The sequence below is a fragment of the Microbacterium sp. Y355 genome, assembly GCF_059445345.1.
The window spans coordinates 2,499,141-2,609,333 of sequence record NZ_JCAIUD010000001.1 but is presented as its reverse complement, the minus strand read 5'-3'; the positions used below and the strand labels follow the sequence as shown (position 1 = coordinate 2,609,333).

The following is a 110,193-nucleotide window of genomic DNA, read 5'->3' as shown; positions in this document are numbered from 1 at the left end:
GCTGATCGGCGAGTTGGGAGCCATCTGGGGCGTCGCCATCATCATTTTCGGTGTGTTCATGGCGCTGATGGGCGGCCTCGTGCTGCTGCTGATCCACTCCCGCCGCTACACGATGATTCTGCCGACAGAGGCACCTCCGCTGCGGTGAGGTCGGGTGCCGGGCCGTTCGGTATGAACAGCAACCCGCTCAGAGGCGGTCAGCGAAGCCCGCGATGAGCCCAGCGGCGAGCCCGGCGTCGCTGATTAGTGTGCCGTGACCGTGGTCAGGGATGGTGCGCAGCTCGGCACCGGGGATCATGTCGATGATCTCCTTGCACCAGACTTCCGGCGCAAGCGGATCGTGCTCTCCGCGCAGCACGAGCGTCGGGCAGTGCACCTTCGCGAAGGCCTTCTCCGGCTCGTGCACGATCGTTGCGCGCATCTTGCGAATGAGGTGGGGCCCGCCGCGCAGGTACTCCCGTGCTCCGCGCCAGATCACGGTCGGTCGCTCGCCGATGAGATCGCGCAGCAGATACGACGCCTGGGCGCGGATGTTGCGCGATGCGCTGTTCACCGTGGGGCCGGCGAGTACGAGACCTGCCACCAGATCTGGATGCCGCGCGGCGAGCTCCGCCGCGATCTGGCTGCCCATCGAATGCCCGATGATCACGGCATCCTTGACGGCGACCGAACGCAGGTATGCCGCGACGAAATCGGCATGCCGCTCCATCGTGAGCGTGCGGGTCGGCTCTGGCGCCTCGCCGAATCCCGGCAGGTCGAGGCCGATGATGCGGCCAGGCAACTTCTCGATCAGGTCGAGGTAGACGCTGCGCCCCATGCCGATGCCGTGCAGCAGCACGAACGGCCGCCGACCGACGCCGAACGACTCCGCCACGAGAGTGGCTCCGCCGTGGACGAACTCGACAATGGATGCCGCAGACCCCTGTGGGGCGAGAAGACGAGATGGCACGGCTCGAGCCTATAGCGACTCGCGGGCCGCACACCTGATCGCGGCCCGCACACCGGAGTGCGTGCCGACCGACGGAATGCAGCCCGACCGGCGTCCCGGCTCAGAGCACCGCGGATAGGAAGTCACGCGTGCGCTGTTCCTGCGGATCGCTGAAGATCTGCTCCGGCGCACCCTCTTCGACGATGCGTCCGCTGTCGAACATCAGCACGCGGTTCGAGACGTCCCTGGCAAACTGCATCTCGTGCGTCACGATCAACATCGTCACATCGGTATCGCGGGCGACGTCGCGGAGGATGTTCAGCACTTCGCCGACCACCTCGGGATCGAGGGCGCTGGTCACCTCGTCGAGCAGAAGAATCTCCGGCTCCATCGCCAGCGCACGTGCGATCGCGACGCGCTGCTGCTGACCACCGGAGAGCTGAGTGGGATGCGCGTTCTCCTTGTCGGGCAGACCGACCTTCTCCAGCAGCGCGCGTGCCTTCGTCAGGGCTTCCTTCTTCGACATCCCGAGAACGTGCACTGGGGCCTCGATGATGTTCTCGATCACCGTCATGTTCGGGAACAGGTTGAACTGCTGGAACACCATCCCGATGCGCTTGCGCATCTCGTTCTTGTGCTTCTCCTTCAACTCGACGCGGCGCCCATCCTTTTCATAGTGCGTGAGCGGGTTGCCGTCGATGAAGATATAGCCGGCGTTCGCCTCCTCGAGCGTCATCACCAGGCGCAGGATCGTCGTCTTACCCGAGCCGCTGGGGCCGATCAGAGTCACGCGATCCCCGCGACGCACCGTGAAGTCGAGGTCGTGCAGTACCACGTGGTCGCCGAAGCGCTTCTCGACCTTGTCGAAGCGGATGGCGGGCACATCGCCGTTGCTGAGCGTGATTGCGCCGGTGTGGCTATCAAGCGGTGGTGTATTCAAGACGTTTCTCCAATCGCCTGGTCAACAGCGAGCTGAGGAAGCTCACGACCAGGTAGATGAGTCCGGCGAGGATGATCGCCTCGACGTAGCGGAAGTTCTTCCCGCCGTAGAGCTGCGCCGTACGCACGAGCTCGGTGACAGTGATGACCATAAGGAACGGAGTGTCCTTGAACATCGAGATGACGTAGTTGCCCAGCGCCGGCAGTGTCGAGCGCAGCGCTTGCGGGATGATCACTGCGGTCCAGGTGCGTGCACGCGACATAGACAGCGCGGTCGAGGCCTCCCACTGACCTGGCGGCACCGCATCGATGCCGGCACGGTAGACCTCCGCCATGTAGGTCGCGTAGTGGATGCCGATGATGATGGTGCCGAGAACCAGTGGCGGCACCGCCGTGAACACGTAGTACGCGAACAGCAGTTGCACCACGAGCGGAGTCATCCGCACGAAGTTCATCAGCAGTGTGATGATGGCCGCGACCGGGCGTGGCGTCGTGCGACGCCCCAGGGCGATCACGAGCCCGAGAACGGCGGCGATGACGCTGCCGATAATCGTCACGAGAAGTGTGACGGTGAGGAAGCTCCACAGTAAATCGGGCAGCACGGCGAATGCGTGGTCCCAGCTCCAAAAACTCTTGTCTTCGTTCATCCGGCGGTACCCGCCCCCTTCATATCCGGGATCGGGGTGGTGGTGGCGGTGTCACGCCACCTCCCGCCGTAACCGAGGCGGTGCTTTGCGCGGGTCTCAAGCGCGTTCATACCCAGCGTGAGCGCGTATGCGATCGCGAAGTAGATGAGCAGCCCCAGTGTGTAGGCGAAGAACACGTCGGTCTGCACGCGCAGGCGATTCAGCTCTGCGGTGAGGTCAACGATCGTGATCAGGTAGACGACTGCGGTGCCCTTCATCAGCTGAATCAGCAGGTTATTGAGCGATGGGATCATCAACGCCCATGCCTGCGGGAAGATCACTCGCCACATGCGATGGGTGCGTGACAGGCTGAGCGCGGTCGTTGCCTCCCACTGTCCGGCCGGCACAGCATTGATCGATCCGCGCACGACCTCGGCTCCGTAGGCCCCGTAGTTCATTCCGAGGGCGAGGATGCCGGTGAGCACAGCGGGCATCTCGATATTGAATGGTGGCAGCGGCAACACGAAGAAGAAGAAGAACAGCTGCACCAGCAGCGATGTGCCGCGGAACAGTTCGATGATGATGCGAGCGGTACCGCGCAACAGGATGTTGTCGAATCGCGCCAGCAGGCCGAGCCCGATGGCGGCAACGAACGCCAGGAGGGCGCCGCCGGCAGTCAACTGCAGGGTCACGAGGACCCCGTCGATGATCTGCGGCAGCGCCCGCCAGAGCGCTTCGAAATTCTCAGTCACTGGACGCGGATCAGCCCAGGTCGCCGGAGCAGAGCTGCTCGGTGGTCAGATCTGCCGGGGGCAGATTCTCGGCGGTGAATCCGAACGGCTCGACCAGGTCGAGGTAGGTGCCTTCATCGGCGGTGATCTTGGCCAGCTCGGCGTTGTACGCCTCGAGCAGGTCGGTGTCGTCCGGGCGGAACACGGTGGCGCCGGCGCCGATCTGCTCGACTCCGTCGATCTCCTGTACGAACGCCTCAGTCGTCTCGACGTCATCCATGTCTTCCGTCATCCAGTTCAGCGAGACGGCGGTGAGCGCGAAGGCATCCGCTCGTCCGGCCTGAACAACTTCGATGCCAGCCTGTGCGCTGTCGACCTGCACGGTGCCTGCGATCCCGAGGTCTGTCGCGTAGCCCTCTTCGATCGCACCCGACTGCACGGCGAGCGTGACGTCGCCCGCGGCGGCGACGGAGTCGAGGTCGCTGAGATCCTTCGGATTGCCCTTGGGCACAACGAGCGTGGTGGTGTACATGATCTCAGGGTCGCTAAATGCGGCCTCTTCGCAGCGGTCGGGGAGAATCGACATGCCGGCGCTGACGACGTCCCAGCGTCCTGCGTTGAGCCCGGGGATCAGCGAGTTCCAGTCGACCTCTTCGATTTCGATGTTGTCGATGCCGAGGTTCTTGAAGATCTGCTCGTGCATGGCGATCGTGGCGCCGGTGGGCTCGCCGCCTTCGACCCACGAATAGGGCTGCTCGGACGCGATCGCGAGCGTGATCGTGCCCTCTTCCTGAGCCTTCTCGAGCGTGGTCATGTCGTCAGCGCCGGCATCGCCGCCCGATGCGCATCCGGCAAGAAGACCGATGCTTAGGGCCCCGATCGCTGCTGTGGCTATGCCGATTCGTGTCGTTCTCTTGGTCATGATGTCCTCGCGTTCCGTATGGGTTCCGTATCCGGGCGCTCCGCACGGGCGCCTTTGACCGTGCCCCAGACTATGGAATCTGTCGAGAGATGTACAGTCAGACGCGCAGATTGTCGACACGTATACAAAAACGTGATCATGCGGCAGACTGAGAATTCGGCGTCGACTTCGCTTCTCGGCGCGGAGGATCGACAATGAGATGTTCGCGGTTTCGCGCGACGGCCTGAAGGGATGCATATGGCTTCACACACCCCTCGTGCGGTATCTCCGATATCGATGGTGCGCGTCGCGCGACCGTCGACCGTAGACCTCATCACCGCCGAGTTGCGCAAGGCCATCTTTACCGGCGCTCTGCCAGTCGGCAGTCCGATCGGCGAGGTCGAAATGTCCTCACAGCTGGGCGTGAGCCGCAGCCCGCTGCGGGAGTCGACGCAGCGGCTCGTGCAGGAGGGACTGCTCAGGGCGTCCCCTGGGCGCGGCATGCGCGTGAGCGTCATCGGACCCGAGCATGTTGCCGATGTCTACGACGCGCGCCTGGCCATTGAAGGACAGGCCGTCAGGCTCATCGTGAAGGCCGGGGCCGCATCGGTCATCCAGAATCTCGAGCGCGCCTACGCCGACCTTGTTGAGGCCAGCGAAGGGACGGATGCTCGAACCATCGGCGATGCCGACATCGAGTTCCACCGCCTGCTAGTTGACTCCGCCGGCAGCCGCAGGCTGTCGCATTACATGGCGACGCTCGCAATCGAGACGCGCATCGCCAGCTTCAGCGACCCGAACGGATACACCGTGCGTCGCTCCGTGTCTGAGACCTATCGAGAACTGCTTGACGCGCTCGCCGCTGGCGATGCCTTGACGGCGTTCTCGGCGCTTGCGCGCCAGTTTGCCGAGGCGATCGCTCGGTTGACCGGCCGAGATGAGGATGTCGAGACGGTTGAGACCCCTGCCGACGAGGAGCCGCCTGCGATCGGCCCGATCGAGTTCGCTGAAGAGGTCTGACGAGGCGGCAAGTTCTGCGGCGCGCTCGTGGATGAGACGCCGCAAGAACTGGCAATCGCCCGCCGAAGTCGGCGGAGACTGACGTCTCGAGGCTCAGGCGACCACTTCGGGGCGCGCAACGGCGTGCTCCGCGGCGCGGCTGACCTGCTCCCAAGAAGACCAGGTCTCCGTGCGCTGCCGAGAGATGTCGTGTGCCAGGTCGTAGACCATGCTGCCGAGCAGGAGGCGCAGCGGTGGATCATCGCTTTCAACGAGCGTGAGCAGAGCATCGGCGGCGAGATGAGGGTCGCTGTCGATTGAGCCCTCCGCCCAGTGTCGTTCGAGTTCGGCACGCAGCGGAGCGTATGCCTCGGATGGCGACGTCGAGACCATGCTGGAGTAGAGGTCGGTCCAGTACCCGCCAGGCTGCACGATCGTGACGTTGATCCCGAAGGATGCCGCTTCCGCAGCCAGCGCCTCACTCATGCCCTCCAGCGCGAACTTGCTCGCGCTGTACATTCCTGTGGTCGCGAAGCCGCCCAGTGCGGCGATGCTCGAGATTTGCAGCAGGTGGCCTGATTTCTGCTGTCGCAGATAGGGCATCACTGCCTGGCTGACCCACAGTGCGCCGAATAGATTGACCTCGAACTGTGCTCGAGCCTGCGCCTCGGTGAACTCCTCGACCATGCCCATGGAGATGTTGCCAGCGTTGTTCACGACGACGTCGAGCCGGCCGAAATGTGCGATCGCGGCCGCTACCGCGCGTTCGACGGCTGTCTTGTCGGTGATGTCGACGGCCAGTGCGAGGATGCGATCGTGGTGGCGCTCTTCGAAGACATCAAGGCTTGCTGTGCGTGCGACGGCCACGACGCGGTCGCCTCGTTCGAGCGCGGATCCTGCAAGTGCGCGACCCAAGCCACGGCTTGCGCCGGTGATGAACCAGGTGCGGGGTGTGGTGGGCGACTGTCGCATGGAGACTCCAATGGTAAGACGAGACGTTGCGTCTCGTGAAAGCAGAATAGCAGTACTTCGAACCTCCCGCAACACGCAACGTCTCGTCTCGTTTTGTTAGGCTGAGTGCATGCCGAATCCTGATCCCGCGAGGCGGAACGAGAAATCACGTCGCGCCGTACTCACCGCGACCTTCGATCTCCTCCAGGAAATGCCGTACGCCCGCCTCACCATCGAGGCGATCGCCACGCGCGCGGGAGTGGGTAAGCAGACGATCTATCGGTGGTGGCCGTCGAAGGCTGCGGTGCTCTTCGATGCCTTTCTGCTCCTCAGCGAAGGAGATGAGGGGACTCCACCGGAGTTGCCGGACACCGGAGACCTCCGCGCCGATCTTGCACTTGTTCTGCGCGCGACCGTGGTCGAGTTGAACGAACCACGTCTCGCTGAGCCGATGCGTGCTCTGGCGACCGAGGTCGCGCATGACGCTGCGTTGGCAGCGGCATACCATGATCGGCTCGACCGCCCATTGCGAAAGGCCAAGCAGCAGCGACTGCGCAGCGCCCAGAGGAGCGGCGAGCTGGCTGAGGACCTCGATCTCGATGTCGCCGTCGATCTTCTCTGGGGCCCGGTGCTCAGTCGCTGGCTTCAGCGCAGCGGTCCTCTGTCCAACGAGTGGGTCGAACGACTTCTGGACACTGCGCTCGAAGGGATGCGGCCCCGCGGCGTCTGAGGCCGCTGTGGCGCATCACCCCTTCGGTGACAGCACCAGGGTGTCGACGGTCGCCTCGTCGACGGCATCCGCACTGAACGCCCATGGCGTCTGGATGCCGGCCGCCCAGTTCTCTGTCTGATCGACGTAGTTCGGGTGGAATGCGTGACCGGATGCCCCGGTCAGGTTGTTCCACGTCGAGGCGTCGAAGTCTGCCAGATCGACCACCATGCGCATCGAGGGCACCGTGGTCGTCGCATAGGACTCGCCGAGTTCCCAACCCGTGGCATTTACGACTGATGGTCCACCACTGACCGGGTACGGTCCTCGGTTGAACAGTGCTTCGATCGGTGCGATGCCGGAAGAGCCGAGCGTGTCGCTGGTCAGCGTGATCGCATGCAGGCTGCCCCAGTTCCATCGATCGATGACGTTGCCCTGGAGTGAGACGAGCTCGTCATATGCATCCTCAGCGGAGAGCGTGAGCATCTCCTCCATGGTGGTGACACCAATGCTCTCGTTGATCCAGAGGGGATCGGCGGGGTTGTCCAGCAGGTCGGAGACGACGGTGAACAGGCGGGCCTGGCCACCGTGCGGCAGCGGCTGCTCACGATTCGCGAACAGGTTCATCACGAGGTTCGACCACAGCACGTTCGCGTATGCGGCGCCAGGGGAGGCCGCGTTGTTCTGGGCATCCCAAGTGCGCAATAGCGCGACTGCTGCTTGGGGACCCTTGCCAGAGACCTCGACGTCACCCATCGCGGTGGCCAGCTTCTTGCCGACCCACATCTCGTTGTCGAACTGGATGTCGCGCATGTCCTTCGCAGTGAGCGGCGCGAGCGCGGCGCGGCGCTCGATCATGTGCACGATGCGTGCCGCGCGATAGCCATAGTCCCAGTCGCGAGAGAGGAAGTGGGCGTAGTCGTCTGTGACGATCGCGTTGTTCGCGGTGACGATGAAGCCGGAAGGTGGGTTGTACGAGGAGGGGAGCTCTTCGAACTCGATGAACCCGGTCCAGTCATAAGCGCTGTCCCAGCCCGGCTGCGGCAGCCAACCGTCACCGGCGCCGCGGATCGGAAGGCGGCCAGGAGCCTGATAGCCGATGTTGCCCTCGACATCGGCGTAGATGAGGTTCTGCGCCGGCACATCGAACAGGGATGCCGCAAGCCGGAAGTCATCGAAGTTCTGGGCCGTGTCCAGCGCGAAGATCGCGGCTGCGGCGGTTCCGGCATCCAGCGCGGTCCAGCGCAGGCTCACGGCATACTCGCCCGACAGGGCGCCGGCGGCATCCGTCTCACCATGCGCGAGCGCGTTGCCGTCTGCCATCACCAGGCCCTCGGCGACACCTGTGAAGTCGTCGGTGAGCCCGGAGATGATCGGACCGTGCACGGTGGATCGAATCGTCAGGTCAATGTCGTCGCCGCCTGCGACCTTGACCGTCTCCTCGCGCACATCCAGTGGAACGAGGGCGCCGTCGCGCCAATACTGATCGCCATCGACCTTCTCGATGTACAGGTCCGCGACGTCGGTGGTGAGGTTTGTGAAGCCCCACGCGACCTGGCTGTTGTGCCCGATCACGACGCCGGGGAGTCCGGAGAAAGAGAATCCGCCCACATCGAACGGGCATTCGTCGCTCACCTCGGAGCATCGCAGCTGCACCTGGTGCCAGACGGAGGGGAGGGCGGCGCCGAGGTGCGGGTCGTTCGCGAGCAGAGGCATCCCGCTCTCGGTGAGCTCACCAGAAACAACCCAGGAGTTCGAGCCGATGCCCTCGCCGACGTCGCCGAGCAGCAGGCTAGTGGCTTCGATGACGCTGCCTGCCTCTTCCCAGGCGACCGTGGTCACAGCCGACTGTGCCTCGTCTTCGCTGCCCAGGTTGAAGGATGCGGGTGCAGAATCTGTCTCGCCTTCCTGCGTCGGAACTGTTGAGATTGTGGGGACGATGACCGGGTTCTGATCGAACGGATACGCAGGGTAGAGCTGCTCGAGCAAGGCCATGCTGTCGGCGGGGGCTGCGTCATCTCCGACCTCGGCAACCAGCAGAGCTCGCTCGGTCTCATCCTCCAGGTTGGTGCGCAGATCCCAGGCCATCGCCTTCAGCCATGCCACCGAATCTGCGGGTTCCCAGGGTTCTACTTCGTAGTCGGGATTCTGTATTCCAAGAACGGCATATTCCAGTGAGAGCTCCGCACCGTCGGTCTCGGCGAGGTACGCATTCACTCCCTCGGCGTATGCGTCGTAGTAGGCGCGGGTTGTTTCATCCAGTGCTTCTACCTCTTGCTCGGCGACATCGTGCCAGCCGAGCGTGCGCAAGAACATGTCGGTTCCGACCTGCGATTCGCCGAACATCTCGGCGACCCGACCGGATGTGACGTGCCGGCGGAAGTCCATCTCGAAGAAACGGTCCTGCGCGTGCACGAAGCCCTGCGCGTAGAACAGGTCGTGCGAGGAGTCGGCGGTGATCGTCGGCACGCCCAGCACATCGCGCTGCACCGTGACCTGTGCCTGAAGGCCGTCGAGCTCGATGTCCCCAGAGGCCTGCGGGAAAGAGCGCTGGATCGTCCAGACCACAAAGAACGAGACCGCAACAGCGATGACGATGAGCCCGGCGATAACGCCGAATGCGATGCGTCCGATCTTCGGGCCGAGAGGTGCGCGCGCGACTGCGGTCTCGATGGGTTCCGTCATCATTGAAGTAGTTCTCCCCAGGTCATCGGCAGGACGCGGTGTCATCGGTCCCTTGCGTGCGTTCGGGGCGCGCGCATTCGAAGCCTAGCCGGGCGCGTGCGTTTCAGTGCGAGCCGTGCCTTTGTGGCGGGAGAAGGAGTCTGTGTTGCAGATGTCGGAGCCTGTTACAGATGACGGAGGATTTCGCGGGAAATCTCCGTCATTTGCAACAACCTCCGACGGGTGAAACGACGAGAACAGGTCAGTCCGTGCCGGAATCGAAGGCTGCGCCCTCGGATGCCGAGTCGACGGCATTCGCGAGCTTCTCGTCGGTTGCGGAGACCGAACCTTCGACCTGCTCAGTGATTTCGGATGCCTCGCCTGCGGTGACGCGGCCGACGAGCTCGGCAGTGGCGCCGCCGACGAGACCGAGGCTTGCGTACTGCTCGAGGCGCGAGCGCGAGTCGGCGATGTCGAGGTTGCGCATGGTGAGCTGGCCGATGCGGTCGACGGGCCCGAATGCGGCGTCTCCGACGCGCTCCATCGAGAGCTTCTCCGGGCCGTAAGACAGGTTGGGGCTGGTGGTGTCGAGGATCGTCCAGTCGTCACCGCGCCGCAGGCGGATAGTGACCGTGCCGGAGATCGTCAGACCCACCCAGCGCTGGATCGACTCGCGCAGCATGAGCGACTGCGGCTCGAGCCAGCGGCCTTCGTACATCAGGCGGCCGAGGCGGCGACCCTGCTCGTGATAGGTCGCGAGGGTGTCTTCGTTCAGGATGCCGTTGACGAGGCGCTCGTAGGCGATGAAGAGCAGCGCCATGGCCGGAGCCTCGTAGATGCCGCGAGACTTCGCCTCGATGATGCGGTTCTCGATCTGGTCGCTCATGCCGAGGCCGTGGCGTCCGCCGATCGTGTTCGCCTCGTTCACCAGGGCAACAGGGTCGGTGTACTCGACCCCGTTGAGAGCAACGGGGCGGCCACCCTCGAAGGTGACGGTGACATCTTCGGTCTCGATGGCGACCGAGGGATCCCAGAACTTGACGCCCATGAGCGGGTCGACGGTTTCCAGCGAGACGTTCAGGTGCTCGAGGGTCTTCGCCTCGTGGGTAGCGCCCCAGATGTTGGCGTCGGTCGAGTATGCCTTCTCCGCAGAATCGCGGTAGGGGAATCCGTGCGCGATGAGCCATTCGCTCATTTCCTGGCGGCCGCCGAGCTCGGTGACGAAGTCAGCGTCGAGCCACGGCTTGTATACGCGCAGGCGAGGGTTGGCAAGCAGGCCATAGCGGTAGAACCGCTCGATGTCGTTGCCCTTGTAGGTGGATCCGTCGCCCCAGATGTCGACGCCGTCGTCCTTCATGGCACGCACGAGCATGGTGCCGGTGACGGCGCGGCCCAACGGCGTCGTGTTGAAGTAGGTCTTGCCGCCGGAGCGGATGTGGAATGCGCCGCACTGCAACGCGACCAGGCCCTCTTCGACGAGAGCGGTCTTGCAGTCGACCAGGCGCGCGATTTCGGCGCCGTACTCCAGGGCGCGACCGGGGATCGCATCAATGTCGCCTTCGTCAGGCTGCCCGAGGTCGCCAGTGTAGGTGCATGGGATGGCACCCTTGTCGCGCATCCACGCGACGGCGACGGAGGTGTCAAGGCCTCCGGAGAAGGCGATGCCGACGCGCTCGCCGACGGGAAGAGACTGAAGGACCTTGGACATGATTCCCATTCTATCGGCGCGCGGCGTGTCGCCATGCTCGCGGGTGGAGGGAGCAGGCGGATGCCGGACTCGCGAGCAGCCAGCGCCACGAGGCCGTCGTAGACGGATCCACCAGCGATTCCTGCGGACGGGATGACGATTCGACCTGCCTTGTCCATGGTTGTGCGCATCCCATCAGAACGCCATTGCGATGGCGCTGTCGACAGTGCCAGAGTGAATCGCGGAGGAGCAACATGGGTCAGGCGGTGCTGTGGGGACTGGTGGCGGCTGCGCCGCTGTTCGTGGGTGCTTTGCTGGCGCTGCTGCGCACTTGGCCGCCGCACTGGCTGGGCATCGTGCTCGGCTTCGGCGCTGGCGCACTGATGGCATCGATTGCCTTCGAATTGTGGGAAGAGGGCCTGCAGCTCGGCGGCCCGATTCCCCTCGCTGTCGGCGTCGCGGCCGGTGCGCTCTGTTATTACCTCGCTGATCGGCTCGTCGAACGCCGCGCGTCGGCCGCGCGGGGTCGTGCTGGTGGCCCGCTCGCGGTGGGTGCTCTGCTCGACGGCATCCCGGAGCAGCTCGTGCTCGGCATCGGACTCGCATCCGGCGAAGGCGTGAGCGTCGCGCTTGTGATCGCGATCGTCGTCTCCAACCTGCCCGAGTCGATCGGCTCGGCGGCCGACCTGCTCGAGGGCGGCATGAAGCGGTCCCGCGTGCTGTGGCTGTGGGCAAGCGTTGCCATCGTGTGTGCGCTCGCCACGGTCGCCGGCTTCGCGCTGGCGGATGCCGTGAGCATCGAGTTCCGCGCCGGAGCCAGCGGCTTCGCCGCAGGTGCGCTGCTGGTCATGCTCGTCGATTCGATGATTCCTGATGCACAGTCCAAGGCGAAGGACTCGACGGGGCTCGCCACGGTGCTCGGCTTCGCGCTCGCCGCCGGACTCTCGCTCGGCGCGTGAGCTCGGCCTCGCTTGAGGCTCTCAGAGCCCCGGATACTCCTGCATCCGCGTCTGGAACTCTTCCCGGTCGGCCTCGCTGAGCAGTTGGGGTGCCAGGAAATAGATCTGCAGACCTTCCAGCGGCTCGCCGGTGCGATCGCTCTGCGCCTGGCGCTCGCCCAAGAACTCGCCGGTGCGGTCGTTCGAGAGGTCGTACATCACCGCGTAGAAGCGCATCGGATCGGGGTAGTTGTCGGTGTACCACTCCCACGTGTTCTGCGTACGAGGGTCGGTGCTGCCGTAGAACCTCTCCAGGATCGTGTCATCCAGACCCGACGAGGGGTCATTGAAGGAGTACATGCTGTACATGCCGTAGTCGAACAGAACCTCTTCGATGACGCCCATCACTTGAAGCTTGCGGCTGTAGTCCTGGATGGGCTCGTTTGTCATCCACGGCACCGAGATGTACTGCACCAGCATCGATTCGCCGCCATAGCCATTGCGCTCCGGACGCAGATCCTCCGGCCCGACCTGGCTCCACGTGTATCCGAACTCATCGCTCAGGCGCTCGCGGATCTCGGCCAGCGCCGCGTCACTCTGTACGCGAACTTCTTCCAGCGACATCTGCGACAGGATCGAGTTCGGTGCGACGTCCTTGATACCCGGGTATGCCTCTTCGTGCTTCTGTTCCGCAGTCTTCTCGCCCTGGTAGCTGCCCGATGCTGAGGTCTGCAGCGCACTCATCGCACCGACGGTCGCGACATTCAGCAGCAGCGTGATGACAAGAGCGGATGCGCCGAGCGCGCGTCCGCGCGGCGTCACGAGCGCCGCGATCACGACACCGACCACGACGAGTTGCAGTGTCAGCATCGTGACGCCGTAGAGCGTGTCTGTGAAGCCTGCGAGCAGCGTGCCGAGCAGAATGAGTGCGAACAGAATCGCGACCACCAGCGCTGACCAGCCGATCGCGTTCGCGGGCTGCTTCTCTGCAGGGGCTGTGGCCGAGCCGATGATCGGCGCAGTCGGGGCGCCGTAAGGAGCACCGTCTGAAGCGCCCGGCGCCTGCACGCGCCGGGCGCCGTGATACCCACCGGGCGGCGGCAACGGGGGTGCGCCCTCAGTACCGGCCACATAACGCGCGCGCTGCTTCTCTGGCTCTACCATGGCTTGTCCGTCCCGGAGCCTTGGCCGTCCTGATCGCCCTGCTGTTCGCGCTCCTTGGCGCCCTGCTCAAGCTTCTCCTGGATCTCGTCGAGTTTGTCCTGATCGGGCTGCTGCGGCTGCTCTTCCTGACCGTTCTCACCTTCAGGAGGAGGCTGCTGCTGGCTCTGCTGCTGCTTCTCCTGCAGGCGATCTTCAAGCCCGTCGAGGGTGTCGCTCATGCTGCGATCCGGGTCCGGTGACTGCGAATCGGCCTCTTCGCTGTTGCACTCCTCCGGCGTCTCGGCCGTGATGAGCAACGCTTCGCCGTACAGCTCAGCCCCGCCGACCCCATCGCCCTCGCCGACCGCGGCATCGCCCTGACGCTCGATCACGATGGCGAGGTTCACGCGCACAGCGCACGCCTCGAGTCCGGTGGCCAAGGGCAACGCTTCCTCGAGCTTCGTGCGCGCACCGTCGACGTCCTCAGCGCCGGCCAGAGCAGTGCCGACGTTGTAGGGCGCCTTGAACGGTTCGAACCAGTTCAGGAACTCCTGACCTTCGGCGGCAGCGGTGGATCCCGAGTAGTCCGCGACGACATATGAAGTGATCGCCTGGTGTGCGAAGGCGTACATGCTCAGCAGCTTGCCGACGAACAGCAGTGCCACGAGCGTCAGGGGCAGGGTGCCGATGGCCACCCAAAGACGGATGCGCCGGCGGCGCCGATTCGCCTGGATCAGAGCGGATGCGGCATCCGCCTGCGAGGAGGAAGTGAGATTCGTCACGCGCCACCTCCCCGAAGCGCCAATCCGCGCATCTGCGCGATGAGCATCGTGGCGCGGGCGAGCTCGATGCCGAGCAGCGCCACCATCACGAGCGCGAAGATCCAGTACAGCTCGATCACGTTGCCGACCGACCCGGACTCGGTGTAGCTCGTCGTCGTAGTCGGCGCCTCCGGCAGCTCGATTGCGATGTCGGCGGATCGCAGCTGATAGCTCGCGCCGAGGTCGCCAGCGATGGTCTGCAGGTTCGCATCGTCGATCACCGACATGGCGGGCTGACCCTGGTACTCGATGTATCCGCCGGTGCCCGCTGAACCGTCTGTCGAAGGGCCGAAGCCACCCGTCGTGATCTTCATCGGCCCGCCCTCGCTGGTGCCGTAGCCCAGCACGGAGCCGGCGTCGATGTACTGCGCACTGTCTGCGAAAGACTCCGGATCGCTGCTGATCGTCTGCTCCCCATCGCCGAGGTAGAACACCATACGCGAGCGATCGGATGCGGACTCAGCGGCCGTAGCAAGAGTCTCCTCCAGCATCCTGTTCGCGATGCTGATCGAGCTGCCGCGCGACTGCGACGTCACCTCCGGGTGCAGAATCTCCAGCGACGAGATGAGCGCGGTGGTGTCGGTGGTCAACGGCAGGCGCAACTCGGCCGCGGCATCGAACGTGATCAGGGCGAAGCGTGCACCCGGATACTCCTCGACGATCGACTGCACGTCCTGGCGGACGCCGTCGAGTCGCTGCTGGGCGTCGCCCCAGTCTTCCGCGACGATGCTCGCCGTTGTGTCGACGACGATCACGATGTCGGTGTCTGTCGCGAGGGTCTGTGTCGCGCCTCCGGGGATGCCTGGGCGCAGCAGCATCATGAAGCATGCGAGCAGCATCAGCAGTCGCAGCACCCACATGAGCGGAGAGGCGCCGGCCACGGGCTGGGCCGAGGTGACACCGGCAGGGCGCAGCGACTTCACTAGCATCCATACGGCGAGGAACACCACGGGTGCGAATAGCAGCAGAAGCAGGAAGACGTTGAGGACGGGTTGAAAGATCACAGTCTCACCCTCCACAGCAGCACCACGAAGCCGAGGCCGGCGACGAGCAGTACGGCGATCCAGAGGTTCGGAGCGTCGGTCCACACCACCTGCGCTTGGCCTCGTAGCTCGGCGGCATCCTGCTCCTGCACGTCTGCGATGATGTCGGCCACCGTCGTTGTCTCGCGCAGGCCGTAGGCCTCGCCGCCGGTGATCTGTGCTGCGGAGACGAGCTCGTCACTGATCTCGGTGTCGACTCCCTGCACCGGGTTCAGCGCGAAGACGCGCACACCGACGGATGCCGCGTAGTTCGCGGCCTCTTCCAGCGTGACGATGGATGCTCCGGCGAGCTCGTTGTCGGTGGCGAGGATGATCGAGCGACTGCGCTCCTCATCGAGGTGATCGAAGCGCATGGCGCAGGACGCAAGCCCATCTCCGATCAGCGACGCACCTGGACCGTTCAGGGTGCCGACCCAGTGCTCGGGAATCTCCTCGATGAAGTCGAAGCTCTTCCGGATGCTCTGCAGATGTGTGCGGATGAAGTCGTAGTCGTCGGTCAGCGGGAAGACCTGCACCGGCGAGCTGTTGAAGATGGTCAGGCCGATGCGCTCTCCTTCGAAGCCGTCGAGGAGCTCTTCGAAGACAGCGAGCACCTCGACATCCACGTCGCTCATGGATCCGGAGACGTCGAGGCAGAGCATGATGTCGCGGCTCGTGTTGATCGGTTGGATCGTCTCGGATGACATCGGGCGCGCGGCTACGATTCCGCCGACTGCGGCTGCGATCACGCCGAGCGCGACGACGCCGATGAGGGCGGCCCGGCGCCGGCGGACAGCGTGCTGGAACGACGGCAGCGCGCGCAGTCGCTCCGCGCGCGCGATCGGGGCGCTGTGTGTCTCGCGGTGTCGGGCTCCCCGGCGAATGCCGATGAGTAGGCCGACAGTGATCGCGATGACGATCACGGCGATCGCGACGAGGAGGAGCCACCAGTTCGCTAGTGCCATGACGCCACCACCTTGCGGGCAGCCTCGAAGCCTGCGGCCGGGTCGACCGCGGGCTCCCTGCGGAAGATGCTCGGGTAGTAGTGCCGCTTCATCGCGTCGATCAGCGCTGGTTGCACGCCGAGTCGTTGCAGATCGTCGAGGGCGAGCACGGGGGCCTCCAGCCCGCTGTACTCGTTGACGAACGTGCGAACGATGCGGCTGAGCTCGAGGTTGGCGCCGCGCGCGGTGAGAGCGCCCGCGCGGTAGTCGGCCTCGATCTGGCCGATGCGTTCGTTATATTCCATTCTCAGCATGGTGAGCACATCGTCGGTGGATGGGGCGAGCTGCGGCGGCTCACCCTGCAGGGTCATGCTGCGTTTGGGCCTGGTCAAGAAGATCAACAGCCATGCGGCGAGGATGAGCACGGCGATGATGCCGATCGCGAGCAGCATCCACCCCCAGCCGTATTGGGCGGGAGGGTAGAGCTCGTCAGTTCCTGACATGCGCCCTCCGATTCAGCATGCGCAGCAACTGCGGGACCGCGTCATCCTGAGTGTCGAGGGTTGCGTGCGTGATCTCGAGCCGGTCGAGCAGGCGGGTGCGGCGCTCAGTATCCGCCTGCGATTGTGCGAGCAGCTCACCGAGCACTTCACTGTCGCCGTGCACGAAGTCGGGAACAGCCCATCGGGTGTACACATCGGCACGTGCCGCGTTCGACGCGTGATCGAGCACCGGGTCTGCATCGCGAAGAGTGATCCACAGCACGTCATGCTGCACGCGCAGTCGGCGCAGCATCCGTTCGCTCTCGTCGGTCACCGGTGCGTCATCGGTGATGATGACGACGATGCAGCGCTGCGCGATCGTCCGCGCAACATAAGAGAGGAGTGCGTCGCGGTCGCTGGGTGCTGTGGCGGTGGAGATGGCCTGATCGATTGTGCGCAAGACGTGCTCGAGTGCGCCCTCGCTGCGCCCGGGCGCTCGGCGACGGATGCGATCGCTATCGCCATGCACGACGCTGAAGTCGTCGCCGTGGCGCAGAGCGAGGATGCCAAGGGCTCCCGCCGCCAGAACAGCCAGGTCTTTCTTGGGCCTCTCGTCGTGCGCGAGTGCGGTCATCGCGCGGCCAGTGTCGACGACGAACAGCACGGTGTGCATGCGATTCGCGCGATGGCGTTTGACCAGGGGAGTGCCGAGCCTGGCAGTCGCTCGCCAGTCGATGTCGCGCACCTGATCGCCGTACTCGTACTTGCGCAGGTCTTCGAAGTCGAGGCTGCGCCCGTGCAGCAGCGACGCGTAGGCGCCGTCGAGCGCGTGCATCGACTTCTGTGAAGAGTGGATGAAGAGCTTGCTCTTCACCTGCGTGATAAGACTAGGCATCCGGTCCTTGAGCTTGTCGAAGGGCGGCGCTACGGCGTCGGCACCGAGGTGAAGATCTGGTCGATGATCTCCTCGCTTCGGATGCCCTCAGCATCCGCTTCGAAGGTCAGCAGCACGCGATGGCGGAGGACGACGTGGCGGAGTGTGCGGATGTCTTCGGGGATGACATGCGAGCGGCCGTTGAGCAGGGCCAGGGCGCGGGATGCCTGCAGGAAAGCGATGCTGGCGCGCGGGCTGGCACCGTACTTGATGTAGCGAGCGCGGTCTTCGCCGATGTACGGACCGGGATTACGGGTGACATAGGCGAGCGAGACGATGTAGTTGCGAATCGCGTCGTCGACGTAGATGCGGCTGGCGACATCCTGCAGCAGCTTCACGTCTTCGAGGGAGACGGCGCTCGCGACGTGGCGGTCAGGATCCAGCACACCTGAGTCGATGCGGCGCAGGATCTCGAACTCGTCTGCGGGGCTCGGATAGTCGACGATCTCCTTGAGGAGGAAGCGGTCCATCTGTGCCTCGGGAAGCTCGTAGGTGCCCTCCTGCTCGATGGGGTTCTGCGTGGCGATCACGAGGAACGGTTTGGGCAGGTGGTGCACCTCGCCGCCGATAGTGGTCTGGTGCTCCTGCATCGCCTCGAGCATGGCCGACTGGGTCTTGGCGCTGGAGCGGTTGATCTCGTCGAGCAACACGAAGTTCGCGTGCACGGGGCCAAGGACAGTGCGGAACGATCCGTTCGCGGCGTCATAGATCTGGTTGCCGGTGATGTCGCTGGGAAGGAGGTCTGGCGTGCACTGGATGCGTTTGAAGCTGGCCTTGATGGTGTCGGCCAGCGTGCTCGCGGCGGTGGTCTTCGCAAGGCCAGGCACGGACTCGAGCAGAATGTGCCCGCCGGCGATGAGGGAGACCAGCAGGCTGGTGCGCAGCCGCTCCTGGCCGACCATCTTCGCCGAGTACGCGTCTGAGATGACTGCCAGAACATCGGCGGCGTGCTGCATTTCCGCCGCGCTCGGGGCGGTGTCCTGGCCAGGCGCCGGACTTGCTGCTGGGCTGGTCGTTGGGCGCGGGATCGCAGGAGGCGCGGGAGGCGGAGGTGGAGCCGCCGAGTTACCGTTCGATGCGGGATAGGCCTGATTCATCACTGTCTCCTCGATTGCACCAGAACAGGGTAACCCGAGCACCCTGTGTCAACGGGAGCGGGGGCGCTGGCTTATGAGCGCGCGCGGCGCCGGCCGATCCACACCACGAACGCTGCGACAGCGATGATCGCGGCAGCGATCCCGACGATGTAGCCGGACACACCCAGATACCCGCCCGGAACAAGGTGCGGGTCGAGGAAGGGGTACGGGTACCACCAGGCGTCACCTGTGGCGGGGGCGATGATGAAATTGGCGCGGATCAGCGTATATGCGGCCCAGACAATCGGGAAGATCGCCGTAATCGCCACCGCGCTCCATGGGAGCGCGCGCCGCTTCGGCGCGAAAAGCACATCAGCCAGCAGGAACAGCGGGATGACGACGTGGAGCACCTCGTTCGACCACGGCACCGTGACGCCCTGGGGGAGTTCGACGTTCCTCAGCAGCAGGTTGTAAACGATGCCCGTCACGATCATGTACGTGCTCACACAGACCAGCAGCACCGCGAACCAGCCGGGTTCCTGCTCTTCCTTTCGGCCGCTGGTCCACGCCCAGATCGCGCCGATCGAGAGGACTATCACGGCGAGAAGATTCGACTCGATCGTGAAGAAGCTGAGGAAGTTCGCCGCGAGCGTCGGAACATGCGCGCCCCACTCGGTCGTCGAGATGGCACCATTGTGCAGAGTCCTCGTCAGCTGAGTGATGATTGCGGCTGCGCCGAGCACTGCTGCGGCAAGTCGTGCGTATGGCCACCAGGTCGTCATGGTTCCTCCGCGGTAACCATAGCGTCCAGGCTGCGGCTGGCGCGATGCTCCGCGCGCACGGCGGGGCGGTGGTGGGGCTTCGCTAAGATGGGACTGCTCGTGCGATCCACCGAGGCGGGCAGAATCCAGGGGGACACCCATGCCAGGAATCGTGATCGTCGGAGTCCAGTGGGGCGACGAGGGCAAGGGGAAGGCTACCGATCTGCTCGGTGACCGTACCGACTGGGTGGTGAAGTTCAACGGCGGCAACAACGCTGGGCACACCGTCGTCGTCGGCAATGAGAAGTATGCGCTGCACCTGCTGCCCTCAGGCATCCTCTCTCCTGGCGTCACCCCTGTCATCGGCAACGGCGTGGTCATCGACCCCGAGGTGCTCTTCGATGAGCTCACGGCGCTCTCCGCTCGTGGCATCGACGTCTCCAAGCTCAAGGTGAGCGCGAACGCGCACCTCATCACGCAGTACCACCGCACCCTCGACAAGGTCACCGAGCGCTTCCTCGGCAAGCGCAACATCGGCACGACCGGTCGGGGCATCGGCCCGGCCTATGCCGACAAGATCAACCGCGTCGGCATCCGCGTGCAGGATCTCTTCGACGAGAACATCCTGCGCCAGAAGGTCGAGGGCGCGCTCGATCAGAAGAACCACCTGCTCGTGAAGGTCTTCAACCGTCGTGCCGTCACAGTCGACGAGATCGTCGAAGAGCTGCTCTCCTACGCTGACCGACTGCGTCCGATGGTCGCCGATACCGGCCACCTCCTCGACGAGGCTCTGGAGCGAGGCGAGATCGTCGTCTTCGAGGGTGGCCAGGCCACCATGCTCGACATCGACCACGGCACCTACCCGTTCGTCACCTCCTCGACGGCAACGGCAGCGGGCGCGGCATCCGGATCCGGCGTCGGACCCGGCCGTCTTGACCGCATCGTCGGCATCGTGAAGGCATACACGACCCGCGTCGGATCTGGACCGTTCCCGACCGAGCTGTTCGACGACAAGGGCGACTGGCTGCGCTCTGCAGGTTTCGAGTTCGGCACGACGACCGGGCGTCCGCGCCGGGTCGGCTGGTACGACGCCCCGATCACGCGTTACGCGACGCGAATCAACGGCATCACCGACCTCGTGCTCACGAAGCTCGACATTCTCACCGGTCTCGACCAGATTCCGGTCTGCGTCGCCTACGACGTCGACGGAGCGCGTTTCGAAGATGTGCCGGTGAACCAGACCGACTTCCACCACGCGAAGCCGATCTACGAGTACTTCCCCGGCTGGAGCGAAGACATCTCGACGGCTCGCAGCTTCGAGGATCTGCCGCAGACCGCGCAGGATTACGTGCTCGCGCTGGAGAAGATGAGCAGGACTCGTCTCTCGGTTATCGGAGTCGGCCCCGAGCGTGATCAGGTGATCGTCCGGCACGACCTCGTCGACTGAGCCGAGCCGAGGATCGGTGCCGGCGGATCGGTGCCGGCGAGCGCGAGGTGCCGGCGAGCACGAGGTGCGGGCGCCGGAGGTCGCACATTGCCGCCTAGTCGCGGCGGAAGCGGCAAACAGTGACACCTCCCCGATGGAGCACTTCGGCGAGGTGTCGCATATGGTCGCAAAGCCGGGCCGGAGGCGGCAAACTGTGACACCTGTCCAGGATGCATTCATGAGGAGACAGCGATGACGCAGTTCTGGATCGGCGGCTACGGTGCCGATATGGGGGGGGATGCCACTGGCATCGGCCTGCTCCAAGGCGAAGAGGGGCGCGAGCCTGCCTCCCTCGCGTATCGCGGAGCCGTCACAGAGACCGCATCGCCGTCGTGGTTGGCGCGGCATCCTTCGCTTGACGTCGTCTACGCGGCACTGGAGGGTGACGGCGCGGTCCAGGCGTTCCGTCGCACGGGAGAGCAGTCGCTCACCGCGATCGGTCGTCCGGTCGAGGCGGGGTCGGCTGTCTGTCACCTCGCAGTGGCTCCGAGCGGGTCGTACCTCGTCGCGAGTTGTTACGTCGATGGCCGGGTCGTGCGTATCGACCTGTCCCCAGACGGACGGATGCTGAAGCCGTCGATCGCGGATGCCGCCACCGACCCCTACGGCATGGATGCTGCCGAGCCGCAGGCCGTCGACCTGAGTGAGATGCTGGCGGCTGCTGCGGCAGCATCGGCGCCTCAGCCTGATGCACCGCGGTCAGGGTTATTGCTCTTCGACGAGATGCTCGGGTTGAACGCCGCCGCCGCACCCGAGCCCGAGGCCGAGGTCGCCGAATCCGCCGAGGAGGAAGCGCCCGCACGCTCCTCGCACGCACATTCCGCGGCGTTCCTGCCGGACGGACGCATCGCGACCACCGACCTCGGCTTCGACCTCGTGCGCATCTGGCGCCCCACGGCGGGTGGGCTGACGCTCGATCATCAGATCGTGCTTCCGCACGGCGTCGGACCGCGGCACATGGTCGTGCATCCCAGTGGTCACCTGCATGTCGTCACCGAGTACTCCTGCGAAGTCTTCACGTTCGGGCCCCAACCCAACGGGCGCTGGGCGCTCATCGCGGCGACATCGGTGAGCCCGTCCGCCCAGATCGGATTCGACTTCCCCGCCGAGCTGTCACGCTCCCGTGACGGGGAAACCCTCTACGCGGGAGTGCGCGGCAGCAACACCATTGCCGCACTGCGCGTGCGTGGAGCGGGCGAGAGCATCGAACCGTTCGCGCTCGCCGAATCCGGGGTGGACTGGCCGCGGCACCACCTCGTCCACGACGGTTCCCTGCTCGTCGCCGGTCAGCGCTCGAACGAGATCAGCGTGCTCGACCTCGATGAGCGCACTGGTGCGCCCCGCGGCATCCGCCATCGCGCCCCCGCTCCGGCGCCGACGCACCTGCTGCTTGCCTGAAATACCGGGGCGCCACGGGCCGTCATGCCCCAGGCGCCGCCGCTCACTCCGCCCCTGGCGACCCCGACTTGAGCCATCGAATCGGCCCCGCACCTGCCGCCCCGAGAACATCTCCCGGGTTCTGCAGCGCGCACGAGTTCAGGCTCAGGCATCCGCATCCGATGCATCCGTCCAAGTCGCCACGCAGATGCTCGAGCTGTCGGATGCGCGCATCTAACTCGTCGCGCCAGCGTTGGGAGAGGCGGGCCCAGTCCTTCTTGGTCGGGGTGCGTCCCTCCGGCAGAGACTCGAGGGCCGCGCGGATGTCTTTGAGGGGGATACCAACGCGTTGCGATACCCGGATGAACGCGACACGGCGCAGCGCGTCGCGGCAATAGCGACGCTGGTTTCCCTCCGTGCGCGCAGAGGTGATCAGGCCGTTGCGTTCGTAGAAATGCAATGCGGATGCCGCGACCCCGCTGCGGTTGGAGAGCTCGCCGATCGTGAGTTGTCGGTTCCTGTCTCCATCTAACTGCGGCATGCGGTTCTCCCTGTTACGCCGTCGACTTGACCTCAACCATAGTTGAGGTCCTACCGTCAGAGGAATGACAACGGATACAGGAGACGTGCGGACGGTCAAGGCCACCGCACCGGGCATCATGAGTGGCGCATACCTCTGGATCACCATCGGCGCATGCGCGCTCGTGTTCCTCGGGGCGTTCGAGTCGCTGGCGGTCACGACCGTGATGCCGGCGGTGAGCGCCGATCTCGACGGTGAGCGACTGTATGCGCTGGCTTTCGCAGGGCCCCTGGCTACCGGGCTGATCGGGATGGTCGCAGCGGGGAACTGGTCGGACCGCCGCGGACCGACGGCGGTGCTGTACACCTCGGTGCTCGTGTTCGTCGCGGGTCTTCTCATCGCCGGACTCGCGCCGAGCATGGAGATCCTCGTGGCAGGCCGCTTTGCTCAGGGACTCGGCAGCGGAGCGATGACGGTTGCGCTGTACGTCGTCGTCGCACGGGTGTACTCGCAGCTCCTGCATCCGGCGATCTTCGCCGCGTTCGCCGCAGCGTGGGTCGTGCCTTCTCTGATCGGTCCGACGATCGCCGGGCTGATGACGGATCTCTGGAGCTGGCACTGGGTTTTCCTCAGCGTCGTTGTGCTCGCCATGGCTGCGCTTCTCATGGTGATCCCTGGCCTGCGGGGCCTCTCGCGCGAAAGAGATGCATCAGTGCCGTGGGCATTCGGCAGGCTCGGCTGGTCGGTGCTTGCGGCGGTGGCCGTACTTGCGTTGAATCTGCTCGGCGACATCCAGGGGATCGGACCGGTGCTCGCTCTCGGTGCCGCTGTCGTCGCTCTCATTGCGGTTCGGCCGCTGGTTCCCAAGGGGACTCTGCGCGCTCTTCGCGGCCTTCCCTCCGTCATCCTGGTCCGTGGCCTCATGGCCGGAGCATTCTTCGGCGCACAGGTCTACCTGCCGTATCTGCTCACCGACCGGTACGCCCTCACCCCGACTCTCGCCGGGCTCTCATTGACGGGAGGCGCACTTGCCTGGTCGATCGCCTCTACCGTCCAGGGCCGGATGGGCGCCCGGTTGTCCAGCGTGACGGCGCTGCGGATCGGAATGGTCCTCGTGCTGATCGGTATCGCTCTCGTGGCGGCGACATCTGCTTTCCGGTTGGATGCGCTGATGATTGCCGCCGCATGGGTTGTCGCGGGCTCAGGCATGGGTCTTATGAGTCCACGAAACAGCGTGCTCGTACTGTCGATGTCGACACCGGCGAACCAGGGATTCAACAGTGCGGCGATGACGGTCGCCGATTCCTTCGGCAGTGCGCTGGTGCTGGCGGTCACCGGCACCCTGTTCGCCGGGTTGGCGATGACCGGTGACCCGTTCACTGCCGTGTTCATCCTGGCGGGTGTGATCGCCGCCGTGGCGGTGGCGCTGGTGCACAGGGTGGTTCCTTCAGATGAAGAGGTGTCGGCATGAGGGCGATCGTGCAGCGCGAGTTCCCCAGGTGTTGCATCTGTCGGAGGTTGTGACGTTTGACGGAGTGTTTCCGCAGAAACCTCCGTCAGATGCAACACCCTCCGACATTCGTCTTTCGCCCTACAGGTTGTGGCCGCTTGGGAACAACCCCGGTGACATCGCGTTGCACCTCGGCAAGACTGGTGCACTACCGGTTCGGACGGAAGGCGACGAAATGTCCAATGATTACGACCTGATCGTCCTCGGCGGAGGACCCGTCGGCGAGAACGTGGCCGACCGTGCCGTGCAGGCGGGGCTCACCGCGATCATCGTCGAGAGCGAACTCGTCGGCGGTGAATGCTCTTACTGGGCATGCATGCCGTCGAAAGCGCTGTTGCGCTCGGCCCAGGCGCTGCGCGCGGCTCAGCATGTCGCTGGTGCCGCCGAAGCGGTGACCGGGCAGATCGATGTCCGCAAGGTGCTGGAACGACGCAACTCGTTCACCAGCGACTGGTCGGATGCCGGGCAAGTTGGGTGGTTGCAGTCGGCGGGTATCGACCTCGCCCGTGGCCACGGCCGGATCACCGGCACCCGCGAGGTCACCGTGACTGACGCGGAAGGTGCGACCAAGGTGCTGACGGCCCGGCACGCGGTCGCGATCTCCACCGGAACGGATGCCACGATCCCCCCGATCGACGGAATGGCGGATGCTGCGCCATGGACGAGCCGCGAAGCGACCAGTGCGCAGGAGATTCCGGCATCCCTCGTGGTCGTCGGTGGCGGCGTCGTCGCCGTGGAGATGGCCACCGCATATGCCGCACTCGGCGCGACGGTGACTCTGATCGCCCGCAGCGGTCTGCTGGCGAACATGGAGCCGTTCGCCGGAGAGCTCGTCGAGGCAGGGCTGCGTGAACTCGGTGTCGACATTCGCACGAACACCGGCACGACCCGCGTCGCACGGGACGCCGACGCTGTCACCGTCACGCTCGACGACGGCTCGGAGGTCATCGCCGCAGAACTTCTCGTCGCGACCGGTCGCACCCCGCGCACCGCCGATATCGGCCTGGACGCCGTCGACCTCCAACCCGGCCGCTACATCACCACGGACGACACCCTCCGGGTGCCAGACAGTGACTGGCTCTATGCAGTGGGTGACGTGAACGGACGCGTGCTGCTGACTCACCAGGGCAAGTACCAGGCGCGTGCCGCAGGCGACGTGATCGCAGCCCGCGCGAAGGGCGAAGACGTCGACGATGCTGCATGGGGTCGCCATGTCGCCACCGCAGACCACGCGGCCGTGCCGCAGGTCATCTTCGGCGAGCCGGAGGTTGCGTCGGTCGGACTCACCGCGAAAGCAGCGAAGGATGCCGGATACGAGACCCGCGTGATCGACTACGACCTCGGGGCGATCGCGGGGTCCAGCCTGCGTGAGGACGGCTACAGCGGACAAGCCCGCATGGTCGTCGATGCCGCACGCGATGTCATCCTCGGCGTCACGTTCGTCGGTCCGGATGTTGCCGATCTGCTGCAGGCCGCGACCATCGCTGTCGCCTGCGAGGTTCCGATCTCACGGCTCTGGCACGCAGTGCCGGCCTACCCGACGGTGAGCGAGGTTTGGCTTCGACTGCTGGAGGAGTACGGACGGGATTCGGCGTGAAACGCGGCCTGTCCGGCATCCCATCCATCTGAAGCTCGGCTCCGAACAGTCGAAGAATGTGCCCCCAAATGTCCGAACCTTCCCATACGCTCGAAACCGAATCTGAGGAGACCAGACCATGAAGGCTGTATTCGCAGGAACCACGATCGCCGAGGCCGACGAGACTGATCTGATCTCGATAGAGGGCAATTGGTACTTCCCCCTCACGTCGGTGACACCGGGGGTGCTCGTCGAGAGCCCGACCCCGTACACGTGCCCGTGGAAGGGTGCGGCCCAGTACTACTCCCTCCTGATCGACGGAGAGACGCACGCCGATCAGGCGTGGGGATACCCGCATCCTTATCAATCGGCGTTCGACCGGCTCGGAAAAGACATCTCCGGCCACGTTGCATTCGCCCCCGGCGTCGAGGTCGGACCGTAGGCGCGGTTCGGCCGGAGATACACGCATGATCGAGTTCCGCTCAGTATCAAAGAGATTCCCCGATGGCACACTCGCCGTCGAAGACTTCAGCCTTGTGCTCCCCTCACGCAAGACGACGGTGTTCGTCGGCTCGTCTGGATGCGGGAAGACGACGCTGTTGCGGATGATCAACCGCATGGTCGAGCCGACCGGTGGCGACGTCGAGATCGACGGAGACAGTGTTCTCGGCAAGAATCCGGTGGCCCTCCGCCGCAGCATCGGTTATGTGATGCAGAACTCCGGCCTCATGCCGCACTTCACGGTGATCGACAATGTCGCGACGGTGCTGCGGCTCACTGGCATCCCGAAGCGCGCGGCGCATGAGCGTGCGCGAGAACTGCTCGACACCGTCGGTCTCGATCAGGAGCTCGCTGATCGGTATCCGAGCCAGCTATCCGGCGGGCAGCAACAGCGCGTCGGGGTTGCGCGCGGCCTAGCGGCCGACCCGAACATCCTGCTCATGGATGAGCCGTTCGGCGCGGTCGATCCGATCGTGCGCGCCGACCTGCAGCAGGAGCTCATTCGCCTGCAGCAAGAGCTCGACAAGACCGTGGTGTTCGTCACCCACGACATCGATGAGGCGTTCCTGCTCGGGGATCAGGTCGTGATCCTCGACAAGGGGGCCCGCATCGTGCAGGTCGGCAGCCCGAGCGAGATCATCGAGAATCCCGCTGATGACTTCGTCTCGGCCTTCATCGGCGCAGAACGTGGTCGCCGGGCGCTGCATCTCAAGCAGACACCGCACGGCACCGTCGTCGTCGACTCCGAAGGTCGCACGCAGGGCTCGCTGACCGATTCCGGCGCGACATGAGCTGGGTCATCGACAACCTCGAGCTCATCCTCACGCTCAGCCTGACGCACCTGCGTCAGAGCGTGATCCCGATCGTGCTCGGTTTCGCCCTATCGCTGCCGCTGGGGTGGATTGCATGGCGGTACCGGCTGGTGCGTGGCCCGATCATTGTGCTGACCGGACTGCTTTATACGATTCCCTCACTGGCGCTGCTGATCCTGCTACCCGCGGTGGTCGGCTACTCACCGATCAGCGAGGCGAACCTCATCGTCGGTCTCACGATCTACGCGGTCGCCATCCTGGTGCGCTCCGTCGCCGACGGACTCGACTCGGTGGATGCCGCCGTCCGCCAGTCCGCGACGGCAATGGGGTACGGCGGGGCCCGACGGTTCTGGACGGTCGATCTGCCGCTTGCTGGCCCCGTCATCCTCGCGGGCCTCAGGGTCACGGCTGTCAGCACGATTTCGCTGGCGACGGTCGGTGTCCTCATCGGCGTCACCAATCTCGGCTATCTCTTCACGAACGGTCTGCAGCGTCGAATCATCGCCGAGGTCTTCGCCGGAGTCATTGCTGTTGTCGTTATCGCGCTGATCGTTGATCTTCTACTGATGCTCGTCGGGCGTGCGGTGATGCCGTGGACGCGGGCCACCAGCGTTCCCACCGTGCGGCGCCGTGCACTTACGGTGAGGGCTGCCGCATGAACGTGTTTGCTGAGGCTCTGGCTTGGTTGTTCTCTCCAGAGCGTCTGGAGGGGTCGTACGCACTGCCGATCCTGCTCGGCCAGCACCTGTTCTACACCGTGATCTCGGTCGTCGTCGCCGCGGTGATCGCAGTGCCGCTGGGCTGGCTCATCGGGCACACCGGCCGCGGGCGTGAGTTCGCGGTGGCGGTGTCGGGCGCCGCGCGGGCTGTGCCCTCCTTTGGGCTGCTGATCCTGCTTGTGCTGCTGCTCGGCGTGCTGCGAATCCCGGAGGCCGCGGTCATCACCTTCGTATTGCTGGCGATCCCCTCGCTGCTCGCCGGCGCCTATACCGGCCTCGAGGCGATCGACCGCCGCGTGATCGACTCTGCGCGTTCGATGGGCATGACCGAATGGCAGGTGTTCTGGAAGGTCGAGGTGCCCCTCGGGCTCCCGCTGCTCGTCGGCGGCATCCGCGCCGCACTCCTGCAGGTGATCGCGACCGTCACCATCGCGGCCTACGTCAATCTCGGCGGGTTGGGCTGGCCGATCATTCAGGGCATTCCACTTCGCCGCTTCGACCAGGTGCTCGGCGCCGCGATCCTGGTGGCCGTGCTCGCACTCATCGTAGATCTCCTCCTCGCCGTCGCGCAGCGTGCTGCCGTGCCAGCGGGGGTGCGCGTGCAGCAGGTTGGACCCAAGCGCCTACGCCCGGGCCGGAACACCTCGTATGTTCCCGCATGACACCCACGAAGCATCCACAGACTCCCCACCAGAGAGGAACAATATGTTCACCGCACGAAAGTCACGCCTCGTCCTCGCCGGCGGCATCGCGCTCGCCGCTTCGCTCGTCCTCGCGGGCTGCGCCACCAGCAACCCCCTAGACCCCGCCACTGACGGAGGCGACTCCGGCGACGCGGCCTCCGACACGATTGTCATCGGGTCACAGGCCTACTACTCGAACGAGATCATCGCCGAGATCTACGCCCAGGCGCTGGAGAACGCCGACATCGAAGTGGAGAGAGAGTTCAACGTCGGGCAGCGTGACGCGTACATTCCCGAGCTCGAATCCGGCGCGATCGACCTGTTCCCGGAGTACACCGGCAACCTGCTGGAGTTCTACGACGGCTCCGCCGACACGAACAGCCCGGATGCGGTCTACGCCGCGCTCCAGGACGTGCTGCCAGAGGGTCTGACTGCGCTCGACTACGCCGAGGCCAGCGACCAGGACACCTACACGGTGACGAAGGAGTTCGCCGACGCGAACAACCTCACAACGATCGCCGACCTCGCGAACGTCAGCGAACAGGTCACGATCGGTGGGGCACCTGAGTTCGAGCAGCGCCCATATGGCCCGGCGGGCGCCAAGGAGCTCTACGGCGTCGACCTCGCCTTCTCCGCCACAGGTGACACGACGCTTGAATCGCTGCTGGCCGGCGAGATCCAGGTCGCGGACATCTACAGCGCAGACCCGGCGTTCCAGGTCGAGGACATCGTCGCGCTCGAAGACCCGGAGAACCTCATCCTCGCCTCGAACGTCGTCCCGATCGCCTCAAGCGATGTCTCCGATGAGGCAGCGGCGGTCATCAATGGGGTCAGCGCCGCGCTGACCGTCGACGATCTCGTCGCGCTCGGCGTGCAGAGCACTGTTGACCAGCTCTCACCCGAAGAAATCGCCACGCAGTGGCTGACGGACAAATCTCTGATCTGACCACTGGTGCAATCGAAGGGTCCTCTCGACCACCGCGTGAATCCAATGCGTCGGGAGGACCCTTCAGCGTGTGTTGTGCCACCAGCTGAGAGAATGGGTGCACCCAGCCGGAATGCAAACTAAGGACCCGCACGAATGATCTCCAAGCGTGACCTCGCCTACCGGCTCGACATCCCCTTGGAGATGGTCGTCCGCCACGGGTTGGAGGACGGCGTGAGCGAGGCGGAGTTCGCCGCACTCGAGCAGGACCCGCCCGCGTGGCTCGCCCAGTCACGGGCCAACCGCAAGAAGGACGGCCGCCCGATGTGGGCGACCCTGACATGCGCTGTGTGCGGGTATACCGAGACTGCGCGCCCGAAGAAGTGGTGGCCCGCCGAGTTCACCTACGTGAGCTGCAGTCACCACTCGCCATCCGCCCTGCCGAAGCCTGCCCCAGGACACCTCCGCGTTGAGTTCGAGGGTGTCGGGACGAAGTTCGTCGGAATCGTGGACGACACGGTCGAGGGTCTCTAGACCCTGGCATCCTGGCGGGGAATCCAAATCTTCTTGATGATGATCAGGATGGATGCCGTGACCGGCACCGCCACGAGTGCTCCGAGGAGCCCTAGCAGTGTGCCGCCGACCAGCGCGCCGATCACGACGAGTGAACCGGGGATGGCGATAGCTCGGTTCATCACGCGCGGGGTCAGGAAGTACGACTCGACCTGCATGTAGATGAGGTAGATGACTGCGAATACCAGCGCGAAGACGATGTTGTCGCCGAACAGGGCGATCCCGGTGCCGATGACCCAGAACAGCAGCGATCCGACGAGCGGGATCAGCGTGATGAGGAACGCGACCACGGCCAGCAGCAGCGGGAACGGCAGGCTGAGCACCGTGTACAGGACCAGTACGAGCATCGCGTTGATGAAGGCCAGAGTCACCATGCCCATGACGTAACCGCCGACGGAGTCGGTGATCTCTGTGCTGATGATGTCGGCATTGCCCCGGTCGCGCGCCGGAACGAGACGGAGCATGGCCTGCTTGATGCCCGGCAGCGTCGCCAGGAAGTAGATGATGAGTACCAGCACGATGACGGCCCCGGAGATGCCGTTGGCGATGGACGCACCGACCTGAAGTGCACCGCCGCCGATTGTGGCGATGTTGCCGGGGTCAGTGAGGAAGCCCTGCACATCGCCGACCAGAGTCTGGAACTGTTCGCCGAACTGATCGTCCAACGTCGCGTAGAGATCGCTCTGCTGGAAGTCCCCGACCATGATGGGAACATCCTTGACGAAGCTGGTGATTTGCGCGACCACGACAGGGACGATCGCCCAGATGATCAGGCCCAGAGCGACGATGAGCCCGACGAGCACGAGGAGCACACCCAAACCGCGTTTCATGCCGCGTCGCTCGAGGAAGCGCACGGCTGGATCGAGGCCGAGAGCGGCGAACAGTGCGAGGGCGATGTAGATGATCACCGTCGACAGATTTGATAGCGCGAGTCCGAGCAGGATCGCGGCGAGCCCGCCCAGGGTGACGAGGAATCCGAACACGAACGGGCGCTCGATGCGGGTCCAGAATGAGCGGCTCGACGGTACCGGCTCGACGACCGGCTTCGGCGTGATCGCGGCACCTGCGACAGGTTCCGTCTTGGCGGACTTCTGCCTCTTAGCCGTCACTTTTGCGCCGGAATCTGGCCCCGATCCGGCAGGCGATTCGTCGACGGTAGAAGTGGCATCGTCGGACGCCGCAGGCAGTTCGGTGCTCATTTTCCCACTCTAGAGCGCCGACCCACGATATCGTCTTAACCGCCGACGATGAGGAGACACATGACCGACGCCGACGACGCCCGCGCCGAATTGCTGCGACTGCGAGCCAGCATCGACAACATCGATGCTGCGCTCATTTACATGCTGGCGGAGCGTTTCCGTGCCACTCAACAGGTCGGCATCCTCAAGGCAGAGCATGCGATGCCGGCATCCGATCCCGGGCGAGAAGAGCAGCAGGTCGCGCGCCTGCGTGCGCTTGCCGAGGAAGCGCACCTCGACCCTGAGTTCGCCGCGAAGTGGTTCAACTTCGTGGTCGCAGAGGTCATCCGCCACCACACGGAGGCCGCTGAGGGCCGCTGAGGGGCGCTGAGCCGGTACTCGGTCTACCGGGACGCCGCTACTTCACGCTCCCCGCGGTCAGGCCTCCGACGAGACGTTTCTCGATCATCATGAACAGGATGATCACGGGCAGGATCGCGACGATCGAGACGCCAAACACGTACTGCCAGCTGGTCTCGTACTGACCGACGAACTTCGTCAGCGCGACGGACAGCGGCTGGTTCTTGTCGGTGGACAGGATCACCAGCGATGCGGCGAACTCGTTCCAGCACGCTACGAACGTGAACACGATCGCGGTGACGATGCCTGGCCACACCAGCGGAAGGCTGATCTTGAACAGCACGGTCAGGCGCCCGGCGCCGTCAATCTGCGCGGCCTCGTCGATCTCCTTCGGGATGCCGGCGAAGAACGAGTGCATGATCCATACCGCGAACGACAGGTTGAAAGCCGCGTTGATGAAGATCATCGCTGCCCAGGTGTCACCGAGGCCGAGCACTGTGAACTGTCGGAACAGGCCAGAGGTCAGCACCGCCGGCTGCAGCATCTGCGTGACGATCACGAGGAACAGGAACACCATGCGTCCGGGGAACTTGAACCTGGCCGTGTAGTACGCAGCCGGCATTGCCACGACCAGCACGAGCAGCGTCGCGAACACGGCGATGATGATCGTCGAGATCAGGTTGTACGGCAGTGGTGTCTCCGGCGTCGACCACATGTTGATGTAGTTCTCCCAGTGCCATTCCACCGGGAAATACGTCGGATCGACCGAGCGGATCTGCGACTTCGTCTTCACAGAGCCGAAGAACATGATCAGGTACGGCAGTACGAAGATGCCGAGCACGAGGGCGCCGGCGACCATACGAAGGATGACGCGGGGCAGCGACACCTGGTCAGCCGTGTAGCGACGCCGACGACCGATGGGCGCTGCGGCGCGGCCGCGGCCGGACGTGGTGATGAGTCGAGTTTCGGTGACGGTCATCTCACACGTCCTTCATGGGCTTGACGATCTTCACGTATGCCGCGACGATCACGATGACGATGAGGAAGGCCACCACAGACAGTGCGCTGGCGACATCGACCTTCTTCTGCAACTCGATGTATTTGAAGATCAGCGTCATGATCGTGTCCGCGTCGTAACCGGGTATCGACCCGGTCATCACCTTCAGGATCGGCAGCGAGTTGAACACGTTGATGATGTTGATGAGCACGGCAACGCTGAGCGCCCCGCGCAGCTGGGGGAACACGATCGACCAGTACGTGCGCACGGCGCCCGCACCATCCATCTTCGCGGCCTCGAGCGCATCACCAGGAACGGACTGGAGCCCAGCGAGCAGGGTGTACGTCGTGAACGGGAGCGACACGAAGATCGCGATCACGATCGACCAGGCAAACGCGGTCGCCGGGTTTCGGGTCCAGCCGTATCCCTCAGGAGTTCCCACCATGCCGATGTCGACGAGGAACTTATTGATGACGCCGAAGTACGGCTCAAGGCCGTAGTAGAACACCATGGTCGTCATCACGACGGATGCCGCCCACGGGATGATCACGGCGAGCCGCACGAGCTGGCGCCCTGGGAACGCCTTGTTCAGGATCTGGGCGAGCCCGAGTGAGATCACGACAGTGATCACGACGACCGAGACGACCCAGATGACCGTGCGGCCCATGATCGGCCAGAACGCCGGGAAGTTGAACACGGCGATGTAGTTGTCGAAGCCGACCGAGCCCTTATCGAGACCGGACAGCGAGATGTCTCGCGTGGAGTTGAAGAACATCACCCCGGCAGGGAACAGCACCACGCCGATGATCAGCACCAACGCGGGTGCGAGCCACGGCAGGGCGGTGAGCAGTTCGCGTGCGCCGAGGCGCTTCTGCGGTACGGCATCCGCATTTTCGGGGGCGTGGGGGTGGCCGGTGGCCACCCCCACGGGGTTCGAGGATTTCGTCATACGGCTCATGGTTTTATCCCGAACCCCTTCGCTTGTGAGCGTCAGCCCGCGTCGACCTGTGCCTGGATCTCTGCCAGAACGTCTGCTGCCGGCTTCGTCTGCAGCTGCCCGAACAGCGCCTTGAACGCTCCGTCGGTCGCCGACCACAGGGCGTTCGTGGAGGGGTAGAACTGAGCGTCGGGCAGTACCGCGAGGAACGGTGCGAGTGCTTCTTCACCGGCGAGCTCTTCAGAACCCGACTTCGTCACAGGCAAGAACCCCTCCGCCTGCACCCAAGGCACGTAGACCTCAGGGGTGTAGAAGTAGTCGAAGAACGCCGTGATCGCCTCGGCCTTGTCTCCGTCGTTCTGGAATGCCATCAGCTGGTCGGCAACACCGAGTGTGAACGGCGAGCCGTCCTTGGTGGGGATCGGAACGATGGAGTAGTTCAGGTCGGGGTTGCTCTCGGCGATCTGGCCGACCGTCGGCGGCAGGCCGACCTGCATGCCGATCTTGCCCTGGATGAAGATGTCCATCAGCGGTGAACGCTGCGTCGACCCTGGGTCGGCCTGGGTGGCGCCTGCGTCGATCATCTTCTTGATCTGCTCGGCGCCGACCAGGTTCTCTGGGGTGTCGATGGTGATCGCGGACTCGTCGCCGAAGGATCCGCCGCCGCCCCACAGCCAGATGGCTGCCTCGGCCTGGGCCTCTTCTGATCCGAGGGGCATGCCGTAGCCGGCGATACCGTCTCCGAGGCCGGAGACCTTGGTTGCGGCATCTAGCAGCGAGTCCCAGTCGGTCGGTGCCTCGACGCCAGCCTGGGCGAGGAGGTCGTCGTTCACGAACAGCGCGCGAGCGGAGGCGATCAGCGGTAGCGCGTAGGCCGTGCCGTCGAGCTGCTCGTTCTTGATGAACGATTCCTGGAAGTCGGCGAAGGTGTCAGGGCTGGTGACCTCTTCCACGTCGTAGAGCAGTTCGTCGGCGGCGAATCCGGCGAACGGACCACCGTTGTAGATGTCGGGTGCTTCGCCGCCCTGAACCTTCGTGGCGACGACGCTCTCGAGGTTGTCCCAGGACTGCACCTCGAGGTTGACCTTGATGCCCTCGTTCTCGGCTTCGAAGCCGGCGATGACGTCTTCCCACAGGCCCTTCGTGTTGTCGGAGTAGCTAGGTACGAGCAGATCGATCGTGGTGGTGCCGCCAGCTTCGCCGTCATCCCCACCGCCGGCGGAACCGGTGTCAGAACCGCCGAACCCGCAGGACGCGAGTGCGAGCGTCGCTGTCGCCGTCAGGGCGACGGCGCCAAACCGCAGAGACTTCTTCATGTCATTCCTCACTGTGGTGGTGCACAGCCGCAAAGAGAAGTACTACTCACGCGGCAGTGCGTGTACATCGGTGTGCAGGTAGGCTCACCGCGTCTTGGATCTGGATGGGTAGGACACTACCCTGATTTGTGAAGCGTGTGAACAAAAGGCAACACACTTGTCATCGAACCGTAACTATGGCGTAATATGATTGTTTAGTACACAAAAGCACCATAAACCTTCACCAGCCCATGCGTCTAGAACGAAAGTGATATTCATGACTGCACAGCTCTCCCAGGCCACACCTGGCGCGCACATGCGCGCAGAACTGCTCTCACAGCCCGCAACCTGGGCACGCGCGGCAGGCATGCGCGACGAGCAGAAAGTGCTCCCCGCCTCGGGCAAGCGCGTCGCTGTCGTCGGGTGCGGCACCTCGTGGTTCATGGCTCAGTCGTACGCGGCGCTGCGTGAAACCGCAGGCCAGGGCATTACCGATGCGTACGCGGCATCCGAGGCATTCCTCGACCGTGACTATGACGCTGTCATCGCCCTCACCCGTTCCGGCACCACCAGCGAGGTGCTTGAGCTCACCGCGCAGATCAAGGGCAAGATTCCGGTCATCGGCGTGATCGGTGACCCGACTTCACCGCTTGTCGACCTGGTCGATGACGCCGTGCTGCTGCCCTTCGCCGACGAGAAGTCGGTCGTGCAGACCCGCTTCGCCACCACCGCGCTGACGCTCATGCGCGCATCGCTCGGCCTGGATGCCGACGTCGCACGCTCCATCGCGGATGCAGAAGCAGTGCTCGCCGCAACCGACGATGAGACCCTTGCCACGGCAGACCAGTACACCTTCATCGGCCGTAACTGGTCGATCGGTCTCGCGCACGAGGCCGCGCTGAAGATGCGCGAGTCGTCGCAATCGTGGACCGAGTCGTACCCGTCGATGGACTATCGCCACGGTCCGATCGCGATCGCCGCTCCCGGCCGCATCACCTGGCAGTTCGGCGTTGCTCCCGAAGGCCTCGCCGGTCAGGTCGAGGCCACCGGTGGCCGCTTCGTGCAGCACGATGTCGATCCGCTCGCCGATCTCGTTCGCCTGCACCGCGTCGCGCTTGACCGTTCGCTCGGCAAGGGTCTTGACCCCGACATGCCCCGAAACCTCAGCCGATCGGTCATTCTGGAAGCGTGATGCCCCCAACTGCTGCCGAGTCCGCACAACCACGCCGAAACGATGCTGAATCGGCGTCGTCTCGGCGTGGTGTTGCGGCCTCGCGAGGTATTGGGGTGGGCGCGCCGGTGCTCGCCTTCGACGTCGGCGGCACTGACATCAAGTCGGCCCTGTTCGACGCGGATGGCACGGCCCTCGGGTTGCGCCGCACTCCCACCCCGGATCTGGGCGATGACCCGGCAGCGGCACTGATCGAGGAGATCGCTCGACTGGCAGATGAGTTGCGGATGCAGCATCCGGATGTCGTGCCGGAGGCGCTCGGTTTCGTCGTACCTGGCATCGTCGACGCGGATGCCGGAATCGGCGTCTTCGCGAGCAATCTCGGTTGGCGGGACGCTCCGCTGCGCGCCCTTGCCGCACAGCGACTGCAACTGCCGATTGCATTTGATCACGACGTGCGCTCCGCCAGCTGGGCGGAGCACGAGCTGGGTGGCGCCCGCGCCCATGATGATGTCGTGGTGCTGATCATCGGCACCGGAATCGCCGGTGCGATCCTCGTCGGTGGCCAGCCATACACCGCCAGCGGCTATGCCGGTGAGATCGGGCACTCTCCAGTTGCCGATGGTCCCGAATGTGCATGCGGCGCCCGCGGCTGCCTCGAGACGATCGCCTCGGCCGGAGCCATCGCCCGTCGGTATGCCGCGGCGACTGGAGCCACGCCGGATGGCGCCCGCGACGTGATCGCCCGTGCCGCGGCAGGAGATGAAATCGCCGCGCGCATCTGGAACGAGGCGCTCGACGCTCTCACGCTCTCGCTCGCGCAGCTGACGGCCATGGTCGCCCCGGAGGCGATCGTGATCGGCGGCGGGCTTTCCCGTGCCGGCGGTGCACTGTTCGATGAGCTGCGCGCGCGCCTTGCCGCGCGCCTGAGCTTCCATCGGATGCCGGAGCTCATCCCCGCTGAGCTTCAGGGCAACGCCGGACTCCTCGGGGCTGCCCTGCGGGCAAGGGAACTGACGTGATTCTCACTGTGACCCCGAATCCTGCCCTCGACATGACGTGGGAGATCGATCGCATCGAAGCAGGCGGCACGCACCGGGCCGACACCGGTGCCGTGCGTGCTGGCGGCAAAGGCCTCAATGTCGCTCGCGTCGCGCATGCCGAGGGCTACCGGGTGCGCGCATTGACCACGGTCGGCGGATCGACCGGCGACGAATTGCGCCGCGAGCTGGAGAGCAGCGGGGTGCCGCATCGGCTGCTGCCTGTCTCGGCTGACACTCGTCGCAGCGTCGCGTGGGTCGATCGTGCGCTCGGTGACACCACGATCGTCAATGAGCGCGGAGTGAACCTGACCGCCTCGGAATGGGCGGAGTTCGTGCGGGTGGTGAGGGAAGAGGCTGCCGCAGCATCCGTGCTGGTGATCTCAGGCAGCTTCCCGCCCGGCGCCCCAGAGGGACTGCTCGACGAGTTGATTGCCGCAGGTGTCGGATGCCGGGTGATTGTCGATACGTCTGGACCCCTGCTGCTCGCCGCAGCGGATGCCGGTGTCGCCGTACTCAAGCCGAACAGGGCAGAGCTGGCTGAGGCCACCGGCATCGACGATCCGCTCGATGGAGCGCGCGAGCTGCTGCGTCGAGGCGCCGGGCTCGTGCTGCTGTCGCTCGGTGCGCAGGGCATGTACGCGGTCACCGCAGACGAAGTGCTCTGCGCACGACTGCCGGAGCCGCTCGCCGGCAACCCGACCGGAGCGGGAGATGCGGCGGTCGCCGCGGTCGCGACGCTGCTCGATTCCACTGAAAATGATGGTGAGCGCGATAGCGTCGCGGGAATGCCAGATACCGAGACCATCCTGCGCCGCGCGACCGCATGGTCGGCAGCGGCCGTGCTGATGCCGCTTGCCGGCGAGATCTCACCGCAGCACCCAGAGCTCGCAGACGACCTGATCGTCGCTGCCATCCAAAACTCGAAGGACTCCGAATGACACTCGTCTCTGCCGCCGATCTCGTGCGCGACGCCGCAGCCCAGAACCGTGGAATCGGTGCGTTCAACGTGATCCACCTGGAGACGGCCGAGGCGCTGGTCGCGGCATCCGCTCAGGCGCAGCTGCCGGTGATTCTGCAGATTTCACAGAACTGCGCGAAGTACCACGGCGGGCTCGAGCCGATTGCTCTGGCCACCCTCGCGGTCGCGCGCCGGGCCGAGACCCCTGTTGCCGTGCACCTCGACCACGCCGAGCTGCCAGAGCTCGTCGACGAGGCCATCGCGCTCGGCTTCGGTTCGGTGATGTTCGACGGCGGTGCGCTGCCGTATGACGAGAACGTCGCACTGACCGCAGAGGTCGCGCGCAAAGCCCACGCCGTCGGCGTCTACGTCGAGGGTGAGCTGGGCGAGGTTGGCGGCAAGGACGGCGCCCACGCGCCAGGCGTGCGCACCGACCCTTCCGAGGCCCGGGCCTTTATCGCCGCAACGGGCGTCGACGCGCTCGCGGTTGCCGTCGGGTCCTCCCACGCGATGCTCGACCGCAGCGCCTCGCTCGATATCGAGCTCATCGCTCAGCTGCATGCCGCACTCGATGTGCCACTCGTGCTGCACGGATCATCAGGTGTCGCGGATGATGTCATCGAGCAGGGTGTGCGCGCCGGAATGACGAAGATCAACGTCTCCACACATCTGAACGGGTTCTTCACGCGCGCCGTGCGTCAGACACTGGCCGCGGACGAACGACTGGTCGATTCCCGCAAGTACGTCGCGCCCGGTCGCGCCGCGGTTGCCGATGAGGCGGCCCGGTTGCTGCGGCTGTTCGCCCTCGCCTCCGATCAGACCTCCGCCAGAGGTGCGGCGTGAAACGCGCAGCGCGGCTCGCGAAGATCCTCGATCTGCTCGCGGACCGGGGCGAGGTGTCCGTCGACGATCTGGGAACGCGCTTCGAGACGTCGGCGGCGACAATCCGCCGCGACCTCGACAGCCTTGCCGAGCAGCGACTGCTCATCCGTACCCACGGCGGCGCTGTGGCGCAGTCGGTCGCGTATGAGCTACCCATCCGGTACAAGAGTCACCAGCGCACGCACGAGAAAGAGCTCATCGCCCAGGCGGCCTGCGATCTCGTCACCACCGGCGCCGTCGTCGGCCTCTCCGGCGGAACGACCACCACCGCGATCGCCGCCGCGCTCGCCGCTCGCGCAGACCTCGGTGAGTTCACGGTCGTCACGAACGCCGTCAACATCGCCTCCCAGCTCGCGACCCGACCCGACATCAAGGTCGTCGTGACCGGAGGGGTCATACACTCCCGCAGCTACGAGTTGGTGGGTCCGTTCGTGGAGCAGCTGCTCAGCGGCATCCAACTCGACATCGCCTTCATCGGCGTGAACGCGTTGTCGGCCGAGGCCGGCGCGAGCACGCACGACGAGCGCGAGGCTGCCGTGAACCGCATGATGGCCTCGCGTGCGCGCCGCGCCGTGGTGGTCGCCGACTCGAGCAAGATCGGTCACTCTGCTTTCGCGCACGTCGGCGGGCCGGAACTCTTCGGCACCGTCATCACGGATGCCGCGGCTGATTCGGCGGCGCTGGTCGATGCCGGGTACGAAGTCGTCGTCGCGACCTGAGCCCGCCGATCCTGCACGGTTGCAGGGCCGAAGCACGGATGCAGGGCGATCCGCCGGCGTGTCCCCGTGCATCCGTACGATCGCCCTGCGAGGGGGCCGGGCCCCAGCGCCCTGAACGTCCACAACCTTGCGGAGGGTGCCGCGGCATTCCGCGGCACCCTCCTGAGTAGTCGGTGTCTGTCGTCGCGTCCCCACGCGCATCCCCAGAAACGACCACGCCTCCCGTGCTCCACCCTTCCGGAGCATCCGCGTGACACCTTCCAAAGATCAGGAGCGCTTTAGACGCTGTCTGATACATCGAATGGAGATATTCTTCAGAATCCGCTTCCGTGGCATTGGAACGGTGTGCGATGGCCGGTCGCGACGGATGCTGAGGCAAGCGCCACGGCGGGTGAATCACCGCGGCTAAGGCCGGTGTGCACGACGCTGAGCAACTCGCTTGCGACGTCATCCGGCACGACCGCTGGGGCGGCGATGACGCTGCGGGTGCCCGCGTGCAACCACACCCGCGTCATCCCGAGTGCCTCTTCTCCCCAGCGCACCGACGACAGTCCGAGCTCGCACGCAGACAGCACGACGGTATCTGGCGCGTGCGCGATCAGGTCGACGTCGTAGCCGAATAGTGTGCCGTCGACGAGCTCAAATCCCGCGAACAGCGGGTTGTCGACCGCGTGCCTTCCGTGGGCGGCGATGTGCAGCACATCCACTTCACCGGCGAGAGCGGTGACGGCATCCACTCGCGCGTCATCGCCGACGAGAACCGCGGCGTTCTCCCAGACGGATGCCGCGGCGCGCACCTCGCCGCCGGCGCGAGGCACACGCGGGCCGGCGGCGAATCCCGCACTCCGTGGCACGCGCGTCGTGTCGTGCTCCTGCATCCAACGCGACGCCGAGGTCGCGAGAGTGAATGCGCGCCCCGACATCGTCGGGAGCATCCCCCACGGGATGCCGGCGAGGATGCCAGGTGCCGTCAGCACCAGCCGGCGGTCACCGATAAGCGCGCGTACCGGGGCAAGGAGCGCGTCATCCAGGCGCTGCATCCGGTCGTCGAGAGCACGCGCGACGACCTGGGCCATCGGGCCGCTTCGGATGGAGGCGGAGACGTCGAGGTCGGCGCGCAGGCCAGCAGACGACTTCTGCACCGCGGCGAGATCGAGCGCGACGATCGCGCTGTCATCGGCTGAGGTGAGGAGGACGCTGAGGCTGCTGCCGGCGAACACATATGACAGCACGGCGGTGCCAGAGTCGAGAGTGTCGCGCAGTTCGGTGAGAGAGACGCGGGGGCGGGTGTCGCCAGCCCCGGTCGCCGACCACTGGCGGTCGCGCACGCGGCCACGAAGGGCGCGTACCTGCGGATGCGTTGTCCACTCCTGACCGGACAGTTCGGTGCGCAGCATCCGCAACTCTGCGAGGTCGGCGGCCAGCTGCGGATCGTGTGGCGGGCGGACGGGGGCGACCTGTTGGCTGAGGTGACGGGCGCGCTCTGACCAGTCGAACAGGATGCCTGGGTCCCCGCTCTCCACGGCGGCGGACAGCCCGCGGAAAACCAGATTCGTGCCGTGCATCGCGAGTGAGGCCTGCAGGTCGAGTGCGCCAAACGAACGCTGCCAGTCTGAGAGGAGATCGAGGCCGCTAGCGGCGTGACGGCGTGCCTCAGCGGGGCGCCCTGCCGCGACTGCGCGGGCCGTGCGTATCTCGGCGGCGCGCAGGCGCAGCGGGGTCGGTGCGTTCTGAGGAAGGCGCGGCAGCTGTAGCGGTGCATCGCCACGGTGGACGCCAGCCAGTGCGGCACTCAGATGGACGGCCGTCGCCTCACTCGGAAAGCCAGCTGCTTCCAGGGACGCGGCCGTCGCGGTGAACTCTCCGACAGGTGGAGCGGACCCGGCATCGAGCTGGGCATCGAGGCGGATGGCGTCACTTCGGGCGGCCCAGCTGTCGGCCCGAAGGGCGCGGAAGCGTCGGGCCGCCGCGCGTGCGACCTGCCCTGACCGTCGGGGATCGTGCCGCAGCAGCGAGCGGGCAAGGTGGTACTCGGCTTCGGCACGGGCCTGGCGCATGCGGGCTGTGCCGAACGTCGCGGCGACACCCTCGAGCAGGCGCTCGGCCTCATCGACGAGGCCGGCGTCGCGCAGCACCTCGGCGCGGTCGAGGTCGCTCATCGCGGCGCTGACCGGAGATTCTTCGGCGATCACGGGTCGTGACTGCTCCATGAGTTCGAGCGCCACGACGAGGTCGCCGCGCAGCAGAGCCGTGTAGCCGAGGTTGTGGCGCGCTTCGGCTGCCGCAGACAGATCGTCGGCAGCCTCATAGATCTCGACGGCCTGCTCGAGGTCTGCGGTGCAGGCATCGAACGCGCGGCGGTGCATGTGCACGAGTGAGCGGTTCATGAGGCAGTTCGCCCTGGCGACCGACTCGAGTCCGTCAATCGCTCGCGTCAGCATTTCCTCTGCCTCGTCAAGACGCCCGGCGCGAGTGAACAGCACTCCCAGTTGCCCGGCGAGGATCGCCTGGGTCTCTGCGCTCACACCGCCGAGGGCGAGGGCGTCGCGACAAATTGCCTCGGCGCGGGCTGGTTCGCCGGTCTGCGCGAGGACGTATGCCGTGGTGCCGGCGATCCGAGCCTGCAGATCGGGTCCGGCATCCGCTGCCTGGGCGGCCGCACGCGCGAGCAGCTTTCGCGCCTCGGCATACCGCTGCGCGTTTGAGGCGTCACGCCCGCGTTCGTACAGTGCGCGCGTAGAAGTCCCCATGGCTTCAGGATGCCGTGTCTGCCTCTCCGGGGGAAGAGCGGGAGGCTCGGCGGATTGTGGGCAGGGCACGCCGGGCGGGACCCGCAGTGCGGGTGGCGCACATGGTCGCCTCAGCTGCTCGCACCCGACAACCTGCGACCCCTCGGGATTCGGCACGATGGTGGACGGGTCGCAGATCGTCGGTTCGACGGGCTGCGTGCGGCAATGTGCGACACCTCGCGGGCGGCCCCGCCTGGCGGCCCCACCAGGCGGCCCCGCCACGCGCCGACCCCACCCGGCGCGTGGCTCAGCCCAGCGGCACCTCCGGCGGCAGCTCCTTCAACACAGCATCCACGGCCTTCTTCACCGCATCTTTCCGCGCGACGCCCTCGCTCGGCATCGATCCTGCCAACCGTGCCGCGAGTTTTCCCGCGACATAGGGCGCCGCGAACGATGTGCCGCTCCACGCGGCGAAGCCGCCACGGTAGTCATCCGGGTCGATCGTCTGTCGCTCGAGGCCATTCACGTCCGCCCTGGTCGCAGCCTGCGCGCCGCCGACGAACGCCGGGGTCGTCGAGACCACCATCGCCCCTGGAGCGTAGACCCGAACCCACGGCCCGATGTTCGAGAACAGCGCCAGCGATCGCCGCGACGGATTCAATGCGCCCACCGACACGAGCGGCACGGCGCCGTCAGCGACCAGGCCGTTGTCCGCACCAGGCCACGCCCACAGCGATGCCGGAAAAGACGGACGGTCGATCGCATCATTGCCTGCCGAGCACACCACGACCGTGCCCAGCGATCGTGCGGTGTACAGCAGGCTGTGCAGCACAAGCGAGAATTGACCGTCGACCGGAGTCTCGTGGTAATACCCGAGCGACAGGTTCAACACATCGATCGGATGCCCGCCGTCGATTCCGTGCACGAATCGGCGCTGCAGTTCCACTACGGCGGCGAGAGCTTGCAGGAACGTGCTTTCTTCGACCACGCCGAGAGAGCCCGCGATGCGAACTGAAAGGATGTCGGCATCCGGAGCTGTCTGCCGAACCAGACCCGCGATGAAAGTGCCGTGCCCTGCCACCGCATCGATCTCGCCGTCCAACTGCCCATACAGATCGGGATACCGCTCGGGGTCATCGTTGCCGGTCAACCCGATCGGCACGCCGTCGAGCATGACCTGCCGTGTCACGATCGAATCCGGTAGCCACTCATGCACGCCGCATCCGGTGTCGAGCACCGCCACGACCGCTCGTCGCCCTTTTAGAGGATCGGCGCCGCGCACCGGCGCTGCACCGACCCAGGCGAGGGGCTGGCGGCCACCGCGTCCGGGCTCGAGGTAGTCATCACTGCCGACCGCCCCCGCTCCGCGCACCGGGTTCGTGCGCGTGAACGGGTTCGTCCTGGTGAACGGGTTCGTGCGGGTGAACGGATTCAGCCCCACCGGATCGATCGCCAGCATGTGCTCGAGCCCGGCCCTCGGCATCGGGCCTCCGACGATCCGGCGTGCGCGCTGCAGCACCCGCCAGGCATCCGGTGCCACCGGTGACTCTCCATCAACCGGTAGGTCTGGAGTACGCAGCACGATGCGGCGGAGCCCCGGGATGCCCGGCAGCATCTCTGCCCCGTGCCCCGCTCGCACGACGTCTTCCCGCTCGACTCGCAGCTCCCAGCCGAACGCCTCCGCGGCCTGCCTGAGCGCGAGAAGATCACGATCGTAAGCGCCGTTCTCGTCATCCGGGTGCTCGGCGATCAGCATCCGATCTGGCAGATACGCGGTCGGATACGCACGGATGCCGTCGACGGGATCCACGCTGGGGTCGAGCGCCGTGCCGCGGGGGATCGACCCCTCCGCGCGGTCTTGCCAGCTCCAGCCCTTTGGATGCTCCATTGCTCTCCCTCGTCGGCGGGCTCACCGCCCGGCTTCTCGCCCGCTGGGGCGGTGCTCACGCCTCGAAATGCGGAGTGAGTAGATCCTTGTGTCCTTCGCCGGTGACGAGCAGCACCTGGCTGAGGCCAGGCGGGATGTCGTCGAAGGCGAAGCGGCCCTGTTCATCTGGTGCGATGTTCCACTCGTGTTCGCCTTGAGTGAGGCGCACCTCGGTGGCGCCGGCGTCGACCCAGCCGTCGATCCGCCGCATTCGTCGCGCAGTGTGACTGATGTGCAGCAGGATGCTCGCCGACCCGTCACTGAACTGCAAAGTGGTCGTCTCGCTGTCGCCGCGCACCGCTGCCTCGGCGTTGTCGACCAGCGTCAGCAGTGCGTACTCGCGAGATAAGTCGGCCATGGCGACGGCCGCGATCATGCGCTCGGCGAGGTCGCTCGGCACTGGATCGATGGCTTCGGCCGCGGCGCGCAACTGAGCGAGCAGCAGGTCGTCGGAGTCAGCCATCACGACCACCGCCTTTTTCAGAGAATCCGTCTTCAGAGAAACCTGTGCGCACCAGTGCCGTTCGAAGCTTCGCGAGGCACCGTTTGCGTGTCGGACCGATGCTGCCGATCGGCATATCGAGGTCGGCGGCGATCCGCGCGTAGTCCGGCCGGTCATCGAATGCGACCACCCTCAGCAGTCGTCGGCAGCGGTCGTCGAGCGTGCCGACGGCAGTCCACAGTCGACGGGACTCATCGGATGCCGCGACCTCAGCCTCGGTGGACTCCTGTGGCGGCAGCATGGGTTCGAGGAGCTCGTCTGCCGTGGCATCCGCTCGTCTGTGATTTTTGCTGACCCGCCAGGCCTCGCGCCGGGCGGTGACGGTGAGCCAGCCGGAGACCGCGCGGGCGTCGGCGATGCTCTCGTGCCCGCGCACGAGGGCGAGCCAGGTGGATTGCACGACGTCTTCGGTGAGCATGCGTTCCAACCCGTAGGCGCGCACGACGTGCCACAGGACGGGGGTCATCAGGCGCACCAGATCGTCCATGGCGCGCACGTTGCCGGAGCGCCAGTCAATGAACAAATCGGCGGCACGTTCCCAGCGCGCTGATCCATCACTGACGGCGCCCCCAGGGGAGGCGTCGGTCATGATGATCATTGTGCTCACATCTACCAGGAGCAGGGCAAGTGGTTCCTGATACATTCCTGGCGCGCGTTGTTGCGGGCGATGCTTGCGCCCGGCTCGGAGAAGTGCGCTCCGCTCGGAGGAATTCTCAGATTCTCTCCGAGTTTCCGGTACATCTCCGAGTGAAGCGCACACATGGATGCGGGATGCGGGATGCGGGATGCGGGATGCCGGATGCCGGATGCCGAGGCAATACCGTAGAGAGGTGACAACTCTCGCCGTGCTCCTGTTCATTAACGCCGCCTTCAACGTCATCGTGTGGCCGCGGTTCTACAAGCGAGTCGCGAACGATCCGCGTGCTCGGGATGCCGAGGGCAAGGCGACGACGTTCCTCAAAGTGCACGCGATTCTCATCGCGCTCGCGCTGGTGATCGCCGTCGTGTCGGTGATCGCCGGCATTGCCGCTCTCGCCGGCGCGCTGTAGGACGCGGTCTCTCTGCCGCACGGGCAGCTGTCGGGACGCCGAGCCCCGTCGGGATTCCGAGGCCCCGTCTTGGCGACGTCAGCACGACGGGGTGTGGGCGGCAACCCGGGGCGTCGAGTGACGGTAACCCGGGGCGTCGGACACGGTGACCGGGGCGTCACAGTGACGGTGCCCGGGTCAGCGCCCCTCGAACTGACGAGCGTGGGCAGACCAGCCGGCCTCAGCGGGGAGGGCGCGCAAGCCGCGGTTGACGATCGCCATCAGCACGGAGATCGCGCACAGGACGGATGCCACGATGAGGGTGTTCTCGCGTCCGATCGCCGCGAGACCGAACCCGGCGATCAGCGGCGCGAACGGCATCGCGCCCATGCCGAGCACTCCGGCGGCACTGTTGGCGCGACCGAGCAGTTCGGTAGGTGTCGCGACCATGAAGTACCCCATCAGGGCGGCGTTCACCGCAGGAATGAAGAACACTGTCACGCCGAGAACGACGGTCAGCGCCACGGGTTCGTGCACCGGGATCATCCCGAACACGCCGATCACCGACACGGCCAAGCCGCCGATGATAATCACGCTGGCCCGCACCCGCGACACCAGCAAGGGTGCGATGAGCGCGCCGACGAGCATGGCCGCTCCGGCTCCGGTGGAGAGCAGCCCGATCGTGATCGTGGAGTGCCCAGCCTGCTGCAGTGCGTAGATCACGCAGGTCAGCGCTGTGCTGAAGCCGAGGTTGACGACGGTCGCGACGAACAGCACGCCGCGCAGGTCGGGGCGGGAGAACAGCCAGCGGAATCCCTCGGTCATCTCGCGCAGCGCATTCGGCTTGGCGACGGTGCGTGCGGCGGCTGACATTCCGACACCGGATGCCGTGGCATCCGTCCCTTCGGTGGCGAAACTCAGATCATCTGTGTCAGGGGCGCTCGACCCGGCCGGCCGAGCCGAGCGCTGCAGCATCCAGGCCGTCACCATCGCGACGACGTGACACGCGGCCATTGCGGCGCCGATCACCCATGCGCCCGCCGCGAGCAGCGCGCCGCCGAGGGGGCCGCCGGCAAGTTGGAGCATGGCATCGCGCCCCTGGTTGGCGGCCTGAGCTCTGCCCATCGCACTGTCCGGGACGATCTCCTTCAGCGCACTCTCGCCGGCGACGTCGAAGATTCCGGCGCGCGCCGCGAGCAGCACGTCCATGATCAGTAGCGTGACGAAGGTAAGGGCATCGCCGAGCGCGAGAACCGTGAACGCCCCGGCGAGCACCACTCCGACGAATGAACCGAGCACCATCATGGTGATGCGGCGATGACGGTCAGCGAGAACACCGCCGAACACCGTCGTGACGGCGCGGATCGTCATGCCGACGGCGCTGATGATGCCGGCCTGGGCCGGGTCATTCGTGATGAACAGCGCGATCAGCGGGATCGCGAATCCGAACAGCGCGCCGGCGAGCCCCTTGGCGGTGTCGCTGATCAGCCAGGTGATGTAGCGGACGTTGCGGGTCAGCCGATGAGTGGCGATCGCGGTGTTCATATCGTCGAGTGTAAATCCGCAATGGAAGTTGCGCAACATCTATTGCGCAACTTCTCTTGTGGATAGACTCGGGGCATGACGGATGACACTCCCCGCGCGGACATTCATCCCGACGCGAAGACGGCGACCACGGCGATGATGAAGGCGTATGCCCATCCGCTGCGTCGCCGTATCGTCAAGGCGGTCGCCGGCCGTGGTCACGCTCGCGCCGCCGACATCGCGGCCGATCTGGGCATCCCGGCCAACAGCGTCAGCTTCCACCTGCGCGTGCTTGCACGTGCCGGACTCATCGAAGAGGCGCCTGAGCATGCCCGCGATAAGCGTGACCGGGTGTGGGTGGCGGTGGAAGGTGCGTGGAACATCGGGTCTCCGGAGCATCCGATCGCCGATGAAGTACTCGGGGGCGCGCTGATGAGCGCTCTCGCCGAGGATCACATCGACATGATGCGGCGCGTGTTGGCCTGGGCGCCGGAGTACGTTTCCGGTCGCAACCCGGAGGTGCACGGCACCTTCTCGCAGCGCAGTCTGCGGCTGACCGAGGCGGAATTCAGCACGATCGAGCGGCGGATCCACGAGGTCATCAAGGAGATTGAGGACGCCCACGACCCCGACGATCCCGACGCCCGGAGCTGGAGCCTCGACGTGCTCGCCGCCGACGACACGATCTGACGCCGGGCCTGGTGCTGTCTGGGTGCTGCACGGTTCATAACTCCTCAGATTCGACGAGTGCTGACGTGAATATGGCCCCACGCGGTCGATTCGTCCCCGATTCTGCGGAGTTATGAACGGCCGCTGCCCCGCATGACGCAGAACGCCCGCCCCACCGGGTGGTGGAGACGGGCGTCCAACGCAACGAGTGACCTACGGAATCGCGCGGCGGAAGGCGAGGAACGAGATCCCGGCGAGAACCACGATCGCGACCATGCCCCATAGAGCGAGTCCCAGCGCGCCGAGATCGAGGATGCCGATCCAGACGTTCCCCCACAGCTCCAGTCGAGTGACCAGGAACACGAGTCCGACGAGAATCAGCAGCAGCGCGAAGCTGGCGATCGTGAGGACGATCGGCCCCCAGCTCTTGTAGACCGTGGCGCACGTGAAGCCGATGATGAAGATGAACAGGGTGAGAGTGAAGTAGACGAATCCCGCGCCGATCGGGCCGGACTCCCACACCCAGGGCAGGCGGAAGAAGTAGCCGTTGATGCCCCAGCCGTTCGTCCACAGCTCGAACAGGCCCCCGAGGATGAAGATCACGCCGAGGATGGCGCTGGTCATCACCGCAGTGATCAGCGTGCCCAGATAGAAGTCCCGCCGGGTGATGCTCATCGCCTGCGAGAACGGGAAGACCATGGTGAGGGCCTGGATCCCCACGAACAGGAAGACCCACAGCGGTGCCTGGCTGCCACCGCCGTACTTCGGCCCGTCGCCCGGGATCATCGCGTAGATGAGAAGCGAGACGAGCAGGGCGCCGCCCAACACGATCAGTGGAACCCAGATGTAGGTCTGCTTGTTGATGAGCTGCAGACGGACGACCTTCAGTACGAAGCATTAGCCAACCTCCCCGGTCTTCGCGCTCGCCGCTTTCTGCGTGAGACGCACGATTAGTTGCTGGAGTGACACCGGTGCGACGTCGAGCCCATCGGCCGTGATTTCTGCGCGTTCGGCGGCGGATAGTTTGCCGAGCACCGTGACAGATGCCACGCGTCCCAGCGATTCGCGGTGCAGGACCTCGCGCCCGGAGATCCAGGCGTCGACTTTGGCGGCATCGCCCACGACCGTGACGGCGCGGTCGCGCACGGCATCCGTCTCCTCGTTCAGGAGGATCTGCCCGTCGTCGATCACGATGACCCGCTCGATGAGGTTGGAGACCTCGTCGATCAGGTGGGACGACAGGATGATCGTGCGCGGGTGCTCGGAGTAGTCCTCGACGAGTCGGTCGTAGAAGATCTGCCGTGCGACGGCGTCGAGGCCAAGGTACGGCTCGTCGAAGAAGGTGAGGTCGGCGCGCGAGGCGAGACCGATGATCACGCCGACGGCGGAGAGCTGCCCGCGGGAGAGCTTCTTAATCGTCTGCTTCATCGGCAGCTGGAAGTCCTTGATCAGCTGCTCGGCGAACTCCTGGTCCCAGTTCGCGAAGAACAGGCTCGCAGCCTTGAATGCGTGGCGAGGCGTCGCGTCATCCGGGTACTTCTGGCTCTCCCTGACGAAGCAGACCCGCGAGAGCACATGCGCGTTCTCGTAGGGATGCTCGCCGAACACCTTCACGGTGCCGGAGGACGCGAAGTTCTGAGCAGTGAGGATCGACATCAGAGTGGTCTTGCCGGCGCCGTTGCGGCCGAGCAGACCATAAATGTGTCCACCCTCAATGCTGAGAGACACATTGTCGAGCGCGCGCTTGTCCTTGTAGCGCTTGGTGAGGTTTTGCACCTCGACGACGGCGGTCATACGGGGTTCCCTTCGGAGGTTGTGGATGCTGCGGCGCGTTCGCGCAGCATGGTTGCGAGGTCCTCGGCGCCGAGGCCCAGCGTGCGGGCTTCGGCGAGGAGCGGATCGAGGTAACGGTCAGCGAAGGCCGCACGGCGCTCGCCGAGCAGCAGCTCGCGTGCTCCGGTGGCGACGAACATGCCGATTCCACGACGTTTGTACAGCACTGCCTTGTCGGCGAGCATGGCTACTCCCTTGGCTGCGGTGGCGGGGTTGATGCGGTAGAAGGCGGCGAGTTCATTCGTTGACGGCGCCTGGGATTCTTCCGCGAGTGAGCCGTCAAGGATCGAGTCCTCGATCTGCTCGGCGATCTGGATGAAGAGCGGCTTGCCTTCTTCGATCACGATGCCTCCGGTTGGTCAGTTGGTTACTTACTCGACTAACTAACCATAGAACCCAGAAGGATGTCAACCCCCGTCGCGCGGATTCAGCCGGCGATGTCGCGTCGCTGCAGAACGACGGCGGATGCTGCGGCGCACAGCAGCGCAAGACCCCAGGTCACCGCGAGGCCACCGAAATGCACGCCATCGAGCAGCGGCGACTGGTGGTACACCCAGGCGTAGGGGGAGAGGATGTTCAGCCACTCGAGATCGTCCGACTGCTTCGCGACGGCCTGGAAGATGTATCCGAGAACGGCGATGCCAGCGCCGACGCCGGACGCCCACGCCTTGCGGCCAGTCAGAGCTCCGGCGAGAAGCCCCGCAGAGGCGCTGAGGAAGGCGAGTCCGACGAGCGCGGCGCTCGCGCCGATGATGTGGGGCGGGTAGATGCCCAATTCGGCTGGACTATTCAGGGCCCACACGATGACGCCCGCGAAGACGCCGAGCCAGAGCATCCTGACAAGAACCGACAATGCCGACTCGAGCACGTATTGCACTCGTCCGATGCCGTGCGCGAGGTCGAGTTCGAGGCGCCCGCTCTCCTCGGCGCCGGCGACCGCGGCGGAGCCCCACATCACGGCCGCGATCGTGAGCAGGAGGAACCCCGTCAGGCCGAAGAAGGTGCTCTGCGCGTACCCGGCGCCGGTGGAGATCTGGTCGTAGCCGAGGGTGTCCACCAGCTCCTTCGGCATCGAGTCGATGATGCCCTGCAATTGCCCGTCGGCGCCGAAACTGGGGTACAGCGGCAGGTAGAGGAACAGGATGGCGGCGACGCCGACGCTCCAGCCGGCCGTGCTGCGCCAGGATTCGCGGATACTGCGACGGAACACCGGCAGGACACTACGCACGATGGCCTCCGCGCCGACCCCGCCGCGATGCCCGCGTCTCGTCCTTGCCGACCTGCCCCGCATCGGCGCCCCTCGGTGGCGCCGACGCCCCTGATTGGCTGCGTTGTTTCATGGGAGCTTCGGCGGCACCAGGGGGCGACGCTGTCGCAGAGGGCCTGGACGCCGCCGCCGCCGAGCCCACACCCGCCCCGTACAGCCTCAGCACCGACTCCTCGAGATCAGGCTCCTCCACTGTGAGGTCGTTGACCTCGAACGGGGCCAGCGCCTTCACGAACGGGTCGATCGCGCCGTCGACGGTTCCGGTGATGCGGAGGCCACCGTTCTCATCGCTGATTTCGAGACCTGCGAATCCGGGAAGCTTCGTGAGCCGGGCGCGGGTGGCCGCGGCATCCGCTGTTGAGATCCTTGCGCGCACTCGGCGGATCGATCCGAGCCTGAGCGAGGCGACATCTCCCTCGGCCACGATGCGGCCGTCGCTCAACACGGCGACCTCATCGGCGATCTGCTGGATCTCGCTGAGCACGTGCGAACTGAGCAGCACTGTCTGCCCAGCATCACGCGCCTCCCGCACCATCTGCAGGAACTCGCGCTGAACGAGAGGGTCGAGGCCGCTGGTCGGCTCGTCGAGGATGAGCAGCTCTGGTCGATGCATGAACGCCTGAATCAGTCCGAGCTTCTGCTTGTTTCCCTTGGAGAGTGTGTGCACGGGACGGGAGAGGTCGACGCCGAGGCGGTCGGCGAGCTCATGGGTAGCGCCCGCTGTGACCGGCCCAGACACCTCTGCGTAGAACGCGAGCAGGCGGAGTCCCGTGACGCGCCCGTCCAGCCGGAGCTCTCCTGGCACGTAGCCGATCCGGCGCCGCAGCGCAGCTCCGCCTGCCCGTGGGCTCTCGCCGAGCACCCTGGTTTCGCCCGACGTGGGGCGGATGACATCCACCAGAGTGCGCAGCGTCGTGGTCTTGCCGGCACCGTTCGGGCCGATCAGTCCGAACACCGTGCCGGTCTCCACGCGCAGGTCGATGCTGTGCAGAGCGGTGTGCTGCCCGAACTTCTTGTGCAGCTGGCTGATGTCGATCGCCGCGCTCATGGCGTTCGCCCCTTTCCCGGTGTGATGCCGCCGCTGTACAGCACACTAGGCCTGGCGCGAGCCGTGCGGTAGCGGGTCACACATTCCGCGTAAATTGGGATGGTGCCCGACTTCTCCTATAACCGCCTTCGTCGCTTTCCCGACGTCGAAGCCGACAACCTCCAAGCCCACGACGCGACCGATCTGCTCCTCGTCGAGCACGCGCTCGCGCTGGTCGAAGAACGCGGCCTCGCGGGTTCCGAGATCGCAGTGGTCGGTGATGAGTATGGCGCCATCACGCTGGCGTTGACGGATGCAGGGCTCGCGGGTGTGCGCGTGCATCAGGATTCCGCCACCGGGCGCCACGCGCTGGCGAACAACGCGCAGACGCTCGAGCTGACGGGGTTCGAGCCACGCGAGCTCGACGAATCACTCCTCATCGGTGCCCGACTCGTACTGCTGCAGCTGCCGAAGGCGCTCGCCGAGTTGGAAGAGATTGCGGATGCCGTCGCCCGCTGGGCCGCGTCGGACGTGACACTCGTCGCTGGCGGGCGCGTCAAACACATGACCCTCTCGCAGAACGAGGTGCTCGGGCGGAACTTCGACACCGTGCAGGCGCAGCGCTCAGAGCGGAAGTCGCGGCTGATCGTGGCGACCGGGCCGCGGCCCGTGTCGGAAGAGCCGCCCTACCCGCAGCGCGCGACGCATCCGGAGTTCGGGCTCACGCTTGTCGCACACGGCGGGGCATTCGCCGCCAACCGCATCGACATCGGCACGCGCGTGCTGCTGGAGGTGCTGGCCGAGTCAACCGAGGTCGGCGCCGAGAGCGTCATCGACCTCGGTTGCGGCACCGGCGCGCTCGCCGCCTACTACGCGCTGCACCACCCCGATGCCCGAGTTACTGCGACCGACCGCTCGGCGGCTTCGGCAGCATCCGCCCGCGGGACGATGATCGCCAACGGCGTCGCGGATCGAGTCACCGTGACTCACGACGATGCCGGCGCCGAGCTCCCCGACGCGAGTGCCGACCTGATCCTGCTGAACCCGCCGTTCCACCTCGGCGCGAGCGTGCACACCGGCGCCGCAACCAGGCTGTTCGACGCCGCCGCCCGACTTCTGCGCCCCGGCGGCGAGCTGCTCACGGTCTTCAACTCGAGCCTCACCTACAAGCCCGAATTGACCCGTCTGATCGGGCCGACCGAACAGGTGCACCGCACGGCGAAATTCACAGTCACGCGCAGTGTGAAGCGGTAATTCTGTCCAGGCCGCAGATTGTCGACATTAGACAAATCCCCCGTTCACACACCAAAAATCGCGTGCCTGCGCCGAGTGAGATTTGCCTCTGATCGGCCATTTTGTTACGTTGAAATGTAGGCCATTTGGCCTTATGACCAGTCCGCGGACACGTCCTTCTTTCGATGAGCTGTGCTGCGAAGAGGCGTGGACGTACGGTCGATGCTCCTATGGTGGAGCCGAATCCACCGTTAGTGCCGCCAGCGTTATGAATGTCGAAACGGCCTCGAGTATCACCCGGGCGTAACCGAGACGGGCTCATCGAGCACCCGAAATGCGGGTGAGCCATCGGGGGAATCGTGACCGAAGCCGCACTTGTCGCGCGCAATCTTTACAAAGTGTTCGGAAAGAATCCGAACCAAGCCGTCCGTCGCCTGAAAGCAGGCGAGGGACGAGATGACATTCTGGATGCTGGAACCGCTGCCGTCATAGACGCCAGCTTCACCGTCAACCGAGGCGAGATCTTTGTCATCATGGGCCTGTCAGGGTCTGGCAAGTCCACCATCATCCGCATGCTCAATGGGCTGCATGAGATCACCGACGGCACCGTCACCATCGGCGGGGACCAGATCACCGGCATCCCGGCAGCGCGACTGCGCGAGATCCGCCGCGAGAACGTGTCGATGGTGTTCCAGCACTTCGCCCTGCTGCCGCACCGCACGGTCGCCGCGAACGTCGCCTACCCGCTGGAGCTGAAGGGCGTCAGTAAGGCTGAGCGTCTGGCGAAGGCAGAAGAAGTGATCGACATGGTCGGTCTCACCGGCTGGGGCGACAAACTGCCCTCTCAACTCTCCGGTGGAATGCAGCAGCGCGTCGGCATTGCCCGTGCGCTCGCCGCAGACACCGACATTCTGCTCATGGACGAGGCGTTCAGCGCTCTCGACCCGCTCATCCGCCGCGAAATGCAGGAGCAGCTGGTCGAACTGCAGGCCAAACTGCAGAAGACCATCGTCTTCATCACGCACGATCTCAACGAGGCGATGTTCCTCGGCGACCGGATCGCGGTCATGCGTGACGGACGCATCGTGCAGATCGGAACACCGGAGGACATCCTCACCGACCCTGCCAACGACTATGTCGAGCAGTTCGTGCAGGATGTCGACCGCGCTCGCGTGCTCACGGCATCCAACGTTATGGAGCGTCCGCGACCGATTGTCGCCGAAAATGCCGGCCCACGGACGGCGCTGCGCCAAATGCGCGACACTTACATGTCGGCCGCGTACGTTACCGGCCGCGACCGCAAGCTGATCGGCATGGTGACCGACCGCGACGCCATCAAGCTCGTCCGCAAGGGCGAGATGTCGCTGACGTCGATCCTGAAGCCCGTGCCGCAGAGCGTCTCCGAGGACGAGATTCTGATGAACCTGTTCGTTCCTGCCGTCGAGTCGCAGCTGCCGCTCGCGGTGCTGGACGCTGAGGGGCGCCTGACCGGCGTCATCCCCCGCGTCACGCTGCTCGCGGCCCTTGGTCCTGGGCTCAATGCGACCGAGGAGATCACGCTGCCGCACCTGCCGGTGCCGCAGGCCGAGATCGATGCAGTTCTGGAGGCGGCAGAGGATGCCGTCGCCGGAGGCACCGCAATCGAAGGGGAGGTGCGCTGATGGATGGGTTCCGTATTCCCCTCGGTGAGTGGGTCGCGACCGTCGTTGACTGGGTGAAGGACAATCTCGAGGGCCTTCTCGACTTCATCGCGGTCGTCGTAAAGTTCTTCGTCAACGGCCTCAGCGACACTCTCCTCGCCACGCCGTTCCCTGTGTTGATCGCCATCTTCGCGCTCATCGCGTGGTTCGTGCGTTCGTGGCAGATGGCCGTTGGCACCGTGATCTCGTTTGTGCTCATCATCGGTATGGACCTGTGGGAGCCTGCGATGCAGACGCTCTCGCTCGTGCTCGTCTCGGCGGTCGTCGCCGTGATGATCGCAATCCCGCTGGGCATCTGGTCGGCGCGCAATGACACGGTGCGATCGATCCTCAAGCCCGTGCTCGACTTCATGCAGACGATGCCTGCGTTCGTGTACCTGATTCCCGCGATCGTGTTCTTCAGCATCGGTGTCGTGCCTGGGCTCGTCGCAACCGTGATCTTCGCGCTGCCTCCTGGCGTGCGGCTCACCGAGCTCGGCATCCGCGGTGTGGATTCCGAAACTGTCGAGGCCGGTCAGGCTTTCGGCGCGACGCCATCGCAGATTCTGCGAGGCATCCAGCTTCCGCTCGCGATGCCGACCATCATGGCCGGCGTCAACCAGGTCATCATGCTCGCCCTGTCGATGGCTGTCATCGCAGGTATGGCCGGCGCGGACGGCCTCGGAAAGATGGTCGTCCAGGCCATCTCGACCGTCAATATCGGCAAGGGCGTCGAGGCAGGCCTCGGCGTCGTGCTGATCGCCGTCTTCCTCGACCGCGTCACCGCGGCGCTCGGCACGCCGGGCCAGTTCCGCTCTTCGCTTTTCGGCATCCTCTCGCGTCGCCAGGCGGAACGTCATGACGAGGCAGCGGATGCCGCGGCCGAGGCCGAACGAGCGAAGGCATCACCCCACCGCGCCCCTATCGCGGGCATCTGATCACCCACGCACTAACCCCTACCCATACGTAACGCAGCAGAACATACGAAAGGAAGCACCATGAAGAAGTACCGGCACATCACAGCCATCGTGGCTCTCGGAGCCGTAGCATCCCTCGCCCTCGCAGGTTGCGCGGGCACCCCGACAGACTCGGGTAACGCAGGCTCGGACGGCGACAGCGCCGACAAGGGCACCATCACGCTCGGCTTCATCCCCTCTTGGTCGGATGGCCTGAGCATGGCGTACCTGGTCCAGGACCAGCTCGAGAAGATCGGCTACACCGTCGAGTTGGAGACGCTCACCGAAGCAGGCCCGCTCTACACCGGTCTCGCGCAGGGTGACGTTGACCTGTTCCCGTCGGCATGGCCTGAGGTCACGCACGCCGAGTACATGAAGACGTACGGCGACGACCTCGAAGACCTTGGCGCCTACTACGAGAACGCCAAGCTCACGATCGCCGTGCCCAGCTACATGGACATCGACTCGATCGAAGACCTCAAGGGTGCAGGCGACCGCTTCGACGGCAAGATCATCGGCATCGAGCCGGGTGCAGGCCTGACGGCCATGACCCAGGACTCGATGATGCCGGCTTACGAGCTGGACGACGAGTACACGCTCGAGACCTCTTCGACTGCTGCGATGCTCACCGTTCTCGGCGAGGCCATCGACAACGAAGAAGACGTCGTTGTGACGCTGTGGCGTCCGTTCTGGGCCAACAGCACGTACGACGTCAAGGACCTCGAAGACCCGCTGGGCGCGATGGGTGAGGCGGAGACGCTGAACTTCATTGCTCACAAGGGTTTCGCTGAGGAGTTCCCCGAGGCTGCAGCGCTGGTCGAGCAGATCAAGCTCGACGATGACCAGTACGGCGCACTCGAAGACCTCGTCGTCAACGAGTTCGGCGAAGGCCAAGAGGCCGACGCTGTCGACAAGTGGCTCGAGGAGAACGGCGACCAGTTCGACTGGGTCGTCACCGAGTAAGTCGCTCGTTCCCGGCGCAGCGTCGGGAGGAGTTCGCAGCGATGGGCGGAGCTTTCAAGCTGAAAGCTCCGCCCATCGCTGTTTTCTCCGCCCATGCGTGGTGCCCCCGCGGCGTAGCCTGACGAAATGGACGGTTTTGCCGCTGTCGACTACGGCTTTGCACGTGAGGTGCTGCAGCGCGGCATTGCGGCTCTCTACATCGTCGCCTTCGTCTCGACGCTGAACCAGTTCCGCCCGCTACTCGGCGAGCGAGGTCTCCTCCCTGCTCCGGACCTGCTCGCGTGGGCCTCCGGGTCGAAGGCTCGGGGCCGGATGCTACGGCCCACGCTCTTTCGCCGCATCCGCTATACGGATCGACGTCTCGTGATGTTGTGTTGGGCGGGCATCGTCATCGGGGCGGTTCTCGTCACCGGCATCCCGCAGCTTGGCCCGCCGTGGGTGCCGATGGTGTGTTTCCTGCTGCTCTGGTTCGGCTACATGTCGATCTCGAGCATCGGCCAGACGTTCCACGGCTTCGGGTGGGAGATGCTGCTGCTGGAAGCGGGGTTCCTCGCCGCCTTCCTCGGCTCGCGCGACCAGCCGCCGCCGACGGTCACCATCGTGCTGCTGTGGTGGCTGCTGTTCCGGCTGGAGTTTGGGGCAGGCATGATCAAGATCCGCGGCGGGCGCGAGTGGCGCGATCTCACCGCCCTCACCTACCACCACGAGACGCAGCCGATGCCAGGGCCGTTGAGCCGTCAGGCGCATCTGCTGCCGCGCTGGTTCCACAAGGGCGAGGTGTTGGGCAACCACTTCGCGCAGCTCGTCGTCCCGTTCTTTCTGTTCGCTCCGATCCTCGGCGTCTGGATCGAAGGGCCAGTGCCAGCAACTATCGGTGCGGTTGCGGGCGGGATCGTACTGGCGACGCAGTTGTGGCTGGTCGCCACCGGCAACTTTGCGTGGCTCAACTGGGCGACCATCGTGATCGCGTTCTCGGCGATCGGGGTGCCCCAGGCCGATCCGCCATCGCCGGGGCTCCCCATGTACTGGCTCGTGATCACCTCAGCCGTCGGCATCCTTTACATCGTGATCAGCTGGCCCGCGATGCGCAACCTCTTTGCGAAGCGGCAACTGATGAACGCAAGCTTCAACCACTGGCAGCTCGCAAACGCTTACGGTGCGTTTGGCACGGTGACGAAGGAGCGGATCGAGATCGTCATCGAGGGCACCACCGACGAGAATCCGGATGCCGCAACCTGGCATGAGTACGAGTTCAAGGGCAAGCCGGGTGATGTGCGGCGAGTGCCGCGGCAGTTCGCGCCGTACCATCTGCGGCTGGACTGGCTGATGTGGTTCCTGCCGCTCGGTCGGTCATTGGATGAATGGTTCACGACGTTCCTCGCGCGGTTGTTGCAGGCGGATGCGCCGACGCTCGCACTACTCAGGCGCGACCCGTTCGAGGGGCGTCCGCCCCGCTGGGTGCGTGCGGTGTCGTATCGCTACCGCTTCGCGAGCAGGGCGGAGCGGCGAGAAGATGGCGTCGTCTGGGTGCGGGATCGACGTCGGGTGATCGTGGGCGCGTCGGAGCTGCGGGAGTGATGCGACCGCTTGCGCCGACGGATGCTACGGAGCGTCGTGCTTCGGCTGCCGAAGCGGTTCGGGCTGGAGCGTCTGCGCGGCCTCCGGGGGTCGCCCTGCCGGCAGCTCCCGCGCCACCTGCTTTTCGAGCACCTGGACGGCGTCGTCAGAGAGCACGATGAGCCCATCCAGTTCTTCACGCACGCGCTTGTATGCCACATTGCGCTCTGCCTGAGTGGCCGAGTCGTCGACAGCGACCTTCAACAACTTCTGCGCACGGTCGAGCTTCTTGCGCTCGGGCTCGGTGAACGTGGAATCGCGTAGGCGCCTGGCATCCTTCTCGGCGATCTCGAATGCGACGGCGTAGTTGCCGACGGCATCCAGATATTCGGTGACCCGCTGCTCGCTGACCTTCGTCTCGGTGGATGCCGGACGCAGAGCGTCGGCGGTCTTCCTTGCGCGTAGGAACGCGGCAGTCAGTGGCTGGCGACCGTCGCTCATGGCGGGGAAGGCGATGAGCTTCGCGACGTCGAGCTCGTAGTCGAGCCAGCGCGCGCTGATCTCGTCGTGCTCGGCGAACAGTCGCTCAAGCAGCTGGTTCGAGGGCAGCGTTGCGTCCGAGGCAATCTGCTGCGCGTTCGCTATCGGTGCTGCATTCCCGCGTGCAGCGAGCTGGGCGGCCTTGAGCTCGCCCTTCATACGCAGCGTCTCGAGCTTGCGCTCATGCCGGTGCTTCGCGCCCTGCTCCCACGCCTTCGCGGCGCCGCCGGCCATCGCCAGGATGGGGAAGATGACCCACCAGGGCACGTGGCTGAGCCATTCGAAGAGCGGTTCCATGATGGGTTCAGCTTACTGCGGCGACGCGTCGGCATCGAAGCATCCTCGGCTCGCCTGGCCCGTATGATCATCACCGACTTTCCGCGTGACTTGCTCAGGCGTGACCTGCCATGGCCGGTGCGATCTGCGGATGCGGATGCAGCGCGGATCCGGCCCATACACCTCTATTAGGCGCGGGCTAGTTCGCCGATCTTCTCGCCGGAGGCATCCATCACCTGAAGAACATCGCCGCTGATTTCTACGGCACGCACGCCGTTCAGCCAGCTATCGACGCCCTCGCAGGCCTTGAGGGTGCTGAAAAACTCGGCAAGCTCGATGTGGTCGTCGTCGGCCGTATACGTGCTGGAGAGGCGGTTGCATCCGTCGCTACCGCTCACCTTGCCGTCCTCGGTGAATTCCAGGTAGGGCTGACCTGAGGCATCCTCGCCCCACACTCCGACCAACTCGGCGACCACGATCGGATCCGGTTCGGCGGATGAGGTCGGCGCTGATCCCGGCTCGGTACCTGTCGAGCATCCGGTTGCGAGCATTGTGAGGGCGCCCGCCATCGCGGCGAGCGTGAGAATCCTGGAGGTTCGAGTGCGCATGCAGGTCATGCTAATGCGTGCATCCTGGAGAACATGGGGAGAAGTACCCATCGTTAGCGATCTGGCGCAGAAAACGGGAATAAACGGTCGTCATCTCGGGAAAAGATGTCGCGCAGGGTTGGCGTCTGGGAGTTCGCTGGGTAGTCTTACTGAGGTTTCTGTGACCGTTCGCCGGGCGCAGATCCCCGAAACTCGCTTGCGTGGTGGCGTCAGTCGTCATTAGAACGGGCGATGGAGATAGCTATTCGTAGCTTCCAGACCATTATTCGATACAGAGCAAGGACATCGACTTTATGAAGAACAGAGGGATGGTGAGTCGTCCGCTGGCATTGACCGCGGCCACGACAATTGCCCTTGGGGGGCTTTTCTTCGCAACACCTGCGTACGCAGGCACCGCGGACGACGACACCCTGACGACCAGCCAGGACGCTCCGCTTGAAGCCAGCGTCGCACAGGCCGCGACCGCCGCTAACGTCGTCGCGTTCGGCGTGAACGCCGAGGGCAAGAACGTCGTCATCGTGGACAAAGAGGCTGTCGCTGATGAGAAAGCTCTCAGGGTTTTCACTGAGGCGGCAGACATCACCGGCGCGAAGATTGTCCCGACCGACGGTGCCTTCACGACTTCCGCCTCGACCAACGTCGTTGCCGGTCAGGGCTACCTCGGACGAGACCCTTCGGTCGAGGACATGCTGTACGCCTGCTCGATCGGCTTCAACGGCTTCTCACCGGATGGCGACCCTGCAGTCATCACCGCTGGCCACTGCGCATACAGCGATACGGGCGAGAAGATTGTCCAAACAACACTTTCGGTTCCCTCAAAAGATCCTGCTGTGGGAGGTCCCGGCTTCATCACACCGGCTGCCCCGATACTGTTCGGTGAGTTTGGCTTCACTCAGTACGGTGGGTCCGACGGCTCCGCCGGTGCCAGCAACGACCCGAACTCGATCGATATCGGGGTGATCGACATCAACAAAGCGGGCGAATTTAACCTTCTTCCGAAGATTACCGACTGGTCGACCGCAACCGATGACCTCGGTTCGCTCGCAAAGAGCACGACCTCGGTCAAGAGCGTCGGAGCACCGACCGTTGGCGCGATCCAGAAGAGCGGTCGCACGACGGGTATCACGAGTGGCGAGATCACTCCCGACCACATCATCGACGGTTGGGCCGAGGTATCTGACATTTGGGTTCGCGGCTTCGAAAGCTCCGTTCTTGTCGAACCGGGTGATTCGGGTGGCGCTGTCTTCCAGGGCACCAAGGCTGTTGGCGTCGTCAGTGGCGGCAACAGCGAGAAAAGCTGGACGAGCGCACTTGTGCACACTCTGGATCACACCGGTGGTTACACGGTCGCACTCGACATCGACGCCCCCAAGGTGACCGCTCCTGCCAACGGTTCCACCGTTCTGGTCGGCTCGACGGTGACGGGTACAGCACCTGGTGCCAAGTCCCTCAAGGTCTCCGGCGTCGGCGACACGTTTAACCCAACGCTCGAGAACGGTGAGTTCTCCTTCAAGGCTCCCAGCAAGCCCGGCGAGTACAAGTACACGCTGACCTCGACCAGCGGCTTCAGCAAGTCGGAGACCACCTCCTTCACGCTGACCACGAAGTTCGCACCCACCGCGGTGCCGGTCATCACGTCGCCGGCCGATGGTTCCACCGGCACCAGCACGATCAAGACCGTCAGCGGCACCGGCGTTGCCGGCGCTGAGCTGGTAGCCACGATCGATGGAACCGACTATGCGGTCACCGTCGATGGCGGCGGCAACTGGGCTGTCCGCGGCCTGGAGCTCTCCTACGGTGCGCACACCATCAGCGTCGTGCAGACCGCGAACGACGACACTTCGGATGCCGCCAAGTCTGCCTTCGAGGTAGCCCCGGGCGCTCCTGCTGTGACGTCGCTCACCAACGGCAGCACGTTCGCATTCGACAACGGTCCCAAGTCCCTCGCGGGAACGGGCATCAACGGTGCAACCGTCACGGTCAAGCTCAACGGTGCAGAGGCAACGGCTGAGACCGCTGCGCTTGCTGCCGAGAGTGGCACCTACACGGCTGAGGTCGCGGATGGCGTCTGGAGCATCGACTTCGATGCTGCTCTCCAGCCCGGTTCGTACACGGCTTCGGTATCGCAGAGCATCGGCGGTGTCGCTTCGGCACCGGTGAGCCTCGCGTTCTCCGTGCTCGTCGAGCCGGCTCCGGCACCCACCACACCTCCGGCACCTGAGCCCACCACGCCCCCCGCTCCGGGTGGCGGCGGCGGTGCCGGTGACGGCGGCGCTGGTAGCGACGACAACCTTGCCGCGACCGGTTCTGACATGATCGTGCCCCTGAGCGCTTCGGCTGGTGCCGTGGTTCTGCTCGCCGGTGGCATCATGCTTTTGACGATGCGTCGTCGCAAGCAGATCGAAGGCTGATAGCCAGTAGCAAAAAAGGCGGGTACCTCTCCGGAGGTGCCCGCCTTTTGCGTACCCCAGGCGGGTGGAGAAATGCTGGCATCCTTTCGATTCGCGTGTCAGGATGACCACGCACCGGCTCACGGGGAGCTGGTGGAGGCGGGAGAAACAGACATGCAGCTGGCTATGGTCGGACTCGGCAGGATGGGCGCGAACATCGTGCGACGGTTGATGCGCGATGGGCACGAATGCGTGGTTTACGACGTGAATGCTGATGCCGTCGCCGCACTCGTCGCGGAAGGCGCCACCGGTGCAGACAGCGTCGCCGATCTCGCGGTGAAGCTTGAGCCGACGCGTGTGGTGTGGATGATGGTGCCCGCCTCGCTTACCGGCACTGTCTCCGAGGAAGTGGCAGCGGTGCTCGAACCCGGCGACATCCTCATCGACGGAGGTAACTCGAACTACCGCGACGATGTCCGGCGCGCGGCCTCGTTGCGAGAACGCGGCATCGAATACGTCGACATCGGCACCAGCGGTGGAGTGTTCGGGCTGGACCGCGGTTACTGCCTGATGGTCGGCGGCTCCGACACCGCGGTTGGGCATATCGAGCCTGTGCTGCGCACGATCGCACCAGGACCCGGCGAAATCGAGCGTACGCCCGGACGCACCGGCGACCTCGCACCGGAAGAGCAGGGTTTCCTGCACTGCGGACCATCCGGCGCAGGACACTTCGTCAAAATGGTGCACAACGGCATCGAGTACGGCATCATGGCCTCGATCGCCGAAGGACTCAATCTGCTCGAGAACGCGGATGCCGGAGTACGCGAAGCGGAGCACTCGGCCGAGATCGCTCCGCTGGAGGAGCCCGAGTTCTACCAGTTCCCGATTGACACTGACAAGGTCGCCGAGCTGTGGCGTCGCGGATCGGTGATCTCGTCGTGGCTACTCGATCTCACCGCGGCAGCGCTGCATGGCAATCCCACTCTGGACGGGCTCGCAGGTCGTGTCTCGGACTCTGGTGAGGGCCGGTGGACAGTCAAGGCCGCCGTCGACGTCGGTGTTCCTGTTCCGGTGCTCGCGGCATCCTTGTTCGAACGGTTCTCGTCACGTGGCGAAGACCAGTTCGCGAACCAGGTGCTCTCGGCGATGCGTTTGCAGTTCGGCGGACATCAGGAGCGACCAGCCGGTGACGTGCTCGAGGCTGGCGCGCGCAAGGCCGACGCAGGCTGAGGTCACGGCTCGAGCTGCACCGCAACTCCGGTAGCGGCACTTTGATACACCGCGGCGATGACCTCTGCGGTGTGCGTAGCATCACGCCCCGTCGTGTGTGGGGCGCGCCCGGTGGCGATAGCGCCGAGCACATCTTTCCACTGTGCCAGGTGTCCGGAGTGGCCGATCGCGAGAGGGTCGGAGGCGCCGCCTGGCGCGGATCCGCCTGATTCGGGTGCGGGGACGTCGAAGGTCCATTCTCGGATGGCGTCCCCATCGAGTTCGAATCGCCCGGTCGACGTGATGACAGTGAGGCGAGCATTGTGCCCCGGGTAGGCGCCGGTCGTCGTGGCGACGACGCCCATGGCGCCCGATGCGAAGCGCAGCGTGGCGGTCGTGGCATCCTCTACATCGATCTCGTGCGCGATGGTCGCGGACTGGCCGGTGACTTCGACCACAGGGCCGAGCAGCATCAGAGCCAGATCGAGGTTGTGCAAGCCCTGGTTCGCGAGGGATCCGCCCCCGCCGCCGAGTCGACTGCGCCAGGGCGCCGCGCGGTAGTACGCATCGTCGCGGTACCAGGGCACGAGCACTTCGATCAGCAGTGGGCGGCCAAGCTTCCCACTGGCCAGCAGTTGTGCGAGGGCGATGTTCTGCGGCTCGTAGCGGCGCTGCGCGATGCCGACAAGTGTGCGGCCGAGCGCCTCGGCCCGCGAGATCAAGGCGCGGCCCGCGGCGGCGTCGAGCGCGATCGGCTTCTCGACCACGACGTGCTTGCCGCTTTCCATCGCGCGCAGGGCGAGGTCGGCGTGCGTGTCACTCGGCGTGCAGATCGCGACGATTTGCACGGAGTCATCGTCGAACAGCTCGTCTACGCTTCGCCGCATCGTGGCGGGTAAGCCGCACTCAGCGAGAGCCTCGTCGCGAGCGTGTGCAACTGCGCGCACTTCACCCAGCGCCGGCAGTTCGGCCAGCGCGTGCGCGTGAATACGGCCGATGCCGCCGAGCCCGATGATCCCGACGCCCAGCGGCGCGCGTTCTGTTGCCGTGTTCTCTGCTGCCGGGTTCTCGGTTGCGGTGGTGTTCGTCATCTGCTCTCCTCCTTCTCCGCGCAGGGTACGCAGCGTGCGGCGAACGGGCGTACGCGCAGGCGCGCGACCGGGATGCGTCGGCCGCAGTTCGTGCAGACGCCGTAGGTTCCGGCATCCATTCGCGCGAGGGCGTCGTCCACCTGCTGCAGTTCATCGCGCGAGCCATCGAGCAGGCCGTTCAACCGCGACCACTCGGCCGACAGCGGCACGCCCTCGGGGTCGTGCTCGTCATCGTCACTCTGGCTGCTGCGGTCGTGCGTCAACTCGGTGAGCGTCGCGACGAGTGCCTCGGTGCGGGCATTCGCCTCACGTCGCAGCATCTCCAGGAGTGTGCGCAATTGCAGAGCGTCATCGTCCATGCCCTCACTCTAGGTGGATGCGAGGGGGATGAGCGGGAGCGCTTCAGCGAGGCAAACCGCGTCCGGGAGTGAGGGACTTCCCGCCGGTATTCGCGTCACGACCTGACCTGTGCCCATGAATGAAGGCAGAACGATCGGCCCCCTGACGTGCTCGCCCCCTGACGTGTGGGATGTCGTTGAAGAAAGTATCCACCTGGTCGCGCCGAGACGCCAGAACGACGTCGGTCCCGGTGCCCGACTCCTCGATGATCACGCGTCGACTCTCGCTGAGGCGCTGTGATGCACCGATTCCGAACCCTCGGATGAACCCGCTGCGCGCACGCCGCTTCTCGCTCTCCGAGTGCCGGTTGTACAGCGCCCGTTGACCCGCCCACCAGGCCCTCATCGCGACCATCGCCTGCACCTGCAGACTCGCGGTAAGAATCTTCGCCTGGTGCACATCGGACGTGAACCCGACGAAGTACAGAATCATTCCCCCGCCTGGATGCTCCGCCTGCATCGGCCGGATCGAGCCGAGCGCGAACGCGACGTTGCCGCCGAGCTCGCGGATGTCTCGAGCGTAGACGCCGGTGAACAGCATCCGCTCCTGGATGATCTCCTCCCGCGTCTGCCCGATCTGCGCACGACGTGCGTCGAGGCGTGCCTGTTCGATGCCGTACTTCACCATGAGTCGTTCGGCGTGCTCGGTCAGCGCCTCGGCCTCTTCGGGCGTCGTACTCTCCGCCTTCGTCAGCAGCTTCGCGATTAGGTCCAACTTGGCTTCACTCACTGTGTCCTCCTTCGTCTACGATGCCTCGTATCCTGCACGGGACCACCCGCATTGACGCGCTCGAGTACGCGATCGGTGGATAGTCGCGTGTGAGCGCGTGGCTGTGGAGGAGGAGACCGCGGCGGTCGTCGGTAGCGAGGAGTGCAAGGCTTCGCCCCAACCACGATCGATCCGCGCCCCTGCTTACCGTCGGGGCCCCATACTGCCGACGCTCGGAGCAGGGAGCGTCGACGTGAACAGGGGAGGGGGCGCCGAGGGGCCGGCGTAAGAGGGACGAGCGTGGCGCGTCAGCCGAACAGGTGCCTCAGCCGAACAGCAGCGTCAGCACAGTCGAGCCGCCGCCGATGAGGATGAGCGAGACTATCGTCACCCACGCGACGATGCGCATCCGGCGGTTGCGCGATTCTCCCAGACGGCCGTAGTCGTCATCGGCGTCGCGCTGCTCGAGATCACTCATACGGACTCCGTGACAGTCGGGCCGAAGGCCGCCGGCAGTGTCGCCCGCGACGTGGTGCGCAGCTCGTCGGCCGAGACCGTGAACAGCCCGGTGACCTCAAGGTCAGAGACGGTGTCGGTCACGCCGATGCGCAGCACCGGGTAGCCGCGTCCTTCGCAGAGGCCCTGGAACTTCACGTCGTCTTCACGGGGAACGGTCACGATGACGCGGCCTGTTGACTCCGAGAACAGAGCGGATGCTGCATCCACTCCGTCGCGCTCCATGATCTCGGTGAGCCAGACGCGTGCTCCGATGCCGAAGCGCATGACTCCCTCGGCGAGGGCCTGTCCGAGGCCACCCTCCGACAGATCGTGTGCGCTGGAAATCAGCCACTCGTCGCGCGCGGCGCCGATGAGGCCGGCGAGACGCTTCTCTGCAGCGAGATCGACCTTCGGCGGCAGGCCACCGAGGTGCTGGTGCACTGTGTCAGCCCATGCCGAACCAGAAAGCTCGGTCGAGGTGGTGCCGAGCAGGTAGATGTTCTGGCCTTCGTCCTGCCAGCCCGAGGGGATGCGACGGGAGACGTCGTCGACGATGCCGAGAACGCCGACCAGCGGCGTCGGGTGGATCGGGGTGTCGCCAGTCTGGTTGTAGAACGAGACGTTGCCGCCGGTGACCGGGGTGCCCAGTTCGAAGCATCCGTCAGCCAGGCCGTCAACGGTCTGCCCGAACTGCCACATGACCTCTGGGTTCTCGGGGGATCCGAAGTTCAGGCAGTCGGTGATCGCGGTGGGCGTCGCGCCGGTTACGGCGACGTTGCGGTACGCCTCGGCAAGCGCCAACTGCGCGCCCGCATATGGGTCGAGCTGGCAGTAGCGGCCGTTGGCGTCGAGCGAGATCGCGAAGCCGAGGCCAGACTCCTCATCGACGCGGATCATGCCAGCGTCGTCGGGGAAGGCGAGGGCCGTGTTGCCGAGCACGTAGTAGTCGTACTGGTTGGTGATCCAGCTGGTGTCGGCGAGGTTCGGAGATGCGACGAGCGCCAGGAACTGCTCGCGAAGCACCTCCGCGTCGTCGGAGCGTGGCAGCAGCTCCGCGGCATCCGCCTGCAGTGCGTCGATCCACGTCGGGTAGGCAACAGGGCGGTCGTAGACGGGGCCGTCGACCGCGACGGTCGACGGGTCGACGTCGACGATGCGCTCGCCCTGCCAGTCGATGATGAGGCGGCCGTCGCCGGTGACCTCGCCGAGCACGGACGTCTCGACGTCCCACTTCTTGACGACTTCGAGGAAAGCATCGAGCTTCTCGGGAGCGACGATCGCCATCATGCGCTCCTGCGACTCTGACATGAGGATTTCCTCAGCGGTGAGCGTGGGGTCGCGCAGCAGTACGTTGTCGAGCGACACCTTCATGCCGCTGTTGCCATTGGCGGCGAGCTCGCTGGTGGCGCACGAGATCCCGGCGGCGCCGAGGTCCTGGATGGCCTCGACGAGCTCGGCCTTGTACAGCTCGAGGCAGCACTCGATGAGCACCTTCTCGGCGAACGGGTCGCCGACCTGCACGGCAGGCCGTTTGGTGGGGCCACCGTCGTCGAAGGAATCGGATGCCAGGATGCTGGCGCCGCCGATGCCGTCCCCGCCCGTGCGGGCACCGAAGAGCACGACCTTGTTGCCGACGCCGGTGGCGTTCGCGAGCTTGAGGTCTTCGTGGCGGAGCACGCCGACCGCGAGCGCGTTGACGAGGGGGTTGGCCTGGTAGACGGAGTCGAACACCGTCTCGCCACCGATGTTCGGCAGGCCAAGGCAGTTGCCGTAGAAGGAGATGCCGCTGGTCACGCCGTGCACCACTCGTGCGGTGTCAGGGTGGTCGATCGCGCCGAAGCGGAGAGCATCCATGACGGCGACGGGGCGGGCGCCCATCGAGATGATGTCGCGGACGATGCCGCCGACGCCGGTGGCTGCGCCCTGGAACGGCTCGATGAAGGAGGGGTGGTTGTGCGACTCGGCCTTGAAGGTGACGGCCCAGCCCTCGCCGACGTCGACGACGCCCGCGTTCTGGCCCATGCCGACCATGAGGCGTTCCTTCATCTCGTCGGAAACCTTCTGGCCGAAGCGCTTCAGGTAGTTCTTCGACGACTTGTAGGAGCAGTGCTCGCTCCACATGACGGAGTACATGGCCAGCTCGCCCGAGGTGGGGCGGCGGCCGAGGATTTCCTTGATGCGCGCGTACTCGTCTGGCTTGAGGCCGAGGGCCGCGTACGGCTGCTCCTTCTCAGGAGTCGCTTCCGCGTTGGAGACGGAGTCGGGGACGTGCTGACGAGCGGATGCTTCAGGGGTGGGGGTGGTCACGCGCACTCCAAGATCAGGGCCGGCGGGGCAGATCCAGTCTACTTGGGTGGTGGAGTGCGACGGATCGGCGTGGGTCTGCGGTCGTCGCTGCGCATAACTCCGCAGAACTTGCCGGATTTGGGCTCTTTTAGGCCGAATGGCCGTCGATCCGGCTGATTTTGAGGAGTTATGAACGCGAACCGCCGGCGACCGGCCGCCCGCGCTCACGCGCCCGCGCTCAGTCGCCCGCGCGCGAACGGTCGACGATGCGCCAGGTCAGCGGGAGCAGGCCTGACAAAGCGGCGATCTTGATGGCATCACCGATCAGGAATGGCAGAACGCCGAGGGTGAGTGCGGTGACGAGGTCGACACCGAGGTAGGCGGCGAGCCACGGAACCCCGAAGGCGTAGATCGTGAGCGATCCGAGAGATGCCAGTGCGATCGTCGACCAGACAGTGCGGTCGGAGCGCCTGCGAGCGAGGGAGCCGACGATGAGCGCGGCGACGACGTAGCCGACGATGTAGCCGAACGATGAGAACGCCCAGCCGGATGCTCCGTGCGCGAACAACGGAAAGCCGACGAGGCCGAGTGCCAGGTAGAGGCCCGCACTCATGGCACCGCGGAGCGGTCCGAGTGTGGCACCCGTGAGGAGCACGGCGAAGGTCGCCAGCGAGATCGGCACCGGCGTGAACGGCAGCGGGATCGCGATGTAACCCGCGACGGTGATGAGGGCGGTGCCGCCGAGTGTCAGGGCGACATCGCGGACGCGAGCGCCGGGTATGAGGTCGGCCAGCACGGGGAAGTGGGTGCGGGTTGCGGATACGGACATGGTTCCTCCTGGATGCTGTACACGAGAACACACTCGACAGAACGATGCTCTCCTGAACACTGTTCTATAGAACGATGTTCAGTACGATAGCAGGATGAACGCACTGCAGTCGGGCGAAGCGGGAATTCGCAATGGGAAGAGCGATGTCGTCTCGGCTGCGATGCGCGTGCTGGCAGACCAGGGCCTGCCCGGCCTGTCGATGAGACGCATCGCCGAAGAGATCGAGGTGCAGGTCAGTGCGCTGTACTGGCACTTTCCGAACAAGCAGGCGCTGTTGGCGGCCGTGAGCGAGCAGATCGTCAGTGCTCCAGAGGCGGATGCCTCGGGGGATCTTGCCGCGATCGCCACCGCGCTGCATGAGCGGCTGCTCGCTTACCGGGACGGCGCCGAAATCGTCTCGAGCTCATTGGCATTGGGGATGCTGGAGTTGCCCAGCCGCACACATCTCGTATCGGCGGCTCGCGGGCTGGAACTCGATGAGGCATCGGCGGAAGTCGCTGCGGACACTCTGGTTCACTTCGTGATCGGGTACACGTTCCACGAGCAGCAGCGCATGCACGCCGCGGTGGCCGGCGCCGCGGATGCCTCGGTTGATCTCGTGCCGGCGCGGGCCGAGGAGCGGCTGGACGCGTTCGACGCAGGCCTTCGCATCGTCGTCGCTGGCGTGCGGGCGACGGCTGCCGCTCGGTAGCCCGCCCGTTGCTCGGGTGTCAAAGTTTGCCGCCACCGGCGAACTTTGACGACGATGTGCGACCCCTCGCAGCTCACGGGCACCGGCGCGTTCGCGAGAGGGGTCGCACATTGCCGGCTTCCGGCGCGGAAACCGGCCATGTGAGCCACCTCGCCAGGCGACGACGCCCCGGCAGTGGACGCGCAACCCGCAGAAAAAGAGATCCCCTCTGCGGCAAGCTGCAGAGGGGATCTCACATCCAACGGGGGGATTGGATGCATCCCGGCAGAACCGGGACGACTATGGGGGTTACTGCACCGACCAGCCGCCATCTGATGCGACGATCGCACCGTTGATGTTCACGGCGTCGTCCGACAGCAGGAACGTGATCGATGCGGCGAGGTGCTCGGCGGTCGCGAGCGTCGGTATCGCCTGCTGGAATGGAGCGAGGCGCCCGGAACCATACGACGACATGTTCGGAGGCATCGGGATGCCGGTGGCGACGCCGCCCGGTGCGACGGAGTTCACTCGGATGCCCTTCGGTCCGTACATGAACGCCGCAGACTTCGTGACGCCGATGATGCCGTGCTTGCTGGCCGTGTAGGCATTGCCGGATGCGTTGCCGCGCAGGCCCGCCTCGCTCGCGACGTTGAGCACGGCGCCCGCACCTGCCGCCTCCATGAGGGGGAGCACGGCGCGCATGAGCTTGAACGGCGCGGTGAGGTTGATCGCGATGACGCGGTCCCAGACGGCATCCGAGGTCTCGCCTGCGGGGGAGAAGTCATCGTTGATGCCGGCGACGTTGGCGAGGGCGTCGACGCGGTCGCCCGCTGCGGCGATCACAGCGTCGATGGCGTCCTGCGTGGTGAGGTCCCCGGCCACGGTGGTGATGTCGGCATCCGCGAGCTCTGTCTTGAGGGCCTCGAGCTTGTCAGCGGCGATGTCGGATGCGATGACGCGTCCGCCTTCGCGGGCGATGCGGGATGCCGTGGCCTTGCCGATTCCGGATGCGGCGCCCGTGACGATCACGGTCTTGCCTGCGAAGCGGCCGGGGGTGATCTTCTCGACCCAGCCGGTGGGAGCGTCTGTGGGGATCTCGCCGCCGTTGGCCGCGCGGACAAGGTCGTCGACGACTGACTGCGGCATCGCTCCCTGGCTGAGGGCAACCATCTGCTGCAGGGGTAGGCCGAGCACGGGGGTGAGGGAGTCGGCGTTCGCGCCAGCCTGGGCCAGCATGCGTCGGATCAGCTCGCCGCCGGTCCGGTCCTTTAGCCATTCGCCGATGGTGGAGTGTGCGGTTAGTACCATTTCGTTCTCCCTGTCCAAATTTCGCAACGGAGCGTCTACTTACTTTTGATGGTACGCCTCGCTACCCTGAAAAGGTGCCGAGACCTCGCAGTGAAAAAGCCCGCCAGGCTGTGTTGGCAGCGATGCGTCGCGCGCTCGCAGCGGGGGCGTACGCGGCGGTGACGATCGAAGGCCTCGCGGCGGAGGCTGAGGTTTCGAAGCAGACGATCTATCGCTGGTGGCCGTCGAAGGCGGCAATCCTCGGGGAGGCGCTGCTGGAGGGGGAATTGCCCGGCGGGGTATTGCTGCCGATGACGGATGACCTGGGGGCTGACCTGCGGAGCTGGTTCTCGGCGGCTTCTGCGGCACTCGGCACGCCCGAGGCTATTGCGCTCGCGCGGGCGCTGATCGCGGTGACGGCGACGGATCCCGCACTCGGCGACGCGCTCAACACGCGATTTGCGGGACCGATCGTGGCATGGAGTATTCAGCGAATCGAACGTGCGCGTGGCGCCGGAGATGTGCGAGCGGATGCCGACAGCGAGGTCATCGCAAACCAGTTCGTCGCGCTGGTTTCGTATACTGCGCTAATGGGCAGGCCCCTCAGCGAGGAGCGGGTCGCCGCTACCGTCGATGTGCTGCTGCGCGGGATCGCGTCCGATCGCTGAGCTGCGTCTCGGCCAACCTCATGTCCCGGCTAACCTCATGGAGTGTCCGCATTCGCCCTGAAGTACGCCCTGATCGCACTCGCGATCCTTGTGGTGGTCGGCGGAATGTGGTGGGCGGCGAAGCGTCCGAACCGTTCGAAGCGCAATTCCGCACGCGTGCGGATGCCGATCTTCGCCCCGCTTGTCGGCTGGGTGTTGCTGTCGGTCGGATTCCTGATGGCGCTGGTCTCGTTCACGTCGCGGTACACGGCTGACCTGCTCCCCATGCGCATCGCGTCGGTGGCGATCACGTTCGCGGGGGCGTTCTTCCTGATGATGTATCGCAATTGGTACGTGGATGCCAGGTCAGACGAGGTGCGCTTTCGCACCGTTTTCGGGCAGGAGCGCGTGATCAGATACGTCGACATCGTCGATTCTCGGATGCGCCAGATCAACGGGCAGCCCCGTCTTCAGGTGCGCTCGTCGTTCGGAGTGAAGCTCAGCGTGAATCCGCGGATCTACCCGGTCGGGCCGCTGCTGGCCGCCGTCAGGGCCGGGGAGCCGACGGGGCGCTGATGCCATGCGGCGCCGCCGCTCGGTTCGGAGGGCCCGCTCGGGTGTCTCTGTTTGTCGCTAGTAGGCCGATTTAGTGACCATGTGCGGCCCCTCGTGCGACTCGCGGTTTTGGGAGGGGTCGCACATGCCGCCTCCCGGCGCGGATTGCGGCAATGTGCGCCACCTGCGGGCAGATCGGATGCGCCACCCGCCAGCAGAACGGATGCGCCACCCCCCCCGGGCAGAACGGATGCGTCACCCGCCAGCAGAATGGATGCCGTCACCGCCCGGTCGCGGCATCCGCGGTGGTCCGCCCCTCAGCGAACCGCGCCTGCGCGCGCTCGTGCCGCTTGCCGACCTCAACCGGTTCGGTGGCCTTCGCGAGCCCCATGGGCTTGGTCGACACGTACACGCTCTCGGCGCGCTCGACGAGGAACGTCTCGTGCCAGACTCCGACGGTGCCCGGTGCTTTGCGGGCGGCCTTGTTGAAGGCGGTCCAGGCCGGTCGGTGCTCCTGCGAAGGAGCGGATGCGTAGGCGTAGAGCTTGTCGATGGATGACCAATACTGCGTGACGTACGGGCCGCCACTGCCGAACAGCAGCTGATAGCCGAGGAGGCCCGATTCTTTGTCGATGGACAGTTCGCGGAGCATCCGGGGCATGGCCATGAATGCCGGCATCCATAGGTCGGGGCGCCACCATTTGTTGATCTGCATCCCGATGTGGAAGACGACGAGCTCACCCTCGTGGCGGTGGCTCATTCGGCCTTTGACGACTTTCGACATGATGTCCTTCCGAATAGATAGCGACACTATCCATAATGGATAGCGCTACTATCGATGTCAAGAGGTGGCCATGAGAATTTCAGAACTGTCGGCGCAGACGGGCGTTCCCGTGCCGACGATCAAGTACTACCTGCGCGAGCAGCTGCTGCCCGAGGGTGAGCGCAGCGCGCCGACGCAGGCTGCGTACGGCGAGGTGCATGTGCAGCGGCTGCGGGTCATCCGTGCGCTGATCGAGTCGGGGGTGAGCGTCGCCGAGACGCGTCGCGTGCTTGATGCCCTGAACAATCCGCCGGAGAACGCCCACGAGCTGCTCGGTGCTGCGCATGCGGCGGTCACTCCTCCCGTCGACGATTCGCTCGATCTGACCTCGGCGCAGGATGCCGTCGCGGGGCTCGGGTGGAAGCCAGGGATGTGCGATGACGCAGTGCTGCACGACGTCGCCCGGGCGTTGCAAGGGCTGGAGCGTGCGGGCTTCGAGCTGGCACACGATGCGTTGCCGGTGTATCTCAAGAGTATGCGTGCGATTGCGGATGCTGAGATCGCCGGAGTTCCTACGGAGTCGGCTGAAGCGGCGGTGCGTTACGTCGTGCTGGGGTCGGTGCTGGTGGAGCCGCTGTTGCTGGCGCTCAGGAGAGTGGCGCAGCAGGTGGCGTCGGCGGAGCGGTTTGGTGCCGTGGGTGAAGGTGGAGCCTGAGCCGGCACCCGCGTGACAGCGGTCAATGCCGCCAGCGGTCGTGTTCGGCGTCGAACCGTTCCCGGGCGAGAGTGACGTCTCCGAGGTGAGCGGATGTCCACAGGAGCAGCGAGTCGACGAGGTCTTGCAGCGTCTGCCCGAAGTCTGAGATCCGGTACTCGACGGCGATCGGCCGCGTATCAATGACCACGCGCGCGACCATCCCGTTGCGTTCCAGCCGGCGCAGGGCCGTCGTCAACGACTTCTGAGAGACGGCGGGGATGGCCCGCCGCAGCTCATTGAAGCGCCGAGGCTGTTCACAGAGCCGGTCGAGGATCAGCAACGACCACTTGTCGAGCACCTGGTCTAGAAGCTCGCGGTGCTCATCGGAAATCTGAGTGTCGGGGGCCGCGGTGGTTTCGTCCATGAAACCTAGTCTCGTTGAAGTGTCCTTCGAGCACTAGGTATAAAAAAGATACTTGATTGCTGAAGATGAAAGCAGGTATCTCATGACTGTCGATCTGATCACCCCGGAGGGCATGTTCCAGCCGGTTCCGTACCACCACGTCTCCGTCAGCTCGGGGCGCCGCCACGTGAGCGTCTCTGGCCAGATCGCGCGTGACGAGCATGCGAACAAGCTGTCGCCGGGCGACTTGGCCGGCCAGTTCGCCCACGCGCTGCGCAACACCGCACGCGGGTTGGCAGGCGCCGGAGCGAGTTTCGCCGACGTCGTGCGACTGCGGGTGTATGTCATTCCCACGGACGAGACGATGTATGCAGACTTCATGCGCGGGCTCGAGAGCGTCGTGGAAGAGCTCGGGATTCCGCAGCCCCTGCCGCCGCTGTCGGTCATCGGGGTGAACTACCTGTTCGAGCCGGATGTGCTCGTTGAGGTGGAGGCCGACGCCGTGCTCGACTGAGAGGCATCCAGTATCGCTTGTCAACGTCGAACGCTCCCGCCTGTCGAACGCTCCCGCCTGTTGGCGGGGGCGTTCGTTGGGCGGCGCTGACCAAGTGATCGGACTACGCTGGCGGCATGGATGCGGATGCAGCGGCCGAGGGTGATCACGAGGCAGCGGGGAGCAGCCTCGATAGGAACTTTCTGCAGCAGGCGGTGAGGCTGGCGGTCGATAACGTCGCCGACGGCGGTGGCCCTTTCGGCGCCCTGGTGGTGCGCGACGGTGAGATCATCGGCGTTGGTCAGAACAGGGTCACGCGCGATCACGATCCGAGTGCGCATGCTGAGGTGATGGCGCTTCGCGCGGCGGGGCAGCACATCCGCGACTTCTCGCTGGAAGGCGCGACGCTGTACTCGTCGTGCGAGCCGTGCCCGATGTGCCTGGCCGCATCGCTGTGGGCCCGGGTCGATCGTGTCGTCTACGCTGCCGACCGCCATGATGCCGCGTCTGGCGGTTTCGATGACCTTGCGTTTTATCGCCTGTTCGAGACCGAGCGCTCCGAGTGGGCGGTGCCGGTGGAATCGCTGCGGATCAGCGAGGCGGCGGCTCCGTTCGAGCAGTGGCTGAGCACGGAGGCGCGGACGGAGTACTGAGCCGCCGCCTCTGGCAGCCTCTTGGCTAGCGGCGGATGCTGCGCAGTTAGGCTTGATGCATGGAGAAGAGCAGCGTGTGGACCATCGTCGGTGTTGTCGTCGCCGTCATCATTGCGTGGACTCTCGTCAGCGTTCTGTTCAGCGTGCTGTGGTTCATCGCTAAGCTCGCCGTCGTGGCTGTGGTCGCTGTGGTGGTGTTCCTGGTGCTGCGCGGGGCTTTCAGCAAGTCGGAGTAGCGGCGAGAACCCCGGCAATGACGGACGCTGGCTTGATCAACAGGCCGTGCTCAGGCCCGAGTCACGCCCGCAGCAGCGCCCGCAGGGTCTGGATAGTGTCGGCCTCCGCCGCGGTCTTGTCGGGACGGTAGCCCTTGACGCGGGCGAAGCGCAGGGCGATGCCGCCGGGGTAACGGGGCGAGCGCTGCACGCCGTCGATCGCGATCTCGACGACGAGCTCGGGGCGCAGGAACACGGCATACGGACTGCGGTGGGTCTCGTACTCGGGAAACGTTTCGGTCTGCCACTGCAGCAGCTCGTCCGTGAGTCCCTTGAAGGTCTTGCCGACCATCACGAACCCGCCGGGTTCGCCGAACTCGCCTTGGGGGTCGTGGGCGCCGAGGTGCAGGTTCGAGAGGAGCCCATGCCGGCGCCCTGACCCCCATTCCGCGGCGAGCACCACGAGGTCGTATGTCAGAACCGGCTTGACCTTCACCCAGGACTTGCCGCGCCGCCCGGCAGCGTATGGCGATCCGATGGCCTTGACGAGGACGCCCTCATGCCCGGCCGCGAGTGCCTCGCGGGACAGCTGCTCCGCAGCATCCGGATCGTCCGTGACGATGCCAGGCATGCGCCAACCGCCAGCGACCTTCTCGAGTTCGGCGAGGCGGACGGCGAGGGGCTCGTCGATGAGGTCGCGACCGTCGACGTGCAACAGGTCGAAGAACCAGGGCCGAAGCGCGACGTCACGGGTAGCATCAGCGCCGAAGCGCGACATGGTCTCCTGGAACGGGCGCGGTCCACCGTCCTCATCGAGTGACAGCGTCTCTCCGTCGAGAATGAGGTCGCGGGCGGGCAGGCCGCGCACGATCTCGACGATCTCGGGGACGCGGTGGGTGATGTCGGCGAGGCTGCGGGTGTAGACGCCGACGTCGTCGCCGTGCCGGTGAACCTGGATGCGGGCGCCATCGAGCTTGTATTCGACGGATGCCTCGCCGGTCAGCTCGAGCGCAGCGGTCGGCGTAGCGGCGGTGGCCGCGAGCATCGGCAGCACCGGCCGGCCGACCTGCAGGCTGACCGCCTCGAGTTGCTCGGCACTACCGGTGAGCGCGAGGAGGGCGGTCTCGCCGAGATCTCCCGACAGCATCGCGGCTCGGCGGACGCTTGCGGATGGGCGGCTCGACGCGCGGGCGATCGCGTCGAGCAGCACGCCGCCGAGCGCGCCGGTGCGCAGTTCACCCAGCATCGCGCGGGCGAGAAAGTCCCACTCCCGGGCGGTGGCGCGGGAGGCGAGGTCGGTGAGCAGGCCGGTGCGGACTGCCGCCGAGCCAGACCCGGAAGCGCCGGCGAGCGCGTCGAGCGCATGGTCGACATCGGCGATGGCGAGGGTTGGCTCGGCGGCATGCGAGACGTCGAGCGCCGTGATGCCGCGCCATCCGACGCCCAGGCGACCCTGGCGAGGAGCGGCGAGCAGAAGCCCCGTGATTACAGGGATCTCGTCTGGCTCGGCGCGTTCGAGCAGCCGGGCGAGAGCGTCGGTCTTCGCCAACCGCGACGACGTGGCCGCGACCGTCTCAGTGGTTTCCGCCAGATCGGAGAGCTCCATGTTGGCATTCTTGCACCGTGGTCGGACGTTCAAGCGGTTGGTTTCCGCTCACCTCAATACCGGGCCAGTGCGGATGCCACTACACGATATCCCCCACGAACAAAAGGGGGTGTGCTGTTTCCGCCGCGTGTGTAGCCTTTGGCATACCAAGTGACAGGCGACCTATCGGCGGGGGCTATGCGAGGTCAATTCAGTAATTCGAAGAGCAAACGTCGACGGTTGTTGTCGGGTGGTGTGGCCTTTGCGCTCCTCGCGGGTGGGGCGACTGTCAGCACCGCCGTGCAGACGGCTACCGCTCCACCGGCCGCTGCGGCCGCGGCAGGAGAGGTGAACCCTTTCACGTCGACGGGCGGGTTCACCGTCTACGCCCGGGAGAACGCCGTCCTCGGCAACGACGAGCTCGAAGGCTCGCTCGCTGTGGGTGGGACACTCACGGTGACGGAAGCTGCGACCTACGCGATCCTGCACGTCGTAGCCGGCACCGGCGCGTACACACTGCCGACCGTCGACGGCGATCCGACCCGCCTGCTGATCGGGAATTACGACGACTCGGCCGCCAACGTCGGATCGATCAACATCACCAACGCCGGCCGCGAGAATGTGCCGGCCCCGGGAAGTCCGGAGTCCCGAGGCACCCTGAAACTGGTCGACCGTGAGATTGCTCCCTTCACGACTTCTGCGCGCGGAGACAACTGGGTGCGTATGTCGCTCGGCGGTGCGCCTCCCCTCATCGATGCCACCGCGCAGTCCTACCCGGCCGACGCCGCCCCGCCTAACGGATCGAACACGTCGATCTTCACAGAGCAGACCGAGTCGGACACCGTGCAGGTCGTTGCGGACTACGTGCGAGCGAACGAGGACGCCCTGATCGAAGACATGGCTGAGTGCTTGGCCATTGTCACGGACCCGACCGGGCAGGACGCATGGCACGTGGGGGTCGCTGAGGATGTCGGTGCCCGCAAAGTTCTGGGAGCACTTGCTTCGGACCGCCCGAACGTCGTGGCGTACGAGGACATCGCGGGCGCGGAGCTCTTGCAGTTCAGTACAGAGGTGCGGCCGGGCGCTGCCAATCCACTGATTATCAAGGTGCCTGAGGGCACGACCAACGTGCAGGGGCTGCGGATCGATCCAGCCGGCGAATACGCGCCGTTCACTCTGTGGGACCTTTCCGCGGTTACCGGCGAGGTGACCGTTGCGAACACCGGCGCCCGGATCGAAGGCTCGGTCTACGCACCTTTCGCTGACGTCACGGTTGACGCCGCGCCGCTAGAGGGCCAGGTCTTCGGCAACAACGTCCACTTGCTCGGCGGGGAAGTTCATTCCTACCTCTTCGCTTCCACGATCACGTGCGGCGAACCGCGCGGCACCTTCCAGATGCGCAAGGCGCTGGAGGGCATCGGCCTCAGCGATCTGCCCGAGGGCACGGAATTCCCCGTTGACTGGGAGGCGATGCTTCCCGACGGGAGCGTCGAGACCGGCACAATTCAGTTGCCCGCTGACGGCACCGCACGGGGTCCGGAAGCGCTTGATGGCACAGGATCGGCAACAAGGGCAACCTTCCCGATCGGCACGGAAGTGACCTTCACAGAGCGCGAGCCGGACCCGGTGCCTGGATGGGACTGGTCGGGCTGGTCTACGGATCCGCTGTCGGTGACCATCACCGATGCCGGTGACTCGGTTGTGGATGTGACCCTCACCAACACTGCCGTACGGCAGACGGGAACCTTCGAGGTAGCCAAGACGGTTTCTGACGGCTCGCCCGCGCCGCCTCTGTTGCCTGAGGGCACCGTCATCTCAGTGACCTGGACCGCCGATCGCCCCGACGGCGGCGCCCCAGACTCCGGCACGCTCGAGCTGGTCGCCGCTGCCGATGGGACATTCGCGACTGCCGGCCCGGTGGACGATGCAGGCGATCCCATCCAGTTCCCCGTGGGCACGCAGGTCACGCTGGCCGAACCGAACCTCCCTGCTCCGCCCGCCGGATTCGCCTGGGCCGGATCGTCGTGGAGCCCAGACTCGACGCTCACCATCGATCGCGCGGGCGAGGTCGCCAGCGTGGTGCTGACGAACCTACTTGAGCCTTTAGGCGCGGAGACAGCCTTCACAGCCCTGAAGGTGCTCGACGCTGAAGGCGAGGACATCCCGATCTTCACGATCGAGTACACGTTCGATCCGCCAGGCACCGACCCGCGCTCCATCGAGCAGGCGGAGATCGCAGTCGGCGAACCGGTGAGAATCGCCACGACTCCCGCTGGTGACCCGATCCCCCCAGGCACAACTGTCTGGGTACGGGAAGCCGGATTCGAACCGGGTGACCAAGTATGGGAGGAGCCGGTCTTGTCCGTCGGTGGCGAACCACTCACTGAGATCGATGAGGACGGCTTCTACGCCCTCGCGCTCGTCGACGGTGACACCGTTCAACTCGAGGCGACCAACGTCGGACGGCTCCCCACCGGCTCCTTCACTCTCGAGAAGAACCTCAATGGTGTCGAGCCCGCGGACGTCCCCGACGACCTTGAGTTCACCGTGGCGTGGACGGCTACCTTCCCGGACGGGTCGACGGTGGCGGGCACCACGACACTCGCAGCGGGCGATGGCGCTGTTCCCCCCACCGACGCCGACGGCGAGCCGCTCACCTTCCCGGCAGGTACGACAGTGACCTTCGATGAGACGGAGCTACCGGACCTGCTCGGCTGGACTTGGGGACCGGCAACGATCGATCCCGGAACAATCACCGTCGCGGGAAACGCGACCGCAGGGGTCACCGTGACCAACACCGCGGTGCTAGCTCAGGGCACCTTCGAGGTCAGCAAGGGGCTCAGCGTCATTGACCCGGACGAACTGCTCGCGGAGTCCTTTGCCGTCGACTGGACCGCTACACTCCCCGGTGGCGCGAGCGCTGCCGGTACGATCGAGGTCCCCGCTGACGGGACGGTGGCGGGGCCGGGAAGGCAATTCCCGGTAGGCACCATGATCGAACTCACAGAGCGAGAGCTCCCCGAGGGCGCGCTTCCTCCGCTCTATGAGTGGGGGACGCCGCAGTGGTCCCCGGGAACCAGCGTGGTCATCGCGGAAAACGCCGAGACCGTGCAGCTCACGGTCACGAACACGGCAGTACCAGGCACGAGCGTGAGCGTTGAGAAGAGGTTGGACGACGCGACTGGCGGTGCGCTCCCGCCCGACGTCAGATTCCCCGTCGAGTACGCCGTTCTCGACGCCCTCACCCCGACGCGTGCCGAAATCACCCCTGGCGAGCCGCTCGTCCTCGACCGTGTCACAGTCGGGTCCGTCATCCAGATTCGTGAACTCGAACCGCCCGCGATTGCGGACGTCGACTGGGGCATCCCGGTGTGGACACTCGGAGATCAGGTACTCGAACCCGATTCGGACGGGTGGATCGTGGTGCAGGCGGAGACGACCGAGGCGCTGGGGCTGACCCTCACCAACGCTGCATCCCTTGCCGAGCAGGGGGAAGGTGAGGGGGGCTTCACGGTGGCGAAATCGCTTGAAGGGATCGATCCTGCGGATCTTCCCTCCGACGTCGTCTTCGGGGTGGAGTGGGCCGCGCAGTTGCCTGACGGTACCTCGCGTACGGGAACGCTTGAAGTGCCCGCCGACGGCACGGCCGTTGGGCCGACGCAGGACGGCGCTCCGGTGACGTTCCCCGTTGGTACGGCGATCACATACACGGAGGTCGTTCCGGAGGTCGACGGCATCGAGTGGGAGTCGAGCACGTTCTCGCCGGACTCCGTCGAGATCGCCGACGACGGTGCGACAGTGGCCGTATCGCTGACGAACACGGCATCCCGTGCGGAACCGGGGGAAGGTGAGGGGGGCTTCACGGTGGCGAAATCGCTCGAGGGGATTAGCGCTGCGGATCTTCCCTCCGACGTCGTCTTCGGGGTGGAGTGGACCGCGCAGTTGCCTGACGGTACCTCGCGGACGGGAACACTTGAAGTGCCCGCCGACGGCGCGGCCGTTGGGCCGACGCAGGACGGCGCTCCGGTGACGTTCCCGGTGGGTACGGGGATCACGTACACAGAGGCTGTTCCGGAGGTCGACGGCATCGAGTGGGAGTCGAGCACGTTCTCGCCGGACTCCGTCGAGATTGTCGAAGACGGTGCGACAGTGGCCGTATCGCTGACGAACACGGCAAGCACCACCGGGCCTTCGCCAGGAGGAGCGCTTCCCGCTACCGGCTACGACGGCTCCTGGCTATTAGCGGTGGTCGGGGCGGCGCTACTGACCCTGGGTTTGGCACTACGGCGAAGGTCACGCGTCGACGAGGCGTGAGCGTCGACTCATCGCGACGAGCGGGTAGGACGTTCGTGGCGCGTCGGGAGAAAGAAGCCCACCGCCTAGCGTGCGGTGGGCTTCCCGTCTGCGGCCCACGCCACACCCAAGGCGAACAGTGTTGAAACGCCGTACTGCTCCATCGCTGCCGCAATACGGCGCCGACCGGTTCGCGGGTTGATCCCGAGGCTGCGAGATGCGGCGTCGAGAGTGACGCCCTGCTTCATCAGTGCAAGAAGGGGCGCCCACGGCTGCTCCGCACGGCCGATCGGCTCCGCGCGATGCCAGAGCTCGAGGAACAGGCTGCGGCCCAGCTCGGCGAGGGACGCGCTACGGACACCGACCACGCTGGACGGCCAACCCTCGCCCCATTCGATCGGCAATGCGAGCACGTCGCCGTCGATCCAGAACCAACTCGGCAGGTCGTCGAGAAGGCGGAATTCCACCCCGACGGCGGCGTAGCGCTCGGCGGCCGCCACGAGCCGTGGTTCCTCTGCAACCGAACGCGGGAGAAGGGATCGCACCGATTTCTTGCCGGCGAACATCTCCGCGAAACGGCTGGCGCGCGCGGGATCAGTCTGCAGGTAGCGGCCGAGATCGGGGAGCACTCCCCAGGCGGTGTCGCTCTTATCCTGCGCGATCTCATACCAGAGGTCTTCTGCCGCAGTCGGCCCGTGTCGTACGAAAGCGGGAACGATATCGCCGGATGCCTCGCCCACAGCCCAGTGACGCAGCAGAGCCGGGAGGTCTGCGACGAGCGCCTCGATTCGCGAGGCAGCCTCGTTCGTCGTCTGCCGCATCGCACGCAAATCGCGTTCGACGACGTCGGCCGTCCACATCGCCGGCGTCGAGTACGCGATCGTGTCATCGCGCACCGAGATCGCACCTTCTCGCGCGAGACGCGCAACGGCGTCGGCGGCCTCGCCCTCATCCGCGTGCGCGGTGCTGGCGAGCTCCGCTACCGTCTGAGGTCGGCTGCGGTAGATCAGTTCGAGCAGTGCCCTATCTTCCATGTTCACCTCCGGAGTGTTTGTAGACACCATCATGGTGCATGTGGCCGCATCCGGACGCCCTCTTGAGGCCGTGGCCGGAAGCGGGGGTTGTCTTGTCCGCTTCTGTCCACGCAGACTGATTGTCTGGGGAACGGGATCCATGGCTTCGTTGGGGCGTAAGAAGCCATGGATCCGCTCACAGATAACTAACCGAAGGCCGCGACATGAACGTCATGAGCAGCACCAAGGGCATCACACGCGTTGTCGCTGTCTCGGCGGTGGCAGCACTCACGCTGGCAATCACGGCGTGCACCGACGGGACGACCGAGGAACCGTCGCCCTCGAGCGGGCTCGCCGTCGCACTCGGCGGAAACCCCGGCCAGGACGTCGTCGAGCTCTACACAGATCGCGACACGGCAGTGGCTGCAGCCGTCGACGCGCTCCCCGAGTTCATCGAGAAGGCGCTCGAGCAGACCGGAGTGCCTGGTGCGGCAGTGGCGGTCGTCTCAAACGGTGAGGTCGTGTTCGAAGAGGGATACGGTGTGCGCGACGTGACGACGAAGGAGTCCGTAGACGTCGACACCGTGTTTCAGATCGCGTCTTTGTCCAAGCCCCTCTCGTCGAGCATTGTGGCCAAGGCGATCACCGAAGACGCCAATCTGTCCTGGCGAAGCGTGGGGAACGGCCTTCCCCATGGCCGCCCGCCACGCGCCGTCACTTACTGCGGTGAGTCGACACAAGTCGGCCCACCGCGGCATCCGATTCAGCGCGTCACGTCAGCCGGCGAGAACGTCGACTTGCCGAGCGCCTCCTGCGCGCGCCGATACGTCTCTGGCGTGAACCCGGCCGCTTCGAGGCCGATGGCGCGCTGGGCGTATCCGAACCCGTCCGGGATCAGGCCGGCCTCGAGCTCGGCCGTGCGCTCTGTGCGTAGCTGCGAACCAGGATGCACGAACCCGCGCGGTTCGTACTGATAGAGGTTCCAGCACCACGCGAGCGCTCGGCCCCGAGTAAATCCGGCCCAGTCGCCGCGTTCGACCTGAATGTTGGCATCCGAAGCCGAGAGCGCGCTGCGTACGTTCGCCCATCCTCGTTCGCGGCGCTGGTTCGCCTCGTTCTGCGAGGCGATCACCATCGACTGCTCGATGGCGTCGAGCTCGGCCCCGACCTGTTCGAGGGTGAGGATGACATCGCCACCAGCGGTGGAGCGGGTGAATCCCGACGGCCGAAGTGAGCTCAGATAGTCGCGCCGCGCGGACTGGAGGTAACGCTCGTTGCCGCTGCTTCCGGCGGCGGTGCTGTCGCGGAGACCGAGTCGGTACCACCACAGATCCCGTGAGTGATCGGCATGGATAAAGGTGTTCTCGCTCATCAGAGCATCCCTTCATGGGGAGGGCTCGCGCGTCGCGAACCCATCGACTTGCCCGAACACGTCTGCGTCGGACCGGTTCTTCCCCTGGGGCACCCCGCTCGATGGAGGAGGGTTGCCGTGCAGCCGGCCAGGTACCTCTGGCTGCAACTCTTGAACCTGAAATGGACTGTAGCAGGGAGCCCAGACATCACTCCACGCTAGACACGTCCCAGCTCCCGCCACCCAATCTCACTCCCCGCGATCCGCCGTCCGGCCTCATCCGCAGCAACCGGCTCCCCAACATCTGCCCCGGCGGCCAGCGACACCACCGAGTGCACGATCGTCTCCGCGTACACATGGACGAAGTTGTATCCCTGCGCAGCATCCTGCCCCCGTGTCGCACCGACCGGTTGCGCAAGGTCCTGCCCATATGCACTCGACGATGCCACCGCCACCGGGATGCCGGCGAACGTACCGAACGACGGGTGATGCACGTGCCCGGAGAGGATGCCGCGCACATCGGTCCCGCGAAGAACAGAAGCGAGCCGCGACTGATCACGCAGCTCCACCGTTACTGCCAGATCCAGCACCGTCGGCAGCGGCGGGTGGTGGATGAGCAGCAGTGTGCCGCCCGGAGCAGCCACCGACAGCTCCGAGGCCAACCACGCCAGCTGTGCATCGTCGATCTCGCCCCAGTGCGCACCGGGGACAGTCGAGTCCAGCACGATCACGCGCAGGTCGCCGAACCAGCGCACCTCGGTGACGGGTGCATCCCCCGAGGCATCCAACAGCTCCGCCCGAAACGCCGCCCGATCATCATGATTGCCTGCCGCCCACACGACCTCGCACCCCAGCGCCTCCGCCGCCGGCTCGACCAGCGCCCGCAACCGCCGATACGCGCTCGCGTCCCCGCGGTCGGTCAGATCCCCCGTCATCAGTAGGGCATCCGGCCGCAATCCACTCGCCACCAACCGCGACAGGACGAGTGACAGATTCGAGTCGGCATCCGTCCCGCTGCCGTAGAGCGGCGACCGCTCACCCGGCAGATGCGTGTCGGAGATGTGCACGAAGGTGTGCGACGGACGGGGGTATTCGGTAAGGATCATTCGTCTTCCAAGTCAGCAAAAAGTAAGTCGTTGAAACGCAAGTCAGCGGACGGATGCGGCCGTCGTCCCGGGCACGAGAGTCCCCTCGAACGAACGCCGCACCGTGCCATCCGAACCTGAGGTCAGCAGCTTCTGCATGGTCTCGACAGCGGCAGCGGCGACGTCCTCCACCGGAATCCGCACGGTCGTCAGCCCCAGCAGGTCGGCCCCGGGCAGGATGCCATCGCACCCCGTGACACTGACGTCTCCGGGCACAGACAGACCAAGAGCGCGGGCGGCCCGCATCACGGCGAGCTGTCGGTAGTCCGATGCGCACATCACCGCGGTCGCCCCATCGCGCACAGCGGACAACGCCTCAGAAACTCCGTCTTCCGGGCCGGCGGCGGTCGACACCAGAGTCACCGATGCCCCTGCATCCTTGAGCGTTTCCTGCATCGCCGTCGCACGCAGGTGTTCGGGATACGACACCTCCGCGCTCGCAGCCAACACCACAACCCGACGGTGCCCGAGCGACAGCACATGTGACGCCAGCATCCGCCCGTGACCCGGATCGTCGTAGTGCGCGGTATGGATCCGGTCCGCCGATTCCACCCGGCCAGCACGCACGATCGGCACCTGATCGGCGAATGGCTCCAGCTGCGCGGCGGTGATACCACCCGTCGCCACGATCAGCCCCGCCACCCGCATCCCGAGGAGGCGATGCAGCGCACCAACCTGCTCCGCGCCCGCAGGGTCGGCACCGATTGTCACGGTCACGAGATCGAGCCCTCGGCGATGCGCCTCGTCCTGCAGCCGCGAGAACAGCAGCCCGTACGCGGGGTTGCTCGCATCGCGCAGCATCAGGCCGACGGTGCCTGTGCGCCCGGCGGCGAGCTCGGCCGCCATCGTGTTGCGCACGTATCCGAGCCGCTCGGCCACCTCGAGAATCCGGTCTCGCGTCTCCTCAGAGAAGCGACCTTCACCCTTCAACGCGCGCGTCGCGGTCGCCCGCGAGACTCCGGCTGCCGCTGCGACATCACTGATCGTGACGCGCAGCGCTGGGGTGCACTCAGTACTCATGCGGTCCGCGACTTTCGTCGACGGGGCGAGCCTGCCCGTGATCCTCGTCCATACACGAGATACATCGTGGCACCCATGATGACCATCAGCAGCACCGTATAGACGAACGTGATCGGCATCGCGTCGAGATTGTTCTCGCCGCGCGTGCTCTCCTGGATCGCCACACCCAGCGGCTGGAACAGCGGGTGGTACAGGAAGATCGCCGCGTCGTAGTCGTCGAGCAGGCTGTTGAAGTTCAGCGCCGTGATCGCCGCCGCTGTCGGTAGAACGAGCGGGATGAGCACCCGCCGGAATGCCGTCAGCGACCGGGCGCCGAGAATGCGCGAAGCATCCTCCAGTGAGTCAGGAACGGACGCAAAAGAAGCCTTAAGTAGCCGCAGCGTGAACGGGATCTTCACGCAGATGTAGGCGATCAGCAGCAGCACGGGCGTGCCGGTCAGCACGATGTTGCCCACGATCGCCTGCGGCTTGTCGAACGTCATCACCAGAGCGAGCGCGATGAGGACGATCGGCAGGATCCACGGAATGTGCAGCACGTACTCGATCGCGGTCGTGAAGATGTTCCGATGCTTCTGCAGCACCCGCGCGACGAACAGCAGACCGACGACGACGATCACCGACGCGAGCGCGCTGTAAACGACGCTGACGATGAACGGGCGGATCGCCTCCGCGCTGCTGAACACGGTGATGTAGTTGTCGAGTGTGAAGCTGTCGAGTGTGATGGTGCCAGCCAGGATGCTCCGCGCATCCACGAATGAGAACACCGCGATCAGCACCACCGGAATCAGGTAGATCACCCAGAGCGCGTACGCGATCACGTGCACGACGACGTTTGCGAACGGGTTGCGGATCGCCTGCTTCTGGATCGGCGTCGCCACCTTAGCGACCGAGAAGTAGACGCCCGACTTCTCTGCCCGGTTCATGATCGCAAGCAGGATGATCGTCGCCACACCCAGCACGATCGCGAGGAGCGCGGCGATGTCGCGTGTGATCGGGCTGCGTGAGAGGTCGATGATGAGCGGCGCGACGGTCTGGAAGTCCGGGCCGCCGAGCACGAGCGGTGCGGTCAGCGCGCCGAGACCGATGAGGAACGTGAGCACTGTGACGGCGAAGAGCATCGGCTTCATCACCGGCAGCACGATGCGGCGGAGGATCGTCCATGACGACGCCCCCATGAGCTTCGCCGCCTCGATCGACGCGTAGTCGACCTTGCCGAGCGACGACGACAGGAACAGCATGTGGTTCGTCGTGGTAGCGAAGGTCATCACGAACGCGACCGCGAAGAAGCCGGAGAACCAGTCCCGGTTCATGTCGGGCCACCAGTTGACCATCATGTTCGTGAAGAACCCGAACCGGCCGTAAATGAAGTTGTAGCCCGCGGCGAGCACGATGCCGCCGTAAATGAGCGTCGTCGCGTACCCGAGCCACAGGACCTTCGCCCCGCGGATCTTGAAGTACTGCGTCACCAGCACAATGAACACGCCCACGACGTTGACGGTGATCGACAGGGTGATCGCGAGCAGGAAGCTGTTGCCGAGTGTCTTCAGCGCGCGCTCGCTGCCGAGCAGCTTCTCGACGGCCCGGATGCTGAACTGCCCATCCGGAAAGAACGTCGTCCCCAGCAGTGCGGCGTTCGGCAGCACGAGGAACGCGGCGGCGAACCAGATGACGGCGATGCCGGTCACCCACGCCATCGGCGAGCGGAGCATCGCGCGGATGCTGCCCGGTTTGCGGTTCTTAGTGTCCTTATTGTCTCGGGCTGCGGATGCCACGCCTGTCAGCGCACCCACCTCGCCGGGCAACCCCGCCGATGGCGGAGGAACGGGCCTCTTCGGATCGGCCATGTCAGGCCGCCGGGTACTGCAGGATCCAGCGCGGGTCGACGTCCACGCGTACGGCGTCGCCAGCGTCCCACTGGTGCGCGCTCGCCCCGGCCGGGACGCTCACCCGGAGCGTGGTGTCTTCGGCCGCAACCGTGTAGACGCTGTGACTGCCGTGGTAGGTGCGATCGATGACGGATCCGTCGAGGGATGCCGCAGCATTGGACGCCGTGTCGGGTGCCGCCAGGTGCAGCTTCTCGGGTCGGATGTAGCTCTCTGCCGTTGCATCCAGAGCCGTTGCATCCGGCCCGCCGCCGAGGCTGATCAGCACGGCGGGCGTGAGGCGGTTGTTCTCGCCGATGAACCGGCAGACGAACGGGGTACCGCTGCGGTCGTAGATTTCCTCAGGGGTTCCGACCTGCTGGAGGTGTCCGGCGTCCAGCACCGCGATGCGGTCACTGAGCGTCAGCGCCTCTTCCTGGTCGTGCGTGACATAGACCGTGGTCACGCCGACCTCGTGCTGCAGTTCTTTGAGTTGTTCTCGCAACTGCACGCGGAGCTTCGCGTCGAGGTTCGACAGCGGTTCGTCGAGCAGCAGGATGCGAGGGGTGAGGACGAGCGCGCGGGCGATGGCCACGCGCTGCTGCTGTCCACCGGAGAGCTCCGACACATTCTTGTCGAGCTGGCTCGCGGCCAGGCCCGTGCGATCGGCGATCGCGTCGACGCGGCGGGTCTGCTCGGCCTTCGAAACCTTCGTCGCACCCTTCTGCACCGTGAGTCCGAACGCGATGTTCTCGCGCACGTTCATGCTGGGGAAGAGCGCGTAGTTCTGGAACACCATGCCCACTTCGCGTTTCTCGCTGGGCACGCGCGTGACGTCGCGACCGGCGATGAGAATGCGCCCACCGGTCGGCTGGACGAATCCAGCGAGTGCGCGGAGGGCGGTGGTCTTCCCGCATCCGGACGGACCCAGGAGGGTGAAGAACTCACCCTCCTGGATCTCCAGATCGAGGTGCGAGACCGCGCGGTGCTCACCGAACGCGACGTCGACATCTTCGAATCGGATCATGGTGTCTTTCCGAGTGTCTTCCTGATTGTCGTTCTCGATCAGCCGACGTACTCGAGCGTGACCTTCTCGACCCACGGGCCGAGGTTCTCGCTCAGGAAGCCGAAGTCGATGTCCTGACGGGGGAGCGACTCCATCAGCTCGATGACCTCGGGGTTCGCCTCGGCGACAGCGCCCTCGTTCACGGGCATGGAGTTGAACTCCGCCGCAAAGGCACCCTGCACCTCAGCGCTGCCGAACCAGTCGATGAACTCCTGCGCCACCTCGTCATTGCCAGACCCGTTGATTGGCGCGATCTGCTCGGTCACGTACGGGACGCCCGCTTCCGGGACGATGATCCCGGTCGTGGTGCCGTACTCCGCGTCGCGGGCGGCGATACCGCTGGACGGCAGCACCGCGTAGTCGATCTCGTCGCGGGTAATGCGGGCGTACGGGTCGGTGCCTTCGACGGCCGGTGAACCGTTCGCGTAGTAGGACTCGACCAGGCTCCATCCGTCGTCGCTGACGCCGAGGTCGCCGGACTCATCGAGGTTCTCGGTCAGGATGCCGGCGAGCACGAGCTGCGGGGTGGCCTGACCAAGGGCCGGGTTCACCTCGAAGCGACCCGCGTAGGCGGCGTCGGTGTAAAGCTCCTCGAGGGATGTGGGTGCGTCGGTGATGCGGTTCTCGTCGTAGACCGTGACGATCGCCTGCTCGACGAGAGGCCAGTAGGCGCCGTCGGCCGGGTCTCCGGCATCCTCAGGGACCTCGCCAGACCAGCTGGGCTCGTAGGCGACGATCGCCTCTTCGCTCTTGAGCTGCTCGAAGAACATGTTGTTGAGTCCGAAGACGACATCACCGACCGGGTTGTTCTTCTCCGCGATGATGCGGTTGGTGAGGTCGGCGCCGCCGAGGCCGACGATTTCGATCTCGATTCCCGCGTCAGCGGCCTGCTCGGTGATCCACTCGCCGCGGCCGTCGCTGTTGGAGTTCGTGTAGACGATGAGGGTCTCAGCCGGACCCTCGGTGCCCGTGTCGCCGCCGGTGCCAGCGTCGGGTGTTTCTGCGCCGGCTGAGCAGCCGGTGAGTGCGATTGCTGTAGCCGCCGTGATCCCGATGAGGGACAAGCGCTTCTTCCGCATGTCGACCATGTTCGTCCTTTCTCGCCTTTGAGGTGGTGTCGGGTCTGACACTACCCCTGAATTGTGGTGAAGGTACAAAGATTTTGCTTGTTCTTAGCCGCGGTCGCGCGGCCGCACTCAAGATACGACGTCAAAGTGAACCCACGAACACGGTGAGATGAACGGCGGGGTCGCGAGACGAGGCCTTGCGGGTGATCCGCAAGCGCACGGAGAGGGTAAAAATGCAGAATGCACGTTAAAGTGACAATGAATCTTGCATAATCACCAGAAATCATCTGGTGTCAGCGCGCAGATTGACTTTCGATTTGGTGCGACACGCCGTGTGGCGGATACTCGTCGCATCTGAGCCACTCGTCCTCGTACCGGAATCCCTCATGAATTCAGCCCACGCCCTTGCGCCCGAAACGACCATCGCCGTCATCGGCGCTGGTCGCCTCGGTGGTGTGCTCGCGGGGGCGCTTCGTGAGGCGGGCGTCGCCGTTCACGGTCCGTTGCGCCGGGGCGAGGAGATCCCCGCGGTCGACATCGCGCTGCTCTGCGTCCCCGACTCCGCGATCCCCGAAGCCTCCGCCACCGCCCGCAGTCACGCCACTCGAATCGGCCACGTCTCCGGCGCCAGCTCGCTCGACGACGTCGACTTCAGCATCCATCCACTGCAGACGTTCACCGGCACCGAGTCGTCCGACGTCTTCCGCGGCATCGGTGCCGCCGTCGCAGGCCGGACGGCGGCGGACAAGAACGCCGCAGAACAGCTCGCCCGAACCCTCGGCGCCCGCCCCTTCGAGATCGACGATGCCCATCGCGCGGGCTACCACGCTGCGGCATCCTTCGCCTCGAACTTCGTGCTCACCGTGCTCGACGCCGCCGAGCAGCTCGCATCCGCCGCCGGTATCCGAGGCGACGAAGCCCGAAACCTCCTCGCTCCACTCATAAGCCGCACGGTCGACAACTGGCAGGGCCGGGGCGCTGCGGCATCCCTCACCGGCCCGATCGCCCGTGGCGACGATGCAACGGTCGCCCGCCAACGCGCAACCGTCGCCGAAGGCGTCCCAGAGTTGACGCCCCTCTTCGACGAACTCGTCATCGCCACCCGAGCAGTAGCCACCCGAGCAATAGCCCGCCAGGAGGTGACGGCATGAGAATTCTCCGCACGATCCCCGAGATTCGCGCCGCCGTTCGCGAAGCCAGGCGCGCAGGCCAGAGCGTCGGCCTCGTTCCGACCATGGGCGCTTTCCACGAGGGGCACCTCTCCCTCATGCGCCGCGCACGCAAGCAGAACGATCTCGTCGTCGTCTCGCTTTTCGTCAACCCCACCCAGTTCGGCGCGAACGAAGACCTGAGCGCCTACCCGCGCGACGAGCAGGCCGACGCCCGGCGAGCTGAGGCCGAAGGCGTCGACATCCTCTTCGCCCCCGCCCCTGCTGAGATATATCCCGAGGGCTTCGCCACGAGCATCCACGTCTCGGGGGTCACCGAGATGCTCGACGGCGCAACCCGGGGACCGCACCACTTCGACGGCGTCGCGACAGTTGTCACGAAACTGTTCGGCATCGTTCGCCCGGATGTCGCCTACTTCGGCCAGAAGGACGCGCAGCAGATTGCCGTGGTCCGTCGCGTCGTGCGCGACCTCGACCTCGACGTCCGCATCGAAGCCTGCCCGATCGTACGCGAAGCCGACGGACTCGCCATGAGCTCACGCAACGTTTACCTCGATTCCGCAGCCCGTGTGCAGGCGACCGCCCTCAACCGTGCGCTCGATGTGGCCGCGGCGCTGTATGAGCAGGGGGAGCGCGACAGCAACGCCATCCTTTCGGCGGCACGCGAAGTACTCGACGCAGCAGGCATCACCCCCGAATACCTCGAACTCCGCGATGCGTCGAACCTGCAAACCGTCACCCGTATAGAAGATGACACCCTCCTCGCCGTCGCCGCCCGTGTGGGAGCTGCCCGACTGATCGACAACCACATCCTGAAAGGGAGCGTCTGATGCGCCGCACCATGCTGAAGTCGAAGATCCACCGCGCGACCATCACCGGCAGCGACCTGAACTACGTCGGCTCGATCACCATCGACCCCGAGCTGCTTGAGGCCGCCGACATTCTCGCGCACGAGCAGGTGCACGTGGTCGACGTCAACAACGGCGCACGCTTCGAGACCTACACGATCGCAGGTGCTCGCGGATCCGGCGTGATCCAAGTCAACGGCGCCGCCGCCCGCCTCGTGCACTCGGGAGACACCATCATCGTCATCTCCTATGCCGATTACTCGCGCGAAGATCTGGAGACCTACGAACCGGTCGTCGTGCACGTCGACCGCGCGAACGCGATCATCCAGGTCGACGACGTCGTCGATCGCCTTCTGACCGGTGCCCCTTCTTTCGCAGGAGCCGACGCATGAGCGTGCACGCGACGACGCGTAAGCGCGTCACCTTGGCGAGTCTTTCCGAGAAGAAGGATGCCGGCGAGCCGATCGTCATGGTCACCGCCTACGACCACCCCAGTGCGCAGATCGTCGAGGCTGCTGGCGTCGACATCGTGCTCGTCGGCGACTCGGCCGCGATGACGGTGCTCGGTTATGAAAGCACCGTGCCCGTCACCGTCGACGAGATGATCATGCTCACCAAAGCCGTGCGACGGGGGTTGTCCTCGCCGCTGCTCGTCGCCGACCTGCCGTTCGGTTCGTATGAGGCATCCGATTCGTTGGCGATTGCCACCGCACAGCGCTTCGTCAAGGAGACCGGCTGCGACCTCGTGAAGATCGAGCGCGGCGGCACCTCGGTCGATCGTGCGCGCGCTCTCGTCGCCGCGGGAATCCCGGTTGTCGGCCACGTCGGCCTCACCCCGCAGACCGCCACCGCCCTCGGCGGCTACCGCGCGCAGGGCCGCACCGCCGACGCGGCGCGCGCGGTGTGCGAAGACGCGCTGGCCCTGCAGGATGCCGGATGCTCACTGCTCGTCATCGAAGCCGTGCCCTCGGAAGTCACCGCCGCGCTCATGCCCTTGCTCGACATCCCCGTGATCGGGATCGGCGCCGGAGCGGATGCCGACGGCCAGGTGCTCGTCTTCCACGACCTGCTCGGGATCTATGCCGGCGGGGCAGCAAAGTTCGTGAAGCGCTACGCGGATCTGCGCTCGGCCGCTGTCGATGGGGTCTCGGCGTATGCGGAGGAAGTGCGGTCGGGGGCGTATCCGGCGCCGGAGCACGGGTACTCGATGCCGGCCTCAGAGGCTGCAGAGTTGCGGGAGATGCTCGCCGGGCGGTGAAGCGCAGGAGACCGACGGCCTGCTCGATCGTGCGCGCTGCCTGATGGATAGGCTGTCCGCATGCTCACCCGTGCCGAGGTCGATGACCGACTCGCGCAGGATGCGCACCCACCACGAGTGATCCACAGCGGACAGGCGCTGGTCGACTTGGTCATCGAAGTGGCGGATCTCCCCGCGCGCGGACAGAACCTCATGGCCGATTCCGTCGGAGAGTTCGCCGGCGGCTCCGTCACAGTGCTGCTCGCGGCGGCTCGTCTCGGCGCCCAGTGCCTGCATGCCGGATCGATCGGGACCGGTCCATACGGTGATCTAATCCGTGAGGCGCTGGATGCCGACGGCATTGCAGCATCCGCCCCGCAGGTAGCCACGCAGGACACCGGAGTGTGTGTCGTGCTGCTCGAACCCACCGCAGAGCGCACTTTCGTCACGACGCTGGGCGCCGAGCGCGAGATCACAGTCGAGTCGCTCGCGAGCGCCGACGTTCAACCAGGCGACCTCGTCTGCGTCACCGGATACTCGCTCGCCGTCGAGCAGACCCGCGATCCGATGCTGGCCTGGTTGGCGTCCCTTCCCGAGGATGCGGTCGTCGTCCTCGACCCGGGGGCGGCGTTCGCTGAGCTGCCCGCCGACGTGCGCGACACGATGCTCGCCCGCACCGACGTGTGGACCGGCAACGCCGAGGAGGCGACCGATCTGCTGGCCGCGCTGTCTGTTCCGGTTGAAGCATCGTCCATGCCAATCCAGGCATCCGAACGCGAGATCGCGGCCCAAGCCCGCGCACTTGCTCCGCTGATGCGCGCCGGGGCGGTCACCATCGTTCGCGACGGCGCCGAAGGGTGTGCGGTGCATGCGCACAGAGAGAGCGTCTACGTGCCGGGCTTTCCGCAGACTCCCGTTGACACCAACGGAGCCGGCGACACCCACACCGGGGCGCTGCTGGCAGGCATCGCCGACGGCTCGACATGGGTGGATGCATGCCGACGCGCCAACGCCGCGGCCGCCATCAAAGTCACCCGTCGTGGACCGACGACGGCTCCGACTGCGGATGAGGTCGAGGAGTTTCTCCGCGGGAGGTGAAGTTCCTCTGCTGGTCCGCCTCAGCCAACCCCATTCGCATAGCCTCCCGCTCCCCGGCATCCCACGGTCCAGACGCAGTCAGCGGAATCTCGGTCATGAAGCGACGCCCGCTCTCGGGTATCCGATCGGCGACCAACTGCGGGTTAGCGGAGGCCGTGGCATAGAGATCCGGCCCATCGGCGTAGAACAGATCGCAGACCACGAGGCGGCCATCGGCTCCGCGCATCACGTTCGACGGGTTCTGGTCCAGGGGTCCGCACCACGGCAGTTCCTGCAGCGCTCGCTCGTGGATGCGGCGGACGATGTCGACCAGTTCGGAGACGGCCTCGTCGCGGTTCTCGATCGCACGGTGAAACTCGACGGCAACCTGCTCGTCCACAGCCTCGAGCCACTCCATCACTTGCAGATCTCCGCCGCCGGCGAGGCGCCGATGGGCGAAGAGTTGCGGCACCCGGCGTGTGTGCGCCGCCTCGTGATACAGCGCCGCCGTGTACGGACCGGTCGGGTCGAACGGGCTGATGCGCACCGCCATGGTGCCGTCGGGAGAGCGCAGCGCGATCGCCCAGTCCCCGGCGCCGCACGGCGTCCAGCCGGCCGCTGCGAAGCTTCGCTCGGCGTCCAGGTGCGTGGCATCCGCCGCAAGCGCGTCGACGATCTCGTTCATGTCACCAGCCTCCGCTCCCGCAGCCCATCGATCGCCAGCACGGCGAAACGTCGCGCAGCGGTCTCGCGGGCACCCTCGTCCACTGCAGCGAGCCCGCGTCCGGTGAGCAGGATGAGGATGAGGTCGTCGATGACGAAGTCGCGACGCAGCTCTCCCGTGGACTGGGCGCGGTGGCCGAGATCCTCGAGCAGTCCCAGCAGTTCTCGTCGATGCTCCGCGAATGCGGCCGCGGCCGGGTCGACGGACATGAACGCGTCGACGAAGCCGCGGTTGCGAACGTTCAGCGCGGTGAGGCGTTCGATGACCGAGGTGAAGCCGCGCCACGGATCTTCGTCGGCGCAGCCATCCACAACCACCGCGCGGCACGACTGGAGCTCGACGGCAAAGGCCTCGTCGACGAGCACCTGCCTCGTGGGAAAGCGGCGGTACAGAGTCGCCGGTCCGACCTGGGCGCGGCGTGCGATCTCGCGCATGCCGACATCGAGGCCGCGCTCGGCGAAGAGGCTGCGCGCCGCCGTCACCATGCGGTCGCGGTTGTCCTGCGCATCCGTGCGGAGTGCCCGAGTCATTTCGGGGCTCATTCCTCTCACTTCGCGTTAGTGGACGGGGGCGTCCACTAACGTCTCCAAGGTACCGGAACCAGGCGATGAACGCGCCGGCCAGCCGGCTGGCGGACGTGCCGACGAATCGGCAGACGAAGAGGAGCAACCCTGTGCGAGCGATGACGATCCAGCGATTCGGCGACCCAGACGGAATGGTGATGAAAGACGTCCCCAAGCCGAGTCCTGCAGCGGATCAGATGCTGATCGAGACAGAGGCGATCGGCGTCGGTGGTGTAGACGCGGTGATCCGTCGCGGCACGCTCGGCTCGGGGTTTCCGATCGGAATGATCCCTGGCAGCGAAGTCGCAGGCATCGTCAGTGAGGTCGGTGCAGACGTGGATGACGCCTGGATCGGCCGGCGCGTATGGGCGTTCACCGGCACTGGCGGCGGATACGTCGAGCACGCGCTAGCCCGGGTCGGTGGCGTGACGCCGATCCCCGGCGGGGTGTCGTCCATCGACGCGGTGACTGTCGGCAGCGCAGGGCCCGTCGCGCACTTCGCCCTCGCCCACGCGCATCTCGCCGCAGGCGAGACGGTGCTGGTGCGCGGCGCAGCAGGCAGCATCGGCATCGCTGCGATCGAGCTCGCCGCCCGCGTCGGAGCATCCACCATCGCCGTGACGACGTCATCCGAAGAGCGAGGCCGCCGGCTGCGTGAGTACGGAGCGACGGAACTGCTCGATCGAGAAGGGTCCGGCGGCACGACAAGCGCCTTCGACGTGATCATCGACATCGTCGGCGGTGAGCAGATCCCCGCGTTCATCGATCGACTCGCACCCAACGGCCGTCTCGTTATCGTCGGAGCGGTCGCCGGGTTCCCGCCCGCCGACTTCGGTATGCGCCTCATGCAGGGCTTTCAGCAGTCCAGATCGGTCGCCACGTTCAGCCTGGACTCGATCTCCGCCGAGAGAACGGATGCTGCCAGGGCGGAGCAGTTCGCGGCAGTGGCCAGAGGCGAACTGCATCCGGTCGTCCACGCCGTCATGCCCCTCGAGGAGGCAGCCGAGGCCCATCGTCAGATGGATTGCGGCGCTGCGTTCGGCCGCATCGTCCTCGAGCCCTGAGTCTCGAGCCCTGAGTCCCGAGCGCTGAGTCTCGAGCCCTGAGGCGGGGCGGATGTCAACGTCCGTGACCGCCCACGGTTCTTCGGCACGCTCGATAGCGGGCCAGGTCTATGAAGCCTCGCCGGACCGCCGCCGTGTCGCAGACCGCGGCGGATTCGCGCGCAGGCGGCCGCTGACCTGCGTCATCACCCGGGCGAGCACTTCGACGAAGGACCGATCACCGGCAAGGTCATCGTCATCCCTTGATCGGGTCCGCCCAGACCTAAAGCAATGGCCAGTTCAGGGCGACCGAGGCCTTGGCCGCAAGTACGCGGGCGTTCCGATGGGTGAGCAACTGAGAGAACGTCGGAGCTTCGGGGAAGGCATCCGTCGCGTCGGTGAAAAGCACCACCATCGGGGTCAAGGTCATCGTCGACGGGGCGTAGAGGCCGTCGAGTTGCACCGAGGAACGCAACTGCGCGTGGATCTGCTGCGCCCACGCGCGAGTGGTGGATTTCGGTGCGGCGTGCAGAGACCCGGATGCTCCATTGCGTGTGGACCAGCCCTGCGTAAGGTCGAGTAGTCGTAGTGGACGCTGGGAGAACCACGCGCTGATGGCTCTGTCGGCGCTGAGGCGGATGCGCCGACGATTCTGAAAGACCTCGGCGAACGCGGTCGTCGGGTCAGTTGCCACGTAGGCGACACCATTGCCGGGGTGAATGCCCGGTGGTGGTGGCTGTGGCTCCCACCGTGACTGTGGCAGCGGGCCGTACTCGCGCAGACCGTTCCAGGGTGTTGGGTGGTTTCCGCGAACGGTGTGGATGCGGAACAGAGGTTGATCGACGGCGAGGATGCGTACGTCCGATTCTCGAGACGTGAGCGGACGCGGTGGAATGCGAGGGTTTTTCGCCGTCACTCCCAGCTCCGACCGTCCGCGAGGGAGACAACTTCAGCAATGCTGCCACCACCCGCGAGCCACTGTGCCGGAGTCATGTTTCGCAGCGTCTCCGCGCGTCCCTCCATGAACTCAGCGACCTCGAGCGGGTGATAGTCGTCCGGAAGCGCGCTGATGACCTCGCGCAGCCCGGGAAGGGCGCGGTTGTCCACGAATTGCCAGCTCGGAAATCGGTGGTGAGAACCGGGGGTGGGCTTCACCGAGTACAGGGCGCCATCAGTGACAGCGCGACGGACGTTGGCTGGCGCCATCTTCAACATCGTGGCGACATCCTGGGTGGTCAGCGATGTGCGCTGTACTTCGACTGAGGCGTGGGCGCGGTTAGCGGCAATTGCAGCATCGATGCCGCTGACGGACTCTTCGGCGAGGTCCAGATCAGTGACGCCTGCGTACGCCGTCAGGAAGTCGCGATCTGGCTGAGTAGTAGGAGCGGAAGCGTCACCGAGGTCGGCAAGAAGATCGATGAGGTCGCGGGAATTGATATGGAGTTTGCGGCGCGAGATCGCCTTCGCGGCGCGATCCTCGAAGTCGTGAAGGGCGAGCGATTCAATCGTCATGCTCATGATGATACGCCGTATCTTAGCGAACGGGACGCTCCGATCCGTGCGCTGCGTCAACCGCTCGAGTACGCGATGCCGAAACCTGCGTCAGCCACTCGACGGGTGAAGTCACGCGCCTTGATGAGGTTCTCGATGGCGTGTGGCTCGCGATCGCCGAAACGGCAATCTACATCTGCCAGCTCGCCACGGCCGACGATGTCATCGAGGTCGTCGGCGATGAGCCGTACCTCGGCGATGTCCAAGACACGTCGATGCGACTCCCGGCCCCACGACGTGTGCGTCACTGCACCTTTGACGAGCGCATACGACGGACGGGGTGGGCCTGTCTCGGTCTCACCGAGTAACCACTGCAACTCTGGGTAGCACTTGTCCAGGTCGAGCGTCGGGTCATCACCCGGTCCCCAATGCTCCCACGCATCAGCCCCGTCGAAGCATCCGCGTGGGCACTGTCGCGACTGAGCGATCTGACGTGGCGAGACTGAATGAGCGAAGTATCGGATTCCCATGCGTCCACAATGGCGCGTTGCGGATCCGATCCCAGAGGCGAAAGGCGCGATCGGTGCACAACTCGGCGATCGCCGATTATGTGGAGAGCGACTCGGAGGATGCTCTCGTTGGGTGGAGCGCGGCAACCTGCGTCAGCCCACCTACGCTGGTCCATATGCCTTCTTTGACCACAGTCGACCCGGCCGTGCGTCGAGCCCGCATCGGCGTCGCGCTGCTGTTCCTCACCAACGGCGCGCTGTTCGCGAACATTCTGCCGCGTTATCCCGACATCAAAGCGACACTCGGCCTCGACGCCGCCACCTACGGTCTCGCGATCGCGGCCTTCCCCGCCGGCGCGATCGTCGCTGGTCTCGGAGCCGCCGTGCTCATCCGCCGCTTCGGATCGGCGAAGGTCGCCGTGGTCGGCACCATCCTCACCAGCCTGGGTTTGCTCGCAGCGGGTGTCGCGCCATCGGTGCTCTTCTTCGCGCTCGGCCTCTTCATCGGTGGGGCGACGGATGCCATCACCGACGTCGCCCAGAACGCACACAGTCTGCGCGTACAGCGCGGATACGGTCGCTCGATCATCAACTCCTTCCACGCGATCTGGTCGATCGGCGCAGTGCTCGGCGGATCAATGTCGGCCGTCGCGATCGCGCTGAGGCTGCCCCTCGGCATCCATTTGACGATCTCCGCCGTCGTGTTCGGCATCCTCTCGCTCATCGCCCTTCGGATGTGCCTGCCCGGCCGCGACGACGTCACCGAAGAGGAGGCGATCGCCGGCGGATCGGAGATCGGCGGAGCGTTGCGCCGCGGCATCTCGGGACGCACCGTGTTCGTCATCATCGCGCTCGTGCTGCTCGCGATCGCCGGCGCCGTGGTTGAGGATGCTGGAATGTCATGGGCGACGCTCTACCTCGGTGCCGATCTCGGCGCTCCGGCCGCGATCGCGACAACCGGATACATCGCCCTCGTCGGAGCCCAGTTCATCGGCCGGATCATCGGCGACGGCTTGGTCGACCGGTTCGGCCAGCGTGCGGTCGCCCGCGCCGGCGGACTCCTCATCGCCGTCGGCATGGGGCTCGCGCTGACGTTTCCGACTGTGCCTGGGACGATCTTGGGATTTGCGGTGGCAGGGTTCGGCAGCGCTACCCTCATCCCTGCCGCGCTGCAGGCCGCGGACGCGCTGCCTGGTCTTAGGCACGGCGCCGGCCTCACGATCGTGTCGTGGCTGCTGCGATTCGGGTTCCTGTTGTCGCCACCGTTCGTCGGGTTCGTTGCGGAGAATGCCGGGCTACGCGCGGGACTGCTCGTCGTGCCGGTCGCAGGTGTTGTGGCGATCGTGTTCGCGGGGGTGTTGGAGCGGCGACGTACTGCCTGACCGGCCCGGTCTTCACGGAGTGCACGAGGTGGTTCCGTAGCCCGAAAAACTGCAACCCTAGGGTTGCAGTCGCGGCCGAATGATGCAACCATTGAGTTGCAGTTGGGCTGATCGGCCTACAAAAGAATCTCGAAAGGAACCATCATGGTGAACATGACCGACAATCAGGCATCCGTCGTTGACGAAGACGCATTCACCGTGCGTCGCACCATCCGAATCAACGCGCCCATCGAAAAGGTCTGGCAGGCAGTGACCCAGCCCGAATACATCACCCGCTGGTTCGGTCGCACCGTGCTCGACGGCACCGGTGTCGGCGCGACCGGCACGATGACCTTCCCCGACTACGGGTCCATCCCGCTGCGGGTGGAGGAATGGGAAGAGCCGCGCCGCGTCGCCTACCGCTGGAACAACGACGACGCGCTCGGGCAGCTCCCGGACGGCATCCAGGAGAACGGCTCGACCGTCTTCACCTTCACGCTTGATGAGGCCGAAGGTGGCACGCAGCTCACCGTCGTCGAGGTCGGATTCGAGAACACCTCCGAGCCGCTCGCGAACCTCGAGAGCCACCGCACCGGATGGGATGAGGAACTCGACAAGCTCGTCGTCCTGGTCGAGGGTGACGCGTGAGCACAGAAACTCTGGCTCCGATGTTCGCGGCGCTCGCCGACGAGACGCGGTGGAGCATCCTTGCGGCGCTCGGGGAGGGGGATGCTTCGGCATCCGCCCTCGCCGGGCGCCTCCCGGTCACTCGCCAGGCGATAGCAAAGCATCTCGCGGTGCTCGAACAGGTGGGCCTCGTCGAGCCCGTGCGGGTCGGGCGTGAACTGCGATTCCGCGTGATCGGCGCTGAGCTCAGTGCCGCCGCTCAGCGTCTTGACGCGATCGGGCGTGGCTGGGATCGCCGCCTCGCCGCGATCAAGGAGATCGCTGAAGGTCTGTGATCAGTCGTCGCTGGAGCGCAGGCCTCGTCGGGCTGACAAAAGAGTGATCTCCGGATGCTCTTCCGCCAGCATCCGGTCGGCTCGATCCAGGACGTCGCGCACGTGCGTGACGTCCGCGCCCACCACTGACAGGCCGATCGCCGTGCGGCGATGCAGGTCGTGAGCTCCGACCTCCGCAGCAGCCGATTCCGTCCGTCGTGACAGGTCAGCGATCAGAGGCTTGATCACGCTGCGCTTCTCTTTCAGAGAGTGCACATCTCCGAGCAATACGTCGAACTCGATCCAGCCAATCCACATGGCGAGAGTCTTTCATAGGCGGCGTGTGCTGCTTCTAAGAAGTGGGGCTACGGACATTGCCCGAGGATCCGCAGTGATGAGGGAATGAAAACCTGGCTGAAACCCGAGTTTGAGCCAGGTTTTCATTCCGGCGTCAGGCGCGCGGGCCGACCGGGCCGCATCGTTGATGGGTTGCCTTCGGATGAGAGTGAGTGTACAGTCACTCATATGTCATCCACGCGGAGTTCGATCCTCTCCACCGCCGATGCGCGTCGGCCCGTCGTGGCCGCGGCGGCGATGGTGGAGTTCGCGCGCGGGGGCTACTACGCCACGACCGTTGCAGACGTCGCGCGGGAGGCGAAGATCTCCCCGGCGTACGTCTTCAAGCTCTACTCCGGCAAAGAAGCGCTCTTCATCGCCGCCCTCGAGGCGTGCTTCGACGCGATTCTTGCCACACTTGAGGAGGGTGCGGACGCGGCCGCAGTCCAGGCGCCAGAGGCGATCCTCGAAGCGATGGGCGACGCCTACGCGCAGCTCATCGGTGACCGCACGCTTCTGATGCTGCAGGTGCACGCGCAGTCCGTCGCCGACATCCCTGAAGTGGGCACGGCGCTGCGTGCTGGCATAGCGCGCATCACGATGTTCGCGAAGAGTCGCTCCGGGGGCACGGACGATGATATCCAGCGCTTCATTGCTTACGGCCAACTGTGCCACCTCATCGTCACCACGCAACTCGACGGGCGGCCTGAAGAGTGGGCTGCTCTCCTTACCAAGGGCATGCGTCACCCTGAATAATGCGACCCTGCATGGGAATTTTTTCTTGTCAACAAGAGTGAGTGATGAATCACTCACAACTCATCATCGGAAGGAACCACACATGACCACTCTCACCGCCACCCGGGCGACAGCCGCCACAGCACCACGAAGTTCACGCCGTTGGCTCGCCCTTGGCATCCTTGCGCTCGCGCAGTTCCTCGTTGTGCTTGACGCCTCTATCGTCAACATCGCTCTTCCCGTACTCGGGCAGCAGCTCGGCATGGACACCGCCGCTCTCGCCTGGGTGATCACCGCATACGTGCTCGCCTTCGGCGGCCTGCTCCTCCTTGGTGGGCGCCTCGCCGATCGCTACGGTCACCGGCGAATCTTCCTCATCGGCACCGCCGGATTCGTCGCGGCATCCGCTCTCGCAGGCCTCTCCTTCTTCAGCGAGATGCTCCTCGCTGCCCGCGCCCTACAGGGTGCATCCGCCGCGCTCCTCGCTCCGGCCGCCCTCGCGCTGCTGACTCACCTCTTCCCCGACGCGAAGGAACGCACCAAGGCGCTCGGCGTCTGGGGCGCTGTCGCCGGGATCGGTTCGGCCGCCGGCGTGCTGCTCGGCGGCATCCTCACCGCGACCCTCGGCTGGCAGTCAGTGTTCTTCGTCAACGTGCCCATTGGGGCGATCGTACTGATCGCGATCCCGATGCTCATCACGCGCGACAGCGTCCGGGCGTCGGGCCAGTTGGATGCCGCGGGCGCTGTCACCATCACTGCAGCCTTCGTTGCATTGGTCGGCGCGCTCAGCGCGGTGGAGCAGCTCGGGTTCCTGCATCCGCTCCCTCTCGGGTTGTTCGCGGCAGCCCTCGTGCTCGGCCTCGCCTTCGTGCTGGTCGAGAAGCGAAGCGCCGAACCACTGGTGCCGCTGTCGGTGTTCCGCAACCGCAATCTTGCCCTCGGCAACATCGTGATGATGCTCGCTGGCGCCGCCATGGTCGCGCTGTTCTTCGCGCTGTCGGTCTACATGCAGGCCGTCCTCGGCTATGACGCGCTCACGGCCGGCATTTCTCAGCTTCCTCTCGCCGGCGCGCTCGTGCTGGTAGCCGGCACCGCGCCTGCTCTGATCGGCTGGCTCGGTACTCGACCGGTGCTCGCCGGGTCGCTGCTCGTGCTCGCGGCCGGCCTGGTGTGGCTGGCATTCGCCCCCTCGGATGCCGTCTTCCTCACGCAGCTCCTCGGACCTACGCTCCTCATCGGCGTCGGACTCGGTGGCGCCTTTGTCGCCACGACCCAACTCGCAGTCGAAGGTGTCGAAGGTGGAGAGGCAGGTCTCGCCGGGGGTCTCATCAACACGAGTCAGCAGATCGGTGGTGCTGTCGGTCTCGCCGTCCTTGGTGCGATCGCAGGCATCCGCACGGCGGCACTGGAAGCCGGTGGCGCGACGCCCGCCGATGCCCTCACCGGGGGATTCGCGTGGCTCTTTATCGGAGCGGCCGTGCTGGCGATCCTCAGTGCGGGGATCGTGGTGGCCTGGAAGCGCGACTAAGTAGAGTGCGGAGTCGTGGATTCCGCGGGCCGGACGCTTCCTACCGAGCCAGCGGCGCGAACGCGAGCAGCCTGTCGCCGCGAGTACCAACGTCAACGAAGTGGAGAGTGTCATGCTGAGCGGACTGACGGATGCCGCGCGCGATCAGCTCCGTGCGCACCTGTTGAGCTGCGTGTTGTCGCTCCGCGGCGCTGCTGGTGAAACAGCCGTCATCAAGACGGTCTGACGCATCCGCGCGCGGGTGCATGCTGAAACCTGAGGAGCACTCGATGGCAGACACATGGCGCGGACAGACAGCGCTTGTTACCGGGGCGAGCGGCGGCGTCGGTCTGGAGATCGCCCGCGCGCTCGCCGCGGGTGGCGCCCGCGTGCTCCTGCCCGTGCGTAACCGCGACCGGGGTGAACGCATGGTCGAGGGCATCAGGAAGAGCGTTCCCGGGGCGGACCTCACGCTTCTCGACCTGGATCTCGCTCGTCTCTCCACCGTATCGACGCTCGCGGCCCAGGTTGAGGAGGTCGCGGCATCCATCGAGCTGTACGTCATGAACGCCGGGGTCATCCTGCTCGGCGACAGGCGTCGCCGAGTCACCGAAGATGGCTACGAGTTGCATTTCCAGACCAACTTCCTCGGTCACTTCATGCTCACGCGTGCGCTCCTCCCGCAGCTACGTGCCGGTCACGCACGCGTCGCCGTGCAGAGCAGCATGGCGTCCGCCCGTGCCCACGTCGGCTGGGATGATCTGCAGTCCGAGCGTCGGTACAGTGCGTACCGGGCATACGGCACCTCGAAGGCCGCGCTAGGAATCTTCGGCCTGGAGCTCGCTCGACGCAGCGCCACCGAAGGATGGGGAATCTCCGTCAACCTTTGCCACCCCGGAGTCGTGCCCAGCACCGGCATCGCCACCGACCTCCGCGAGAAACTGGGCGGAGGGTTCGTGAGCGTGATCGCCCGCAACATCGGCAATCCGCCAGCGATGGCAGCACTCCCGGCGCTCATGGCGCTGACTACGGACGGTGCATCCGGACGCTTCTTCGGACCATCCGGTCTCATGGGGCTCGCCGGGGTGCCGCGCGAGCGAGCGCTCTACCGGTCGCACACCGACCCAGCCGCGGGAGAGCGGATCTGGCGAATCGCGGAGGAACTCCTCGCGACGCAGGGTCGCTGACGGGATGCCCGCGTCAGCCCTGCGCGCTCCGCGTCACTTCCAACGTTCCGAGCAGCGCCAGCGCATCCGCACTGGGGCTGCCAGGCGCGGCGGTGGCGACGGTGAGCTGCTGCCCGGGCGCATCCCTCACGTCGAGCGTCTGATAGGTGAGCGTGAGCCGGCCGACCTCTGGGTGATTGATCGTCTTCTCCGTCATGCTCAGCCCCGCGACCGTGTGGTCTTCCCAGTAGCTGGCGAACTCGGGAGAATCCGCTCGGAGCCGGGCAATGAGCGGCAGCACGGCCGGATGCGGCGAGCTGAACCCGACCGCGAGGCGAAGCGCGCTGACAGCGGCGCGGGCGACGCGATCCCAGTTCTGGAAATACGCGTGAGCGGATGCATCGAGGAAGACAAAGTCCATCGCCCCGTCGGCGAGCTGCGTCTCACCGAGGAGCGCCCGTGCCGTGGCGTTGGCCGCGATGATGCGGAATCCAGGATCGATGACATACGCGGCTGCGTGCCCGAATGCATCCATGAGCTGTGTCAGCTCGTCACTCACCGGCCCCGGATTCGGCTGCGCTCCCGGCGCGAGCCGAGCGAGGCGGAACGCGTGGATTCGAGCATCCGGACTGAGGCGCAACGCGTTGGCGAGAGACTCGACGACCGGCGCCGACGGTGTTCGCTCCCTGCCCTGCTCGAGGCGGGCGTAGTAGTCGGCGCTGACACCGGCCAACACGGCCACCTCCTCGCGACGCAACCCGCTCACGCGCCTGCCTCCGACATCGGGCAGGCCGACATCCGCTGGCTGGATGCGTGCCCGCTGCGCGCGCAGGAACTCGCCGAGGGGACCAGCGGGTGTTGCCATGGTGCCCACGCTAGTCCTGTCAGTTCGCGGTGCGGGCGATGGTGGCTTCCAGATTCGAGCGGATGCCAGACATTGTGTCGCCGTACGCCTCATCCATGTCGATGCCGAGCCTGTCGGCGAGGACGAACGTCCACCACATCGACTCTGCGAGCTTGTGCTTCAGCTCGGCCCGTGGGTCGCCGTCGATGCCCCACGTGCCCTCGTCAGCGAGCAGAAGCCGGCCGATATATCCGACGTCGTTACTGAAGCCAATCATCAGCTCGTGAAGCGACCAGGTCTTGCCGTTGAAGCGCTCCTCCAGAATCTCGTAAAGCGCGCGGACCTCCAGCGCCTGGGTGCGGGCGGTGGCCAGAGCAGATGAATCAGTAGACACGAGCAGACTCCAATGTTGTGGGGGACTGTGTAAAGCATCGCGCGGTGCCGGAACCATAGCCAGGGTGGATCGCACCCTGGCACGACGGCCGGATCAGGTTCAGTGTCGGAGAAGGCATCTACACCGCCATCCACGCCACCATCGGTGCTGGCATCCACGCCACAATCCGCGTTAGCATCCGCGCCGCCATCCGCGCCACCAGAGGAGCAGACCATGCAGACCATCGAACTTGAGGCGATCATCGCCGACTGGATCATCGCCGCGAACAGTCACGATGTGGCCCGGTTCCTGACGTTTTTCACCGACGACGCCGTGCTCGACGACCCTTCGGTCGGAGAAGTCTTCGAGGGGCAAGAAGGCGTCGGGCGTTACTACGCGTCGTACTTCGTCGGGTACAACACACAGACCAGGCTCGTTCTCACGGAGTCGAGGGAAGGGATGCTGCACGTCGAGGTCGACTTCACCGGAGACTTCCCGGGAGGACAGACGGGCGGAACCTTTGACATCACGTTCGCCGGCGACAAGATCAGCCATGTGCGGGCTGACCTGATCTAGCGGGCAGCCTACGACGCGATTCGCTCGCGAGTCCTGCGGTTGAATGCGCCCGGGCCGGCACCCTGGTCGGCGCCGCCGATCTCGGTCCAGACGGCGTCGAGTGAGAGACCAAGGACGTCGGCGATCGACGCGATTGTCGGGAAGGCCGGGGTTGCCACACGGCCGGACTCGATCTTGCGCAGCGTCTCGGGTGAGATGCCAGCGTCGAGCGCGACTTCAAGCATCGAGCGCGTGCCTCTGGCGCGGCGCAGCAGAGCGCCGAGGCGTTCTCCGCGCTCGACCTCTGCGGCGGTGAGTGGCATCCTGACCATCATGGTTCGTATTCTAATACCGGGATAACAAGACCGGTATAGTTATTGGATGATTGAGATCCTGAACACTGCTGAACTCGCGCGCGCGAAGGACGCCGGCGCACTGGTCGCCGACATTCTGCAGGCGATGAAGCGCCGCAGCGCGGTCGGCGTGAACCTGATGGACATCGATCGGTGGGCCAAGGAGATGATCCTCGCTGCCGGTGCGGAGTCCTGTTACGTCGACTACGCGCCATCCTTCGGGCGCGGACCCTTCGGCCATTACATCTGTGTGGCCGTCAACGACGCAGTGCTTCACGGGATGCCGCACGACTACGCGCTCGCCGATGGCGACCTGCTGACGCTCGACCTCGCCGTCTCCCTTCGAGGGATCGCCGCAGACGCCGCCATCAGCTTCATTGTCGGCTCCTCGTCACGGCCGGAAGATGTTTCCCTGATCGACGCGACCGAGCGTGCGCTGACTGCGGGGATCGCCGCGGCCAGGCCTGGAGCGCGGGTCGGCGACATCTCTCGTGCGATCGGCACCGTCCTCAAGGCGGCGGGGTACCCGATCAACATGGAGTTCGGTGGGCACGGCATCGGATCGACGATGCATCAGGATCCGCACGTCGCCAACGCAGGGCGGCCGGGCCGCGGATACCAGTTGCGCCCCGGACTTCTGCTCGCGCTGGAGCCGTGGGTGATGGCCGACACTGATGAGCTCGTCACGGATGCCGACGGCTGGACGCTCCGGAGCGCTACTGGATGCCGCACGGCGCACAGTGAACACACGATCGCCATCACTGAGGATGGCGCCGAGATCCTTACGCTGCCGAGTTTGTAGCTACCACTCTGCAGGTTGTTGGCTGATGCACTTATTCGAATATATGTTCGACAAAAGATTGACCATGCGATAAGCTGAAGTCATGTCAAAGCTGACCGCGCTACACGAGGCCATGTCTGGTCTGGATGCAGCGTGGGCAGATGTCGAAGATTCGAACACTTTTTCTAGAGAACAGCTCCTAGCGGTCAACGATGCCGTTGGCATGCTGCAGCGTCGATTGGATGCTGTGCACGTTGATGTGGCAGCGGGAATCTCCCACGAGTCGCGTCCGGAGCTCGGCGCCGACAGCCTCGCGAAGCAGCAGGGATTCCGCACCGCGGCGAAGTTCATCGCCGCCACTACGGGAGCATCGACCGGTGATGCGTTGCGCCTCATCAAAGTAGGCGAGGCGACGGCCCTGCGCACTGATCTGCTCGGTGCGCGGCTGCCGGCCAAGTACCCGCTCGTGCGCGAAGCGCTGACGTCAGGTGCGCTCAGCTCCCACGCCGCTGCGCTGATCATCACTCTGCTTGATCGCTGTCGTGTGGCTGTCGGCGCCGAACGGGTCGCCGTAGGTGAGCGTGTGTTGACTGACGCTGCTGTCGGGCTCGCGCTCGACGAGATCCGCAGGCTCGTTGCGCGTGCCGAGGCGTGGCTCGATCCCGATGGTGTCGAGCCGCGCGACGACGCGCGGCGCGCTCGGAGATCGTTGACGATATTCGAGCGGGACGGCAGGCTGCACCTCAACGCGCAGTTCGACGCCGAGGCCGGCGCACCGATCGTCGCCGCGATCCGCGGATATGTGTCGGCTGCGTTCGCCGCCCGCAAGACGGCCATCGATCCGGATGCCCCGGATGCTGATCGTCGAAGCGTGTCCACGCTCCAAGCCGATGCGCTCAGCCTGTTCTGCGCTCACGTGCTCGGATGCAAGGGGGAGAAGCTTCCCCTCGCGGGTGCGACCGTCATCGTCCGGATGGGCCTCAAAGATCTGCAGTCAGGTATGGGTTCGGCAACGATCGACGGTATCGATCAGCCGATCAGCGTCGGTGCGGCTCGTCGGATGGCTGCCAGTGGCGGTGCCATTCCGTGGGTGCTCGGTGGTGACAGCGAGATTCTCGACTGGGGTCGAGAGAAACGCCTATTCACTCGAGCTCAGCGCCTTGCGCTCGTCGAACGTGACGGTGGGTGCGCCATGTGTGCGCTCCCGCCCGAAATGGTCAGAGTGCATCACATTCGCTGGTGGAAACGGCACCACGGACCAACAGACCTTTCGAACGGCGTTCTGCTGTGCGAGACCTGCCATCATCGCGTCCATGACAACGGCTGGGAGATACGCGTAGAAGGCGCGGGTGTCTCAGCTCAGGTCTGGTTCATGCCTCCGTCGTACGTCGACCCTGCAGGTACGCCACGGCTCGGTGGTCGAGCGCGATTCGACATCGCGGCATGAGTGACAGGGGCGGGGAGGCGGACAGTGGGGCTTCCCCAACGACACTGAACGATATATCGTTAACGTCCATCGTCCCTACGACCGAGGAGGTCAACATGAACGGTTCGTTCCCGACAAGCGGTTTCGGCGGCACAGCAGGTTTCGGCGGTTCGAGTGGCTCGGGGGGTCCGGCATCCGCGATCTTCGAAGCCATGGATCAGCTCCGCAAATCTTTTGAACAGCGCCCCGGCGGACCCTCGCGCATGGCGCGCGGCGACGTTCGAGCGGCGGTCATCACGCTCCTGACTGAAGAGCCCATGCACGGCTACCAGATCATCAACGAGATCGCAGAGCGCTCGGGCGGTGCGTGGAAGCCGAGTGCCGGCTCCGTCTACCCCACGCTGCAACTGCTCGCCGACGAGGGCCTCATCACTGCCGAAGAGCAGAACGGTCGTAAGACCTACTCGCTCACCGGCGCAGGACGCGAAGAAGCCGAGATCGCGGCAGAGAAGCCGGCCCCGTGGGAGGCATTCTCCTCACGTGATGGCGGGCACATCACCGCGCTGCCGAAGGCAGGGATGGACCTCGCCGGCGCGGCCGCTCAGGTCGCTCGAACGGGCACACCCGAACAGGTGCAAGAAGCCGTGACTGTGCTCGAAGAGGCCCGACGTAGGCTGTACGCGATCCTCGCCCAGGACTGACACCAGGACTAACGCGAGGGCTAAAATCAGGAGCCGCGAAAGGATGACTCTATGACGGATGCCGCGGGTCAGGGTGCCCATCGCGCCCGCTATCGCCGCATCGTTACGTTCGCCGCCCGGCAGCTCGTGCAGCTGTGGTGGTTCGAGCTCTTCCTCCCGCGGCTCGGTCTCTCGCGGATCGCCGAGCGCAGCCGCGCTGATCGGATGCGACGCCTCGCGCAGCGCTTCCACACGCTCGCCGTCGACCTCGGCGGGCTGATGATCAAGGTCGGTCAGTTTCTTTCCTCGCGGATGGATGTGCTGCCGCCCGAGATCACCGAGGAGCTCGCCGGCCTGCAGGATGAAGTCCCTGCGGTGCCCTTCGCCGAGATCAGAGCACTCGCCGAGGCCGAACTGGGTGTGCCGCTGGAACGCGCATTCGCGTGGGTCGACGAGCAGCCGCTGGCCGCAGCATCGCTCGGC

Annotated in this window: 113 protein-coding genes, 1 pseudogene and 1 riboswitch (2 of these 115 running past the window's edge); of the genes and pseudogenes, 55 read left to right on the top strand and 59 right to left on the bottom strand. The window is 65.6% G+C overall.

Going from position 1 to position 110,193, the window contains the following annotated elements; genetic code table 11:
* Positions 1–148: the end of a DUF2510 domain-containing protein gene (locus AC1C2O_RS12530; protein WP_495430768.1), read on the top strand. It extends 734 nt beyond the left edge of the window; the window shows 148 of its 882 coding nt (coding positions 735–882); the start codon falls outside the window, past its left edge; it ends in the stop codon at positions 146–148.
* Between the two features lie 39 nt (positions 149–187).
* On the opposite strand, the gene AC1C2O_RS12525 is transcribed toward AC1C2O_RS12530, so the two are convergent.
* The 5 genes from AC1C2O_RS12525 to ehuB form a co-directional block, all read right to left on the bottom strand.
* Positions 188–949 carry an alpha/beta fold hydrolase gene (locus AC1C2O_RS12525; protein WP_495430767.1) on the bottom strand — a complete coding sequence of 254 codons (762 nt, stop codon included), beginning with the start codon at positions 947–949 and terminating at the stop codon, positions 188–190.
* 100 nt (positions 950–1,049) lie between these two features.
* A complete protein-coding gene (gene ehuA / locus AC1C2O_RS12520; protein ID WP_495431733.1) occupies positions 1,050–1,832 on the bottom strand; it encodes an ectoine/hydroxyectoine ABC transporter ATP-binding protein EhuA in 783 nt (260 codons plus the stop codon).
* Positions 1,833–1,848: 16 nt separating this feature from the next.
* The gene (gene ehuD / locus AC1C2O_RS12515; protein WP_495430766.1) at positions 1,849–2,514 is read right to left on the bottom strand and encodes an ectoine/hydroxyectoine ABC transporter permease subunit EhuD; all 666 of its coding nucleotides are present in this window, start codon (positions 2,512–2,514) and stop codon (positions 1,849–1,851) included.
* Complete coding sequence (locus AC1C2O_RS12510; protein WP_495430765.1) at positions 2,511–3,245, bottom strand: amino acid ABC transporter permease; 735 nt, start codon at positions 3,243–3,245, stop codon at positions 2,511–2,513. Before AC1C2O_RS12510 ends, ehuD begins: the two co-directional genes overlap by 4 nt.
* Positions 3,246–3,255: 10 nt before the next feature.
* On the bottom strand, positions 3,256–4,146 hold the full coding sequence (gene ehuB / locus AC1C2O_RS12505) for an ectoine/hydroxyectoine ABC transporter substrate-binding protein EhuB (protein ID WP_495430764.1): 891 nt from the start codon (positions 4,144–4,146) through the stop codon (positions 3,256–3,258).
* A gap of 237 nt (positions 4,147–4,383) precedes the next feature.
* On the opposite strand from ehuB, the gene AC1C2O_RS12500 reads away from it, so the two are divergent.
* Positions 4,384–5,145 carry a GntR family transcriptional regulator gene (locus AC1C2O_RS12500; RefSeq protein WP_495430763.1) on the top strand — a complete coding sequence of 254 codons (762 nt, stop codon included), beginning with the start codon at positions 4,384–4,386 and terminating at the stop codon, positions 5,143–5,145.
* A 93-nt stretch (positions 5,146–5,238) separates the two neighbouring features.
* Here the strand turns inward: AC1C2O_RS12500 and AC1C2O_RS12495 are convergent, their stop codons facing one another.
* Positions 5,239–6,096 (bottom strand): SDR family NAD(P)-dependent oxidoreductase, encoded by an 858-nt coding sequence (locus AC1C2O_RS12495; protein ID WP_495430762.1) that lies wholly within the window; start codon positions 6,094–6,096, stop codon positions 5,239–5,241.
* 109 nt (positions 6,097–6,205) lie between these two features.
* On the opposite strand from AC1C2O_RS12495, the gene AC1C2O_RS12490 reads away from it, so the two are divergent.
* Positions 6,206–6,805, top strand: a complete 600-nt coding sequence (locus tag AC1C2O_RS12490; RefSeq protein ID WP_495430761.1) for a TetR/AcrR family transcriptional regulator — start codon at positions 6,206–6,208, stop codon at positions 6,803–6,805.
* Positions 6,806–6,820: 15 nt separating this feature from the next.
* On the opposite strand, the gene AC1C2O_RS12485 is transcribed toward AC1C2O_RS12490, so the two are convergent.
* Entirely contained in the window at positions 6,821–9,472 is a 2,652-nt protein-coding gene (locus AC1C2O_RS12485) for a penicillin acylase family protein (RefSeq protein WP_495430760.1), read from the bottom strand.
* A gap of 238 nt (positions 9,473–9,710) precedes the next feature.
* Complete coding sequence (argG, locus tag AC1C2O_RS12480; RefSeq protein WP_495430759.1) at positions 9,711–11,156, bottom strand: argininosuccinate synthase; 1,446 nt, start codon at positions 11,154–11,156, stop codon at positions 9,711–9,713.
* Positions 11,157–11,389: 233 nt separating this feature from the next.
* Here argG and AC1C2O_RS12475 point away from each other — a divergent pair, with 233 nt between their 5' ends.
* Positions 11,390–12,094, top strand: coding sequence for a ZIP family metal transporter (locus tag AC1C2O_RS12475; RefSeq protein ID WP_495430758.1), 705 nt, complete (start codon positions 11,390–11,392; stop codon positions 12,092–12,094).
* Positions 12,095–12,115: 21 nt separating this feature from the next.
* On the opposite strand, the gene AC1C2O_RS12470 is transcribed toward AC1C2O_RS12475, so the two are convergent.
* The 8 genes from AC1C2O_RS12470 to AC1C2O_RS12435 form a co-directional block, all read right to left on the bottom strand.
* Positions 12,116–13,237 (bottom strand): hypothetical protein, encoded by a 1,122-nt coding sequence (locus AC1C2O_RS12470; RefSeq protein ID WP_495430757.1) that lies wholly within the window; start codon positions 13,235–13,237, stop codon positions 12,116–12,118.
* Entirely contained in the window at positions 13,231–13,998 is a 768-nt protein-coding gene (locus AC1C2O_RS12465) for a hypothetical protein (RefSeq protein ID WP_495430756.1), read from the bottom strand. The genes AC1C2O_RS12470 and AC1C2O_RS12465 overlap by 7 nt, the downstream gene beginning before the upstream one ends.
* Positions 13,995–15,041, bottom strand: coding sequence for a vWA domain-containing protein (locus AC1C2O_RS12460; RefSeq protein ID WP_495430755.1), 1,047 nt, complete (start codon positions 15,039–15,041; stop codon positions 13,995–13,997). The genes AC1C2O_RS12465 and AC1C2O_RS12460 overlap by 4 nt, the downstream gene beginning before the upstream one ends.
* Positions 15,038–16,024: a VWA domain-containing protein gene (locus AC1C2O_RS12455; RefSeq protein WP_495430754.1), complete on the bottom strand. Its 987-nt coding sequence runs from the start codon at positions 16,022–16,024 to the stop codon at positions 15,038–15,040. The genes AC1C2O_RS12460 and AC1C2O_RS12455 overlap by 4 nt, the downstream gene beginning before the upstream one ends.
* Complete coding sequence (locus AC1C2O_RS12450) at positions 16,015–16,506, bottom strand: hypothetical protein (RefSeq protein ID WP_495430753.1); 492 nt, start codon at positions 16,504–16,506, stop codon at positions 16,015–16,017. Before AC1C2O_RS12450 ends, AC1C2O_RS12455 begins: the two co-directional genes overlap by 10 nt.
* Positions 16,493–17,380 carry a DUF58 domain-containing protein gene (locus AC1C2O_RS12445; protein WP_495430752.1) on the bottom strand — a complete coding sequence of 296 codons (888 nt, stop codon included), beginning with the start codon at positions 17,378–17,380 and terminating at the stop codon, positions 16,493–16,495. The genes AC1C2O_RS12450 and AC1C2O_RS12445 overlap by 14 nt, the downstream gene beginning before the upstream one ends.
* Before the next feature lie 29 nt (positions 17,381–17,409).
* Complete coding sequence (locus tag AC1C2O_RS12440; protein WP_495431732.1) at positions 17,410–18,375, bottom strand: AAA family ATPase; 966 nt, start codon at positions 18,373–18,375, stop codon at positions 17,410–17,412.
* 212 nt (positions 18,376–18,587) lie between these two features.
* A complete protein-coding gene (locus AC1C2O_RS12435; protein WP_495430751.1) occupies positions 18,588–19,277 on the bottom strand; it encodes a Pr6Pr family membrane protein in 690 nt (229 codons plus the stop codon).
* 139 nt (positions 19,278–19,416) lie between these two features.
* Here AC1C2O_RS12435 and AC1C2O_RS12430 point away from each other — a divergent pair, with 139 nt between their 5' ends.
* Positions 19,417–20,703, top strand: a complete 1,287-nt coding sequence (locus tag AC1C2O_RS12430) for an adenylosuccinate synthase (RefSeq protein ID WP_495430750.1) — start codon at positions 19,417–19,419, stop codon at positions 20,701–20,703.
* 231 nt (positions 20,704–20,934) lie between these two features.
* Positions 20,935–22,140, top strand: coding sequence for a lactonase family protein (locus AC1C2O_RS12425; RefSeq protein WP_495430749.1), 1,206 nt, complete (start codon positions 20,935–20,937; stop codon positions 22,138–22,140).
* Between the two features lie 43 nt (positions 22,141–22,183).
* On the opposite strand, the gene soxR is transcribed toward AC1C2O_RS12425, so the two are convergent.
* Positions 22,184–22,660: a redox-sensitive transcriptional activator SoxR gene (gene soxR / locus AC1C2O_RS12420; protein WP_495430748.1), complete on the bottom strand. Its 477-nt coding sequence runs from the start codon at positions 22,658–22,660 to the stop codon at positions 22,184–22,186.
* Between the two features lie 64 nt (positions 22,661–22,724).
* Here soxR and AC1C2O_RS12415 point away from each other — a divergent pair, with 64 nt between their 5' ends.
* From AC1C2O_RS12415 to AC1C2O_RS12380, 8 genes are all read left to right on the top strand, one after another.
* On the top strand, positions 22,725–24,110 hold the full coding sequence (locus AC1C2O_RS12415) for an MFS transporter (RefSeq protein WP_495430747.1): 1,386 nt from the start codon (positions 22,725–22,727) through the stop codon (positions 24,108–24,110).
* A 214-nt stretch (positions 24,111–24,324) separates the two neighbouring features.
* Positions 24,325–25,746: a dihydrolipoyl dehydrogenase family protein gene (locus tag AC1C2O_RS12410; protein WP_495430746.1), complete on the top strand. Its 1,422-nt coding sequence runs from the start codon at positions 24,325–24,327 to the stop codon at positions 25,744–25,746.
* Positions 25,747–25,864: 118 nt separating this feature from the next.
* Positions 25,865–26,167 (top strand): DUF427 domain-containing protein, encoded by a 303-nt coding sequence (locus tag AC1C2O_RS12405; RefSeq protein ID WP_495430745.1) that lies wholly within the window; start codon positions 25,865–25,867, stop codon positions 26,165–26,167.
* 25 nt (positions 26,168–26,192) lie between these two features.
* The gene (locus tag AC1C2O_RS12400; RefSeq protein ID WP_495430744.1) at positions 26,193–27,017 is read left to right on the top strand and encodes an ABC transporter ATP-binding protein; all 825 of its coding nucleotides are present in this window, start codon (positions 26,193–26,195) and stop codon (positions 27,015–27,017) included.
* A complete protein-coding gene (locus AC1C2O_RS12395; protein WP_495430743.1) occupies positions 27,014–27,697 on the top strand; it encodes an ABC transporter permease in 684 nt (227 codons plus the stop codon). The genes AC1C2O_RS12400 and AC1C2O_RS12395 overlap by 4 nt, the downstream gene beginning before the upstream one ends.
* A complete protein-coding gene (locus AC1C2O_RS12390) occupies positions 27,694–28,419 on the top strand; it encodes an ABC transporter permease (protein WP_495430742.1) in 726 nt (241 codons plus the stop codon). The genes AC1C2O_RS12395 and AC1C2O_RS12390 overlap by 4 nt, the downstream gene beginning before the upstream one ends.
* Positions 28,420–28,462: 43 nt before the next feature.
* Entirely contained in the window at positions 28,463–29,386 is a 924-nt protein-coding gene (locus tag AC1C2O_RS12385) for an ABC transporter substrate-binding protein (protein WP_495430741.1), read from the top strand.
* 135 nt (positions 29,387–29,521) lie between these two features.
* A complete protein-coding gene (locus AC1C2O_RS12380; protein ID WP_495430740.1) occupies positions 29,522–29,899 on the top strand; it encodes a hypothetical protein in 378 nt (125 codons plus the stop codon).
* Here the strand turns inward: AC1C2O_RS12380 and AC1C2O_RS12375 are convergent.
* Complete coding sequence (locus tag AC1C2O_RS12375; RefSeq protein ID WP_495430739.1) at positions 29,896–31,137, bottom strand: AI-2E family transporter; 1,242 nt, start codon at positions 31,135–31,137, stop codon at positions 29,896–29,898. The two genes, AC1C2O_RS12380 and AC1C2O_RS12375, sit on opposite strands and share 4 nt — an antisense overlap.
* Before the next feature lie 60 nt (positions 31,138–31,197).
* Here AC1C2O_RS12375 and AC1C2O_RS12370 point away from each other — a divergent pair, with 60 nt between their 5' ends.
* Positions 31,198–31,497 (top strand): chorismate mutase, encoded by a 300-nt coding sequence (locus AC1C2O_RS12370; RefSeq protein ID WP_495430738.1) that lies wholly within the window; start codon positions 31,198–31,200, stop codon positions 31,495–31,497.
* A 37-nt stretch (positions 31,498–31,534) separates the two neighbouring features.
* On the opposite strand, the gene AC1C2O_RS12365 is transcribed toward AC1C2O_RS12370, so the two are convergent.
* Genes AC1C2O_RS12365 through AC1C2O_RS12355 form a run of 3 tightly spaced genes read right to left on the bottom strand, consistent with a single transcriptional unit; the run spans position 31,535 to position 34,726 of the window.
* Positions 31,535–32,455 (bottom strand): carbohydrate ABC transporter permease, encoded by a 921-nt coding sequence (locus AC1C2O_RS12365; protein ID WP_495430737.1) that lies wholly within the window; start codon positions 32,453–32,455, stop codon positions 31,535–31,537.
* A gap of 1 nt (position 32,456) precedes the next feature.
* The gene (locus tag AC1C2O_RS12360; RefSeq protein WP_495430736.1) at positions 32,457–33,431 is read right to left on the bottom strand and encodes a carbohydrate ABC transporter permease; all 975 of its coding nucleotides are present in this window, start codon (positions 33,429–33,431) and stop codon (positions 32,457–32,459) included.
* A gap of 32 nt (positions 33,432–33,463) precedes the next feature.
* Complete coding sequence (locus AC1C2O_RS12355) at positions 33,464–34,726, bottom strand: extracellular solute-binding protein (protein WP_495430735.1); 1,263 nt, start codon at positions 34,724–34,726, stop codon at positions 33,464–33,466.
* A gap of 256 nt (positions 34,727–34,982) precedes the next feature.
* Between AC1C2O_RS12355 and AC1C2O_RS12350 the strand changes: the two genes are divergently transcribed.
* The 5 genes from AC1C2O_RS12350 (at position 34,983) to AC1C2O_RS12330 (ending at position 39,478) form a co-directional block, all read left to right on the top strand.
* Positions 34,983–35,897 carry an SIS domain-containing protein gene (locus AC1C2O_RS12350; RefSeq protein ID WP_495430734.1) on the top strand — a complete coding sequence of 305 codons (915 nt, stop codon included), beginning with the start codon at positions 34,983–34,985 and terminating at the stop codon, positions 35,895–35,897.
* A 95-nt stretch (positions 35,898–35,992) separates the two neighbouring features.
* Positions 35,993–36,898, top strand: coding sequence for an ROK family protein (locus AC1C2O_RS12345; protein WP_495430733.1), 906 nt, complete (start codon positions 35,993–35,995; stop codon positions 36,896–36,898).
* Entirely contained in the window at positions 36,895–37,857 is a 963-nt protein-coding gene (locus tag AC1C2O_RS12340) for a 1-phosphofructokinase family hexose kinase (RefSeq protein WP_495430732.1), read from the top strand. The genes AC1C2O_RS12345 and AC1C2O_RS12340 overlap by 4 nt, the downstream gene beginning before the upstream one ends.
* Positions 37,854–38,720 carry a class II fructose-bisphosphate aldolase gene (locus AC1C2O_RS12335; RefSeq protein ID WP_495430731.1) on the top strand — a complete coding sequence of 289 codons (867 nt, stop codon included), beginning with the start codon at positions 37,854–37,856 and terminating at the stop codon, positions 38,718–38,720. The genes AC1C2O_RS12340 and AC1C2O_RS12335 overlap by 4 nt, the downstream gene beginning before the upstream one ends.
* On the top strand, positions 38,717–39,478 hold the full coding sequence (locus tag AC1C2O_RS12330) for a DeoR/GlpR family DNA-binding transcription regulator (protein ID WP_495430730.1): 762 nt from the start codon (positions 38,717–38,719) through the stop codon (positions 39,476–39,478). Before AC1C2O_RS12335 ends, AC1C2O_RS12330 begins: the two co-directional genes overlap by 4 nt.
* Before the next feature lie 314 nt (positions 39,479–39,792).
* On the opposite strand, the gene AC1C2O_RS12325 is transcribed toward AC1C2O_RS12330, so the two are convergent.
* The 4 genes from AC1C2O_RS12325 to AC1C2O_RS12310 form a co-directional block, all read right to left on the bottom strand.
* The gene (locus AC1C2O_RS12325) at positions 39,793–42,228 is read right to left on the bottom strand and encodes a CHAT domain-containing protein (RefSeq protein ID WP_495430729.1); all 2,436 of its coding nucleotides are present in this window, start codon (positions 42,226–42,228) and stop codon (positions 39,793–39,795) included.
* A gap of 286 nt (positions 42,229–42,514) precedes the next feature.
* Positions 42,515–44,095, bottom strand: coding sequence for a S8 family peptidase (locus tag AC1C2O_RS12320; RefSeq protein WP_495430728.1), 1,581 nt, complete (start codon positions 44,093–44,095; stop codon positions 42,515–42,517).
* Positions 44,096–44,150: 55 nt separating this feature from the next.
* Positions 44,151–44,597, bottom strand: a complete 447-nt coding sequence (locus tag AC1C2O_RS12315; RefSeq protein WP_495430727.1) for a hypothetical protein — start codon at positions 44,595–44,597, stop codon at positions 44,151–44,153.
* Entirely contained in the window at positions 44,590–45,225 is a 636-nt protein-coding gene (locus AC1C2O_RS12310; protein ID WP_495430726.1) for an RNA polymerase sigma factor, read from the bottom strand. The genes AC1C2O_RS12315 and AC1C2O_RS12310 overlap by 8 nt, the downstream gene beginning before the upstream one ends.
* Positions 45,226–45,466: 241 nt before the next feature.
* On the opposite strand from AC1C2O_RS12310, the gene AC1C2O_RS12305 reads away from it, so the two are divergent.
* The gene (locus AC1C2O_RS12305) at positions 45,467–45,685 is read left to right on the top strand and encodes an SCO4848 family membrane protein (protein WP_495430725.1); all 219 of its coding nucleotides are present in this window, start codon (positions 45,467–45,469) and stop codon (positions 45,683–45,685) included.
* A 177-nt stretch (positions 45,686–45,862) separates the two neighbouring features.
* On the opposite strand, the gene AC1C2O_RS12300 is transcribed toward AC1C2O_RS12305, so the two are convergent.
* Positions 45,863–47,209, bottom strand: a complete 1,347-nt coding sequence (locus AC1C2O_RS12300; protein WP_495430724.1) for an MFS transporter — start codon at positions 47,207–47,209, stop codon at positions 45,863–45,865.
* A gap of 75 nt (positions 47,210–47,284) precedes the next feature.
* Between AC1C2O_RS12300 and AC1C2O_RS12295 the strand changes: the two genes are divergently transcribed.
* Positions 47,285–47,878: a winged helix-turn-helix domain-containing protein gene (locus tag AC1C2O_RS12295; protein WP_495430723.1), complete on the top strand. Its 594-nt coding sequence runs from the start codon at positions 47,285–47,287 to the stop codon at positions 47,876–47,878.
* A gap of 192 nt (positions 47,879–48,070) precedes the next feature.
* Here the strand turns inward: AC1C2O_RS12295 and AC1C2O_RS12290 are convergent, their stop codons facing one another.
* From AC1C2O_RS12290 to AC1C2O_RS12270, 5 genes are all read right to left on the bottom strand, one after another.
* Entirely contained in the window at positions 48,071–48,685 is a 615-nt protein-coding gene (locus AC1C2O_RS12290; protein ID WP_495430722.1) for a hypothetical protein, read from the bottom strand.
* A gap of 69 nt (positions 48,686–48,754) precedes the next feature.
* A complete protein-coding gene (locus AC1C2O_RS12285; protein ID WP_495430721.1) occupies positions 48,755–49,651 on the bottom strand; it encodes an ABC transporter ATP-binding protein in 897 nt (298 codons plus the stop codon).
* Positions 49,648–50,034 carry a GntR family transcriptional regulator gene (locus tag AC1C2O_RS12280; RefSeq protein WP_495430720.1) on the bottom strand — a complete coding sequence of 129 codons (387 nt, stop codon included), beginning with the start codon at positions 50,032–50,034 and terminating at the stop codon, positions 49,648–49,650. The genes AC1C2O_RS12285 and AC1C2O_RS12280 overlap by 4 nt, the downstream gene beginning before the upstream one ends.
* A gap of 83 nt (positions 50,035–50,117) precedes the next feature.
* On the bottom strand, positions 50,118–50,918 hold the full coding sequence (locus AC1C2O_RS12275; protein ID WP_495430719.1) for an ABC transporter permease subunit: 801 nt from the start codon (positions 50,916–50,918) through the stop codon (positions 50,118–50,120).
* Positions 50,911–52,005 (bottom strand): ABC transporter ATP-binding protein, encoded by a 1,095-nt coding sequence (locus AC1C2O_RS12270; protein WP_495430718.1) that lies wholly within the window; start codon positions 52,003–52,005, stop codon positions 50,911–50,913. The genes AC1C2O_RS12275 and AC1C2O_RS12270 overlap by 8 nt, the downstream gene beginning before the upstream one ends.
* A gap of 99 nt (positions 52,006–52,104) precedes the next feature.
* Here AC1C2O_RS12270 and AC1C2O_RS12265 point away from each other — a divergent pair, with 99 nt between their 5' ends.
* From AC1C2O_RS12265 to AC1C2O_RS12245, 5 genes are all read left to right on the top strand, one after another.
* Complete coding sequence (locus AC1C2O_RS12265; RefSeq protein WP_495430717.1) at positions 52,105–53,238, top strand: class I SAM-dependent methyltransferase; 1,134 nt, start codon at positions 52,105–52,107, stop codon at positions 53,236–53,238.
* A 338-nt stretch (positions 53,239–53,576) separates the two neighbouring features.
* A complete protein-coding gene (locus tag AC1C2O_RS12260; protein WP_495430716.1) occupies positions 53,577–54,878 on the top strand; it encodes a quaternary amine ABC transporter ATP-binding protein in 1,302 nt (433 codons plus the stop codon).
* On the top strand, positions 54,878–55,834 hold the full coding sequence (locus AC1C2O_RS12255; RefSeq protein ID WP_495430715.1) for an ABC transporter permease: 957 nt from the start codon (positions 54,878–54,880) through the stop codon (positions 55,832–55,834). Before AC1C2O_RS12260 ends, AC1C2O_RS12255 begins: the two co-directional genes overlap by 1 nt.
* A gap of 60 nt (positions 55,835–55,894) precedes the next feature.
* Positions 55,895–56,815 (top strand): glycine betaine ABC transporter substrate-binding protein, encoded by a 921-nt coding sequence (locus tag AC1C2O_RS12250; RefSeq protein ID WP_495430714.1) that lies wholly within the window; start codon positions 55,895–55,897, stop codon positions 56,813–56,815.
* A 126-nt stretch (positions 56,816–56,941) separates the two neighbouring features.
* Positions 56,942–58,393: a lipase maturation factor family protein gene (locus tag AC1C2O_RS12245; protein WP_495430713.1), complete on the top strand. Its 1,452-nt coding sequence runs from the start codon at positions 56,942–56,944 to the stop codon at positions 58,391–58,393.
* Positions 58,394–58,417: 24 nt separating this feature from the next.
* On the opposite strand, the gene AC1C2O_RS12240 is transcribed toward AC1C2O_RS12245, so the two are convergent.
* Together AC1C2O_RS12240 and AC1C2O_RS12235 are read right to left on the bottom strand one after the other, a co-directional pair.
* Complete coding sequence (locus AC1C2O_RS12240) at positions 58,418–59,209, bottom strand: hypothetical protein (protein WP_495430712.1); 792 nt, start codon at positions 59,207–59,209, stop codon at positions 58,418–58,420.
* Positions 59,210–59,376: 167 nt separating this feature from the next.
* Positions 59,377–59,796: an META domain-containing protein gene (locus AC1C2O_RS12235; RefSeq protein ID WP_495430711.1), complete on the bottom strand. Its 420-nt coding sequence runs from the start codon at positions 59,794–59,796 to the stop codon at positions 59,377–59,379.
* 308 nt (positions 59,797–60,104) lie between these two features.
* On the opposite strand from AC1C2O_RS12235, the gene AC1C2O_RS12230 reads away from it, so the two are divergent.
* On the top strand, positions 60,105–62,207 hold the full coding sequence (locus tag AC1C2O_RS12230) for a S1 family peptidase (RefSeq protein ID WP_495430710.1): 2,103 nt from the start codon (positions 60,105–60,107) through the stop codon (positions 62,205–62,207).
* A gap of 153 nt (positions 62,208–62,360) precedes the next feature.
* Complete coding sequence (gnd, locus tag AC1C2O_RS12225) at positions 62,361–63,416, top strand: phosphogluconate dehydrogenase (NAD(+)-dependent, decarboxylating) (RefSeq protein ID WP_495430709.1); 1,056 nt, start codon at positions 62,361–62,363, stop codon at positions 63,414–63,416.
* Between the two features lie 2 nt (positions 63,417–63,418).
* Here gnd and AC1C2O_RS12220 read toward each other — a convergent pair whose 3' ends face one another.
* From AC1C2O_RS12220 to AC1C2O_RS12195, 6 genes are all read right to left on the bottom strand, one after another.
* Entirely contained in the window at positions 63,419–64,486 is a 1,068-nt protein-coding gene (locus tag AC1C2O_RS12220; RefSeq protein ID WP_495430708.1) for a Gfo/Idh/MocA family protein, read from the bottom strand.
* Positions 64,483–64,845 carry a TraR/DksA family transcriptional regulator gene (locus AC1C2O_RS12215; protein WP_495430707.1) on the bottom strand — a complete coding sequence of 121 codons (363 nt, stop codon included), beginning with the start codon at positions 64,843–64,845 and terminating at the stop codon, positions 64,483–64,485. Before AC1C2O_RS12215 ends, AC1C2O_RS12220 begins: the two co-directional genes overlap by 4 nt.
* Before the next feature lie 43 nt (positions 64,846–64,888).
* Positions 64,889–65,614 carry a DUF2786 domain-containing protein gene (locus AC1C2O_RS12210; RefSeq protein WP_495430706.1) on the bottom strand — a complete coding sequence of 242 codons (726 nt, stop codon included), beginning with the start codon at positions 65,612–65,614 and terminating at the stop codon, positions 64,889–64,891.
* A 304-nt stretch (positions 65,615–65,918) separates the two neighbouring features.
* Positions 65,919–66,071: a hypothetical protein gene (locus tag AC1C2O_RS12205; RefSeq protein WP_495430705.1), complete on the bottom strand. Its 153-nt coding sequence runs from the start codon at positions 66,069–66,071 to the stop codon at positions 65,919–65,921.
* Positions 66,068–68,398, bottom strand: a complete 2,331-nt coding sequence (gene purL / locus AC1C2O_RS12200) for a phosphoribosylformylglycinamidine synthase subunit PurL (protein WP_495430704.1) — start codon at positions 68,396–68,398, stop codon at positions 66,068–66,070. Before purL ends, AC1C2O_RS12205 begins: the two co-directional genes overlap by 4 nt.
* Before the next feature lie 217 nt (positions 68,399–68,615).
* The gene (locus tag AC1C2O_RS12195; RefSeq protein WP_495430703.1) at positions 68,616–69,206 is read right to left on the bottom strand and encodes a biotin transporter BioY; all 591 of its coding nucleotides are present in this window, start codon (positions 69,204–69,206) and stop codon (positions 68,616–68,618) included.
* Between the two features lie 94 nt (positions 69,207–69,300).
* Between AC1C2O_RS12195 and AC1C2O_RS12190 the strand changes: the two genes are divergently transcribed.
* A complete protein-coding gene (locus AC1C2O_RS12190) occupies positions 69,301–69,897 on the top strand; it encodes a TetR family transcriptional regulator (protein ID WP_495430702.1) in 597 nt (198 codons plus the stop codon).
* Between the two features lie 288 nt (positions 69,898–70,185).
* Here the strand turns inward: AC1C2O_RS12190 and AC1C2O_RS12185 are convergent, their stop codons facing one another.
* A complete protein-coding gene (locus tag AC1C2O_RS12185; protein ID WP_495430701.1) occupies positions 70,186–71,184 on the bottom strand; it encodes an SDR family NAD(P)-dependent oxidoreductase in 999 nt (332 codons plus the stop codon).
* 74 nt (positions 71,185–71,258) lie between these two features.
* On the opposite strand from AC1C2O_RS12185, the gene AC1C2O_RS12180 reads away from it, so the two are divergent.
* Positions 71,259–71,831: a TetR/AcrR family transcriptional regulator gene (locus AC1C2O_RS12180; protein WP_495430700.1), complete on the top strand. Its 573-nt coding sequence runs from the start codon at positions 71,259–71,261 to the stop codon at positions 71,829–71,831.
* Positions 71,832–71,873: 42 nt separating this feature from the next.
* On the top strand, positions 71,874–72,386 hold the full coding sequence (locus AC1C2O_RS12175; protein ID WP_495430699.1) for a hypothetical protein: 513 nt from the start codon (positions 71,874–71,876) through the stop codon (positions 72,384–72,386).
* Between the two features lie 259 nt (positions 72,387–72,645).
* On the opposite strand, the gene AC1C2O_RS12170 is transcribed toward AC1C2O_RS12175, so the two are convergent.
* Positions 72,646–73,149 carry a DUF4188 domain-containing protein gene (locus AC1C2O_RS12170; protein WP_495430698.1) on the bottom strand — a complete coding sequence of 168 codons (504 nt, stop codon included), beginning with the start codon at positions 73,147–73,149 and terminating at the stop codon, positions 72,646–72,648.
* A 70-nt stretch (positions 73,150–73,219) separates the two neighbouring features.
* Between AC1C2O_RS12170 and AC1C2O_RS12165 the strand changes: the two genes are divergently transcribed.
* Positions 73,220–73,843 (top strand): MerR family transcriptional regulator, encoded by a 624-nt coding sequence (locus tag AC1C2O_RS12165; protein WP_495430697.1) that lies wholly within the window; start codon positions 73,220–73,222, stop codon positions 73,841–73,843.
* 22 nt (positions 73,844–73,865) lie between these two features.
* Here AC1C2O_RS12165 and AC1C2O_RS12160 read toward each other — a convergent pair whose 3' ends face one another.
* The gene (locus AC1C2O_RS12160; protein WP_495430696.1) at positions 73,866–74,249 is read right to left on the bottom strand and encodes a winged helix-turn-helix transcriptional regulator; all 384 of its coding nucleotides are present in this window, start codon (positions 74,247–74,249) and stop codon (positions 73,866–73,868) included.
* Positions 74,250–74,331: 82 nt separating this feature from the next.
* Between AC1C2O_RS12160 and AC1C2O_RS12155 the strand changes: the two genes are divergently transcribed.
* The 3 genes from AC1C2O_RS12155 to AC1C2O_RS12145 all read left to right on the top strand — a co-directional run bounded on the left by AC1C2O_RS12155 (position 74,332) and on the right by AC1C2O_RS12145 (position 75,610).
* Positions 74,332–74,742, top strand: a complete 411-nt coding sequence (locus AC1C2O_RS12155; protein WP_495430695.1) for a RidA family protein — start codon at positions 74,332–74,334, stop codon at positions 74,740–74,742.
* A gap of 116 nt (positions 74,743–74,858) precedes the next feature.
* The gene (locus AC1C2O_RS12150; protein ID WP_495430694.1) at positions 74,859–75,374 is read left to right on the top strand and encodes a nucleoside deaminase; all 516 of its coding nucleotides are present in this window, start codon (positions 74,859–74,861) and stop codon (positions 75,372–75,374) included.
* Positions 75,375–75,433: 59 nt separating this feature from the next.
* Positions 75,434–75,610, top strand: coding sequence for a hypothetical protein (locus AC1C2O_RS12145; protein WP_495430693.1), 177 nt, complete (start codon positions 75,434–75,436; stop codon positions 75,608–75,610).
* A gap of 61 nt (positions 75,611–75,671) precedes the next feature.
* Here the strand turns inward: AC1C2O_RS12145 and AC1C2O_RS12140 are convergent, their stop codons facing one another.
* Positions 75,672–77,195, bottom strand: coding sequence for an ATP-dependent DNA ligase (locus AC1C2O_RS12140; protein WP_495430692.1), 1,524 nt, complete (start codon positions 77,193–77,195; stop codon positions 75,672–75,674).
* Between the two features lie 234 nt (positions 77,196–77,429).
* On the opposite strand from AC1C2O_RS12140, the gene AC1C2O_RS12135 reads away from it, so the two are divergent.
* Positions 77,430–81,488, top strand: coding sequence for a DUF5979 domain-containing protein (locus tag AC1C2O_RS12135; protein ID WP_495430691.1), 4,059 nt, complete (start codon positions 77,430–77,432; stop codon positions 81,486–81,488).
* Positions 81,489–81,553: 65 nt separating this feature from the next.
* On the opposite strand, the gene AC1C2O_RS12130 is transcribed toward AC1C2O_RS12135, so the two are convergent.
* On the bottom strand, positions 81,554–82,507 hold the full coding sequence (locus AC1C2O_RS12130; protein ID WP_495430690.1) for a hypothetical protein: 954 nt from the start codon (positions 82,505–82,507) through the stop codon (positions 81,554–81,556).
* A gap of 197 nt (positions 82,508–82,704) precedes the next feature.
* Here AC1C2O_RS12130 and AC1C2O_RS12125 point away from each other — a divergent pair.
* A pseudogene (locus tag AC1C2O_RS12125) lies at positions 82,705–83,121 on the top strand (serine hydrolase); the annotation flags it as partial.
* A gap of 122 nt (positions 83,122–83,243) precedes the next feature.
* On the opposite strand, the gene AC1C2O_RS12120 reads toward AC1C2O_RS12125, so the two are convergent.
* The 6 genes from AC1C2O_RS12120 to AC1C2O_RS12095 form a co-directional block, all read right to left on the bottom strand.
* Complete coding sequence (locus AC1C2O_RS12120) at positions 83,244–83,852, bottom strand: hypothetical protein (RefSeq protein WP_495431765.1); 609 nt, start codon at positions 83,850–83,852, stop codon at positions 83,244–83,246.
* 39 nt (positions 83,853–83,891) lie between these two features.
* Positions 83,892–84,008: riboswitch (SAM riboswitch) on the bottom strand.
* 41 nt (positions 84,009–84,049) lie between these two features.
* Positions 84,050–84,937, bottom strand: coding sequence for a phosphodiesterase (locus tag AC1C2O_RS12115; protein WP_495430689.1), 888 nt, complete (start codon positions 84,935–84,937; stop codon positions 84,050–84,052).
* A gap of 42 nt (positions 84,938–84,979) precedes the next feature.
* A complete protein-coding gene (locus AC1C2O_RS12110) occupies positions 84,980–85,996 on the bottom strand; it encodes a LacI family DNA-binding transcriptional regulator (protein ID WP_495430688.1) in 1,017 nt (338 codons plus the stop codon).
* Positions 85,993–87,840, bottom strand: coding sequence for an ABC transporter permease (locus AC1C2O_RS12105; protein WP_495430687.1), 1,848 nt, complete (start codon positions 87,838–87,840; stop codon positions 85,993–85,995). Before AC1C2O_RS12105 ends, AC1C2O_RS12110 begins: the two co-directional genes overlap by 4 nt.
* Position 87,841: 1 nt before the next feature.
* Positions 87,842–88,885: an ABC transporter ATP-binding protein gene (locus AC1C2O_RS12100; RefSeq protein ID WP_495430686.1), complete on the bottom strand. Its 1,044-nt coding sequence runs from the start codon at positions 88,883–88,885 to the stop codon at positions 87,842–87,844.
* 38 nt (positions 88,886–88,923) lie between these two features.
* Entirely contained in the window at positions 88,924–90,012 is a 1,089-nt protein-coding gene (locus tag AC1C2O_RS12095; RefSeq protein WP_495430685.1) for an extracellular solute-binding protein, read from the bottom strand.
* 365 nt (positions 90,013–90,377) lie between these two features.
* Here AC1C2O_RS12095 and AC1C2O_RS12090 point away from each other — a divergent pair, with 365 nt between their 5' ends.
* From AC1C2O_RS12090 to AC1C2O_RS12070, 5 genes are read left to right on the top strand one after another with little or no spacing between them, the layout of a single operon-like run.
* Entirely contained in the window at positions 90,378–91,142 is a 765-nt protein-coding gene (locus AC1C2O_RS12090; protein WP_495430684.1) for a DUF2520 domain-containing protein, read from the top strand.
* A complete protein-coding gene (gene panC, locus AC1C2O_RS12085) occupies positions 91,139–91,990 on the top strand; it encodes a pantoate--beta-alanine ligase (protein WP_495430683.1) in 852 nt (283 codons plus the stop codon). Before AC1C2O_RS12090 ends, panC begins: the two co-directional genes overlap by 4 nt.
* On the top strand, positions 91,990–92,400 hold the full coding sequence (gene panD / locus AC1C2O_RS12080) for an aspartate 1-decarboxylase (RefSeq protein ID WP_495430682.1): 411 nt from the start codon (positions 91,990–91,992) through the stop codon (positions 92,398–92,400). The genes panC and panD overlap by 1 nt, the downstream gene beginning before the upstream one ends.
* Complete coding sequence (gene panB, locus AC1C2O_RS12075; RefSeq protein WP_495430681.1) at positions 92,397–93,266, top strand: 3-methyl-2-oxobutanoate hydroxymethyltransferase; 870 nt, start codon at positions 92,397–92,399, stop codon at positions 93,264–93,266. Before panD ends, panB begins: the two co-directional genes overlap by 4 nt.
* Before the next feature lie 60 nt (positions 93,267–93,326).
* Positions 93,327–94,343, top strand: a complete 1,017-nt coding sequence (locus AC1C2O_RS12070; RefSeq protein WP_495430680.1) for a PfkB family carbohydrate kinase — start codon at positions 93,327–93,329, stop codon at positions 94,341–94,343.
* Here the strand turns inward: AC1C2O_RS12070 and AC1C2O_RS12065 are convergent.
* Positions 94,276–95,007, bottom strand: a complete 732-nt coding sequence (locus AC1C2O_RS12065) for a hypothetical protein (RefSeq protein WP_495430679.1) — start codon at positions 95,005–95,007, stop codon at positions 94,276–94,278. The two genes, AC1C2O_RS12070 and AC1C2O_RS12065, sit on opposite strands and share 68 nt — an antisense overlap.
* Positions 95,004–95,576: a TetR/AcrR family transcriptional regulator gene (locus AC1C2O_RS12060; RefSeq protein ID WP_495430678.1), complete on the bottom strand. Its 573-nt coding sequence runs from the start codon at positions 95,574–95,576 to the stop codon at positions 95,004–95,006. The genes AC1C2O_RS12065 and AC1C2O_RS12060 overlap by 4 nt, the downstream gene beginning before the upstream one ends.
* A 152-nt stretch (positions 95,577–95,728) precedes the next feature.
* Here AC1C2O_RS12060 and AC1C2O_RS12055 point away from each other — a divergent pair, with 152 nt between their 5' ends.
* Positions 95,729–96,673: a zinc-binding dehydrogenase gene (locus tag AC1C2O_RS12055; protein ID WP_495430677.1), complete on the top strand. Its 945-nt coding sequence runs from the start codon at positions 95,729–95,731 to the stop codon at positions 96,671–96,673.
* 262 nt (positions 96,674–96,935) lie between these two features.
* Here the strand turns inward: AC1C2O_RS12055 and AC1C2O_RS12050 are convergent, their stop codons facing one another.
* From AC1C2O_RS12050 to AC1C2O_RS12040, 3 genes are read right to left on the bottom strand one after another with little or no spacing between them, the layout of a single operon-like run.
* The gene (locus AC1C2O_RS12050) at positions 96,936–97,568 is read right to left on the bottom strand and encodes an RES family NAD+ phosphorylase (protein ID WP_495430676.1); all 633 of its coding nucleotides are present in this window, start codon (positions 97,566–97,568) and stop codon (positions 96,936–96,938) included.
* Positions 97,565–98,164, bottom strand: coding sequence for a helix-turn-helix domain-containing protein (locus tag AC1C2O_RS12045; protein WP_495430675.1), 600 nt, complete (start codon positions 98,162–98,164; stop codon positions 97,565–97,567). Before AC1C2O_RS12045 ends, AC1C2O_RS12050 begins: the two co-directional genes overlap by 4 nt.
* 56 nt (positions 98,165–98,220) lie before the next feature.
* Positions 98,221–98,673: a hypothetical protein gene (locus AC1C2O_RS12040; protein ID WP_495430674.1), complete on the bottom strand. Its 453-nt coding sequence runs from the start codon at positions 98,671–98,673 to the stop codon at positions 98,221–98,223.
* A gap of 155 nt (positions 98,674–98,828) precedes the next feature.
* On the opposite strand from AC1C2O_RS12040, the gene AC1C2O_RS12035 reads away from it, so the two are divergent.
* From AC1C2O_RS12035 to AC1C2O_RS12025, 3 genes are all read left to right on the top strand, one after another.
* A complete protein-coding gene (locus AC1C2O_RS12035) occupies positions 98,829–100,034 on the top strand; it encodes an MFS transporter (RefSeq protein ID WP_495430673.1) in 1,206 nt (401 codons plus the stop codon).
* Between the two features lie 144 nt (positions 100,035–100,178).
* The gene (locus tag AC1C2O_RS12030) at positions 100,179–100,661 is read left to right on the top strand and encodes an SRPBCC domain-containing protein (RefSeq protein WP_495430672.1); all 483 of its coding nucleotides are present in this window, start codon (positions 100,179–100,181) and stop codon (positions 100,659–100,661) included.
* Positions 100,658–100,975, top strand: coding sequence for an ArsR/SmtB family transcription factor (locus AC1C2O_RS12025; protein WP_495430671.1), 318 nt, complete (start codon positions 100,658–100,660; stop codon positions 100,973–100,975). The genes AC1C2O_RS12030 and AC1C2O_RS12025 overlap by 4 nt, the downstream gene beginning before the upstream one ends.
* On the opposite strand, the gene AC1C2O_RS12020 is transcribed toward AC1C2O_RS12025, so the two are convergent.
* Positions 100,976–101,272 carry a DUF503 domain-containing protein gene (locus AC1C2O_RS12020; RefSeq protein ID WP_495430670.1) on the bottom strand — a complete coding sequence of 99 codons (297 nt, stop codon included), beginning with the start codon at positions 101,270–101,272 and terminating at the stop codon, positions 100,976–100,978.
* A gap of 207 nt (positions 101,273–101,479) precedes the next feature.
* Here AC1C2O_RS12020 and AC1C2O_RS12015 point away from each other — a divergent pair, with 207 nt between their 5' ends.
* From AC1C2O_RS12015 to AC1C2O_RS12005, 3 genes are all read left to right on the top strand, one after another.
* Complete coding sequence (locus tag AC1C2O_RS12015) at positions 101,480–102,046, top strand: TetR/AcrR family transcriptional regulator (RefSeq protein ID WP_495430669.1); 567 nt, start codon at positions 101,480–101,482, stop codon at positions 102,044–102,046.
* A gap of 82 nt (positions 102,047–102,128) precedes the next feature.
* Positions 102,129–103,553, top strand: a complete 1,425-nt coding sequence (locus AC1C2O_RS12010; RefSeq protein ID WP_495430668.1) for an MFS transporter — start codon at positions 102,129–102,131, stop codon at positions 103,551–103,553.
* Positions 103,554–103,822: 269 nt separating this feature from the next.
* Entirely contained in the window at positions 103,823–104,719 is an 897-nt protein-coding gene (locus AC1C2O_RS12005; protein ID WP_495430667.1) for an SDR family NAD(P)-dependent oxidoreductase, read from the top strand.
* 13 nt (positions 104,720–104,732) lie between these two features.
* Here AC1C2O_RS12005 and AC1C2O_RS12000 read toward each other — a convergent pair whose 3' ends face one another.
* Entirely contained in the window at positions 104,733–105,563 is an 831-nt protein-coding gene (locus AC1C2O_RS12000) for a helix-turn-helix domain-containing protein (RefSeq protein ID WP_495430666.1), read from the bottom strand.
* A 19-nt stretch (positions 105,564–105,582) separates the two neighbouring features.
* Positions 105,583–105,936: a nucleoside triphosphate pyrophosphohydrolase family protein gene (locus AC1C2O_RS11995; protein WP_495430665.1), complete on the bottom strand. Its 354-nt coding sequence runs from the start codon at positions 105,934–105,936 to the stop codon at positions 105,583–105,585.
* 213 nt (positions 105,937–106,149) lie between these two features.
* On the opposite strand from AC1C2O_RS11995, the gene AC1C2O_RS11990 reads away from it, so the two are divergent.
* Positions 106,150–106,491, top strand: a complete 342-nt coding sequence (locus AC1C2O_RS11990; protein WP_495430664.1) for a nuclear transport factor 2 family protein — start codon at positions 106,150–106,152, stop codon at positions 106,489–106,491.
* Between the two features lie 8 nt (positions 106,492–106,499).
* Here AC1C2O_RS11990 and AC1C2O_RS11985 read toward each other — a convergent pair whose 3' ends face one another.
* Entirely contained in the window at positions 106,500–106,802 is a 303-nt protein-coding gene (locus AC1C2O_RS11985; RefSeq protein WP_495431731.1) for a helix-turn-helix domain-containing protein, read from the bottom strand.
* A gap of 49 nt (positions 106,803–106,851) precedes the next feature.
* Here AC1C2O_RS11985 and map point away from each other — a divergent pair, with 49 nt between their 5' ends.
* The 4 genes from map to AC1C2O_RS11965 form a co-directional block, all read left to right on the top strand.
* Positions 106,852–107,625, top strand: coding sequence for a type I methionyl aminopeptidase (gene map / locus AC1C2O_RS11980; protein ID WP_495430663.1), 774 nt, complete (start codon positions 106,852–106,854; stop codon positions 107,623–107,625).
* An 82-nt stretch (positions 107,626–107,707) separates the two neighbouring features.
* Positions 107,708–109,051 carry a DUF222 domain-containing protein gene (locus tag AC1C2O_RS11975; RefSeq protein WP_495430662.1) on the top strand — a complete coding sequence of 448 codons (1,344 nt, stop codon included), beginning with the start codon at positions 107,708–107,710 and terminating at the stop codon, positions 109,049–109,051.
* 95 nt (positions 109,052–109,146) lie between these two features.
* A complete protein-coding gene (locus AC1C2O_RS11970) occupies positions 109,147–109,731 on the top strand; it encodes a PadR family transcriptional regulator (RefSeq protein WP_495430661.1) in 585 nt (194 codons plus the stop codon).
* A 51-nt stretch (positions 109,732–109,782) separates the two neighbouring features.
* On the top strand, positions 109,783–110,193 hold the 5' portion of the coding sequence (locus AC1C2O_RS11965) for an ABC1 kinase family protein (RefSeq protein ID WP_495430660.1). Its footprint extends 1,278 nt past the window's final position; 411 of the gene's 1,689 nt are visible here — the first part of the coding sequence; its start codon is at positions 109,783–109,785; the stop codon falls past the right edge of the window.

Coding starts and splice junctions, on each gene's coding strand:
- AC1C2O_RS12350 (WP_495430734.1), top strand. CDS start 34,983: ATGACTGCACAGCTCTCCCAGGCCACACCTGGCGCGCACATGCGCGCA.
- AC1C2O_RS12095 (WP_495430685.1), bottom strand. CDS start 90,012: ATGGTCGACATGCGGAAGAAGCGCTTGTCCCTCATCGGGATCACGGCG.
- AC1C2O_RS12425 (WP_495430749.1), top strand. CDS start 20,935: ATGACGCAGTTCTGGATCGGCGGCTACGGTGCCGATATGGGGGGGGAT.
- AC1C2O_RS12395 (WP_495430743.1), top strand. CDS start 27,014: ATGAGCTGGGTCATCGACAACCTCGAGCTCATCCTCACGCTCAGCCTG.
- argG (WP_495430759.1), bottom strand. CDS start 11,156: ATGTCCAAGGTCCTTCAGTCTCTTCCCGTCGGCGAGCGCGTCGGCATC.
- AC1C2O_RS12490 (WP_495430761.1), top strand. CDS start 6,206: ATGCCGAATCCTGATCCCGCGAGGCGGAACGAGAAATCACGTCGCGCC.
- AC1C2O_RS12060 (WP_495430678.1), bottom strand. CDS start 95,576: ATGACTCGGGCACTCCGCACGGATGCGCAGGACAACCGCGACCGCATG.
- AC1C2O_RS12270 (WP_495430718.1), bottom strand. CDS start 52,005: ATGAGCGCGGCGATCGACATCAGCCAGCTGCACAAGAAGTTCGGGCAG.
- AC1C2O_RS12485 (WP_495430760.1), bottom strand. CDS start 9,472: ATGATGACGGAACCCATCGAGACCGCAGTCGCGCGCGCACCTCTCGGC.
- AC1C2O_RS12440 (WP_495431732.1), bottom strand. CDS start 18,375: ATGCAGCACGCCGCCGATGTTCTGGCAGTCATCTCAGACGCGTACTCG.
- AC1C2O_RS12500 (WP_495430763.1), top strand. CDS start 4,384: ATGGCTTCACACACCCCTCGTGCGGTATCTCCGATATCGATGGTGCGC.
- AC1C2O_RS12380 (WP_495430740.1), top strand. CDS start 29,522: ATGATCTCCAAGCGTGACCTCGCCTACCGGCTCGACATCCCCTTGGAG.
- AC1C2O_RS12155 (WP_495430695.1), top strand. CDS start 74,332: ATGACTGTCGATCTGATCACCCCGGAGGGCATGTTCCAGCCGGTTCCG.
- AC1C2O_RS12430 (WP_495430750.1), top strand. CDS start 19,417: ATGCCAGGAATCGTGATCGTCGGAGTCCAGTGGGGCGACGAGGGCAAG.
- AC1C2O_RS12405 (WP_495430745.1), top strand. CDS start 25,865: ATGAAGGCTGTATTCGCAGGAACCACGATCGCCGAGGCCGACGAGACT.
- AC1C2O_RS12020 (WP_495430670.1), bottom strand. CDS start 101,272: ATGTGGATTGGCTGGATCGAGTTCGACGTATTGCTCGGAGATGTGCAC.
- AC1C2O_RS12185 (WP_495430701.1), bottom strand. CDS start 71,184: ATGGTACTAACCGCACACTCCACCATCGGCGAATGGCTAAAGGACCGG.
- AC1C2O_RS12475 (WP_495430758.1), top strand. CDS start 11,390: ATGGGTCAGGCGGTGCTGTGGGGACTGGTGGCGGCTGCGCCGCTGTTC.
- AC1C2O_RS12190 (WP_495430702.1), top strand. CDS start 69,301: ATGAACGCACTGCAGTCGGGCGAAGCGGGAATTCGCAATGGGAAGAGC.
- AC1C2O_RS12250 (WP_495430714.1), top strand. CDS start 55,895: ATGAAGAAGTACCGGCACATCACAGCCATCGTGGCTCTCGGAGCCGTA.
- AC1C2O_RS12105 (WP_495430687.1), bottom strand. CDS start 87,840: ATGGCCGATCCGAAGAGGCCCGTTCCTCCGCCATCGGCGGGGTTGCCC.
- AC1C2O_RS12435 (WP_495430751.1), bottom strand. CDS start 19,277: ATGACGACCTGGTGGCCATACGCACGACTTGCCGCAGCAGTGCTCGGC.
- AC1C2O_RS12390 (WP_495430742.1), top strand. CDS start 27,694: ATGAACGTGTTTGCTGAGGCTCTGGCTTGGTTGTTCTCTCCAGAGCGT.
- AC1C2O_RS12220 (WP_495430708.1), bottom strand. CDS start 64,486: ATGACGAACACCACCGCAACCGAGAACCCGGCAGCAGAGAACACGGCA.
- AC1C2O_RS12090 (WP_495430684.1), top strand. CDS start 90,378: ATGAATTCAGCCCACGCCCTTGCGCCCGAAACGACCATCGCCGTCATC.
- AC1C2O_RS11990 (WP_495430664.1), top strand. CDS start 106,150: ATGCAGACCATCGAACTTGAGGCGATCATCGCCGACTGGATCATCGCC.
- AC1C2O_RS12325 (WP_495430729.1), bottom strand. CDS start 42,228: ATGGGGACTTCTACGCGCGCACTGTACGAACGCGGGCGTGACGCCTCA.
- AC1C2O_RS12215 (WP_495430707.1), bottom strand. CDS start 64,845: ATGGACGATGACGCTCTGCAATTGCGCACACTCCTGGAGATGCTGCGA.
- AC1C2O_RS12265 (WP_495430717.1), top strand. CDS start 52,105: ATGGTGCCCGACTTCTCCTATAACCGCCTTCGTCGCTTTCCCGACGTC.
- AC1C2O_RS12375 (WP_495430739.1), bottom strand. CDS start 31,137: ATGAGCACCGAACTGCCTGCGGCGTCCGACGATGCCACTTCTACCGTC.
- AC1C2O_RS12295 (WP_495430723.1), top strand. CDS start 47,285: ATGACGGATGACACTCCCCGCGCGGACATTCATCCCGACGCGAAGACG.
- AC1C2O_RS12470 (WP_495430757.1), bottom strand. CDS start 13,237: ATGGTAGAGCCAGAGAAGCAGCGCGCGCGTTATGTGGCCGGTACTGAG.
- AC1C2O_RS12165 (WP_495430697.1), top strand. CDS start 73,220: ATGAGAATTTCAGAACTGTCGGCGCAGACGGGCGTTCCCGTGCCGACG.
- AC1C2O_RS12035 (WP_495430673.1), top strand. CDS start 98,829: ATGCCTTCTTTGACCACAGTCGACCCGGCCGTGCGTCGAGCCCGCATC.
- AC1C2O_RS12370 (WP_495430738.1), top strand. CDS start 31,198: ATGACCGACGCCGACGACGCCCGCGCCGAATTGCTGCGACTGCGAGCC.
- AC1C2O_RS12385 (WP_495430741.1), top strand. CDS start 28,463: ATGTTCACCGCACGAAAGTCACGCCTCGTCCTCGCCGGCGGCATCGCG.
- AC1C2O_RS12055 (WP_495430677.1), top strand. CDS start 95,729: ATGACGATCCAGCGATTCGGCGACCCAGACGGAATGGTGATGAAAGAC.
- AC1C2O_RS12160 (WP_495430696.1), bottom strand. CDS start 74,249: ATGGACGAAACCACCGCGGCCCCCGACACTCAGATTTCCGATGAGCAC.
- AC1C2O_RS12335 (WP_495430731.1), top strand. CDS start 37,854: ATGACACTCGTCTCTGCCGCCGATCTCGTGCGCGACGCCGCAGCCCAG.
- AC1C2O_RS12315 (WP_495430727.1), bottom strand. CDS start 44,597: ATGGCTGACTCCGACGACCTGCTGCTCGCTCAGTTGCGCGCCGCGGCC.
- AC1C2O_RS12045 (WP_495430675.1), bottom strand. CDS start 98,164: ATGACGATTGAATCGCTCGCCCTTCACGACTTCGAGGATCGCGCCGCG.
- AC1C2O_RS12455 (WP_495430754.1), bottom strand. CDS start 16,024: ATGGCACTAGCGAACTGGTGGCTCCTCCTCGTCGCGATCGCCGTGATC.
- ehuB (WP_495430764.1), bottom strand. CDS start 4,146: ATGACCAAGAGAACGACACGAATCGGCATAGCCACAGCAGCGATCGGG.
- AC1C2O_RS12450 (WP_495430753.1), bottom strand. CDS start 16,506: ATGTCAGGAACTGACGAGCTCTACCCTCCCGCCCAATACGGCTGGGGG.
- AC1C2O_RS12355 (WP_495430735.1), bottom strand. CDS start 34,726: ATGAAGAAGTCTCTGCGGTTTGGCGCCGTCGCCCTGACGGCGACAGCG.
- AC1C2O_RS12070 (WP_495430680.1), top strand. CDS start 93,327: ATGCTCACCCGTGCCGAGGTCGATGACCGACTCGCGCAGGATGCGCAC.
- AC1C2O_RS12005 (WP_495430667.1), top strand. CDS start 103,823: ATGGCAGACACATGGCGCGGACAGACAGCGCTTGTTACCGGGGCGAGC.
- AC1C2O_RS12400 (WP_495430744.1), top strand. CDS start 26,193: ATGATCGAGTTCCGCTCAGTATCAAAGAGATTCCCCGATGGCACACTC.
- AC1C2O_RS11970 (WP_495430661.1), top strand. CDS start 109,147: ATGAACGGTTCGTTCCCGACAAGCGGTTTCGGCGGCACAGCAGGTTTC.
- AC1C2O_RS12245 (WP_495430713.1), top strand. CDS start 56,942: ATGGACGGTTTTGCCGCTGTCGACTACGGCTTTGCACGTGAGGTGCTG.
- AC1C2O_RS12365 (WP_495430737.1), bottom strand. CDS start 32,455: ATGACCGTCACCGAAACTCGACTCATCACCACGTCCGGCCGCGGCCGC.
- AC1C2O_RS12445 (WP_495430752.1), bottom strand. CDS start 17,380: ATGCCTAGTCTTATCACGCAGGTGAAGAGCAAGCTCTTCATCCACTCT.
- AC1C2O_RS12110 (WP_495430688.1), bottom strand. CDS start 85,996: ATGAGTACTGAGTGCACCCCAGCGCTGCGCGTCACGATCAGTGATGTC.
- AC1C2O_RS12065 (WP_495430679.1), bottom strand. CDS start 95,007: ATGAACGAGATCGTCGACGCGCTTGCGGCGGATGCCACGCACCTGGAC.
- gnd (WP_495430709.1), top strand. CDS start 62,361: ATGCAGCTGGCTATGGTCGGACTCGGCAGGATGGGCGCGAACATCGTG.
- AC1C2O_RS12230 (WP_495430710.1), top strand. CDS start 60,105: ATGGTGAGTCGTCCGCTGGCATTGACCGCGGCCACGACAATTGCCCTT.
- AC1C2O_RS12410 (WP_495430746.1), top strand. CDS start 24,325: ATGTCCAATGATTACGACCTGATCGTCCTCGGCGGAGGACCCGTCGGC.
- AC1C2O_RS12300 (WP_495430724.1), bottom strand. CDS start 47,209: ATGAACACCGCGATCGCCACTCATCGGCTGACCCGCAACGTCCGCTAC.
- AC1C2O_RS12205 (WP_495430705.1), bottom strand. CDS start 66,071: ATGAGTGATCTCGAGCAGCGCGACGCCGATGACGACTACGGCCGTCTG.
- AC1C2O_RS12015 (WP_495430669.1), top strand. CDS start 101,480: ATGTCATCCACGCGGAGTTCGATCCTCTCCACCGCCGATGCGCGTCGG.
- AC1C2O_RS12145 (WP_495430693.1), top strand. CDS start 75,434: ATGGAGAAGAGCAGCGTGTGGACCATCGTCGGTGTTGTCGTCGCCGTC.
- AC1C2O_RS12040 (WP_495430674.1), bottom strand. CDS start 98,673: ATGGGAATCCGATACTTCGCTCATTCAGTCTCGCCACGTCAGATCGCT.
- AC1C2O_RS12120 (WP_495431765.1), bottom strand. CDS start 83,852: ATGAGCGAGAACACCTTTATCCATGCCGATCACTCACGGGATCTGTGG.
- AC1C2O_RS12240 (WP_495430712.1), bottom strand. CDS start 59,209: ATGGAACCGCTCTTCGAATGGCTCAGCCACGTGCCCTGGTGGGTCATC.
- soxR (WP_495430748.1), bottom strand. CDS start 22,660: ATGCCGCAGTTAGATGGAGACAGGAACCGACAACTCACGATCGGCGAG.
- AC1C2O_RS12115 (WP_495430689.1), bottom strand. CDS start 84,937: ATGATCCTTACCGAATACCCCCGTCCGTCGCACACCTTCGTGCACATC.
- AC1C2O_RS12150 (WP_495430694.1), top strand. CDS start 74,859: ATGGATGCGGATGCAGCGGCCGAGGGTGATCACGAGGCAGCGGGGAGC.
- AC1C2O_RS12310 (WP_495430726.1), bottom strand. CDS start 45,225: ATGACCGACGCCTCCCCTGGGGGCGCCGTCAGTGATGGATCAGCGCGC.
- AC1C2O_RS12000 (WP_495430666.1), bottom strand. CDS start 105,563: ATGGCAACACCCGCTGGTCCCCTCGGCGAGTTCCTGCGCGCGCAGCGG.
- AC1C2O_RS12100 (WP_495430686.1), bottom strand. CDS start 88,885: ATGATCCGATTCGAAGATGTCGACGTCGCGTTCGGTGAGCACCGCGCG.
- panC (WP_495430683.1), top strand. CDS start 91,139: ATGAGAATTCTCCGCACGATCCCCGAGATTCGCGCCGCCGTTCGCGAA.
- AC1C2O_RS12030 (WP_495430672.1), top strand. CDS start 100,179: ATGGTGAACATGACCGACAATCAGGCATCCGTCGTTGACGAAGACGCA.
- AC1C2O_RS12285 (WP_495430721.1), bottom strand. CDS start 49,651: ATGACCGCCGTCGTCGAGGTGCAAAACCTCACCAAGCGCTACAAGGAC.
- AC1C2O_RS12170 (WP_495430698.1), bottom strand. CDS start 73,149: ATGTCGAAAGTCGTCAAAGGCCGAATGAGCCACCGCCACGAGGGTGAG.
- AC1C2O_RS11985 (WP_495431731.1), bottom strand. CDS start 106,802: ATGGTCAGGATGCCACTCACCGCCGCAGAGGTCGAGCGCGGAGAACGC.
- panD (WP_495430682.1), top strand. CDS start 91,990: ATGCGCCGCACCATGCTGAAGTCGAAGATCCACCGCGCGACCATCACC.
- AC1C2O_RS12360 (WP_495430736.1), bottom strand. CDS start 33,431: ATGAGCCGTATGACGAAATCCTCGAACCCCGTGGGGGTGGCCACCGGC.
- map (WP_495430663.1), top strand. CDS start 106,852: ATGATTGAGATCCTGAACACTGCTGAACTCGCGCGCGCGAAGGACGCC.
- AC1C2O_RS12140 (WP_495430692.1), bottom strand. CDS start 77,195: ATGGAGCTCTCCGATCTGGCGGAAACCACTGAGACGGTCGCGGCCACG.
- panB (WP_495430681.1), top strand. CDS start 92,397: ATGAGCGTGCACGCGACGACGCGTAAGCGCGTCACCTTGGCGAGTCTT.
- AC1C2O_RS12010 (WP_495430668.1), top strand. CDS start 102,129: ATGACCACTCTCACCGCCACCCGGGCGACAGCCGCCACAGCACCACGA.
- AC1C2O_RS12255 (WP_495430715.1), top strand. CDS start 54,878: ATGGATGGGTTCCGTATTCCCCTCGGTGAGTGGGTCGCGACCGTCGTT.
- AC1C2O_RS11975 (WP_495430662.1), top strand. CDS start 107,708: ATGTCAAAGCTGACCGCGCTACACGAGGCCATGTCTGGTCTGGATGCA.
- AC1C2O_RS12495 (WP_495430762.1), bottom strand. CDS start 6,096: ATGCGACAGTCGCCCACCACACCCCGCACCTGGTTCATCACCGGCGCA.
- AC1C2O_RS12195 (WP_495430703.1), bottom strand. CDS start 69,206: ATGTCCGTATCCGCAACCCGCACCCACTTCCCCGTGCTGGCCGACCTC.
- AC1C2O_RS12235 (WP_495430711.1), bottom strand. CDS start 59,796: ATGCGCACTCGAACCTCCAGGATTCTCACGCTCGCCGCGATGGCGGGC.
- ehuD (WP_495430766.1), bottom strand. CDS start 2,514: ATGAACGAAGACAAGAGTTTTTGGAGCTGGGACCACGCATTCGCCGTG.
- AC1C2O_RS12320 (WP_495430728.1), bottom strand. CDS start 44,095: ATGGAGCATCCAAAGGGCTGGAGCTGGCAAGACCGCGCGGAGGGGTCG.
- AC1C2O_RS12415 (WP_495430747.1), top strand. CDS start 22,725: ATGACAACGGATACAGGAGACGTGCGGACGGTCAAGGCCACCGCACCG.